This window comes from Microbacterium sp. SA156 (assembly GCF_049065455.1).
GTDB lineage: Bacteria > Actinomycetota > Actinomycetes > Actinomycetales > Microbacteriaceae > Microbacterium > Microbacterium barkeri.
Genome location: NZ_JBAKGU010000001.1, coordinates 56,447 through 171,235 on the forward strand (window position 1 = coordinate 56,447; position 114,789 = coordinate 171,235).

The 114,789-nt window shown below is 72.0% G+C and carries 97 protein-coding genes (2 of these 97 only partly in view); 48 read left to right on the forward strand and 49 right to left on the reverse strand.

Annotation, left to right across the window (positions count from 1 at the left end; genetic code table 11):
* The 4 genes from ACOWU6_RS00245 to ACOWU6_RS00260 all read left to right on the forward strand — a co-directional run.
* A protein-coding gene (locus ACOWU6_RS00245; RefSeq protein WP_271173829.1) for an LCP family protein crosses the window boundary here: on the forward strand, positions 1-8 show its final stretch. It extends 1,423 nt beyond the left edge of the window; the window shows 8 of its 1,431 coding nt (coding positions 1,424-1,431); its start codon lies beyond the left edge, outside the window; it ends in the stop codon at positions 6-8.
* Positions 5-1,081, forward strand: coding sequence for a glycosyltransferase (locus ACOWU6_RS00250; protein WP_421074317.1), 1,077 nt, complete (start codon positions 5-7; stop codon positions 1,079-1,081). Before ACOWU6_RS00245 ends, ACOWU6_RS00250 begins: the two co-directional genes overlap by 4 nt.
* A gap of 96 nt (positions 1,082-1,177) precedes the next feature.
* Positions 1,178-2,053, forward strand: coding sequence for an ABC transporter permease (locus tag ACOWU6_RS00255; RefSeq protein WP_271173827.1), 876 nt, complete (start codon positions 1,178-1,180; stop codon positions 2,051-2,053).
* Positions 2,053-2,814, forward strand: coding sequence for an ABC transporter ATP-binding protein (locus ACOWU6_RS00260; protein ID WP_271173826.1), 762 nt, complete (start codon positions 2,053-2,055; stop codon positions 2,812-2,814). The genes ACOWU6_RS00255 and ACOWU6_RS00260 overlap by 1 nt, the downstream gene beginning before the upstream one ends.
* 24 nt (positions 2,815-2,838) lie before the next feature.
* On the opposite strand, the gene ACOWU6_RS00265 is transcribed toward ACOWU6_RS00260, so the two are convergent.
* Entirely contained in the window at positions 2,839-3,747 is a 909-nt protein-coding gene (locus tag ACOWU6_RS00265; RefSeq protein WP_271173825.1) for a glycosyltransferase family 2 protein, read from the reverse strand.
* A 1-nt stretch (position 3,748) separates the two neighbouring features.
* The gene (locus ACOWU6_RS00270) at positions 3,749-5,050 is read right to left on the reverse strand and encodes a UDP-glucose/GDP-mannose dehydrogenase family protein (RefSeq protein ID WP_324012313.1); all 1,302 of its coding nucleotides are present in this window, start codon (positions 5,048-5,050) and stop codon (positions 3,749-3,751) included.
* A gap of 184 nt (positions 5,051-5,234) precedes the next feature.
* On the opposite strand from ACOWU6_RS00270, the gene ACOWU6_RS00275 reads away from it, so the two are divergent.
* Both ACOWU6_RS00275 and ACOWU6_RS00280 read left to right on the forward strand, forming a co-directional pair.
* The gene (locus tag ACOWU6_RS00275) at positions 5,235-7,313 is read left to right on the forward strand and encodes a hypothetical protein (protein WP_421074318.1); all 2,079 of its coding nucleotides are present in this window, start codon (positions 5,235-5,237) and stop codon (positions 7,311-7,313) included.
* Between the two features lie 22 nt (positions 7,314-7,335).
* Entirely contained in the window at positions 7,336-9,006 is a 1,671-nt protein-coding gene (locus ACOWU6_RS00280) for a glycosyltransferase (RefSeq protein WP_421074319.1), read from the forward strand.
* Here ACOWU6_RS00280 and ACOWU6_RS00285 read toward each other — a convergent pair.
* The 5 genes from ACOWU6_RS00285 to rfbA are packed head-to-tail and all read right to left on the reverse strand — an operon-like array spanning position 8,969 to position 15,379.
* Complete coding sequence (locus ACOWU6_RS00285; protein WP_421074320.1) at positions 8,969-10,054, reverse strand: glycosyltransferase; 1,086 nt, start codon at positions 10,052-10,054, stop codon at positions 8,969-8,971. The two genes, ACOWU6_RS00280 and ACOWU6_RS00285, sit on opposite strands and share 38 nt — an antisense overlap.
* Entirely contained in the window at positions 10,051-12,090 is a 2,040-nt protein-coding gene (locus ACOWU6_RS00290) for an acyltransferase family protein (protein WP_421074321.1), read from the reverse strand. The genes ACOWU6_RS00285 and ACOWU6_RS00290 overlap by 4 nt, the downstream gene beginning before the upstream one ends.
* Entirely contained in the window at positions 12,087-13,499 is a 1,413-nt protein-coding gene (locus tag ACOWU6_RS00295) for a sugar nucleotide-binding protein (RefSeq protein ID WP_421074322.1), read from the reverse strand. Before ACOWU6_RS00295 ends, ACOWU6_RS00290 begins: the two co-directional genes overlap by 4 nt.
* Before the next feature lie 6 nt (positions 13,500-13,505).
* Positions 13,506-14,504, reverse strand: coding sequence for a dTDP-glucose 4,6-dehydratase (gene rfbB, locus ACOWU6_RS00300; protein WP_421074543.1), 999 nt, complete (start codon positions 14,502-14,504; stop codon positions 13,506-13,508).
* Between the two features lie 5 nt (positions 14,505-14,509).
* The gene (gene rfbA, locus ACOWU6_RS00305) at positions 14,510-15,379 is read right to left on the reverse strand and encodes a glucose-1-phosphate thymidylyltransferase RfbA (RefSeq protein WP_421074323.1); all 870 of its coding nucleotides are present in this window, start codon (positions 15,377-15,379) and stop codon (positions 14,510-14,512) included.
* A gap of 161 nt (positions 15,380-15,540) precedes the next feature.
* Between rfbA and ACOWU6_RS00310 the strand changes: the two genes are divergently transcribed.
* Entirely contained in the window at positions 15,541-16,878 is a 1,338-nt protein-coding gene (locus ACOWU6_RS00310) for an MFS transporter (protein ID WP_421074324.1), read from the forward strand.
* Positions 16,879-16,953: 75 nt separating this feature from the next.
* Positions 16,954-19,146, forward strand: coding sequence for a hypothetical protein (locus ACOWU6_RS00315; protein WP_421074325.1), 2,193 nt, complete (start codon positions 16,954-16,956; stop codon positions 19,144-19,146).
* Here the strand turns inward: ACOWU6_RS00315 and ACOWU6_RS00320 are convergent.
* The 3 genes from ACOWU6_RS00320 to ACOWU6_RS00330 are packed head-to-tail and all read right to left on the reverse strand — an operon-like array spanning position 19,101 to position 21,366.
* Positions 19,101-20,057, reverse strand: a complete 957-nt coding sequence (locus ACOWU6_RS00320) for a glycosyltransferase family 2 protein (protein ID WP_421074326.1) — start codon at positions 20,055-20,057, stop codon at positions 19,101-19,103. The two genes, ACOWU6_RS00315 and ACOWU6_RS00320, sit on opposite strands and share 46 nt — an antisense overlap.
* Positions 20,054-20,884: a glycosyltransferase family 2 protein gene (locus ACOWU6_RS00325; RefSeq protein ID WP_271172848.1), complete on the reverse strand. Its 831-nt coding sequence runs from the start codon at positions 20,882-20,884 to the stop codon at positions 20,054-20,056. The genes ACOWU6_RS00320 and ACOWU6_RS00325 overlap by 4 nt, the downstream gene beginning before the upstream one ends.
* On the reverse strand, positions 20,881-21,366 hold the full coding sequence (locus ACOWU6_RS00330) for a GtrA family protein (protein ID WP_421074327.1): 486 nt from the start codon (positions 21,364-21,366) through the stop codon (positions 20,881-20,883). Before ACOWU6_RS00330 ends, ACOWU6_RS00325 begins: the two co-directional genes overlap by 4 nt.
* Positions 21,367-21,462: 96 nt before the next feature.
* Between ACOWU6_RS00330 and glf the strand changes: the two genes are divergently transcribed.
* Both glf and ACOWU6_RS00340 read left to right on the forward strand, forming a co-directional pair.
* Complete coding sequence (gene glf / locus ACOWU6_RS00335) at positions 21,463-22,602, forward strand: UDP-galactopyranose mutase (protein WP_324014260.1); 1,140 nt, start codon at positions 21,463-21,465, stop codon at positions 22,600-22,602.
* Between the two features lie 28 nt (positions 22,603-22,630).
* Complete coding sequence (locus tag ACOWU6_RS00340; RefSeq protein WP_421074328.1) at positions 22,631-24,682, forward strand: DUF6541 family protein; 2,052 nt, start codon at positions 22,631-22,633, stop codon at positions 24,680-24,682.
* Between the two features lie 201 nt (positions 24,683-24,883).
* On the opposite strand, the gene ACOWU6_RS00345 is transcribed toward ACOWU6_RS00340, so the two are convergent.
* On the reverse strand, positions 24,884-25,345 hold the full coding sequence (locus ACOWU6_RS00345) for a GtrA family protein (protein WP_421074329.1): 462 nt from the start codon (positions 25,343-25,345) through the stop codon (positions 24,884-24,886).
* Positions 25,346-25,478: 133 nt separating this feature from the next.
* On the opposite strand from ACOWU6_RS00345, the gene ACOWU6_RS00350 reads away from it, so the two are divergent.
* The 4 genes from ACOWU6_RS00350 to ACOWU6_RS00365 are packed head-to-tail and all read left to right on the forward strand — an operon-like array spanning position 25,479 to position 29,433.
* Complete coding sequence (locus ACOWU6_RS00350; protein ID WP_271172843.1) at positions 25,479-26,456, forward strand: glycosyltransferase; 978 nt, start codon at positions 25,479-25,481, stop codon at positions 26,454-26,456.
* On the forward strand, positions 26,453-27,250 hold the full coding sequence (locus ACOWU6_RS00355) for an ABC transporter permease (RefSeq protein WP_271172842.1): 798 nt from the start codon (positions 26,453-26,455) through the stop codon (positions 27,248-27,250). The genes ACOWU6_RS00350 and ACOWU6_RS00355 overlap by 4 nt, the downstream gene beginning before the upstream one ends.
* Positions 27,250-27,996, forward strand: a complete 747-nt coding sequence (locus ACOWU6_RS00360; protein WP_271172841.1) for an ABC transporter ATP-binding protein — start codon at positions 27,250-27,252, stop codon at positions 27,994-27,996. Before ACOWU6_RS00355 ends, ACOWU6_RS00360 begins: the two co-directional genes overlap by 1 nt.
* 27 nt (positions 27,997-28,023) lie before the next feature.
* Positions 28,024-29,433, forward strand: coding sequence for a glycosyltransferase 61 family protein (locus ACOWU6_RS00365; RefSeq protein ID WP_421074330.1), 1,410 nt, complete (start codon positions 28,024-28,026; stop codon positions 29,431-29,433).
* A 4-nt stretch (positions 29,434-29,437) separates the two neighbouring features.
* On the opposite strand, the gene ACOWU6_RS00370 is transcribed toward ACOWU6_RS00365, so the two are convergent.
* Positions 29,438-31,474 carry an acyltransferase family protein gene (locus tag ACOWU6_RS00370; protein ID WP_421074331.1) on the reverse strand — a complete coding sequence of 679 codons (2,037 nt, stop codon included), beginning with the start codon at positions 31,472-31,474 and terminating at the stop codon, positions 29,438-29,440.
* 8 nt (positions 31,475-31,482) lie between these two features.
* Complete coding sequence (locus ACOWU6_RS00375; protein ID WP_271172838.1) at positions 31,483-33,129, reverse strand: glycosyltransferase; 1,647 nt, start codon at positions 33,127-33,129, stop codon at positions 31,483-31,485.
* Positions 33,130-33,274: 145 nt separating this feature from the next.
* Here ACOWU6_RS00375 and ACOWU6_RS00380 point away from each other — a divergent pair, with 145 nt between their 5' ends.
* From ACOWU6_RS00380 to ACOWU6_RS00395, 4 genes are read left to right on the forward strand one after another with little or no spacing between them, the layout of a single operon-like run.
* A complete protein-coding gene (locus ACOWU6_RS00380) occupies positions 33,275-35,089 on the forward strand; it encodes a glycosyltransferase (RefSeq protein WP_421074332.1) in 1,815 nt (604 codons plus the stop codon).
* A gap of 3 nt (positions 35,090-35,092) precedes the next feature.
* The gene (locus ACOWU6_RS00385; RefSeq protein ID WP_421074333.1) at positions 35,093-36,979 is read left to right on the forward strand and encodes a DUF6020 family protein; all 1,887 of its coding nucleotides are present in this window, start codon (positions 35,093-35,095) and stop codon (positions 36,977-36,979) included.
* Positions 36,976-38,697: a DUF6020 family protein gene (locus ACOWU6_RS00390; protein WP_421074334.1), complete on the forward strand. Its 1,722-nt coding sequence runs from the start codon at positions 36,976-36,978 to the stop codon at positions 38,695-38,697. The genes ACOWU6_RS00385 and ACOWU6_RS00390 overlap by 4 nt, the downstream gene beginning before the upstream one ends.
* Positions 38,694-39,851 (forward strand): glycosyltransferase, encoded by a 1,158-nt coding sequence (locus ACOWU6_RS00395; RefSeq protein WP_421074335.1) that lies wholly within the window; start codon positions 38,694-38,696, stop codon positions 39,849-39,851. The genes ACOWU6_RS00390 and ACOWU6_RS00395 overlap by 4 nt, the downstream gene beginning before the upstream one ends.
* Before the next feature lie 8 nt (positions 39,852-39,859).
* On the opposite strand, the gene ACOWU6_RS00400 is transcribed toward ACOWU6_RS00395, so the two are convergent.
* Genes ACOWU6_RS00400 through ACOWU6_RS00420 form a run of 5 tightly spaced genes read right to left on the reverse strand, consistent with a single transcriptional unit; the run spans position 39,860 to position 46,034 of the window.
* Complete coding sequence (locus ACOWU6_RS00400; protein WP_271172833.1) at positions 39,860-40,315, reverse strand: acyltransferase; 456 nt, start codon at positions 40,313-40,315, stop codon at positions 39,860-39,862.
* A gap of 4 nt (positions 40,316-40,319) precedes the next feature.
* A complete protein-coding gene (locus ACOWU6_RS00405; protein ID WP_271172832.1) occupies positions 40,320-41,333 on the reverse strand; it encodes a glycosyltransferase family 2 protein in 1,014 nt (337 codons plus the stop codon).
* Positions 41,330-43,240 (reverse strand): glycosyltransferase, encoded by a 1,911-nt coding sequence (locus tag ACOWU6_RS00410; RefSeq protein ID WP_421074336.1) that lies wholly within the window; start codon positions 43,238-43,240, stop codon positions 41,330-41,332. The genes ACOWU6_RS00405 and ACOWU6_RS00410 overlap by 4 nt, the downstream gene beginning before the upstream one ends.
* A gap of 56 nt (positions 43,241-43,296) precedes the next feature.
* The gene (locus tag ACOWU6_RS00415; RefSeq protein WP_421074337.1) at positions 43,297-44,610 is read right to left on the reverse strand and encodes an O-antigen ligase family protein; all 1,314 of its coding nucleotides are present in this window, start codon (positions 44,608-44,610) and stop codon (positions 43,297-43,299) included.
* A complete protein-coding gene (locus tag ACOWU6_RS00420; RefSeq protein ID WP_421074338.1) occupies positions 44,607-46,034 on the reverse strand; it encodes an O-antigen ligase family protein in 1,428 nt (475 codons plus the stop codon). The genes ACOWU6_RS00415 and ACOWU6_RS00420 overlap by 4 nt, the downstream gene beginning before the upstream one ends.
* Positions 46,035-46,083: 49 nt before the next feature.
* Between ACOWU6_RS00420 and manA the strand changes: the two genes are divergently transcribed.
* The 4 genes from manA (at position 46,084) to ACOWU6_RS00440 (ending at position 52,002) form a co-directional block, all read left to right on the forward strand.
* Positions 46,084-47,241, forward strand: a complete 1,158-nt coding sequence (gene manA, locus ACOWU6_RS00425; RefSeq protein WP_421074339.1) for a mannose-6-phosphate isomerase, class I — start codon at positions 46,084-46,086, stop codon at positions 47,239-47,241.
* A 197-nt stretch (positions 47,242-47,438) separates the two neighbouring features.
* Positions 47,439-47,759, forward strand: a complete 321-nt coding sequence (locus tag ACOWU6_RS00430; protein ID WP_271172827.1) for a WhiB family transcriptional regulator — start codon at positions 47,439-47,441, stop codon at positions 47,757-47,759.
* 74 nt (positions 47,760-47,833) lie between these two features.
* On the forward strand, positions 47,834-50,629 hold the full coding sequence (locus tag ACOWU6_RS00435; RefSeq protein ID WP_421074340.1) for a glycosyl transferase: 2,796 nt from the start codon (positions 47,834-47,836) through the stop codon (positions 50,627-50,629).
* On the forward strand, positions 50,626-52,002 hold the full coding sequence (locus ACOWU6_RS00440) for a DUF5719 family protein (RefSeq protein ID WP_421074341.1): 1,377 nt from the start codon (positions 50,626-50,628) through the stop codon (positions 52,000-52,002). The genes ACOWU6_RS00435 and ACOWU6_RS00440 overlap by 4 nt, the downstream gene beginning before the upstream one ends.
* A 4-nt stretch (positions 52,003-52,006) precedes the next feature.
* Here ACOWU6_RS00440 and ACOWU6_RS00445 read toward each other — a convergent pair whose 3' ends face one another.
* Positions 52,007-52,465, reverse strand: a complete 459-nt coding sequence (locus ACOWU6_RS00445; RefSeq protein WP_421074342.1) for a hypothetical protein — start codon at positions 52,463-52,465, stop codon at positions 52,007-52,009.
* Between the two features lie 71 nt (positions 52,466-52,536).
* Here ACOWU6_RS00445 and ACOWU6_RS00450 point away from each other — a divergent pair, with 71 nt between their 5' ends.
* Positions 52,537-52,743, forward strand: a complete 207-nt coding sequence (locus ACOWU6_RS00450; protein WP_271172823.1) for a DUF3499 family protein — start codon at positions 52,537-52,539, stop codon at positions 52,741-52,743.
* Between the two features lie 17 nt (positions 52,744-52,760).
* Here the strand turns inward: ACOWU6_RS00450 and ACOWU6_RS00455 are convergent, their stop codons facing one another.
* Entirely contained in the window at positions 52,761-53,756 is a 996-nt protein-coding gene (locus tag ACOWU6_RS00455; RefSeq protein WP_421074343.1) for a stage II sporulation protein M, read from the reverse strand.
* 16 nt (positions 53,757-53,772) lie between these two features.
* On the opposite strand from ACOWU6_RS00455, the gene ACOWU6_RS00460 reads away from it, so the two are divergent.
* Positions 53,773-54,594, forward strand: coding sequence for an RDD family protein (locus ACOWU6_RS00460; RefSeq protein WP_324014279.1), 822 nt, complete (start codon positions 53,773-53,775; stop codon positions 54,592-54,594).
* 7 nt (positions 54,595-54,601) lie between these two features.
* On the opposite strand, the gene ACOWU6_RS00465 is transcribed toward ACOWU6_RS00460, so the two are convergent.
* A complete protein-coding gene (locus ACOWU6_RS00465; RefSeq protein WP_271172821.1) occupies positions 54,602-55,357 on the reverse strand; it encodes an aquaporin in 756 nt (251 codons plus the stop codon).
* A gap of 127 nt (positions 55,358-55,484) precedes the next feature.
* Here ACOWU6_RS00465 and ACOWU6_RS00470 point away from each other — a divergent pair, with 127 nt between their 5' ends.
* Positions 55,485-55,946: a Fur family transcriptional regulator gene (locus ACOWU6_RS00470; protein ID WP_416383293.1), complete on the forward strand. Its 462-nt coding sequence runs from the start codon at positions 55,485-55,487 to the stop codon at positions 55,944-55,946.
* Between the two features lie 33 nt (positions 55,947-55,979).
* Positions 55,980-58,244 (forward strand): catalase/peroxidase HPI, encoded by a 2,265-nt coding sequence (katG, locus tag ACOWU6_RS00475; protein ID WP_421074344.1) that lies wholly within the window; start codon positions 55,980-55,982, stop codon positions 58,242-58,244.
* 174 nt (positions 58,245-58,418) lie between these two features.
* Here the strand turns inward: katG and ACOWU6_RS00480 are convergent, their stop codons facing one another.
* From ACOWU6_RS00480 to ACOWU6_RS00500, 5 genes are read right to left on the reverse strand one after another with little or no spacing between them, the layout of a single operon-like run.
* Entirely contained in the window at positions 58,419-59,723 is a 1,305-nt protein-coding gene (locus ACOWU6_RS00480) for a DUF58 domain-containing protein (RefSeq protein ID WP_421074345.1), read from the reverse strand.
* Positions 59,724-59,739: 16 nt separating this feature from the next.
* Positions 59,740-60,663, reverse strand: a complete 924-nt coding sequence (locus ACOWU6_RS00485; RefSeq protein ID WP_271172865.1) for an AAA family ATPase — start codon at positions 60,661-60,663, stop codon at positions 59,740-59,742.
* Between the two features lie 41 nt (positions 60,664-60,704).
* A complete protein-coding gene (locus ACOWU6_RS00490; protein ID WP_421074346.1) occupies positions 60,705-61,883 on the reverse strand; it encodes a DUF4350 domain-containing protein in 1,179 nt (392 codons plus the stop codon).
* Positions 61,880-62,557: a DUF4129 domain-containing protein gene (locus ACOWU6_RS00495; protein WP_421074347.1), complete on the reverse strand. Its 678-nt coding sequence runs from the start codon at positions 62,555-62,557 to the stop codon at positions 61,880-61,882. The genes ACOWU6_RS00490 and ACOWU6_RS00495 overlap by 4 nt, the downstream gene beginning before the upstream one ends.
* Positions 62,554-64,011 carry a hypothetical protein gene (locus ACOWU6_RS00500; protein ID WP_421074348.1) on the reverse strand — a complete coding sequence of 486 codons (1,458 nt, stop codon included), beginning with the start codon at positions 64,009-64,011 and terminating at the stop codon, positions 62,554-62,556. The genes ACOWU6_RS00495 and ACOWU6_RS00500 overlap by 4 nt, the downstream gene beginning before the upstream one ends.
* Before the next feature lie 179 nt (positions 64,012-64,190).
* Between ACOWU6_RS00500 and mtrA the strand changes: the two genes are divergently transcribed.
* The 5 genes from mtrA (at position 64,191) to hpf (ending at position 69,783) form a co-directional block, all read left to right on the forward strand.
* Positions 64,191-64,871 (forward strand): MtrAB system response regulator MtrA, encoded by a 681-nt coding sequence (gene mtrA / locus ACOWU6_RS00505; protein WP_271172814.1) that lies wholly within the window; start codon positions 64,191-64,193, stop codon positions 64,869-64,871.
* Between the two features lie 5 nt (positions 64,872-64,876).
* A complete protein-coding gene (mtrB, locus tag ACOWU6_RS00510) occupies positions 64,877-66,538 on the forward strand; it encodes an MtrAB system histidine kinase MtrB (RefSeq protein WP_421074349.1) in 1,662 nt (553 codons plus the stop codon).
* Positions 66,535-68,238 (forward strand): LpqB family beta-propeller domain-containing protein, encoded by a 1,704-nt coding sequence (locus tag ACOWU6_RS00515; protein WP_421074350.1) that lies wholly within the window; start codon positions 66,535-66,537, stop codon positions 68,236-68,238. Before mtrB ends, ACOWU6_RS00515 begins: the two co-directional genes overlap by 4 nt.
* A 97-nt stretch (positions 68,239-68,335) precedes the next feature.
* Positions 68,336-69,007, forward strand: coding sequence for a ComF family protein (locus ACOWU6_RS00520; RefSeq protein ID WP_421074351.1), 672 nt, complete (start codon positions 68,336-68,338; stop codon positions 69,005-69,007).
* Positions 69,008-69,117: 110 nt separating this feature from the next.
* On the forward strand, positions 69,118-69,783 hold the full coding sequence (gene hpf, locus ACOWU6_RS00525; RefSeq protein WP_421074352.1) for a ribosome hibernation-promoting factor, HPF/YfiA family: 666 nt from the start codon (positions 69,118-69,120) through the stop codon (positions 69,781-69,783).
* A gap of 64 nt (positions 69,784-69,847) precedes the next feature.
* Here the strand turns inward: hpf and ACOWU6_RS00530 are convergent, their stop codons facing one another.
* The 9 genes from ACOWU6_RS00530 to ACOWU6_RS00570 all read right to left on the reverse strand — a co-directional run bounded on the left by ACOWU6_RS00530 (position 69,848) and on the right by ACOWU6_RS00570 (position 80,596).
* Positions 69,848-71,185, reverse strand: coding sequence for a hypothetical protein (locus ACOWU6_RS00530; protein WP_421074353.1), 1,338 nt, complete (start codon positions 71,183-71,185; stop codon positions 69,848-69,850).
* A 10-nt stretch (positions 71,186-71,195) separates the two neighbouring features.
* Positions 71,196-72,242: a LacI family DNA-binding transcriptional regulator gene (locus tag ACOWU6_RS00535; RefSeq protein ID WP_282978656.1), complete on the reverse strand. Its 1,047-nt coding sequence runs from the start codon at positions 72,240-72,242 to the stop codon at positions 71,196-71,198.
* A gap of 34 nt (positions 72,243-72,276) precedes the next feature.
* Positions 72,277-73,182 carry an N-acetylglucosamine kinase gene (locus ACOWU6_RS00540; RefSeq protein WP_421074354.1) on the reverse strand — a complete coding sequence of 302 codons (906 nt, stop codon included), beginning with the start codon at positions 73,180-73,182 and terminating at the stop codon, positions 72,277-72,279.
* Positions 73,179-74,141 carry a glycoside hydrolase family 113 gene (locus ACOWU6_RS00545; protein WP_421074355.1) on the reverse strand — a complete coding sequence of 321 codons (963 nt, stop codon included), beginning with the start codon at positions 74,139-74,141 and terminating at the stop codon, positions 73,179-73,181. Before ACOWU6_RS00545 ends, ACOWU6_RS00540 begins: the two co-directional genes overlap by 4 nt.
* The gene (locus ACOWU6_RS00550; protein ID WP_421074356.1) at positions 74,138-76,606 is read right to left on the reverse strand and encodes a glycosyl hydrolase 2 galactose-binding domain-containing protein; all 2,469 of its coding nucleotides are present in this window, start codon (positions 76,604-76,606) and stop codon (positions 74,138-74,140) included. Before ACOWU6_RS00550 ends, ACOWU6_RS00545 begins: the two co-directional genes overlap by 4 nt.
* On the reverse strand, positions 76,603-77,460 hold the full coding sequence (locus tag ACOWU6_RS00555) for a carbohydrate ABC transporter permease (protein WP_282978652.1): 858 nt from the start codon (positions 77,458-77,460) through the stop codon (positions 76,603-76,605). Before ACOWU6_RS00555 ends, ACOWU6_RS00550 begins: the two co-directional genes overlap by 4 nt.
* Positions 77,457-78,452 (reverse strand): carbohydrate ABC transporter permease, encoded by a 996-nt coding sequence (locus ACOWU6_RS00560; RefSeq protein ID WP_421074357.1) that lies wholly within the window; start codon positions 78,450-78,452, stop codon positions 77,457-77,459. Before ACOWU6_RS00560 ends, ACOWU6_RS00555 begins: the two co-directional genes overlap by 4 nt.
* 24 nt (positions 78,453-78,476) lie before the next feature.
* Positions 78,477-79,790, reverse strand: a complete 1,314-nt coding sequence (locus ACOWU6_RS00565) for an ABC transporter substrate-binding protein (protein WP_421074358.1) — start codon at positions 79,788-79,790, stop codon at positions 78,477-78,479.
* 212 nt (positions 79,791-80,002) lie between these two features.
* Positions 80,003-80,596, reverse strand: coding sequence for a PadR family transcriptional regulator (locus tag ACOWU6_RS00570; protein WP_282978647.1), 594 nt, complete (start codon positions 80,594-80,596; stop codon positions 80,003-80,005).
* 141 nt (positions 80,597-80,737) lie between these two features.
* On the opposite strand from ACOWU6_RS00570, the gene ACOWU6_RS00575 reads away from it, so the two are divergent.
* The gene (locus ACOWU6_RS00575; protein ID WP_421074359.1) at positions 80,738-81,706 is read left to right on the forward strand and encodes a phosphodiesterase; all 969 of its coding nucleotides are present in this window, start codon (positions 80,738-80,740) and stop codon (positions 81,704-81,706) included.
* A gap of 3 nt (positions 81,707-81,709) precedes the next feature.
* Here the strand turns inward: ACOWU6_RS00575 and ACOWU6_RS00580 are convergent, their stop codons facing one another.
* Both ACOWU6_RS00580 and ACOWU6_RS00585 read right to left on the reverse strand, forming a co-directional pair.
* Positions 81,710-83,242 carry a stealth family protein gene (locus ACOWU6_RS00580; protein ID WP_282978646.1) on the reverse strand — a complete coding sequence of 511 codons (1,533 nt, stop codon included), beginning with the start codon at positions 83,240-83,242 and terminating at the stop codon, positions 81,710-81,712.
* Between the two features lie 205 nt (positions 83,243-83,447).
* Entirely contained in the window at positions 83,448-84,428 is a 981-nt protein-coding gene (locus ACOWU6_RS00585; RefSeq protein ID WP_421074360.1) for an epimerase, read from the reverse strand.
* 246 nt (positions 84,429-84,674) lie between these two features.
* On the opposite strand from ACOWU6_RS00585, the gene ACOWU6_RS00590 reads away from it, so the two are divergent.
* The 4 genes from ACOWU6_RS00590 (at position 84,675) to ACOWU6_RS00605 (ending at position 90,152) form a co-directional block, all read left to right on the forward strand.
* Positions 84,675-85,130 (forward strand): SRPBCC family protein, encoded by a 456-nt coding sequence (locus tag ACOWU6_RS00590; RefSeq protein ID WP_421074361.1) that lies wholly within the window; start codon positions 84,675-84,677, stop codon positions 85,128-85,130.
* Between the two features lie 9 nt (positions 85,131-85,139).
* Positions 85,140-85,928, forward strand: coding sequence for a hypothetical protein (locus tag ACOWU6_RS00595; RefSeq protein WP_421074362.1), 789 nt, complete (start codon positions 85,140-85,142; stop codon positions 85,926-85,928).
* A gap of 129 nt (positions 85,929-86,057) precedes the next feature.
* Positions 86,058-88,832, forward strand: coding sequence for a preprotein translocase subunit SecA (gene secA / locus ACOWU6_RS00600; RefSeq protein ID WP_271172796.1), 2,775 nt, complete (start codon positions 86,058-86,060; stop codon positions 88,830-88,832).
* Between the two features lie 90 nt (positions 88,833-88,922).
* The gene (locus tag ACOWU6_RS00605; protein ID WP_271172795.1) at positions 88,923-90,152 is read left to right on the forward strand and encodes a pyridoxal phosphate-dependent aminotransferase; all 1,230 of its coding nucleotides are present in this window, start codon (positions 88,923-88,925) and stop codon (positions 90,150-90,152) included.
* On the opposite strand, the gene ACOWU6_RS00610 is transcribed toward ACOWU6_RS00605, so the two are convergent.
* On the reverse strand, positions 90,153-90,593 hold the full coding sequence (locus ACOWU6_RS00610; protein WP_421074363.1) for an Rv3235 family protein: 441 nt from the start codon (positions 90,591-90,593) through the stop codon (positions 90,153-90,155).
* A 130-nt stretch (positions 90,594-90,723) separates the two neighbouring features.
* Between ACOWU6_RS00610 and ACOWU6_RS00615 the strand changes: the two genes are divergently transcribed.
* The gene (locus tag ACOWU6_RS00615) at positions 90,724-91,338 is read left to right on the forward strand and encodes a hypothetical protein (protein ID WP_421074364.1); all 615 of its coding nucleotides are present in this window, start codon (positions 90,724-90,726) and stop codon (positions 91,336-91,338) included.
* Between the two features lie 4 nt (positions 91,339-91,342).
* Here the strand turns inward: ACOWU6_RS00615 and ACOWU6_RS00620 are convergent, their stop codons facing one another.
* Positions 91,343-91,609, reverse strand: a complete 267-nt coding sequence (locus tag ACOWU6_RS00620) for a helix-turn-helix domain-containing protein (RefSeq protein ID WP_282978640.1) — start codon at positions 91,607-91,609, stop codon at positions 91,343-91,345.
* Positions 91,610-91,707: 98 nt separating this feature from the next.
* Here ACOWU6_RS00620 and ACOWU6_RS00625 point away from each other — a divergent pair, with 98 nt between their 5' ends.
* The 3 genes from ACOWU6_RS00625 to ACOWU6_RS00635 are packed head-to-tail and all read left to right on the forward strand — an operon-like array spanning position 91,708 to position 95,162.
* The gene (locus ACOWU6_RS00625) at positions 91,708-92,364 is read left to right on the forward strand and encodes an SAF domain-containing protein (protein WP_282978639.1); all 657 of its coding nucleotides are present in this window, start codon (positions 91,708-91,710) and stop codon (positions 92,362-92,364) included.
* The gene (locus ACOWU6_RS00630; protein WP_421074365.1) at positions 92,361-93,659 is read left to right on the forward strand and encodes an AAA family ATPase; all 1,299 of its coding nucleotides are present in this window, start codon (positions 92,361-92,363) and stop codon (positions 93,657-93,659) included. The genes ACOWU6_RS00625 and ACOWU6_RS00630 overlap by 4 nt, the downstream gene beginning before the upstream one ends.
* Positions 93,660-93,668: 9 nt before the next feature.
* A complete protein-coding gene (locus ACOWU6_RS00635) occupies positions 93,669-95,162 on the forward strand; it encodes a sensor histidine kinase (RefSeq protein ID WP_271172789.1) in 1,494 nt (497 codons plus the stop codon).
* An 82-nt stretch (positions 95,163-95,244) separates the two neighbouring features.
* Here ACOWU6_RS00635 and ACOWU6_RS00640 read toward each other — a convergent pair whose 3' ends face one another.
* Entirely contained in the window at positions 95,245-95,493 is a 249-nt protein-coding gene (locus tag ACOWU6_RS00640; RefSeq protein WP_271172788.1) for a WhiB family transcriptional regulator, read from the reverse strand.
* A 222-nt stretch (positions 95,494-95,715) separates the two neighbouring features.
* On the opposite strand from ACOWU6_RS00640, the gene ACOWU6_RS00645 reads away from it, so the two are divergent.
* The gene (locus ACOWU6_RS00645; RefSeq protein WP_271172787.1) at positions 95,716-96,111 is read left to right on the forward strand and encodes a histidine kinase; all 396 of its coding nucleotides are present in this window, start codon (positions 95,716-95,718) and stop codon (positions 96,109-96,111) included.
* Here ACOWU6_RS00645 and ACOWU6_RS00650 read toward each other — a convergent pair.
* The 3 genes from ACOWU6_RS00650 to ACOWU6_RS00660 are packed head-to-tail and all read right to left on the reverse strand — an operon-like array spanning position 96,087 to position 97,572.
* A complete protein-coding gene (locus ACOWU6_RS00650) occupies positions 96,087-96,842 on the reverse strand; it encodes an EI24 domain-containing protein (protein ID WP_282978637.1) in 756 nt (251 codons plus the stop codon). The genes ACOWU6_RS00645 and ACOWU6_RS00650 overlap by 25 nt on opposite strands.
* Positions 96,843-96,876: 34 nt before the next feature.
* The gene (locus tag ACOWU6_RS00655; protein WP_271172785.1) at positions 96,877-97,086 is read right to left on the reverse strand and encodes a helix-turn-helix domain-containing protein; all 210 of its coding nucleotides are present in this window, start codon (positions 97,084-97,086) and stop codon (positions 96,877-96,879) included.
* Positions 97,087-97,572, reverse strand: a complete 486-nt coding sequence (locus ACOWU6_RS00660) for a DUF2975 domain-containing protein (RefSeq protein WP_324014303.1) — start codon at positions 97,570-97,572, stop codon at positions 97,087-97,089. It abuts the gene before it with no gap.
* Between the two features lie 180 nt (positions 97,573-97,752).
* Here ACOWU6_RS00660 and ACOWU6_RS00665 point away from each other — a divergent pair, with 180 nt between their 5' ends.
* The 6 genes from ACOWU6_RS00665 to ACOWU6_RS00690 all read left to right on the forward strand — a co-directional run bounded on the left by ACOWU6_RS00665 (position 97,753) and on the right by ACOWU6_RS00690 (position 106,584).
* Positions 97,753-100,278, forward strand: coding sequence for an ATP-dependent Clp protease ATP-binding subunit (locus tag ACOWU6_RS00665; RefSeq protein ID WP_421074366.1), 2,526 nt, complete (start codon positions 97,753-97,755; stop codon positions 100,276-100,278).
* 223 nt (positions 100,279-100,501) lie between these two features.
* Positions 100,502-101,578, forward strand: a complete 1,077-nt coding sequence (locus tag ACOWU6_RS00670; protein ID WP_421074367.1) for a 3-deoxy-7-phosphoheptulonate synthase — start codon at positions 100,502-100,504, stop codon at positions 101,576-101,578.
* 9 nt (positions 101,579-101,587) lie between these two features.
* Complete coding sequence (locus tag ACOWU6_RS00675; protein ID WP_271172781.1) at positions 101,588-102,535, forward strand: nucleoside hydrolase; 948 nt, start codon at positions 101,588-101,590, stop codon at positions 102,533-102,535.
* A gap of 279 nt (positions 102,536-102,814) precedes the next feature.
* Positions 102,815-103,816: an ABC transporter permease gene (locus tag ACOWU6_RS00680; protein ID WP_271172780.1), complete on the forward strand. Its 1,002-nt coding sequence runs from the start codon at positions 102,815-102,817 to the stop codon at positions 103,814-103,816.
* A 10-nt stretch (positions 103,817-103,826) separates the two neighbouring features.
* A complete protein-coding gene (locus ACOWU6_RS00685; RefSeq protein ID WP_271172779.1) occupies positions 103,827-104,792 on the forward strand; it encodes a carbohydrate ABC transporter permease in 966 nt (321 codons plus the stop codon).
* Between the two features lie 28 nt (positions 104,793-104,820).
* Positions 104,821-106,584 (forward strand): ABC transporter substrate-binding protein, encoded by a 1,764-nt coding sequence (locus ACOWU6_RS00690; RefSeq protein ID WP_282978631.1) that lies wholly within the window; start codon positions 104,821-104,823, stop codon positions 106,582-106,584.
* Between the two features lie 71 nt (positions 106,585-106,655).
* Here ACOWU6_RS00690 and ACOWU6_RS00695 read toward each other — a convergent pair whose 3' ends face one another.
* The 3 genes from ACOWU6_RS00695 to ACOWU6_RS00705 all read right to left on the reverse strand — a co-directional run bounded on the left by ACOWU6_RS00695 (position 106,656) and on the right by ACOWU6_RS00705 (position 109,124).
* Positions 106,656-107,258, reverse strand: a complete 603-nt coding sequence (locus ACOWU6_RS00695) for a DUF624 domain-containing protein (protein WP_421074368.1) — start codon at positions 107,256-107,258, stop codon at positions 106,656-106,658.
* Between the two features lie 97 nt (positions 107,259-107,355).
* On the reverse strand, positions 107,356-108,105 hold the full coding sequence (locus ACOWU6_RS00700) for a sulfite exporter TauE/SafE family protein (RefSeq protein ID WP_421074544.1): 750 nt from the start codon (positions 108,103-108,105) through the stop codon (positions 107,356-107,358).
* On the reverse strand, positions 108,105-109,124 hold the full coding sequence (locus ACOWU6_RS00705) for an NYN domain-containing protein (RefSeq protein ID WP_271172775.1): 1,020 nt from the start codon (positions 109,122-109,124) through the stop codon (positions 108,105-108,107). The genes ACOWU6_RS00700 and ACOWU6_RS00705 overlap by 1 nt, the downstream gene beginning before the upstream one ends.
* Positions 109,125-109,319: 195 nt before the next feature.
* Between ACOWU6_RS00705 and ACOWU6_RS00710 the strand changes: the two genes are divergently transcribed.
* Positions 109,320-111,794 carry a rhamnogalacturonan lyase gene (locus ACOWU6_RS00710; protein ID WP_421074369.1) on the forward strand — a complete coding sequence of 825 codons (2,475 nt, stop codon included), beginning with the start codon at positions 109,320-109,322 and terminating at the stop codon, positions 111,792-111,794.
* Positions 111,795-111,854: 60 nt separating this feature from the next.
* Here the strand turns inward: ACOWU6_RS00710 and xylB are convergent, their stop codons facing one another.
* The 3 genes in view from xylB to ACOWU6_RS00725 are tightly spaced (at most 49 nt apart) and all read right to left on the reverse strand, a layout consistent with a single transcriptional unit that may run on beyond the window.
* Positions 111,855-113,246, reverse strand: coding sequence for a xylulokinase (xylB, locus tag ACOWU6_RS00715; RefSeq protein ID WP_421074370.1), 1,392 nt, complete (start codon positions 113,244-113,246; stop codon positions 111,855-111,857).
* A gap of 11 nt (positions 113,247-113,257) precedes the next feature.
* The gene (gene xylA, locus ACOWU6_RS00720; RefSeq protein WP_421074371.1) at positions 113,258-114,448 is read right to left on the reverse strand and encodes a xylose isomerase; all 1,191 of its coding nucleotides are present in this window, start codon (positions 114,446-114,448) and stop codon (positions 113,258-113,260) included.
* Between the two features lie 49 nt (positions 114,449-114,497).
* A protein-coding gene (locus tag ACOWU6_RS00725; RefSeq protein WP_421074372.1) for an alpha/beta hydrolase crosses the window boundary here: on the reverse strand, positions 114,498-114,789 show its final stretch. 437 nt of this gene lie beyond the right edge of the window; only the last 292 of its 729 coding nucleotides appear in the window; the start codon falls outside the window, past its right edge; the stop codon is at positions 114,498-114,500.

Sequence of the window (114,789 nt, forward strand, 5' to 3'; positions counted from 1 at the left end):
CGGGATGACGGTGCGGCTGCGAGTCGTCCTCGACCAGCTCGCGGCACCCACCGACCCCGATCTCTCCGCGGCCGCGCGCGACCTCGCGCGCATGCTCATCGAGTCGGCGCCCTCGGGATGCGTCGTCGACGCGATCGCGCCGGCCGGAGAGCCGCTGCGCCTGGACGGCATCTCGAGCGAGAAGCGCCTCGCTCTCGCGCGCCGGGAGCTCGTCGCGGCCTGGCGGATGGGCGTGGCCGCGGGCGCCGAGGGCGGCCTCATCCACGCGCCCACGCTCCTCGCGCCCCTCGTCCGGCATGACCGGGCGAAGGACCACGCGCAGACCGTCGTCACGCTGTGGGATCTGCGCGCGTGGGAGGCGCCGGGCGAGCTGCCCCGTGCGGCGGCCGCGCTCGAGCAGGCGCTCCTGAAGCGCGCGCAGAAGCACGCCGATGCGATCGTCGTGCCGACGCATGCGATCGCCGACCGCCTCGCCGAGCATGCCGCGTTCGGTCCGCGCGTCCGGGTCGTCGCCGGTGCGCCGCCCGAGGGCTTCTCGATCCCCAGCGACGTCGACGCGCGTCGCCGCGACCTCGCGCTGCCCGCCCGCTACATCGCGGCGTCCGGAGGAGCTGCGGCGTCCGACGGCCTCGCCCGCGCGCTCGCGGCCGCCCGCGCCGTCGACGCGGACGTCGTCGTCATCGACGTGCCGGAGGGGCAGGACGGCGCGGTGCGGGAGATCGCGGACGCCGTCGGCGCCGATCCGCAGCGCGTTCGGACGCACGGCTCGCTCGATCGGGGAGACCGCGCCGCGGTTCTCGCGCACGCCGCGGCGTTCGCGGCCGGGTCGACGCGGGCCGCGTGGCCCTGGCGCGTCGTCGAGGCGATGGCCCTCGGCACCCCCGTCGTGGCCGCCGACTGCGACGGACACCGCGAGGTCGTCCTCGACGGTGGCGCGGTCGTCGACGGCGCCGAGATGGGCGACGCGCTCGCGGCGGCGATCGACGACGAGCGGATGGCGCTGCGCGCGCGGGATCGGTCGCGCGCGTTCTCGTGGCACAGCGCGGCGGAGAAGGTCTGGCAGCTGCATGCCGAGCTGTGACGCCGCGCGCTCGGGGCTGGCCTCCAGGTTGCCCGCGGGTGCGGCGATAGGATCGCGTGTGGCTTTTTCCCGATTGACGAGGCAGGGCGCGCACCAGTGACGACGATCGATCTGTCGGAATACGACGTCCCCGGCCGAGGTCGCGGACTGGCGGATGTGTTCCGCTGGCGGTATCTGCTCCGCCTCCTCGTGCGCAAGGGCACGGCGACGCGCTACCGCAACTCGGTGCTCGGCTGGACGTGGTCGTACGTCAAGCCCGGCATCCAGTTCCTCATGTACTTCCTCGTCGTCGGCTTCATCTTCGACGGCAACCGGGGCATCACGAACTTCCCGATCTACCTCTTCGCCGGTCTCGTCGCCGTGAACTTCTTCAACGAGGCGTTCGGCAACGCGACGACGGCCATCGTGGACAACCGCGCCCTCGTGAAGAAGATCTACCTGCCGCGCGAGCTCTTCCCGATCTCCGCGATCATCGTGGCGTTCATTCACTTCCTGCCGCAGCTGGCCATCCTCCTCGTGGTCAGCCTCATCTACGGCTGGCTGCCCACGTTCGCGGGCCTCGGTGCGATGCTCCTCGGGATGGTGCTCATCGCCGCGCTCGCGCTCGGCCTCGGCCTTTTCTTCGCGGGCATCAACGTGCGCTACCGCGACGCGCAGAACTTCGTCGAGATCATCCGCATGGTCTCGACGTGGGCGTCGCCCGTGCTCTACGCGTGGACGCTCGTGGAGGAGAAGGCCACGGGCTGGATCCTCCACCTCTACATGTCGAACCCCGTGACCATCGCGGTCGAGCTGTTCCACTGGACGTTCTGGGAGCCCACCGTCCCGACGAACGCGGACGAACAGCCGCACGGGTTCCCCGAGCACTTCCTCGTGTACCTCGGGATCGCCGTCGCGCTGTGCGCGGTCATCCTCGTCATCGGCCAGCTGACGTTCCGCCGCTTCGAGCGCACCTTCGCCCAGGATCTGTGATGTCGAACACCCTCACCGTCACGTCGGCCACGAAGCCGGCGATCGTCATCGACCACGTGTCGAAGCTCTTCCTCAAGCGCAACACGCACTCCTTCAAGGAGGCGTTCATCGGCTGGATCCAGCGCAAGAAGGTCCGCAGCGACGTCTTCACGGCGCTCGACGACGTGAGCTTCCAGATCGGCGAGGGCGAGTCGGTCGCCGTCCTCGGCTTCAACGGATCCGGGAAGTCGACGACGCTCAAGCTCGTGTCGGGCGTGCTCGAACCCGACAAGGGACGCGTCTTCACGCGCGGCCGGGTCGCGGGCCTCATCGAGGTCGGCGCCGGCTTCCACCCCGAGCTCTCGGGGCGCGAGAACGTCTACCTCAACGCGGCCATCCTCGGCATGAAGCAGGACGAGATCGAGGCGCGCTTCGACGACATCGTCGCGTTCAGCGAGATCGGCGACTTCATCGACACCGAGGTGAAGCACTACTCCTCGGGCATGTTCATGCGGCTCGCCTTCGCGGTCGCGATCCACGTCGACCTCGACGTGCTCCTCGTGGACGAGGTGCTGTCGGTCGGCGACGCGCCGTTCCGCCAGAAGTGCTACGCGAAGATCGAGGAGCTCACGGCGAAGGGCGTCACGATGCTCGTCGTGAGCCACGACATGGGCACTGTGAAGCGCCTGTGCTCGCGCGGGATCTTCATCCACGAGCACAAGGTGCTCTTCGACGGCCCGATCGACGAGGCCGTCGAGCTCGTCCGCACGACGCCGCACTGATCGCGCGCGACGCCGTGCGGCCGGTCAGCGGGCGAGGCGGCGCCGCACCTTGTCGTAGCCGCGCTGGAGGACGTTGAGGCGGCCCACCTCGCGGCGCACCTCGTCGCGGATGCCGTTCTCGACCTCGACGAAGCGCCGGTCGATGAACTTCGTCAGGTAGAGCACGAGGCCGAGCCCGTGCTCGTCGACGTACGCGCGCAGCGCCTCATCGCGGATGAGCGCATCGTGCTTCTCATGATCCCCGCGCGACTCGATCACGCTGTTGCCCGCTGCGCCGTCGGCGCCGGTGCGCTGGTGCCAGTACGCGTACGGCTCGTCGGCGAGGTACTCGAGGGGACCGCGCGCGAGCACGCGCAGGTTGAAGTCCCAGTCGCCGACGACGGGGAGCCGGTCGTCGTACAGGCCCAGCTCCTCGTGGAGGCTGCGGCGGTACACGAAGCCGATCGGCACGTACCGGTTGAACAGGAGCGTGTCGGCGAGGGTCGGCACCGCGAGCTGCGGCTGGAACACCTCGCGGCGGACGGCGACGAGGCGGTCGCCCTGCTGCTCCTCCCACACGATCTCGATGCGGGACACCACGCCGCCGCGCTCGGGGTGGGCGTCGAGGTAGGCGGATGCCCGCTCGAGGAACTCGGGATGCCATGTGTCGTCGTCGTCGTGCAGGACGAGGAGCGGCGCAGAGGTCGCGAGGACCCCCGCGTTCGCGCTCACCCAGCGCCCGCGCGACGTCTCCGAGTGCACCGCGCGCACACGCGCGCGGTGCTCGTCGGGGAGCGCCGCGATGAGCGCGTCGACGACCGCGGGCTCGCCGCCGTCGTTGACGATCACGGCCTCCCACGCCGTCAGCGTCTGGCCCGTGATGCTCCGCAGCGCCCTGCGCAGGAAGTCGGGGCGGTCCTTGGTGCGGACGACGATGGCGACGCGGGGGGTCATGTCAGCGGCCCATGCCGTGGTAGGTCCAGCCGGCGTCGCGCCAGGTGGTGGGGGTGAGGATGTTGCGGCCGTCGATGATGACGGGGCGGGCGACCTTGTCGCGGGTGGTGTGGGGGTCGAGGTCGCGGAAGGCTTTCCATTCGGTGGCGATGACGACGGTCTCGGCGCCGGTGAGGGCGTCGTCGAGGGTGTCGGCGTAGGCGAGCTGGGGGTGGGCGCGGCGGGCGTTGGGGATCGCTTCGGGGTCGTAGGCGATGACGTCGGCGCCGAGGCCCTTGAGGCGGACGGCGACGTCGAGGGCGGGGGAGTCGCGGGTGTCGTCGCTGTCGGGCTTGAATGCGAGGCCGAGGACGGCGACGCGGTGGCCGTTGATGTGGTCGGGGAAGCTGTCCACGGCGAGGTCGACCACGCGCTGGCGGCGGCGGAGGTTGATCTCGTCGACGTGCTTGAGGAACGCGACGGATTCGCCCTTGCCGAGTTCCTCGGCGCGGGCGGTGAAGGCGCGGATGTCCTTGGGCAGGCAGCCGCCGCCGAATCCGACGCCGGCGTTGAGGAAGCGGCGTCCGATGCGGTTGTCGTGTCCGATCGCGTCGGCGAGCTGGGTGACGTCGGCGCCGACGGTCTCGGCGATCTCGGCCATCGCGTTGATGAAGCTGATCTTGGTGGCCAGGAAGCTGTTGGCGGCGACCTTGACGAGCTCGGCGGTGGCGTATCCGGTGACCAGGCGGGGGGTGCCCGCGGCGATCGCGGTGTGGTAGACGGCGTCGAGGGTGGCGGTGTCGTCGGTGCCGGTGGTGTCGGAGACGCCGTACACGAGCCGGTCGGGCTCGATGGTGTCCTTGACCGCGAAGCCCTCGCGGAGGAACTCGGGGTTCCAGGCCAGGTGCGCGCCGGTGGGGGCGATCAGCTCGGCCAGGCGGCTGGCGGTGCCGACCGGGACGGTCGACTTGCCCGCGACGAGGTCGCCGGGGCGCAGGTGGGGCAGGAGGGACTCGACGGACGCGTTGACGTAGGTCATGTCCGCGCCCGTGCCGTCGTGGCGCTGCGGGGTGCCCACGGCGATGAAGTGGACCTGCGCGCCCGCGGCGGCGGACATGTCGGTCGTGAACGACAGGCGACCCGATTCCAGCCCCTGGGTGAGGATCTCCCCGAGCCCGGGCTCGAAGAACGGCGTCTCGCCCGCGGCGAGCTTGGCGATCTTGGCCTCATCGACATCGATCCCGACGACCTCGTGCCCCAGCGACGCCATCGCCGCCGCATGCACCGCACCCAGATACCCGCAACCGATCACACTCAACTTCATGACGCCTGAAACCTCTCTGGCCGACTCGAACGCGCCGGGCCGGGGACCGGGCCGTGCGACGCAACCCGTCAATCCTCCCATGGACCCGCCCGGCCACCCTCGGAGCGACATGGACGCGGCCCGCGCGGCAGGCCCGGCGCCATCCGCCCCTTCTCAGAGCTTTCACATCTGTCACACTGTTCACATGCGTGCACCCTCTCGCACGTCGGCGCACGCGCGCGGACGTCTCGCTCTGTCGACCCTCGCGGTCGTCTCGCTCCTCGCGGGCGTCCTCTCCGCTGCGAGCCCGGCCCTCGCCGCGGCGCCCGACGCGGATGACGAGCCCGTCATCTCGGCGACGACGGCCCCCGGCGTGCTGCCGAGCGCGCCGCCGCTCCCGTCCGCGACGCCGAGTGCGTCGCCGACCCCGAGTGCCGCACCCACGCCGAGCGCGACGCCGACGCCCTCGCCCACCCCCGGAGCGCTCACCGACGAGGAGATGGACCGCGTCGCGCAGGACACGACGCTCGACGCCGCGGTCGTCGAGGAGGGCGCGGAGCTGCGCGCGAGCGCGGTGAGCCTGGTCGGGTTCGACCCGGGCAACATCATCAGCGACGCCGTGTTCTACGACAGCGGGTCGATGAGCGCCGCCCAGATCCAGGACTTCCTGAAGCGCAAGGTGCCGACCTGCCAGTCGGGGTACACCTGCCTCAAGGACTTCCGCGCGAGCACGACGTCGCGCAAGGCCGACGCGTACTGCACGAAGCCCTATCAGGGCGCCTCGAGCGAGTCCGCCGCGACGATCATCGCGAAGGTCGCGCAGGCGTGCGGCATCAGCCCCAAGGTGCTCCTCGTGATGCTGCAGAAGGAGCAGGGACTCGTCACGCACACGTGGCCGAGCTCGTGGCGGTACACGATCGCGATGGGCATGGCCTGCCCCGATACGTCGGCCTGCGACACCCGCTACTACGGCTTCCAGAACCAGGTCTACGGCGCGGCACGGCAGTACCAGATCTACGCGAAGTCCAGCTGGTTCGACTGGTTCCCGGTCGGGAAGGTGTCGCAGGTCCGGTATCACCCGAACGCGTCGTGCGGCTCGGGACCGGTCACGATCCGGAACAAGGCCACGGCGAGCCTCTACTACTACACGCCGTATCAGCCCAACGCCGCGGCGCTGCGTGCCGGGTACGGCACGGGCGACGCGTGCTCCGCCTACGGGAACCGGAACTTCTACAACTACTTCACCGACTGGTTCGGGGCGACGCGCGGGCCGACGTCGGGTCTCATCCGGACGCCGAACGGAGACATCTTCCTCCTCAACGGCGCGAGCAAGGTCCACGTCGCGAGAGAGCTGCTCTCGGCATACGAGGCCGCCTTCGGCTCGTGGCGCTCGGTCTCGGCGGACGAGGCGGCGCGATACCCGACGAAGGGCACGTCCTCGCGCTTCATCCGCAACGCGTCGACCGGCGACATCTCGCTCCTGCAGGGCGGCCAGCGCCACCGCTTCACGACCTGCACGCAGGTCTGGCAGTGGGGCGGCAGGTGCGGCACGGAGCTCGCCCTCACGGCCGGCACGTACACGGCGGTCAAGCAGGGCGCGACGATGACGAACGTCGCGCGCCGCACGTGGAGCGGCACGACGCTCCACCTCATCAGCGGCTCGAAGCTGCACCCGCTCTACGACGCCGCCGCCGCGGCGGCACTCGCGGGATCGTCGAAGCCGTTCGCGGCTGTCATGCCGCCGTCGGGCCTCTCGCGCTACACGATCGGCGAGGTCCGGTTCGCGCCCGGCTCGTGGGTCAAGCGGACCTCGTCCGCCCGGGTGTACCTCGCGACCTCCGACCGCCGCCTCGTGTACCTCCCGAGCTGGGGCTTCGCCGACGAGTACGGCCTCGGTCGCGGCGTCGACGCGCACGTCCCGGGCGCGACGCTCACGGGGTACGCCGACAAGGGGAGCCTGAGCCTCTTCGCCCGCTGCGGCGGCACGACGTACTTCGCCGCCGGCGGCAGGCTGCGTGCCGTGACCACGACGGCGGGCTTCGCGGTGACGACGCTCGACACGGCGACGTGCCGCGTGCTCGACCTCTCCGGCGGGCGCGTGCCCGGCCGCATCTTCGTGAAGTCGGCCACGAGCGATCGCGTCTATGTGCTCGACGGCGGGCGCCTGCGCCATGTGACGTCGGTCGCGGCCGTGCGGCGCCTCAACGGGGGAGCGTGGCCGACCATCCTCACCCTCACGGCGCAGACCGTGGACTTCCTGCCGAAGGGCTCGGCGGTCCGCTGATGCGCGCGGATAGGATCGGGTGGTGACTGAGCGCCCGGTCCTGTCCGTCGTGATCCCCACGCACGATGTCGCCCCGTGGATCCGCGAGACGCTCGAGACGGTCCTCGCCCAGCGCGTCGCGGGCATGGAGGTCCTCGTCGTCGACGACGCCTCGACGGATGGCACGGCCGACCTCGTCGCGGAGGTCGCGGAGCGCGACAGTCGGGTGCGGCTCATCCCCTCGGCCGGTCGGGGCGGCGGCACGGCGCGCAACACGGGGATGGATGCGGCCCGAGGGCGGTTCCTCGTCTTCTGCGACGGCGACGACCTCGTGCCCGACGGCGCCTATGTCGCCCTCGTCGACAGCCTCGCCCGCAGCGGCTCGGATATCGCGTTCGGCGACTACCTCAAGTTCCGTCCCGCCGACACGTGGCGGCCGACCGACGTGATGCCGGCGTTCGACCGTCCCGCGCGCGGCACGGCCCTGCGCGACGAGCCCACGCTGCTCTTCAGCCGCCCCTGCTGGAACAAGGCGTTCGCGCTCGACTGGCTGCGCAGCACGGGCATCCGCTTCCCCGACGTCCCGCGGTCCAACGACATCGTGCCGATGGTCAGCGCCTACCTGCGCGCGCGCCGGGTCGACGTCGTCTCCGACGTCGTCTATCTCTACCGCGAGCGGCCGGGCGGCAGCTCGATGTCGGCGCGCGCCGACTCGGCGGCGTCGCTGCTCAGCTATCTGGACCAGGAGCTCACCTGCGCGCGCCTTGTCGCCGACGCGGGCGACGAGCGGCTCTCGACGGTGTACGCGGATCTCGTGCGCGAGCGGGACGGGTTCGTGCACGTCGCGCGCTGGGCGGCGCGCGACGCCGCAGACGGAGCGGACGATGAGCGTGTGCGCGACGCGCTGCGGGAGCTTCTCGAGGCGACGCCGCCGTTCGCCGGCGACCCGCTCCGCGCGCTCGTGCTGCGGATGGCCGCGGCAGGCAGGCGCGCCGCCATCCGTCCGCTCGCGCGATGGATGACGGGGCTCGGCCCGCAGCCCGTCGCGGACTGGCACGCGGCACTGGACGCCCTGGACGCCGTCGCGGCGCTGTCTCCCGAGGAGCGCGAGGCGCTCATCACGCCGCTCACCTCGTCGCTGCGGTCGGATGACGAGGACGTCGATGCCTGGCACCGGCTCGTCGAGGCCGTGCGCCGCGTGCTCGGCGAGCGCGCCCTCATGCTCGTCCCCGAGGCGCGCGTCGCCGAGCGCGACCTCGGGCGGGCGCTCGCGGCACGTCGTGAGCTCGACGGACGGGTCACGCACGTCGCGCGCATCGGAGGATCGCTCGTCGTGGAGGGACGCAGCGCCCGCGGACAGGACGCGTGCGTCCCCGTGCTCCACGACGGGGAGTTCGCGGGCCGCCCGCCTGTCCCCGCCGCGGAGACGACGTGGCGCGCGGACGTCCGCGGCGGGTGGCGATGGCGCGCGGTGTTCCCGGCGGGCGCGCTGCCGCTGCACCGACCCCTCACCCCGGCGCTTCTCGTCGCCCGGGAGGGCGTCGCGGTGGCCGTCGACGGGGAGGGGGAGCTGCCCGTGTACGACCCGCGGGATCCGTTCCTCTACGCGCGCGTCGACGGCGTGACCGTCGTGCGGCGCCGGCGGCACTGGGCGCCGCGGGCGGTCCGGCGAGCGCTTATCGTGGCGCGAGAGCGGGCGAGGGCGCTGCGCTGAGCTCGTCGAGCAGCCGGCGGTAGGCGCTCGCCGTGCGCCACGGCGAGATCCCGGCCGTGAAGCGCGCGAAGTCGCGCTCGCCGACGCCCGCGAACAGCTCGCGGTCGCGGAGCAGCTCGGCGATGGATGCCGCCGGCCGCGCGGTGTCGAAGAACGCCACCCAGCGCTCGTCCCCGAACTGCTCGCGCAGGTGCGGCTCATCCGGCAGCACGGCCGGCACCCGGAAGGTGGCGGCGAGGTGCACGCTGCCCGAGTTGAGGATCGCGCGGTACGGGAACACCGCGACGTCGGCCGCGCGGAACCAGCGCGCGAGATCCCCGTCGGGCACGAAGGAGAACTGCGTGTGCGCGCGGAGCCCGTCGGGAAGGAGCGCGGCGACCTCCTCCTCCGACTGCTCCTTGACGACGCCGGCGAGGAGGAGGACGATGTCGTCGCCCGCGGCGGTCGCGGCCTCGACGAGCGCGTCGACGCCCTTGTAGGGCCGGATCTGCCCGAGGAAGAGCACCGCGCGATCGCGCTCCGCGAGGTCGAACGACGCCCGTGCGGCGGTGCGGCCGACGCCCGCGTCGTAGATCCCCTCGTAGCTGGGATGAGGGATGACGCGGATCCGGGCCGGATCGAGCGCGACGACGTCGGCGACGACCGCTGCCGTGTCGGGCGCCATCACGTGCACGACGTCGGCGAGGTCGGCGAGGCCCCGGTAGAGGGCGATCTCTGCCTCCCGGAAGCGCAGCTCGTGGGGCAGTCGGTTGTGCAGCGTCCAGATGATCCGCACACCACGGCGGCGGGCGTCGCGGAGCGCCGCGAGGAGGCGGCGCAGACGGTCGCGGGCGTCGGCCTCGTCGGCGGCCTCCTGCACGAGCGGGGTCGTCCAGTGCACGTGCACGACGCCGCCCCGGGGCAGGGCCGGCAGGGCGTGCAGCAGCTCGGCATGCGTCGTCGCGCCCCGGAAGCGGTAGCCGGCCGCACGCGCCGCCAGCTCGAGGAGGTTGAGGTAGGGGTTCTCCGGCCACGTGGGGAACACGAGCACGGTTCCGGCGTTCTTCATCGACTCCTCCTCGGGGTGGGCGACGGCTCGACGCCGATCGCCGCGCTCACACGCTCGGCGAGATAGCCGCCGAGTGTCGTGCTGAACGACCCCGTGATGTGGTGGAGGTCGCGGTACACGAGCACGCCTCCCAGCATCATGGGGCACGCGTCGGCCGTGCAGTACGCGTCGGACAGATCCACGAGCGGCGCGTCGAGAGACGCCGCGGTCGCGCGGAGCGGATCGCTCTCGAGCGCCGCGTCGGCGCGCGGGATCGCGCAGGTCGCCTCGGTCAGCACATCCGCGGTGGCCACGCAGTCCTGGGCGGCTGCGGGCACACGCGGGTTGTCGGCGAGCACGACCACGCGCGTCCCCGCCTCCTGCGCCGACCGCCACGCCTCGGCGTAGCGGTCGGCGACCGCGGCCTGCGCGGCCGCGTCGCGCTCGGCGGAGTTGACCGCGGTGACGAGCAGCACGTCGTACGCCCCGTCGGCGAGACGGCTCTCGAGCCGTGCGTTCCGCTCGGCGCACGCGGCGCTCGCGGGCTCCTGCCAGACGCAGCCCCGCCCCACGAACGTCTCGACGCGCCATCCGCGCTCGTCGGCGACCTCCCGCAGGGCGGGGATGAGCATCGCGGCATGCGAGTCCCCGTGCAGCGCCACCCGGACCGCGCCGGGCGCCTCGGAGCCGAACGTGCACGACACCGGCTCCCCGCCTGCGCCGGGATCGAAGTCGTAGCAGTCGAAGGCGCCCGCCGTGTCGTCGCGGAGGCCAGCCAGGGCGGGCACGACATCCGCGATCGGATGCCGTTCGTCCGCGCGGCCGGCGCAGCCCGGCTCGAGGAGGGCTGCCGCACCGCGGCACTGGGCGGGATCTCGCAGGCTCGCCTCGGCCTGTGCGCGCTGCTCGGCTGCCGCGGTCGCTCCGTGCCACATCGGCAGGGCGGCGACGGCCACGACCACCGCCATCCCGACTGCGGTGAGGGCGAGGATCCGGGAGGGCCGGGCCGTGCGGGGGCGCGCGCCGAAGCGGATCGGATCCTCCACGAGCCGCTTCGACGCCGCGGCGAGCACGAAGGTCGTCGCGAGCAGCAGCAGGTTCTCAGGGAGGTCGGGCGCACGGCCGAGCACGTGCGGCGCGATCACCACGAGGGGCCAATGCCAGAGATACACGCCGTACGACTGATCGCCCACCCACTGCACGGGGCGCCATGCGACGAGCCGCTCGAACGCGTGCGAGGGCGCGGTCGGCCCGATCGCGATGAGGAGCGCGGTCGCCGCGGTCGGCACGAGCGCCCAGGGGCCGGGGAAAGCCGTCGCGGCGTCGAACACGAGCATCGCCATCACCAGCGCGGCGACCGCGGCGACCCAGATGGCCAGGCGGACGGATGCCCTCAGCGCGAGCGGGGGCAGGAGCGCGACGATCGCGCCGAGCGCGAACTCCCACAGGCGACTCGCGGTCGAGAAGTAGCCGTACGGATAGCTCGCGCCCGTGAGCCACACGCTCACCGCGAAGCCGACGACCGCGACCGCCACGACGCCGGCGACGAGCACCCGTCGCCCCCGCAGGCGGCGCGCGGTGGCGGCGAGGACGAGCAGGGGCCACAGGAGGTAGAACTGCTCCTCGACGGCGAGCGACCAGTAGTGCTGGGCGATCGGCGGAGCCGCGTCGTGCGCGAGGTAGTCGACCCCGTCGGCCGCGAGCTGCCAGTTCACGACATACAGCGCGCTCGCGACGATCGAGCGCAGGTCGTGGGCCTGCTGGGGCGCGGGCGTCCACACGACCACGAGCACGACGCTCGCGAGCAGCACGAGCAGGCTCGCGGGCAGCAGGCGGCGGGCGCGGGTGGCCCAGAACGCTCCCAGTCTCAGCGTTCCGCGCTCGCGTGCGCGGACGAGCTGGCCCGTGATGAGGAAGCCGGAGATGACGAAGAAGACGTCGACGCCCGCGTAGCCGCCCGGCAGGGCTCGCGGCCAGATGTGGAACAGGACGACGCCGAGCACCGCGAGGGCGCGGAGGGCCTGGATGTCGGCGCGCGCGGGGGTGCGCGTGGTCACTGCGGGGTGAGGTAGGCGGCGAGGCGGTCGGTGTGGTCGGCGGGGGTGTAGCCGGTGGCGGTGATCTTGGCGAGGTCGAGGACGCTGTTGCGGGGGCGGGGGGCGATGGGGCCGGTCGCGGTGGCGTAGTAGGCGTCGGTGGTGACGGGGGTGATGCGGGCGGGGTCGTGGCCGGTGAGGGCGAAGACGCTCTGGGCGATCTGGGCCCAGGTGGCGGGCTGTCCGCTGCCGGTGAGGTTGTAGGTGCCGTAGGGGGCGCGGGTGGTGAGGAGGTGGTGGATGCCGGCGGCGAGGTCGTCGGTGAAGGTGAGGCGTCCGGTCTGGTCGGCGACGACGGAGGGGTCGATGCCGCGTTCGGCGAGGGAGGCCATGGTGGTGACGAAGTTGCGGCCGTCGCCGATGACCCAGCTGGTGCGGATGAGGTAGTGGCGGGGGACGGTCTGCACGATCGCGTCGCCGGCGGCCTTGGTCTGCCCGTAGACGCCGAGGGGCGAGAGGGGGGCGTCTTCGGGGTAGGGGGCGTCGGATGTGCCGTCGAAGACGTAGTCGCTGGAGATGTGGACGAGGGTGCAGCGGTGCTCGGTCGCGATGCGGGCGAGCGCGGCGACGCCGGTGGCGTTCGCGGCCCAGGCCTGGGTGCGGCCCTCGGGGGTCTCGGCGTGGTCGACGGCGGTGTGGGCGGCGGCGTTGACGATGACGTCGTAGTCGCGCCAGGGTCGTGCGGTGTCGAGGTCGGGGGAGGCGAGGTCGAGGTCGGCGCGGGTGGCGTACTCGATGTCGGGGCGGTCGCCGAGGAGGGCGCGCAGGGCGCGGCCGAGCTGGCCGTTCGCGCCGAGCACGAGGGTCTTGCGCGGCGGGATCGGCACGACGTCGGCCAGGCGCGGGTGGGTGCGGTCCTTGTCGCTGATCTCGACGTCGGAGAGCGGGATGGGCCAGTCGATCGCGACGGTCTCGTCGGCGAGATTGAGGAAGGAGTAGGCCGCGTCGGGGGACCAGTGGTCGTTGACGAGGTAGACGTAGGCGGTGTCGGGCTCGAGGGTCTGGTAGCTGTTGCCGACACCGCGGGGCACGAAGATCGCCTTCGACGGGTCGAGCTCGGCGGTGAACACGGCCCCGAAGGTGGGGCCCTCGCGCAGGTCGACCCAGGCGCCGAAGATGCGCCCGGTCGCGACGGAGACGTACTTGTCCCACGGTTCGGCGTGGATGCCGCGGGTGGTGCCGGGCTTGTCGTTGAAGGAGATGTTGTTCTGCACGGGCCCGAAGTCGGGCAGCCCGAGCGCGGTCATCTTCTCCCGCTGCCAGTTCTCCTTGAACCAGCCGCGGGCGTCGCCGTGGACGGGCAGGTCGAGCACGACGAGCCCCGGGATCGGGGTGTCGGTGACGGCGAGGGTCTTGCCGAACGTCGTCACTGCGGGTCACTGTCCTTTCGAGGCGTAGAAGGCTTCGACGTGGTCTTTGGCGGGTGCCCACCAGGTCTCGTTCTCGCGGTACCAGTCGATGGTCGCGGCGAGTCCGGCTTCGAAGTCCTGGTAGCGGGGGGTCCAGCCGAGTTCGGTGCGGAGCTTGGTGGAGTCGATCGCGTAGCGCAGGTCGTGGCCGGGGCGGTCGGCGACGTGGTCGTAGGCGTCTCGGGGTTGGCCCATGAGGGCGAGGATGAGCTCGACGACGTCCTTGTTGTTCTTCTCGCCGTCGGCGCCGATGAGGTAGGTCTGCCCGATCTGGCCGTGCTCGAGGATGGTGAGCACGGCGGAGGAGTGGTCGTCGGCGTGGATCCAGTCGCGCACGTTCTGCCCGGCGCCGTAGAGCTTGGGGCGGATGCCGCGGATGATGTTCGTGATCTGGCGGGGGATGAACTTCTCCACGTGCTGGTAGGGGCCGTAGTTGTTGGAGCAGTTCGAGATGGTCGCGGCGATCCCGAACGAGCGCACCCACGCGCGCACGAGCAGGTCGGAGCCGGCCTTCGTCGAGGAGTACGGGGAGGAGGGGTTGTAGGGGGTGGTCTCGGTGAACCGGGCCGGGTCGTCGAGCTCGAGGTCGCCGTAGACCTCGTCGGTGGAGATGTGGTGGAAGCGGGTGCCGTGGCGGCGGGCGGCTTCCAGCAGCGTGTAGGTGCCGACGATGTTGGTGTCCAGGAACGGGCGGGGGTCGTTGAGGGAGTTGTCGTTGTGGGACTCCGCGGCGTAGTGCACGACCGCGTCGGCGCGGGCGAACAGGGAGTCGACGAGGTCCGCGTCGGCGATGTCGCCCACGACGAGCTCGACGCGGTCCTCGGGCAGCCCGGCCAGGGAGGCGGGGTTGCCGGCGTAGGTGAGCTTGTCCAGCACGATCACCCGGTGGTCGGTGTGCGCGATGACGTGGTGGACGAAGTTCGATCCGATGAAACCGGCCCCGCCGGTGACGACAAGAGTGCCCACGATGCTCACTTACCCCGTTCCAGGACCTCGAGGAGGTACGCCCCGTACCCCGACTTCACCAGCTTCTGCGCCCGCTGACGCAGGTCGTCGTCGGACAGGAACCCCTGCCGCCACCCGATCTCCTCCGGAGACCCGATCTTCAACCCCGTGCGCCGCTCGATCGTGCGCACGTAGTCTCCCGCGTCGGCCATCTGATCGAACGTGCCCGTGTCCAGCCACGCCGTCCCGCGCGGCAGCACCTCCACCCGCAGCTTCCCCCGTCGCAGGTACGCGGCGTTCACGTCCGTGATCTCCAGCTCCCCCCGCGGGGAGGGCCGAAGCCCGCGGGCGATGTCGACGACGTCGTTGTCGTAGAAGTACAGGCCGGGGATGGCGTAGTTCGACTTCGGGTGCGCCGGCTTCTCCTCCAGCGACACCGCCCGCCCCGACCCGTCGAACTCGACCACCCCGTACGCCGACGGCTCCGCGACCCAGTACGCGAACACCGCCGCCCCGTCCACATCCGCGAACCGCTTCAGCTGCGTGCCCAGCCCCGGCCCGTACAGCAGGTTGTCACCCAGCACGAGGGCGACCTTGTCATCGCCGATGAAATCCGCCCCGATCGTGAACGCCTGCGCCAGCCCATCCGGCGACGGCTGCACCGCGAACGAGATCGACACCCCGAACTGCGACCCATCGCCCAGCAGACGCTCGAACGAGGCCGCATCATGCGGCGTCGTGATCACCAGGATCTCCCGGATCCCCGCCAGCATCAGCGTCGACAGCGGGTAGTACACCATCGGCTTGTCATACACCGGCACCAGCTGCTTCGACGTGCCCAACGTCACCGGATGCAGACGCGTCCCCGACCCACCCGCCAGAATGATGCCCTTCACACAGCCCATCGTGACACAGGAGACCCCGTGACCCCTGGCGGACGCCGTCGCCCGCACCGCCCGCCGACGCCCGAGTTGTCGCGATTGAAACGTTCCATTACGATGGAAAACGCTTACCCACGTTCGGGTCGGCGAGTCAGTGCGGACAGGAGAGTGACGGCATGAGCGCAGCGAAGCAGGCCGAAGCCGACAGCGGGATCGTTCGGGAGCCGAAGAAGGCGGCCCTCAGCGCATGGGTGGGCAGCGCCCTCGAGTACTACGACTTCGCGCTGTACTCGCAGGCCGCGGCGCTCGTCTTCCCGGTCGTGTTCTTCCCGACCGGCGACCCGACGGTGGGCATCATCTCGTCCCTCGCGACCTACGCGGTCGGCTACGTCGCGCGCCCTGTCGGCGCCGTGCTGCTGGGCGCCTGGGGCGACCGGCGCGGGCGCAAGAACGTCCTCATCCTCGCGATGCTGCTCATGGGCTTCTCGACCCTGCTCGTCGGCCTCCTCCCGACGTACGCGCAGGTGGGCGTCCTCGCGCCGATCCTCCTCGTCATCCTGCGCCTCGTGCAGGGATTCGCCGTCGCGGGAGAGCTGGGCGGCGCCGGGGCGATGGTCGTCGAGCACTCGCCCGACGCGCGACGGGGCTTCTTCACGAGCTTCACGCTGCAGGGCACCCAGATCGGCTCCATCCTCGCCACCGGTGTGATGCTCCCGCTCGCGGCCGTGCTCAGCGAGGAGGACTTCGCCGCGTGGGGATGGCGCATCCCGTTCCTCCTCAGCGCCGTCGTCATCATCGCGGGATACCTCATCCGCCGCGGCGTGCACGAGACGCCCGTCTTCTCCGCGGAGAGCGCCGTCGAGGTCCGTCGCCGGTTCCCCGTCGTGGAGCTCCTGCGCTCGTACCCGTGGGTCATGATCCGCTGCATCCTCATGACGTTCACGAACGTGATCGGGATGGCCACGCTCGTCTTCGGCGTGTCGTATGCGACGCAGGAGGGGTACGGGATCGGGTTCTCGACGAGCGACTTCCTCTGGGTCACGCTCGTGGCCAATCTCACCGCGGCCCTCACCATCCCGATCTTCGGCGGCCTGTCCGACCGGTTCGGACGCCGTGGCTTCATGGTCGCGGGCGGGCTCGGCGGAGGCCTCCTCACGGTCGCGTACCTGTGGGCCGTGGAGCAGCGCAGCCTCGTGCTCGTGTTCGTCTTCGTCGTCATCGTGCAGAGCATCTTCTTCCAGATGTGGAACGCGACCTTCGCGACCTTCTTCCAGGAGCAGTTCCCCGCGCGCATCCGCGTGACCGGCTTCGCCGTGTCGCAGAACATCGGGCTCATGCTGGCGGCGTTCTTCCCGTCGCTGTTCACGGCGATCGCCCCTCCTGGGACGGAGAACGTGCCGCTCACGATCGGCGCCGTGACGTTCGCCATCTGCGCGGTGTCGGCGCTCGCGACGCTCCTCACCCGCGAGACCCGCGGCCGCACGCTCGAGGAGCTCGAGGGCCCGGCGCGCTGATCGCGGGGTCCGCCCGGCTGCTCGCACTACCATCGAGTCTGGCCCGCCGCGCGGCGGGCGAGCAGCGGAGGACAGATGACGGCGGACGGCACGAATCGGGCACGGCGGCGCGCGCAGCGGGTGGGCTGGCCCCTTCTCACCGTCCTGGCGACCCTCGCTCTCGCGGCCGCACGGCTCCTCGTGACCCCGCGGTTCTACTTCTCCGACGACACCGAGCGCGGCTCGGCGGGGCAGTGGTGGCAGCTCGGCGACCAGCTCCTGCAGGGGCGCCTGCCGATGCTCGATCCCTCGGCCTGGCAGGCCGGCAACTACTGGGCCGAAGGCCAGTGGGGCCTCCTCAACCCCATGACGTGGCTCATCGCCGTCACGGCGCGGCTCAGCGAGAGTCCGGTCGCGCACGCGACCGGCGTGAAGCTCGCGTTCCTCGTCGTGCTCGCTCTGGGCGTGTACCTGCTCGCGCGCCAGTTCGGCGCGCACCGTCCGTGGGCGGCGCTCGCGGGCGTGCTCGTGCCGTCGTCCGGCTTCGTCGTCTACATGGACGCCGCATCCTGGTCGACCGACCTCATCAACGTCGCGCTGTTCCCGTGGGTGTGGTGGGCGCTGCGGCGCACGGTCGAGCACCGCCGCTCGCCGCTGCCGTACCTCGTCGCGAGCTACCTGCTCATCACGGTCGGCTACGTGTTCGGCGTCATGATGCTCGTCGTCGTGCTCGTCGAGTCGCTCGTGCGCCATGCGGTGCGCCGCGACGGCCCCCGGGTGCTGCGGACCCTGCTCGCCTCGGCGTGGGGCGCGCTGCTCACGATCGTCGTGTACCTGCCCGCTGTCCTCACCGCGCCCGTGACGGAGCGCGGGAACGCGCCGTTCGAGAACCTCGGGTTCCTCAACGCCGATCTCACGGACCTCGCGTCGGCGGGGAATCCCTGGGTGAGCGCGACCATCCGCTCCTGGTTCGGCGACATCACGCCCGGTCCGCTCGTCTACATCGCGTGGGTGCTCCTGCTCTTCCCGCTCGCGCTGCCGCTCGCGCGCTCGGCCGTGCAGCGGGCCATCCCGCTCTTCGTGCTCGGCGGCCTCGTGCTCGCGCTCGTGCTGGGGCCGAGCCACATGGGGCCGATCCGTTGGCCGCTGCGCCTCATCCCGTATCTCGCGATCGTGCTCATCGTGCTCTTCGCGGTGGGGATCTCGCGCCGCTTCCCCGCGGGGGCGACGCGCCGCGCCTTCTGGCTCTCGGCGCTCGTCATCGCCGTGACCTCGGTCCTGACCTGGGGAAACGGGCCGTACGCGTGGAAGGCCATCGGAGCCGCCGCGCTCGTCTCCCTCGCGGCGCTCGTCGCGCTGCGATGGGTCGCGCGCTCGCCCCGCGTGCGACGGCGCACGACCGTCGCGGTGGTCGGGGCGATGATCGTGACGGCCGTCTTCGCCGCGGGGCAGATGCGCTTCCTGCCCGAGTCGCCGCTGCCGAGCCGCAGCGCGCCCGACAGCGCGACGGCCCTGCAGGCCGTCCTCCCGGACGCGCACGGCGACGCGATCGTCGTCGGCGACGCGGAGGACGGATGGCAGGACCGCGACAGCTGGTCGGAGCGGCTGCTCGCCAACCTCTGGTACTTCAGCCCGACGGAGGTGAGCAGCCTCTACACCGTCCTGCCGTTCGAGACGTTCGGCGACGACCTCTGCATCGACCTGCGCGGGCAGACCTGCGAGGACGCCCTCGAGACGCTGTGGTCGGTCGACGAGGAGACGGGCCTGCGCGTGGCCGACCTCATGAGCGTGAGCACGATCGTCGCGATGAAGGAAACGTACCCCGAGCAGCCGGAGGCGCCCGAGGGATGGACGCTCGCGGCCGACGGCGAGTACACCTGGCTCTTCGAGCGCGATGAGGCGCTGCCGAGCGCGGGCGGCGTCGTGTGGACGGCTCCCGACACGCGCGTCACGGTGACCGCGCAGGACGACACGTCGGTGTCCTTCGAGGTCGACGAGGCCGGCGAGGACGGGCGCGTGGTGCTGAGCCGTCTGCCGTACCCGGGCTACGCCGTCACGGGCGCGGCGGAGGCAGAGCCGCTGCGGGGCTGGCTTCTCACGGTCGACGCGACGGACGTGGCGCCCGGCGAGACGGTGACCGTGTCGTTCCGCCCGCCCGCGTGGCCGCTGCTCATGGGCGCCTATGGCCTCGCGATGGCGATCGGCCTCGGCTGGCTCATCGGGCGCAGGGTGGCGCGCCTCCGTCAGCGCGCGGGCGGGGGCCCGGCCTCGGCGACCGCGAAGGCGTAGAGCGGGCGGCCCTGCACCTCGACGTAGATGCGGCCGAGGTAGCTGCCGAGCACCCCCAGCATGAGCATCTGCACGCCGCCGAGGAGGAACATCCCGGCCGCGAGGTAGGTCCAGCCCTCGATGACCGACTCCGGGTTCACGAGACGCGCGATGACGAGGTAGATCGTCCACAGGAGCGCGAGGACGGCCATCGCGCCGCCCACGCGGCTGATGAGCTTGAGGGGCGCGGTCGAGAAGCCGAAGATGCCGTCGCCCGCGAGCTTGAGCATCTTCCGGAGGGGATAGCCGGTCTCGCCCGCGTGCCGCGCGTCGCGGTCGAAGAGGACGGCCTCCTGGCGGAACCCGATCGACGCGACGAGCCCCCGGATGAACCGGTTGCGCTCGGGGTGCTTGCGCAGCTCCTCGACGACCCGGCGGTCCATGAGGCGGAAGTCCCCCGTGTCGCGGGGGATGTCCACGCTCGAGAGCTTGCTCAGCAGCCAGTAGAAGCCGTGCGCCGTCGTGCGCTTGAAGAGGCCGTCGTCGCGCGTGCGCCGCTGCGCGTAGGCGACGTCGACGCCGTGCTCCCACCGCTCGATGAGCTCGAGGCTGACCTCGGGAGGGTCCTGCAGGTCGCTGTCCATGACGATCACGGCGTCGGCGTCGGCGACGTCGAGGCCCGCCGTCACGGCGATCTGGTGGCCGTAGTTGCGCGCGAGCGCGTACACGGAGACGCGAGGGTCCTGCGCGCGCAGTCCGCGCAGCAGCTCGAGCGACCGGTCGCGGCTGCCGTCGTCGACGAAGACGAACTCGACGTCGTAGCGGTCGCCGAGCGGCGCCGTGGCCGAGACGAGGCGCTCGTACAGGAGGGGGATGTTCCCCTCCTCGTTGTAGATCGGCAGCACGTAGGCGATGCGCCGGCGCAGGGTCATCCCATCCTCCTCTTGAGGACACGGTACGAGATGCGCCGGGCCTGGGCCATGAGACCGGCGCGGATGTCGCCCATGCGCCGATCCGCCTCGGTCACGATCTCGGGGTGCTCGGCGCGCAGCCATGCGTGGAAGGCGCGCGCTTCCGCGGTCTGCTCGTCGACGAGCGCGACCGACCACTGCGTGTCGCTCATCCGGAACGTCGCGCCCACCTCGGTGTCGGGCGTGAACCCGCCGCCGACGAGCACGCGGGCGTAGCTTGCGAGGTCGATCAGATAGGAGAAGCGGCCGTGCCATCCGCCGGCCGCCGCGAACGCCTCCCGGCGCATCATGACGGAGGCGGGCTCGCCGAGGAGGTTGCGGCCTGCGCGCACGGTGCGGCGGAGCGCCTCGCCGCCCGACATGGGCCGGCCGAGCCCCGTGAGGCCCCATCCGGCCATGAGGACCTTGCCCTCGGCATCGATGATGTCGCGCTTGCAGGCGGTGAGGACGGCGCCCGACCGCTCGAGCAGCCGCGCCTGGCGTGCGAGCACGCCGGGCCGCAGGACGTCGTCGCCGCACACGAGCTTGAGGTAGGCGCCCGTCGCGGCGTCCGTCACGCGGTTCCAGTTGCGCGCGGCGCCGCCGCCGGCCTCGGTGCGCAGCAGGGTCACGCGCGGGTCGGCGGCGAAGCCCTGCATGACGTCCCACGTGTCGTCCGACGATGCGTGATCGGCGACGACGAGCTCGAGCCCGTCGACCTGCTGGTCGAGCACGGATCGCATCGTCTCGCCGAGCGTGCGGCCGTTGTTGTACGCGGGGATGACCACGCTGATGCGCGGAGCGGTCACGCGTCCTCCTTCTTGCGGTGGAACGAGAAGCGGCTGTGGCCGAACCAGCTGGCGAACGCGATCACGACCGTGAACAGGAGCTGCGCGACGATCTCATGCCAGCCGAGCCAGAGCTTGAGCGGCGGAACGACGACGAAGTTGAGGATGAACGTCCCCAGGTACACGAGCTGGAACCGGACGAAGTCGAGCCACACGTGGCCGCGCACCCGGAAGACGAGCTTCCGGTAGAAGACGAACGCGCTGAGCGTGCTCATGATCTGCGCGCACAGGATGACCGCGAAGACGGTCCAGGCGGCGCCCGGCCATCCGGCCTCGAACAGACGCGAGAAGAGCACGAACCACGCGAAGCCGATCGCGGTGTTGACGGCCCCGACGAACAGGAAGGCGACGCGACGGTCGCGGAAGAGGCGCAGCAGCGGGCCATCCGGCCCGCTCATCCCGGCGATGGCCTCGGTCTCGGCGGGGGATTCTTCGTTGCTCATGTGCGGCATCAGGATACGCGAGGGGCATGCACATAGACTCGGGGAGGCCGCGACAGCGTGCCAGGGCCCTTCCCCTTGAGAGAAAGAGCACCACGGATGGATCTCCTCGTCGTCGGCTCCGGTTTCTTCGGACTCACCATCGCGGAGCGCGCGGCAGCAGCCGGGCGCAAGGTCACGGTCATCGACCGCCGCCACCACATCGGCGGGAACGCGTACAGCGAGAACGAGGCCACGACGGGCATCGAGGTGCACCGCTACGGGGCGCACCTCTTCCACACCTCGAACGAGAAGGTGTGGGAGTACGTCAACCGCTTCACGACGTTCACGAACTACGTGCACCGTGTGTACACGAACCACAACGGCGTCGTGTACCCGCTGCCGGTGAACCTCGGCACCATCAACCAGTTCTTCCAGGCCGCGTACTCGCCCGACGAGGCGCGCGCCCTCGTGAAGGAGCAGGCGGGCGAGTTCGACGTCAAGACGGCCCGCAACTTCGAGGAGAAGGGCATCGCCCTCGTCGGCCGCCCGCTGTTCGAGGCGTTCTTCCGCGACTACACCGCGAAGCAGTGGCAGACCGACCCGCAGAAGCTGTCGGGCGACATCATCAGCCGCCTGCCCGTGCGCTACAACTACGACAACCGCTACTTCAACGACACGCACGAGGGCCTGCCGACCGACGGCTACACCGCGTGGCTCGAGCGGATGGCCGACCACCCGAACATCGAGGTCAAGCTGAACGTCGACTTCTTCGACGAGTCGCAGCCGCTCAACAAGAAGGCGCTCGTCGGCCAGGTGCCGATCGTCTACACGGGCCCGGTCGACCGCTACTTCGACGACGTCGAGGGCGCGCTGAGCTGGCGCACGCTCGACTTCGAGGAGGAGGTCCTCGACATCGGAGACTTCCAGGGGACGAGCGTCATGAACTACCCGGATGCCGACGTGCCCTTCACGCGCATCCACGAGTTCAAGCACTTCCACCCCGAGCGCGCCGACGTGTACCCGACCGACAAGACGGTCATCATGCGCGAGTACTCGCGCTTCGCCGAGCGCGCCGACGAGCCGTACTACCCGGTCAACACCGATGAGGACCGCGCGCGTCTGCTCGCCTACCGCGAGCTCGCGAAGGGCGAGAAGGACGTGTTCTTCGGCGGCCGTCTCGGCACGTACCAGTACCTCGACATGCACATGGCCATCGGGTCGGCGCTGTCGATGTGGCAGAACCAGCTGAACGGCTGACCCGCGCCCGCCTGACGGCAGGAGTCCGATGAGCTGGGTCGTCGTCGCGCCGGCCCTCGTGTCGGCGCTCCTCGCCGTGCTCGCACCCGGGCTCATCGCGACCGCGCCCCTGCGCATGGGCGCGGTCGCGCGCGTCGCGGTGGCGTCGCTCGCGAGCGTGTGCTGCACGGGCGTCGCGGCGGCGGTGTTCGGCGCGCTCGGGGCGCCGTTCCATGTCGTGCAGGTGCTCGCCGTCGCGCTCGTCGGGCTCGCGGCATCCCTCCTCGTCCGGCGCGCGCATCCCGACCTCGTCGTGACGGGCGCGGCCATCCCGCCGCGCGCGCTCGCCGCGGTGTGGGCCCTCGCCGCCGCGATCGTCGGCGTCGTCGCGTTCGCGGGAGTGCCGGACCCGTCTCGGATCTCGCAGACCTACGACAACGTCTTCCACCTCTCGGCCGTGTCGGCCATCCTGGACGGGTTCTCCGCCTCGCCCCTCACGCTGCGCTCGCTCATCGAGACGGGCGCGACGGGGATCGCGTACTACCCGTCGGCGTGGCACGCGCTCGTCGTGATGACGGTGCAGGGGAGCGGCGTGCCGGTTCCCGTCGCGTTCAACGCCGCATGGCTCGCCGTGCAGGCGCTCGTCTGGCTGCCCGGGGTCGCCTGGCTCGCCCAGGTCGCGCTCCCAGGGCGCTCCACGGGAACCGTCGCCCTCGTCGCGCTCCCGCTCGGCGCCGCCTTCGGCGCGTTCCCCTACGCGCTGCTCTCGTGGGGCACGATCTACCCCACGGGCCTCGCGCACGCGCTGCTCCCCGCGGCGGTCGCGCTGTCGGTCCTCGCCGTCCGGGGTGTCGCGCTCGCGCGACCCGGGAACCGCGGACGCGCCGTCGTGCTCGCGGCGCTGTCGGGCTGCCTGTCCGTCGGGGCGCTCGCCGTGGCTCATCCGCGGGTCCTCCCGACGTGGGCGCTCATCGGCATCCCGTTCGTCGCGTGGGTTCTCGGCGGCGCGTTCGCGCGCGCCCGTCGACGCGGCGGGCGCGAGCGCCGCCGCGCGGTCATCGTGCTCGTCGCGGGCGTCGTCGGCGGCGTCGCGCTGTCGGCGGCGGCGCTCGCGATCGCCGTCCTGCGGTTCGGGCTCCTCGACGAGCCGATCGAGAGCCGTCTCTCCGGCCCGCAGGCGCAGGCGGTGCAGGGCATCTGGGAGGGCGTCGTGCAGGTTCTCACGCTGCAGGCGATGACGGGGGAGGGCGGCGCAGTGACGACGGTCGCGCCCTTCCTCGCGTTCCTCGTCATCGTCGGCGCCGGGGTCGCGCTCCGCACCAGGCGCACGCGGTGGCTCGTCGTCGCCTTCGTGCTCGTCGCTGCCCTGTTCGTTCTCGCCGCCGGTTCGGACGGCGTCATCGCGAAGCTCGCGACGGGGGTCTGGTACAAGGACCGCTTCCGCCTCGCGGCCGCGCTGCCCGTCGTCGCCGTCCCTCTCGCGACGCTCGGCGCGCTCGCGCTCGCGCGACGTGCCCTCCCGGCCGAGCGCGCCATCCGGTCGGGCGGATCCCGTCGAGCGCTCCCGCGTCTCGCCGCGCCGCTCGCGCTGGCCGTCGCCGTGGTGTCGGCTGCGGGGCTCGCCCTCACCGGAACGACGTCGGCGATCGCGGCCGTGTTCGCGATGCCCGACGAGCGGGCGCAGTGGGAGGTCGTGTCGCAGAAGCAGATCGACTTCATGGACCACGAGGTGGCCGAGGAGGTGCCCGCGAGCGAGCGTGTGCTCGGCGACCCGTGGGACGGCTCGGCGCTGACCCAGCTGTACGCCGGACGCGAGCCGGTCTTCCCGCACGTCAACGGCCAGTGGGATCCGCTGCGTCAGACGCTCGCGTGGGGCCTCATGGACATCGACAGCGACCCGGCGGTGTGCCGCGCGCTCGATGCCCTCCGCGTGCGGCACGTGCTCTACAACCCGCACGAGTTCGGGGGAGGAGACCCGGCGGGCAACCACTTCCCCGGACCGCACGCCGCGGTGGAGGCGGGACTCTTCACGGAGGTCGCGACGGACGGCGAGTCGACGCTCTACCGCATCGACCGCTGCGGCCCGCTGCCGGCGGAGTAGCTGCGGGGCAGGTCAGCCGCGTCCCCCGGCGCCGCTATGCTCACACGCTCCTGCATGTCTCACTCGCGGCGCGTTTCCGCCCCGGATTCCCTCGTCGAGTGAGACACGTGAGGGTCGGCGTGTCTCGTTCGCGGCGGGATTGGGCGGTGGATTCCGGCGGGGAGTGAGACATGCGACCCCCTGGCGCGCGATCGTGACCCGCTACGGGCGCGGGGCGGGGGAGGGCTCCTCGTGCGGGAACACGAACCGGTCGTACGTGAGGAAGCGGAACGCGGTCGCGAGGGTCTGCCCGATCAGGGTTCCCGAGATGTTGTCGGCGACGACGTCGTCGAGACCCAGCACGTAGCGCGAGAACGCGAGGCAGCCGAGTTGGAGGCCGATCGCGATGAGGTTGCACAGCACGAAGATCGCGTAGCGCGAGAAGCGGTGCGGCAGATGCCGGTCGGAGAAGGTCCAGTACCGGTTCCCGACGTACGTCACGAGGGACGCCACGACGATCGAGATGATCTTGGCGGCCAGCGGCTGTCCGTGCATCGGCCCGTCGCCGGTCACCCAGAACACGAGCAGGTTGTAGACGCCCGCATCGACGAGGAACGCGAGACCGCCGATGACGAGGAAGGCCCCCGCCTGCTTGGCCTTCCGGGTCGCCGCGTTCGCGTGCATCGTGCTCCTCGTGAGGGCGGCGTGTGCCGAGGGGTTTCGGCAGAGCCGCGTGTTAGCCTGAACCGGCTCCGACGGCGGCCGTCTCGGCGCCATGCGGTCCATCGAAGATCCTACGTCGCCGAAAGTGCTCTCCATGACGTCGTCCCCTGTCATCGCCGCGATCGTCCCCTGCTACAACGAGGAGCTCGCGGTCGGGAAGGTCGTCCGCGATCTCCGCGCCGCCGTCCCGGGCATGACGGTCTACGTCTACGACAACAACAGCTCCGACCGGACGGCCGAGGTCGCGCGCGAGGCCGGCGCGATCGTGCGCCGCGAGGAGCGCAAGGGCAAGGGCAACGTCGTGCGCCGCGCCTTCGCCGACGTCGACGCCGACATCTACGTCATGATCGACGGCGACGACACGTACGACGCCGCCGCGCTGCCCGAGATGATCCGCACGCTGCAGGAGGGGCCGTACGACCACGTCCTCGGCGTACGCGACCAGAAGACCGAGACCGCGTACCGTCCCGGGCACGAGCTCGGCAACCGCGGCTTCAACTGGCTCGTCGGCGGCATCTTCGGCTCCGAGGTCAGCGACATGCTCTCGGGCTACCGGGTCATGTCGCGGCGCTTCGTGAAGAGCTTCCCCGCGGCGTCGCGCGAGTTCGAGATCGAGACCGAGCTGACGGTGCACGTCATGAGCATCCGCGTCCCGCAGACCGAGGTGCACGTCGGCTTCCGCGACCGGCCGGCCGGCAGCGAGAGCAAGCTCCGCACGTACCACGACGGATTCCGCATCCTCTCGCTCATCGTGCAGCTCATCCGCTACGAGCGGCCGCTCCTCTTCTACGGCCTTCTGGGTGCGGTCGCGATGCTCGTCGGCGTCGTCCTGGGCATCCCGCTCGTCGTGGAGTTCGCCCAGACCGGACTCGTGCCCCGCTTCCCGACCGCGGTCCTCGCTGTCGGCTTCGGCCTCGCCGGCGCCCTCGCCTGGACCGTGGGCTTCGTGCTCGACGGCGTGCTCAGGGCACGGCGCGAGCAGAGCCGCCTCATCTACCTGCAGTACAGCGCGCCCGCCGCGGCCGACACGTCGGGATCCGAGCCCCCGCTGCTCAGGGGCACCGCGTCGTGAGCTCGGGCGTCGTCGGTGCGCCGGGCACGCCGCGGCGCTACCTCCACTCGCTGTGGCTGCTCTCGGCGCGCGACCTCAAGGTGCGCTACGCGACGAGCTGGCTCGGCTACCTGTGGTCGATCCTCGATCCGCTCGTGATGAGCCTCATCTACTGGTTCGTCTTCACGCAGGTCTTCCATCGAGGCGGCCGGGTCGGCGAGGAGCCGTACATCGTGTTCCTCATGACCGCGCTGCTGCCGTGGGTCTGGTTCAACGCGGCCGTCACCGACTTCACGCGCGCCTTCAACAAGGACGCCAAGCTCGTCCGCTCGACCTCCATCCCCCGCTCGATCTGGATCAACCGCATCGTGCTGAGCAAGGGCGTCGAGTTCCTGTGCTCGCTCCCGGTCCTCGTGCTGTTCGCGGTCGCCGCGGGCGCGACGGTCGGATGGCAGCTGCTGCTCTTCCCGGTCGGGGTGCTCCTGCAGACGGTGCTGCTCGTGGGGCTCGGGCTCCTCGTCGCGCCGCTGTGCGTCCTCTTCTCCGACCTCGAGCGCACCACCCGCCTGATCCTCCGTGTGCTCTTCTACGCGTCGCCGATCATCTACGGGATCGGCGACCTGCCCGGTGCCGTGAGCGACCTCGGCGCGCTCAATCCGCTCGCGGGCATCTTCACGCTGTACCGCGTGGGCTTCTTCCCCGGCCAGTGGGACACCTTCGCGGTCGTCGCGGGAGCGCTCATGAGCCTGCTGTTCCTCGGCGTCGGCATCCTCACCTTCCGCCGCCTCGAGCGTCCGCTGCTGAAGGAGCTGTGATGAAGCGCGACGACGCCTACGCGATCGAGGTCGACGGTCTCGGCGTGCGGTTCCGGCGGAACCGGCGCGGGCGGCGCAGCATCAAGTCGATGTTCGCGAGCGCCTCGCGGCGCGCGCCCAAGGACGAGTTCTGGGCCCTGCGGGACGTCTCCTTCCGCGTGCGCCCCGGCGAGTCCATCGGCGTCGTCGGCCGCAACGGCCAGGGCAAGTCCACGCTCCTCAAGCTCGTCGCGGGGGTCCTGCTGCCCGACGAGGGATCGGTCGTCGTGCGCGGCGGGGTCGCCCCGCTCATCGAGATCACGGGAGGCTTCGTCGGCGACCTCACGGTGCGCGAGAACGTCCGCCTCACGGCGGGACTCCACGGCATGAGCCGTGCCCACATCGCGGCCCGATACGACGACATCATCGCCTTCGCGGAGCTCGAGGACTTCCAGGACACCCCCTACAAGCACCTCTCGAACGGCATGAAGGTGCGCCTCGCGTTCTCCGTCGTGTCGCAGCTCGACGAGCCCATCCTGCTCGTGGACGAGGTGCTCGCGGTCGGCGACAAGGCCTTCCGCGCCAAGTGCTACGCCCGCATCGACGAGCTGCTCGCGTCGGGGCGCACCCTGTTCTTCGTGAGCCACAGCGAACGCGACCTGCGGCGCTTCTGCACGCGCGGCCTCTACATCCGCGATCACGCGCTCGTCATGGACGCGCCGATCGACGACGTCGTCGCCGCGTACAACGCCGACAACCCGGTCTGACCGGGCACCGCCGGTAGGGTGAACGGAATGGAACCGCTCTCCGCCCGCGTCGTCTCCGACGCCGTCGTCTACCCGGTCCTGCGTCGACGCGAACCGGAGTCCGAGCACGACGTCCTCCTCATGGGGGTGTTCGATGCGAACGGCGACTACGTCGAGCGCACGGTGACCGATCGACGGTCGGGCGAGCGCGGAGCGCCGCTCCCGCGTGAAGAGCACGCCCAGACCGTGGACGACGAGCCGATCCAAGCCGTGTATGCCGGGAAGCTCCACATGCACTTCGGGCACTTCATCTTGGAGTCGGCTGCTCGGCTCTGGTGGGCCGCGGCGCACCCTGACGTCGAGATCGTCTGGACCGCGGAGCACGACTGGCAGGACGAGTCCTTCCGCCCCTGGCAGCGCGAGATCCTGGACATCCTGGGCGTCCGCAACCCGATCCGCTTCATCACCCGCCCGACGCGGTTCCGCACGCTCCACGTGCCCGACATCGGCTACCGCTACGACGACTGGATCCACCCGGATCACGCGCGTTTCCTCGCGCAGCACCGCGGCCCATCCGCCCAGCCGGGCCGCCGCCTGTGGCTCTCGCGCGGCGCGATCGACTCGGGCATCCGCGACCTCGGGTCCGACGCGGCCGAGCGGCATCTGCGGGCGGCGGGATGGACGGTCGTGAATCCCGAGCGGATGTCGGTGCGCGAGCAGCTCGACCAGATCTCGCGCGCCGAGGTGATCGGGGGAGAGGAGGGATCCGCGTTCCACGCGATCCTCCTGCTCGCGGATGTCGGCGCGCGGCGCTTCGAGGTCGTGCGTCGCCGCGGGCCCGAGCACAGGAACTTCCGCACGATCGGCGAGGCGCGCGATGTCGATCAGCGCTTCCACTCGCTCGCGGGCGAGCGGATCCTCCACGCCGAGGGGCGCGACGTCACGAAGCTGTCGCGCAGCGCCGTGGCCCTGCTCGACGCGCTCGAGGTGCCGCGGGCGCTCCCGCTCGCGCCGCGGGCGGGCGACCGGGCGGCCGCCGCGATCGCGCGCGAGCGCAAGGTGCAGCGCCTGCTCGAGGTCGGCGCGCGCACGGCGTTCGCGGCCGCGTCGTCGGGCGCGCGCACGGTGCTCGTCGTCAGCACGCGCCTCGAGGAGGACCCCCGCGCCTATCGGGCGCTCGACGGCCGTGTCGACGAGCTCCCGCTCGCACGCTACCGGGAGCTGTTCGTCGAGACGCCGGGGACCTACGACCTCATCCGCATCGCGGGGGAGACGGCGGAGGAGGTGCTCCGCGACGTCGACGCGTCCGCCGAGTTTGCGACCGCCGACACCGTGTGGGTGCTCGACGACGACGCCGCGGGGCGGGAGGCCGCCGCCGCGCTGCGCGAGCGCGAGGGCACGGTCGTGCGCCACGAGCGCGCCGGCGGCGAGACCGCGTGGACGGTCGCGCGCGGCTGAGGCGTCAGCCGAGCGCGGCCGCGAGCCGCTCGGAGAGATAGGGCCCGAGGGTCGCGGCGTAGGTCGCCGTCAGGTGGTGCCCGTCGCGATAGACGACGACTCCGCCGATGACGACAGGGCACGTGCCGTCGGCGCAGTAGAACTCGGTCAGATCGATGACCGTGGCATTCGGGTCGCGCTCCGCCGCCGCGGCCTGCCCGTCGTCGTGCAGCACGGCGTCGGCGGGCTGCGCGCACCTCTCGTTCGCCGTCTCCGGATCCGCCTCGATGCACTGGATGGTCTCGGCCGGCATGCGGGGATTGTCGCGGATCGCGATCACGGGCACGGTCGGATCCGGACGCGCGCCCCACGCCGACACCATGCCGTCGACCGTGGTCGCATCCGCGTCCCGTCCATCGGACGAGCGCGTCACGACGAACGCATCGATCCCGTCGGTGCTCTCCGCGACGTAGTCCGCGATCTCGCCGCGCCACGCGGTGCAGGCGTCGGTCGACACGGGCGTCGAGCGCTCGACGAGGGCGTCCGTCCAGTAGCAGCCGCCGTGCCCCGCGATGTCGATGCGCCAGTTGCGCTCCTCGGCGATGCGCGCGTAGGCGCCCACGAACACGTTGCTGTGGGAGTCGCCGATCACCATGAGGTGCCGTTCCCAGTCGGCGTCGGGTCCGAGGGAGCAGACGCGCAGCACGGTCTCATCCGGGCCGGACCAGCACGCGTCGCGGTTGGCGTCGTCGCTCGCCGCGTCCATCGGAGCGGGCACGAGCGGGTAGGCGTCGAGCTCGGGATTCTCGCACGGTGCGAGCTCGGGGTCCATCGCCTGCGCGCCGAAGCAGTCGGGCAGGGTCTCGACGAGCGACTCGGTGGCCGCGAGCACGCGCTCCTCCTCCGCGCGGAGGGTCGCCGACGCCGCCACGGGGAACACGAGCACGCAGGCCATGCCGACTGCGGCCCACGCCGCGACCGTGCGGGGCCGGCGACGCGCGAGCAGGCTCGGCGAGAGGCGGACCGGGTTCTCGATGAAGCGCGTCGACGCCCACGCGAGGGTGAAAGCCGCGGCCGCGATCGCGACCTTCTCGACGGTCGTCAGCGGATGCCCCGTGGCGTAGGGGAGCAGCACGATGAGCGGCCAGTGCCAGAGGTACACGGCGTACGACACGGCGCCCGTGAACGCGACGGGGCGCGCGGCCCCGACCTGCGCGAGGAACGAGCCGCCGCCCGCCCACACGACGAGGGCCGTGCCCACGACGGGCAGCAGCGCCGCCGCGCCCGGGAACGGCGTGGCGCCCGACAGCGCGACCGTGCTCACGGCGATCAGCGCGACGCCGGCGACGGCGAGCGCGTTGGACATCGCGCGCCAGGCGATGAGCGGCAGGAAGGCCGCGAGGGCGCCGACGCCGAACTCCCATGCGCGGGTGAGCGTGGAGAAGTAGGCCTCGCTCGCCGACCAGGCGGTGAGCCACAGGCTGTATGCGAACGAGGCGGCGGTCGCCGTGGCGAGCACGCCGACGGCGACCTTCCGCCACGCGACGCGGCGCAGGAGCGCCATGGCGGCGATGAGCAGGAGCGGCAGGGCGACGTAGAACTGCTCCTCGACCGACAGGGTCCAGAAGTGCTGCACGGGGGAGGGCTGGTTGTCGGCCGCGAGGTAGTCGACGCTGTCGAACAGCAGGCGCCAGTTCTGCACGTACAGCGCCGCCGCGCCGACCTCGCCGAGGAACTGGTCCCACAGCGAGCGCGGCACCCACAGCAGGACGCCCACCGCGGTCGCCGCGAGCGTGAGGAGCGACGCGGGGAGAAGGCGCACCGCGCGTCGCGCCCAGAACCGCGCCACCGCGATCCGCCCCGTCTTCTCGCGCTCGCGGACGAGGTGCGAGGTGATGAGGTAGCCGCTGATGACGAAGAAGACGTCGACCCCGACGAAGCCGCCCGTCAGCCGATTCGGCCACAGGTGGTAGAGGAGGACGCTCAGCACCGCGATCGCGCGGAGCGCCTGGATGTCCGGGCGGAAGCCGGACTGATGCGATGCGTCTGTGCGGGACGTCATCCGCTCGATCAGCCTCGGCGCAGACGCCGGATGGCCGCGGCGGGCGCGCCGCCGAGCCGGGCGTTGACGCCGCGGACGACGGGAGCGAGCCGCCCGCCCGATGCGGCGTTGAGCCGCTGGGCGATCTGACGCGCGAGCGACGGCGGCGGCGCGATGCGCGCGCGCAGCGCGGCGACCTCGGCCTCGAGCTCGGCGACCCGCGGGTCGACGCGCGTCACGCGCTCCGAGAGGTCGGCCTCGCGGAGGTCGATGAGCTGCGCCGTGTCGTTCGAGCCCCACTGGAAGCCCCAGACCCGGTCGACGAGGTCCTCGATCGCGTCGCCCTCGCGCAGGTACCGCTTGGCGCGGGCCACGGCGGCCGAGTCCCAGATCGTCACGGAGTCGTCCTTCGTGTGACCGGGCGTGAAGTAGCGCACCGCGCCCAGTCGGTTGCCGTCGATCTGGCGGTACATCTGCATCAGGCTGTCGCTCGTGACGCCCACCGTGATCGGCAGGTCGACGCGGTACGGGGCCGGGAACACCGTCTCGGGCACCTCCTCCGCGAAGATCACGCGGTTGTCGGTGCGCAGCCACTCGCGCACGAGGTAGAGCTCGTTCAGCGGGTCGGCGAGCATCTTCCGTCGGCCCTCGTGGAGCTGCGACCACGGGCCCACGAGCACGACGTGCACGTCGGTGAGGGTGCTGTTGAGGATGCGGTCGACGCAGTTGCGGGCGAGGTACGCGGTCTCGGGGGTCACCTCGACGACGACCTTGACGAGCGGCACCTCCCAGATGCGGTTGTCGGCCTTGCGGCGGTAGCGCGGGATCGGCATGCGCTGGGCGAAGTGCACGTCGTTGTGCCAGGCCACCTTGACCGCGTGGTCCTGCACCGTGCCGCGGCCGAGGTGCCACGTGAGCGCCTCCTCGACGGGGATGAAGACGGCGCCGGCCTGCCAGAGCTGGTAGGCGATCTCGGTGTCCTCGCCCAGGTGGAGGCGGGTGTCCTGCCCGAACGTGCGGTCGTAGACCTCGCGCGTGACCGAGGCGCACGCGCCCATGTGCGTCGAGTAGTTGCGGCCGTGCGACGTGTTGAGGTCGTCCGTGTCGCGGAAGATCTGGATGGACCAGTGCTCGTGGAGCGTCGAGCGGTCGTAGTCGTCGCCGATCGTGCCGTCGAGGACCTTCTCGTACACCGTCTCGGGGGTGTAGTCCCACTCCTCGATGAAGCCCTTGTTGCCGATCGTGGCCGCCTCGGGGATGAAGTGCGCCCACTTCGCGTGCTGGCGCACGTTGTCGCGGAACAGGATCATGTCGGAGTCGACCCAGTAGATGATGTCGCCCGACGTGGCCTTGATGCCGATGTCGGTCGCGTTGGAACGGCCCCAGCCCTCCTCGACGCGGATGAGGCGGATGTTCTTCGGCACGACCTCGCCGAGCTCGACGGGCGGCTCGCTGCCGTCGTCCACGACGACGACCTCGAGCAGGTCCTCGGGGTAGTCCTGCGCGGCGAGCGACGCGAGCGTGAGCGGCAGAGTCTTGCTGTTGTACGACGCGATGACGACGGAGACGGACTTCGTCGGCTCCCAGCCGTCGGGGAGCGTGCCGTCGAAGACGTCGCGCCACTGGTTCTGGTAGACGATCGGGGCGGGCTCGGGGGATGCGGCGGGCCTGGTCACCGCGTCATTCTACGGTGCGCTTTCTCCGAGACCGGTGGACGCGGCCCGCCGGACGCGCTCTCACGGGGACGAAAGGCGCGCACGATAGACTCCTCGCGCCGCGCTCGCGGCCATCCGTCCGCCGACTCGGGGAGCCGATCGATCTATGCCCGTCCGCCGCTGGTTCCGTCGCCCCGATGAGCAGGACGCCCCGGACCGCGACGGCGAGCACGTCGTGACCGATCCGCGCCAGGCGCCGGCGCTCGCGTCGACGGCGGACGAGCCGCTGCCCGTGCGCCTGCGGGTGCCGGACGTCGACGCGCTCCGTCACCTCGTGATGGCCGCCGACGGCGCGATGACGCAAGACCTGCGCGTCCACATCGAGCGCTGGGAGGCGCCCTCGCCGCGCTGGCGCGGCCGGATGGCGCCGCTGCGCGACACGCGCACGGTCACGCTCTCGCACGACCCCGCGCGCCGCACGGCGTCGGCGCACGTCTCGCTGCACGCGCCGCTTCCCGTCGCGCGCGTGCTCGACGCCCTCATCCCGGCCTTCGTCCCGGACGCCCCGGTCGTCGGGGCGGGCTTCCCGCTTCTCGCGGTCGATCCGAGCGCGGGCGCCGAGGCTCTGCCGCTCCTGCCGAGCCGGCGCATCCCGCAGCTCGAGCCGATCGCCCCCGCCCTCGAGGGACGGCACCTGCGCAAGGCCGATGTGCTGCTGACCGCGCGCACGGATCTCGCGCGCGAGGAGGAGGATGCCGTCCACCAGCTCACGGTGGGGGAGGCCCTCCTCGGGCACCCGCGCGTCGAGCGGCCGGTCATCGACCTCAACGTGCACAACCCGATCGGGCGCATCCTCGGGTTCAAGCCGTCGCCGCCGGCGCGACGGCTCGTCATCGACCGTCCGCGCGGGGTCGTCCGGCTCCTCGGCGCGACCGACCCCGACCTCCGCCCCATCGAGTTCGCCATCGCGGAGCCGCTCAGCGCGCGCGACGTCGCCGCCGTCCGCAATGTCGAGGCGGTCGACCTCTCGCCGCTCGCAGGGCTCGCCGGCCCCGTCCCCGAGGGACTCACGACCCGCTTCGCCGAGCTCGCGGCGGCCGGCGTCATCCTGCACTCCCTGCCGGACAGCGTCGCCATCGCGCCCGAGCAGCTCTCGCCGCGGATCGCTGAGGCCATCCGGCGCCCGTATCGGCCCGCGATGGGGCTCGAGCGCGAGCGCCGCTCGGTCGCGCTGCGGCGCGCCGCGATGCACGACCACGCCGGCTTCCTGCGCCTCGCGTCGGCCGTCGAGCACCGCACGGGCTCGCGCTACCTCCCGTCGGTGAGCGTCGTGCTCTCGACGATGCGCGGCGAGCTGATCCCCGGGGTGCTCGAGATGATGGCGCGGCAGACGTACCCGCACATGGAGGTCGTGGTCGTCGCGCACGGGATCCCCGCTCCCGACCTGTCGGGGGTCGAGCTCGGCGGGCTCGATGTGACCGTGGTCGAGGTCCCGAGCACCGTCCTGTTCGGCGCGGCCCTCGCCGAGGGCGTCCGGCGCTCGAGCGGCGACCTCATCACCAAGCTCGATGACGACGACTGGTACAGCGAGCACCACGTCTTCGACCTCGTCCTCGCGCACCTCTACTCTCGTGCCGACATCGTCGGGAAGACGACGGAGTACCTCTTCTTCGAGGAGGTCGCGCAGACCGTGCACCGGACGTTCGCGACCGAGCGCTACCACGACCAGGTCGCCGGCGGCGCGATGCTCCTGTCGCGGGCGGCCTTCGACGCGCTCGGCGGATGGCGTCCCACGCCGAACTCCACGGACCGCTCGGTGCTCATCCGCGTCGAGACGCAGGGCGGCATCGGGTACCGCACGCATTCGCTCGGCTACATGTACATCCGCCACTCGTCCAAGCACACGTGGGAGCGGACCGACTCGCAGCTCCTGAACGGCTCGTTCGAGCAGTGGCGCGGCTGGCGCGCCCCCGAGGTCTGAGCCGTGCGCGTGCTCATCGCCGTGGCGGGCGCGTTCGCCACGACGCTCGCCCTGTGCGCGGGCACGACGCCCGCGACCCTCGGCGAGGTGCTCGAGGGGAACAGCCTCGTCGCGATCGCGGCGTTCGCGGCGATCGCCTACGGCGGATGGCTCGCTCTCGGCCGTCTGCCGCGCGAGGTCTGGCGCTGGGCGGTGCCGGTGGGCCTCGCCTACGCGGTCGCGGAGCTGGCCGGCATCTCCCTCCTGCGTGAGGAGGCCGACCTCTGGCTGCTGCGCCCGTCGGGCTGGAGCGCCGTGCACGGCCTCGGCACTGCGTACGCCGCCGTCCTCGGCGCAGCGGTCCTGCTGCATCTCGCCGACCGCGCGACACCCGACGCCGCTGCCGTGCCCGCTCCCCGCCGCGGGCGGCTCAGCCGACTCGTCGAGGCGCTGCGGGCACCGGGGCCGACGCCATGGCGCCCCCTCGGACTCGTCTTCGGGCTCATCGTGCTCTGCCGACTGCCGTACCTGCTCGTGTGGTGGCCGGGACTCATCTTCTTCGACACCTACCGGAGCCTCTCCTACGCGCGCGGGCTCGGCCCCTGGGAGTCCTATGAGCCGATCGGGCACTCCCTCCTCATCGCGGCGTGGAACGGCGTGTGGCAGCTCCTCGGTCTGAGTGATTCCGCGGCGCTCGCGTTCGCGGCCGTCCTGCAGATGCTGTCGACCAGCGCGGTGTTCGCCGTGCTGCTCTGGCGCATCGCGGCATGGGGCGTCGGGCCGCGCATGTGGTGGGCGCTCTGGGCGTGGATCGCGCTGCTGCCCGTGCTCAGCCTGTCGTCGATCACGGTCGTGAAGGACATCCCCTTCATGTCGGCCTTCGTGCTCTTCCTCATCGGGATCGTCGAGGTCTCGCGCGCCGTCCGACGCGGGGATCGCGCGCGGTGGCCGTGGGTCCTCCTGCTCACGGCGGGCATCGCGACCATGGTCCTCCGGAACAACGGCGTCCACGTCGTCCTGCTCGGCGTCGCACTGCTCATCATCCCGTTCCGCCGCCAGTGGAAGCGCGTCGGCGCCGTGCTCGCGGCGTGCGTCGTCGCGTACGGACTCTATGCGGGGCCGCTCTCCGCGGCGCTCGACGTGCAGCCCGGCCCGAAGACCGAGGCGTGGTCGGTTCCGCTGCAGCAGATCGCGCGGATCGCGCACGACCACCACGCGACGATGAGCGAGGAGGACCGGGCGTTCGTGGACGACGTCTTCACATGGTGGAGCGTCGACGACGTCGGCGACCACTACATCCCTGGCTTCGCGGACCCGATCAAGCTCGACGCGCGGGCGGCGTGGGAGGAGCGGACGACGGGGGAGTTCGTGAGCGGATGGCTGCGGCTCGTCGCGGAGTACCCCGGGTCGGCGATCACCGCGACGCTCGCGAACACGGTCGGCTACTGGGCGCCGGGCGCGCCCTCGTACGACGGCGTCGTGCGCACATCCTGGAACGATGTGCGCGGCATACATCTCGACATCCCGTACCAGCTGAGCGGTGAGGACGCCGCGGTCGAGCCGCTCACAGGCATCCAGGCATCGATCGATCGCCACGGGCTCCTCGACGAGGGGTATCTCGCGATCCCCGTGATCGGGATGACGCTGTCTCCGGGCTTCGTCACGTGGATCTGGATCCTCGCGCTCGTCGTGCTCTGGCGCAAGCGCGCCGGGCTCGAGGCGGCCTTCGCCCTGCCGGCCGCCGCGCTCATGGCGACCTTCCTCGCCGGCCCGGTCTCGGGCGGCATGCGCTACGCGCTCGGGTTCTTCGCGACAGCGCCGCTCGCGGTCGCCGTCGCCCTCGTCGCCCGTCGGCGGAACAGGAGCGGCCCGCCCTCCCCGTCGGCCGAGACGCAGCGGGCACAGGCGTGAACCGCCCTTCCGCGCTGCGGGCCCTGTGGGACCCGCATGCCGCGGCCACGGCGCTCGTCCTCGCGGCGTTCGTCGTCGTGGGGGCGTCGTTCGACGCGAACGACAGCGCGGTGTGGTTCGCCGGCTCCGTCGGCGCCGCGGTCGGCAGCGGCCTCGTCGTCCTCGGACTCGGCGCCGCGCTCTTCGTCCCGCTGACCCTGCTGTTCCGCTGGCTCGACGCGCGTCGCGCGGTGCCCGAGCCGGCGTCCTTCCGCGAGACCGCGCGCCGGCGCCTGCTGCCGACAGCCGGCGCCATCCTCGCCGGCTGGCTGCCGTGGCTGCTCGTGCACGCACCGGGCAACGTCGACAGCGACACCATCACGCAGCGGCTCCAGTGGATGGGGCTGCTCGAGCAGACCGACCACCATCCGTGGTTCGACACGATGGTCTTCGGATGGTTCTGGGATCTCGGATCCGCGCTCGGCGACGATCGGATCGGCCTGTTCGCCTTCCTCCTCCTGCAGGAGGCCGCCACGGCGGCCGGTGCGGCCCTCGTGCTCATCTACCTCGGATGGCTGGGGATGGCGCGCCCCATCCGCTGGACGCTGACAGCGGCGGTCGCCGTCCTGCCGGTCTTCATGGCCGCGCCGTCGGTCATGAGCAAGGACGCGTTCGCCGCCGTGTTCTGGCTCCCCTTCCTCGTGCTCTTCGTCGAGGCCGTGCGCACGCGCGGGAGCGTGCTGCTCAGCGCGCGCGTGGGTGTCGTCGCGCTCGCCATCGTCATCCCGCTCATCCTCGCCAAGCGCACCAACGTCTACCTCGTCGTCGTGTGCGCCGTCGTCCTGCTGGTGATCTGCGCGCGGCGGGCCCGCCTGCGCGTCGCAGCGGGGACCGCGGGAGCGCTCCTCGTGACGAACGTCGTGTGGCCGCTCCTCGTCCTCCCCGCGATCGGCATCGCGCCCGGCACAGCGACCGACATGCTCACGATCCCCGTCCAGCAGACCGCGCGCATCGTCGCCGAGCACGGCGACGAGATCCCCGCAGACGAGCGCGCGGTCATCGACGCCGTGCTGCGCTACGACGGCCTCGGCGAGGCGTATGTGCCGCGGCGCTCGGACGCGGTGAAAGGCCGCTGGAACCTCGAGGCCGGCTCCGAGGAGCGTCTCGCCTACGCGCGGGTGTGGCTCGCGCAGGTGATCCGCTATCCGGGCACCGCGCTGTCGGCGACGGCCGCGAACACCTTCGAGTACTTCGCCCCCGTCACGCCGATGATCTTCCAGAGCGGGATCGTGCTCGACCGCTATCTCGACTTCTGGGAGGCCAGGGCTCTGCCGACCACGACGCGCGCCGAGATCGAGGCCGCGATCGAGGACCTCCACGAGCCGGCCGCGCTCGACGACGCGCGCCTCGCGGTCAACCGCGCGACCGAGTCGCTCGCGGAAGGCAACCTCCTCTCCTCGAAGGCGTTCTACGCGTCGTGGGTGCCGCTCATCGCGCTCGCGTACGCCATCCGCCGGCGCAGCCCGCTGCACGTCCTCGCGGTGTCGCCTCTCCTCGTGAACCTCGCCTTCCTCGTGGCGAGCCCGGTCGCGCTGCCGCGCTACATCCTGCCGCTCGTGTACGGGAGCGTGCTCGCGATCGGCATGATGCTCACCCCCGTCCGCTGGCAGAATCGGGAGGACGACCTCGCGCCGGCCGCCCCGGCGCCCCTGACCGAGAGCGACGCGACCCCCGGATGACGATCGACCACTTCGCCGGCGCGACGATCATCGTCCCCACCTACAACGAGGCTCCCAATGTCGAGCCGCTCGTGCGGCGCATCGTCGCCGCCATGGACGGCGTCGCGTGCGAGGTCCTGTTCGTCGACGACTCGAGCGACGGAACGGCCGACGAGGTGCGCCGCGTGGCCGGCCTCGTCGACATCCCGGTGCGCGTCATCCACCGCGACGAGCCGGTCGGCGGGCTCAGCGGCGCCGTGATCCTGGGCCTCGAGCAGGCGGCCCACGACGCGTGCGTCGTGATCGACGGCGACCTCCAGCACCCGCCAGAGCGGATCCCCGCGCTCGTCGCGCGGTTCCGCGCGGGAGACGTCGACGCGGTCGTCGCGTCGCGCTACGTGCGCGACGGCTCGGCCGCGGGTCTCGCCGATCTCACCCGCAACCTCGTCTCGCGCGTGACGACCGCGCTCACGAAGGCGATGTTCCCGCTGCGACTGCGCGACTGCTCCGACCCCATGACCGGGTTCTTCCTCGTCGACCGCACGCGCGTCGACCTCGCGCTCCTGCGCCCGCGCGGCTTCAAGATCCTCCTCGAGATCCTCGCGCGGCAGCAGCTGCGCGTCGCCGAGATCCCGTTCGACTTCGCCGAGCGCGCGGCGGGCGCGTCGAAGGCGTCGATCCGCCAGGGGGCCCGCTTCCTCGTGCAGCTCGCGGCGCTGCGCTTCGGCAAGATGTCGGCGTTCGCGATCATCGGCGGGCTCGGCGCGGTCGCGAACCTCGCGATCATGTGGACGCTCACGCAGCTCGGGATGCCCTACATCTGGGCGGCGATCATCGCCGCGGAGGCCACGATCATCGGGAACTTCCTCCTGCAGGAGCGGTTCGTCTTCCGCGAGATGCTCGACGAGGCCTCGAGCGGGCGCACGCGGTTCGCGAAGTCGTTCGCGTTCAACAACACCGAGGCGCTCGTGCGGATCCCCGTGCTCGCGCTGCTCGTCGAGACGTGGCACATCTCGAGCGTCGTCGCGGCGGCGATCACGCTCGCGGTCGCGTTCGTCGCCCGCTACGCGTTCCACGCTCTCGTCGTGTACGCGCCCCGGCGCGGCCGCTCCGCGCGGACGCAGCGCGTGCTCGAGGAGATCGACGAGCAGGTCACCGCGCCCGGCGAGCTGTAGCGGTCGCGTCAGCGCAGGCGGCGGATGACCGCGGCCGGCACGCCGCCGACCATGGTGTCGTCCGGCACGTCCGAGGTCACGACCGCGCCCGCCGCGATGACGCACCCGGCGCCGATCCGGACGCCCCCGACGACCGTGACGGCCGCGCCGATCCAGGTGCCGTCGCCGACCGAGATCGGCTCGTGCCGCACGTCGCCCGCGCGCTTGTCGTGCCCGCCGATCTCATGCGTGTCGGTGATGAGGCGCACGAACGGCCCGAGGTTCACGCGGTCGCCGAGGCGCGTGCCGGGGCGGATGTACGCGTCGCGGTTGATGAAGACGTCCTCGCCGATCTCGACGGGGCCGAGGATCTCGGCCCCGCGGTAGATCTTCGTCCGGGCCCCGATCGCGATGTCGCGATCGCCGTCGCGGTGGAGGAGCTTGACCGACGGGTCGACGACCGCGTCCTCGGCGATGGTCAGCACGGGCTCAGCGCTTCTCGTCCTGCGCGGCAGGAGCGTCGAGCGGCGGCATGGTGCGCCACGAGCGGTCCTTCGCGATGCGGCGTCCGTCGCGCATGCCGCGGAAGAGGTTGCTCGTTCCCCGCACGGTCCGCTCCACGGCGATGAGGCGGATGAGCTCCTTGGCGAAGGTCAGCGCCGTGCCGAGGGCGAAGAGGACGGGGCGGTACGCGCCGTGCTCGGCGAAGTAGTGCCGCATGATGCCGCGGTTGCGCATGATGTAGTAGCGGTACGCGTTGCTCGAGGCGTTGAGATGGCGCACGCCCATGTCCCACTGCTTGATCTCGCGCGTGCGGCGCAGCACGAACTCGTTGACGATCGCGGATGTCGTCTGGAGCGACGCGAGCCATCCGTACACCGAGTCGTCCCAGTAGATGAAGAAGCGCGGATCGGGCAGCCCGACCTTCTGCACGATGTCGCGGTGGATGAACATCCCCTCGAAGCACCCGGAGTTCATCTCGCGGTACCCCGTGGCATCGAAGCCGGCTGGGGCGAAGGGGATCGGGATGCCGAGCGGGATCGACAGGCGGTACTGCCAGTAGAACTCGCTGCCGTCGTAGTCGTAGCGGCGCCCCTGGATGCTCTTGAAGCGCGGCGCCCACACGCCCATGCGCGCGAGCCCGTCGGGGAGCACCTCGACGTCGTCGTCCATGAGCCAGATCCAGGTCGAGCCGAGCTCGTACGCCACGCGCATGCCCTCGCTGAACCCGCCGGAGCCGCCCGTGTTCTCCTCGAGACGCCGGTAGACGATCTCGGTGCCGATCGCCGCGCGGAACGACTCGACGACCTCGGTCGTGTCGTCGGACGACGCGTTGTCGACGATGACGACGTGGCCCGGCTTCGGGTCCATCTCGCCGATCGAGACGAGCAGCTTCGACAGGAGGTGCGAGCGGTTGTAGGTGACGACCACGATGGTCGCGGTCGCCGGGTCGAACGCGCGCGGGTCGTAGCTCTGCTCCACGACGGACGTCTTCTCGCTCATGACTGCCTCTCGAAGATCTCGCGCCACGCGCCCTCGGACACGAGGTAGGGCAGCGCCTCACGGTACTCCCGCTGCAGGCGCGGCCACTCCCGCCGCAGGCGCGCGTGCAGCCGGATGGAGTCCAGGAGCATGCGCCGGTACAGCAGCCGGTCGCGCGTGTAGATGTTCTTGCCCGAGCCGTCCGCCGCGCTCACGAGCGCCGAGTCGTACAGCGGGACGCGCCACCAGTGCGCGTCGGACTTGCCGAACTCGACTTCGGGGCGCTCGACGTTGGCCGGATCGGGCTCCCGCAGCCAGTGCGAGACCAGCGTCTGCGCGGTGAAGAGCCGCAGCCGCCATCCCGTGGGGCTGTCGAAGACATGCTGCTTGAGCCGCTGGAAGACCTGGCGCCCGCGCCGCGAGCGGATGACGATCTCGGGGTCGCGATGGACGACCGTCTCGGGGAAGCGGGCGGCGAGGGAGCGCGCCTCCGGCATCGCGGTGGCGAGGTTCTCCCGCAGGTGCGCGGGCCCGCGCAGCACGTCCCGCAGCGCGCGGTTCCGCAGCGCGACGGGGTAGTACTGCATCATCATCAGGTGCTTGAGGTCCACCCGGCGCGAGTGGCGGATGAGCGTCCCGCCGCGCGGCGCATTCGAGTGGAGGAGGCCGGCGACGATCCGGTTGCGGGCGTGGAAGTACGCCTGCCAGTCGATCGAGTCGTCCTTGCCGATCCAGGACACGTGCCACAGCGCGGCGCCGGGCAGCGACACCGTGGGGTAGCCGGCCTCGCGCGCGCGCAGGCAGAACTCGGCGTCGTCCCACTTGATGAACGCGGGCAGCGCGAGGCCCACCTCGCGGATGACCTGGGTCGGGATGAGGCACATCCACCAGCCGTTGTAGTCGGCGTCCATGCGCATGTGCAGCAGGGGCGTCTGCCGGATGTTCGCGCGACGGAAGTCGTGCGGCATCCTCTCCTGATACAGGTTGCGCCACATGAACGGCTGCTCGTCGACGACCTCCGCCCACGCGTGCAGCCGCGGGCGGTTGAGGAGGTCGAACATGTGGGCGCCCACGAGCACGGGCTGCGTCGCGAAGCGCCCGAACGTGATCGAGCGGCGGATGGACTCCGGCTCGATGCGGACGTCGTCGTCGAGGAGCTGGATGAAGTCGCTCTCGGGGCGCTGCAGCGTCTCGTGCATCGCGCGCGCGAAGCCGCCGGAGCCGCCGAGGTTCGGCTGCTCGACGACCTGCAGCTGGTCGCCCAGGCGCGCGGCGACCTCGTCGTACCCGTCCTGGGCCGCGACCTTCTGCGTGCCCTGGTCGACGATGAAGATGCGGTCCACGAGCTCGAGCGCCTCGGGGGCGTCGGCGAGCGCGCCGAGCGTCGCGACGCAGTAGTCGGGCTTGTTGTACGTCGTGATCCCGAGCGACGCCTTGCCCGTGCGCGCGGGCTCCTGCTCGGTCGTCCACTCGCCGCCGGCGAGCACGACGTCCTCCGCGCCGGCCACGACGTCGAACCACAGCCATCCGCCGTCGCTGAACTGCGTGAGCGAGATGTCGAACACGGTCTCGGCGTCGCCGAACGCGTCCTTCGTGTCGATGCGCTGCTGGGCGGCGTCGCCCGTCGAGCGGTACACGAGCACGGTCGCCGTGCCCTCGGTGCGCACCGCGAGGCGCACCGAGCGGACGCTCGTCCAGTGCTGCCAGTACGACGCAGGGAAGGCGTTGAAGTACGTCGCGAACGACACGCGCGTCCCGGCCGGGATCCGCGCGCGCGTGCGGCCGAGGATGTCGGAGAGATGCGCGACGTCGGAGACGCGGACCGGCTCCTCGTCGATCGTCGACCAGACCTCGGGATCGATGTACAGCGGCAGGAGGTCGGGATCGCGGTCGAGCGGGAAGACCACGCTCTGGAGGACGTGTGTCACGGCGAGAGCTCCGGGTGCGAGACGGGATCGGCGCCGGGTTCGGGCCGCCGTCGAGCCTATCGCGGCGGTGCCAGGGGATCCTGTGATTCGCCCCCGCTCGCCACGAGATCGAGGCTCTCGCGCCACGAGCGGGACTGGCCCGCGCGGACGGCGCACAGCACGAGCAGCAGCCAGCCGGCGCCCTCGAGCGTGAAGCTCTCGAACATCGAGTCGACGATGAGCGCCGCGAGCACGGCCGGGGTCCACGCGTACACCGTCGACTTCCGCTCGCTCGCGACGAGCCAGGAGCGCACGAACGCGACGCCGCAGAGCGCGGCGAAGAGCAGCAGGCCGACCCAGCCGAGCTGGAGCAGCACGTCGAAGTAGGCGTTGAGCGCCGAGCGGTGCGACTCGCCCAGGAGCACGTTGATGACGTTCATCGGGTACGCGTCGGCATCCCAGCCGCCGTGCCAGCCGAAGCCCTGGATCGGACGGTTGCCCACCCACGTGAGGATCGCGTTCCAGAGGTCGGCGCGCAGCGAGAAGCCCGCCGTCGCGTCGAGCCAGCGGAGGATCGGATGGCGGAGGGCGTAGGCGATCGACAGCGACAGCACGAGCGCTATCGCGAGCGTCCACTGCAGGGAGCGGCGCCGCTCGGGGGCCGCGCGGCGCACGAGGGTCAGGGCGAGCAGCGACACGGCGACGGACAGCGCGAGGACAACCGCCGTCGGGGAGGCCGACAGCACCGCGAGCAGGGCCGCGAGCGTGATCGAGAACGCGGCCTTCTGCGGCGGGACGGACTGGGTGCGCCACTCGACGAGGAACGTGACGAGGGCGACGATCGCGACGAACCCGAGCATGTTGCGGGTGCCGAAGAGGCCCTGGATCGGGCCCCCGTTCGCGATCTGGCCCGCGATCCCGAGGAACGGGAACGGCATGTCGAGGAGGATCCCGGAGAGGATCTCGAGGGCGAGGGATGCCGCGAGCAGCCACCGCAGGACGTCGCCGATGGCGCGCACCGTCTGTAGCGTGTCGCGGATGTGCGCGATCACGAGCGCGAGGAACCCGTAGGCGACCAGCGACATCCATCCGCCCAGGGTCGCGTCGTCGTCGTTCGACCAGATCGTCGAGACGAGCGCCCACACGAGGAACACCACGAAGCTCGTGGGGGCGAACCCGAGGGGGCGCAGCTCGCGTCGCCGTGCCGCGATGATGCCGATGCCGAGCACGACGAGCGACACGATGACGGTCGCGAGGGTCACGCGCCCCGCGGTGCGCTCGACCGCGTGCGACCCGAAGGCCGCCAGCAGCGTCGCGAGCGTGTAGGCGCGCGCGACATCGGCCGAGCGCAGGAGGCGCGCCGCCATCCGCACGGGCGAGTACGGGTTCATCCGCGCCGCACCCGCAGCGGACGCCTCTCCGGCGCCGACGCCTCGGCGACCCCGACGTCGACGAGCGGGACGGACTTGATCTTGAAGGCGAGCAGCGTCACGAGCATCCAGCCCCACAGCATGATCGGCCCGGACTCGGTGAGCCCCTGCACGAGCAGCATCGCGACGACGAGGATCGGCAGCAGCGTGATCGCCTGATAAGGGCGGTCAGCGCGGATGTCCCAGCGCGGGCGGTCGACGGCGAAGAACCACGCGCGCCACGTGAGCGCGGCGAACACGCCCGCGACGAGGGCCACGCCGATCGCTCCGAGCTGCAGGTAGACGTCGAGCCACATGTCGTGCGCGTGGAAGACCGTGATGCCGTGGTCGAGGATCCAGCCGTCGAAGGCCGGGTCCCAGGGGAGCCACGGGCTCGCGAAGCCGTTGCCGGCGACGGGCCGCGTGCTCGCGCGGTCGAGCACGGCCTGCCAGATGTCGCCGCGGCCGGTCAGGTCGCCCTCCCGCCCGACGAGCGCGAGCAGCCGCCCGCGCAGGAGCGCCGCGGAGACGATCCCGACGACGGCCACGCCCGCGAAGACCGCATACAGCGGCGTGCGACCGCGCGGCAGCGCGGCGCGTCGGATGAGGAGGGCGGCACAGAGGACGCCCGCGACCGCGACGAGCGCGACGAGCGTCGTGACGGATCCCGAGCGGAGGAGGAGGAAGGCCGCGACGGCGATCCAGACGATGCGGACGGCGGGCGACGGCGCCCGGTCGGCCAGCCGGATGCCGAACACGATGAGCGCGAGCAGGCACAGGATGCCGAGGAGGTTCGCGTTGCCGACGATGCCCTGCACGCGCCCGGGATCGAGCACGCCGTCGAGGAGGTTGCCGCGGACCCAGTACCAGTGCGGGTCCGGATCGGCGGGGGCATCGGAGAAGTTCGGCAGGAGCGGCCGTCGGCGGATGCCCGCGACCCACAGCTCGAGGAGGAGCGAGAGGCCGAGCACCCAGCGCAGGGAGATCTCGAGGCAGCGCACGAGCTCGCGCCAGGTGAGGGAGTCGGCGAGGAACAGCCCCTGCAGCGTCGCGGAGGCGAGGAGCAGCCAGGTCACCGCCGTCGCGGCCGGCCACGCCGACCACAGCAGCGACAGCAGCGCGAATGCCGCATAGGCGAGCCCGAGCCAGGGGAGTCGACGCCACGCGAACGGCGTCGCCCGCCGCGAGCGCCGCAGGCGCGGCAGCCAGATGGCGAGGGTCGCGAGCGTGAGCGCTCCGAGCAGGACCGCGGCCCCGGCCATCCCGGCGAGGTTGTACCAGAACGAGTGGGCGAGCGCGGAGAACACCACGAGCACCGCGTATGCGCGCAGCAGGAGGTGCCCCGTCTTCTCGCGCTCCGGCGCGGTGGGCGGGTCCGCGACCGGATGGCGGCTCAGCTGCGTCATCGCGCACCAGGCTACCGTCCGCGCCGTGCGGGCACCCTAAGGTGGGATCGTGCTCGTACCGCTCACCAATGTCCCGCGCGACTACGCCTGGGGATCGCGTTCGCTGCTCGCCGCTCTCGAGGGCCGGGAGCCGGCCGAGGGGCCGGAGGCCGAGGTCTGGTTCGGAGACCATCCGTCCGATCCCGCTGATCTGGCGGACGGCAGCGGCCGCACGCTCGACGCGTGGATCGCGGACAACGGCGTGCACGTCTCGCCGACCGGGCGCCTGCCGTACCTGCTCAAGCTCCTCGCGGCCGGGTCGCCGCTGTCGATCCAGGTGCACCCCACCAAGGCGCAGGCCGAGGAGGGATTCGCGCGCGAGGCGTCGCTCGACGCCGACGCTCCCCGCAACTACGTCGACGACAACCACAAGCCCGAGATCATCGTGGCGCTGAGCGACCGCTTCGAGGCGCTCTGCGGGCTGCGCGACCTCGACGCGACGCGGCGCCTGCTCGATGCGATCGGCCCCGCAGCCGCGCCGCTGCGCGATCGCCTCGTCGACGCGGAGGGCCTGCGCCAGGCGCTCGGCTGGCTGCTGGGCGGCGAGGCGGGGGAGACGGTCTCGGAGATCATCGCCGCCCTCGACGAGGCCCAGTCGACCGAGTTCGCGGCCGAGCTCGCGAACGCGCGCCGGGTCGCATCGATCTATCCCGGCGACCCCGGCGTCGTCGTCGCGCTCCTCATGAACTACGTGCTCCTGCGGCGCGGCGAGGGGCTGTTCCTCGGCGCGGGTCAGCTGCACGCGTACGTCTCGGGCCTCGGCGTCGAGCTCATGGCCGCGAGCGACAACGTGCTCCGCGGCGGCCTCACCCCCAAGCGGATCGACGTCGACGAGCTCCTCGCGATCGTCGACCCGACCCCGGGCGAGGTGCCCGTCGTGCTCCCCGTCGCGGTCGACCACGGCAGCCGCGGCGTCGAGGCGTTCCCGGTGCCGGTCGCGGACTTCCGGCTCCTGCGCGTGCGCGCGGGCGAGGACGAGGAGGCGAGCCTGCACCCCGCTGGGCCCGCGATCGTGCTCGCGACGGCCGGCGCGGTCACGGTGTCCGACGGCGGCGACGCGGTCGAGCTCGTGCCGGGACGCGCTCTGTTCGCGACGCCCGACACGGCGCAGCTGCGGTTCGACGGCGACGGCGAGGTCTTCGTCGCCGAGCCGGGCGCTCCGGTCTGACGCAGCGGCGCGCGCCGCAGCGCGGCGCGCGCCGGTGTCCGCGACACGCCTCGCCGACACGCCGACACGCCCGGTGAACCTTCAATCTCCCCTTCAGGGTTTACGATCCGCGACTTGACCTATCCGAATCACACGGTTGTAATTAGGTGCACACGCTGCCCGCGTGGGGGGATAGGACAAGGGGTGGGAGAGCGACGATGGCGACTTCGCAGTATCGATCCGGAGTTCCCGACAACTGGTTCGTGGATCCGGTCGACCTCGGTGTTCCCGGAGTGCGGCCTGCGACCGAGGAGGACACGGCGCTCGCCTGGCAGAGCGACGCGCTGTGCGCCCAGACGGACCCCGAGGCGTTCTTCCCCGAGAAGGGCGGCTCGACCCGCGACGCGAAGCGCATCTGCGCGACGTGTGACGTGCGCGCCCAGTGCCTCGAGTACGCGCTCCAGAACGACGAGCGGTTCGGGATCTGGGGCGGCCTGAGCGAGCGCGAGCGCCGCAAGCTCAAGCGCCGCGCGAGCTGACCCGCCTGGGAATCCGCCCGCCCGGCGCGCCGGTGGACGGCTCGACGCGGCCCCCGGCTTAGGCTTGCCGGGTCATGCCCGCCGCAGTCCACGCCGTCCTCGTCGCGCGCTCATCCCCGGAAGCCGTGAAGGTGCTCGGCCGCACCCTCGAGGCCGTCCGCTCGCAGACCCGTCCGGTCGACGCGCTGACGATCGTGGTGTGCGGTCCGATCGCTCCCGTGCGCGAGCTCGTGTCGGCGTCCGGTGCCGAGGGCGTGATCGAGGCGTCCGCCGCGACGCCGTTCGCGGCCGCCGTGGAGTTCGCGCTGCGACGCGTCACGCCCGGGGCGTCGGTCTGGCTGCTCGCCCATGACGCGACACCTGATGCCACCGCCCTCGCGGCCCTCGCGGGCGAGCTCGAGCGCGGGCCGTCGATCGCGATCGCCGCCCCCAAGCTCGTTGACGCGGACGACGCCGACCGCATCGTCTCCCTCGGGCAGAGCATGACGGGGTTCGGCCGCGCCGTCGAGCTCGCCGACGGCGAGTTCGATCAGGGGCAGTACGACGCGCTCGACGACGTGCTCGGCTCCGACATCCGCGGCGTGCTCGTCCGCGGCGAGGTCGTCGCCGACCTCGTGCCCGATCGCGCGCTCCTCGGCGTCGACGAGGGCCTCGACCTCGGCGTGCGCGCGCACCTCGCCGGCCGGCGCGTCGCGCTCGTCCCGCGTGCCCGCGTCGCCGTGCCGAGACCGGCGCGGAAGCGGATGCGCGACGACTTCCGTCAGCGCACCGCCCAGCTGCATCGCCGACTCGCGTACGCGCCCGCCTGGGCCGTCCTGCTGCACTGGCTCTCCTTCCTGCCGCTCGCCCTGTGGAAGACGGCCGTCCAGCTCATCGCGAAGAACCCGGCCTTCGTGCCCGCCGAATGGGCGGCCGCGATCGTCGCGATGGCCCGGATCCCGGCCGTGGCGCGCTCGCGCGCGCGCATCCGCCGGACGCGCCGTGCCTCGTGGGCCGCGGTCGACGCCCTCCGGGCCACCCGCGAGAGCCTGCGCGAGCGACAGGCCTCGCACGACCATCCGGTCGTCCGCCGCGAGCTGCGCTTCTTCAGCGGCGGCGGCGCGTGGGCCGTGCTCGCCGCCGGCGTCGTGAGCGTCGTCGCCTTCCTCGCGCTCCTGTCCTGGCCGGGCGTCGCGGGCGGCGCTCTGCTGCCCCTCGCGCGCACCGTGTCGGGGCTGTGGGCCGAGGCCGCTTTCGGCCGCCGTGCGGTCGGGCTCGACGTCGTGTCGCCGGCCGACCCGTTCGCGGCCGTCACCGCCCTGCTGGGGTCGCTGTGGCCGGGCAGCCCGTCGTTCGCGCTGCTCGCGCTGTGGCTGCTCGCCCTCCCGCTGGCGGTGCTCGGGGCCTGGTTCGCCGCGACGCGGGTCACGGTGCGCTCGGGGCTGCGTGTCGTGATGGCGGCGCTGTGGGCGCTCGCCCCGAGCTTCCTCTCGGCGCTCGTCGACCCCCGTCCTGCGGCGGTCCTCGTGCACCTGCTCCTGCCGTGGCTGCTCTTCGCCGGCGCCGCGGCGCACCGGTCCTGGGGTGCTGCCGGCACCGCGTCGCTCCTGCTGGCCGCGGTCGTCGCGTGCGCGCCGTCGCTGGCCCCTGCGCTCGTCGTCGTGTGGGCGCTCGGGCTCGTCCTGACCTGCGCGCTGCGCCCGCGGGGCATCGCGCGCGTCGTGTGGACGCTCGTCCCCAGCGCGGCGCTCGCGTTCCCCCTCGTCCTCGCGCAGCTCGATCGCGGGACGCCGTGGGCGCTGCTGGCCGATCCCGGGCGACCGTGGGCGGGACCCGTGCTCGCGGCCGATGAGCGCTGGCGGATCGCGCTGGGGTTCCCGACGTCCGACCCGGGCGGATGGGGAGGCTTCCTCGCGGGCCTCGGACTCCCGGCCGAGACGTGGTGGGTGCCGATACTGCTCGCCCCGGTCGCGCTCGCCGCGCTCGTCGCGCCGCTCACGCGCCGCTGGCGGGCGGGGATCGCGATGATCGTGATCGCCGTGCTCGGCCTCGCGACGGCCGGCGCCGCACTGTCCGTCCAGGTCGCGTGGGCGCAGTCGCAGCCCGTCGCCGTCTGGCCCGGTGCGGGGCTCAGCCTCGCGTGGCTCGGCCTCGTCGCGGCAGCGGTCATCGCCTTCGACGTCGGCTTCGCGCCGCGCGCGGTCCTGCGCGCCGCCGCGCTCATCGCCACCGCGTGCGTGCTGCTGGCCGCCATCCCTTCGCTCACCGCCGTCCACCGCGGGCAGGCGGCGCTGCGCAGCGGAACCGACACGACCCTGCCCGCGTACGTCTCGGCGCAGGCCGCGATCGCCGACGGCGTCGCGACCCTCGTGCTCGCGCCCCAGCCCGACGGGGGCGTCGCGGCATCCGTCGTCTGGGGGGCGAGCGAGACGCTCGGCGGCCAGTCGACGCTGCAGTCCACGCAGCCCGCTCTCTCCGACGGCGACCGGCGCATCGCGGAGATCGCGACCGACCTCGTGGCCGGGTCCTCGGCCGACGCGACCGGGGCGCTCGCCGAGCGCGGCGTGGGATTCGTGCTGCTCGCCGCGGAGGGCGAGGACAGCGACGCCGCGCGCGTGCTGCGCCTCTCCGCCGCGACGGCGATCGATCAGCGGGCCGGGCTCGTGCGCGTGGGGGAGACGCCGCGCGGCGTGCTCTGGAGCGTCGACGTCGATCGCGCGCCGCGACCGGCGATCTCGGACGACGACGCGCAGACCGCTCGGGGGATCGCGCTCATCCAGCTCATCGCGGTCGCCGTCGCGCTGCTGCTCGCCGTGCCGACGCCCGCGTCGCATCGCGCGGCTCGCCGGAAGCCGCGCGTGATCGCTGCCGAGTACGAGGAGGTCTCATGAGCAGGGCGACCGTGTCGGCCCGCATCGGCATCGGCGCCGTCGTCTCGGCGGCGGCGGCCGCCGCCGCGCTCGGCGTCGGAGTCGTCCCATGGCCCGTCGTGGGAGGCGAGGCGCCTGCGGTCGACGTGGCGCCGGCGCCCGCCGAGACGGTGCTCGCATGCGACGGCCCCCTGCTCGCGCTCGGGCGCTCGGCCGAGGACGCGAGCGGGCTCACCGCGGCCGCCGATCCGCGCGTGGTCTCGGGCAGCACGGCCGACGGCGAGCCCGAGCGCGTCGACCTCGCCGTCGCGGGCGTCGACGGAGCGGCCGTGCCCGTCTTCCGGCAGAGTCCGGACGGGCGCGAGGCGGTTCCGGTCGCGGCGGCCTCCTCGTTCGAGACCGACGACCTCGACCTCGGCGGCTTCGCGGCGTCGGAGTGCCGCCGACCCCTCATGGAGTCCTGGATCGTGGGGGGCGATGTCACCACGGGCTCCACGGGCATTCTCCTCATCGCGAACCCGACCGACGTCAACGCGGTCGTCGCGCTCGACGTCTTCGGCGTGGACGGCCGGCGCACGCCCGTCGGGTCCGACGCGATCGCCATCCCCGCGGGCGAGCAGGTGGCCATCCCGCTCGCCGGGATCGCCGAGGGCGAGGAGGCGCCGTCCGTCCGGGTGACCGCCGACGGCGCCCCCGTGCGCGTCACGCTGCAGTCGAGCCTCGTGCGCACGCTCGAGCCCGGCGGCATCGACCTGCAGCCATCCGTCGCGCCCGCACCGGTCCAGGCCATCCCCGGCATCAGCGTGACGCGCGAGGCGAGCGAGAGCGAGAACTCGGCGGGGCTCGTGCGACTGCTCTCCACGTCGGACGCGACGGCGACCGTGACCGTGCTGCCCGAGGGCGGGGGATCGCCCGCGCGCGCGCCCGAGCAGGTCGCCCTCACCGCCGACCAGCCGATGTCGGTCGACATCGGCGGACTCCCCGAGGGGCGCTACACGGTGCTCGTCGAGTCGGATCAGCCGCTCGTCGCGGCGGCGTGGCAGGCCACGGGGTTCGGCGCGGGCTCCGACTACGCCTGGTACGCGGCGGCTCCCGCGCTCGATGCGCCGACCGCGTTCGCCGTCCCCGATGGTCCGGGCGCGCGCCTCAGCGTCTACAACCCCGGAGACGAGGACACCGCCGTCTCGATCACGCGCGGCGACGAGTCGCAGACCCTCGAGGTGCCGGCGGGCGGCTTCGCCTCCGTCGAGCTCGCCGAGGCGGGCGTCTTCGTGCTCGACCCCGGCGGGTCGGCCGTGCACGCGTCGGTCGGGTTCGAGAGCGGGTCGGCCCTCGCCGGTCTCCCGGTCGAGCGCGACGCGGCCGCGCCGCAGGACGTCCGCGTCTACCCGTGACCGGTCAGAACCAGCGGTAGCGGTCGGGCGCGAGGTCCCACGGATCGCGGTCGAGGTAGTCGGCCGCCGCGCGGAAGACCGCGCCCTCGATCACGAGCCGGCGGTGGAAGTCGTCGGCGCGCGCGAGGCCGATCGAGCCGTGGATGCGGCTGAGCCGCTCGACGGGGATGCGGAAGAGGATGATCCGACGCGCCGCGCGGTCGATGCGCCACCGCGGGATGCCGTCCTCCGATGGCTCGGCGGGAAGGCCGGCGATCTCGAAGCTCACGTCGCGCAGCTCGGGCCACGCCCCGCGCAGGTACTCGGCGGCCGAGCCGACGGCGACGTCGAACCGCTCGTAGCGGGTGTCGACGGGCGGCAGCGGAGGGCGCACGATCGAGCTGCGGCCCGTCCGACCGTGGCGGCCGTGCCGTCCCGTCGAGCGCCGCACGACGGGACGGGGTGCGCGATTCCACCACTTCATGCCTCCCAGCTTAGGCTCGCGCGCTGCGCGTCGTCGCTGTCCGGCGCCGCGGCCTCGATAGGCTGTCCGGGATGCGCGAGAGACTGTGCTCGAAGGTGGGCTGCGCCCGCGAGGCCGTGACGACCATGACCTACGACTATGCCGACCAGATGGCGGCCGTCGGACCGCTCGGAGCGGGCGACGACCCGCACGCGCACGATCTCTGCGCGTTCCACACCGAGCGGCTGTCCGTCCCGCAGGGGTGGGTCGTCTTCCGCCACGAGACCCTGCGCGCCTAGCGGGCGCCCGGCCATCCCTAGCCGGAGACGAGCCGCGGGGTTCCCGCCTCGTACTCCGTGAGTCCTCCGGTCTCGCCGGCCCTGGCCGCCCTCCGCCCCACGAAGAGCATGTAGAAGAGGAAGACGCCGAGCGCGAGCGCGCCGATCCCGATCTTGAGCCACCACGGCCAGGGCTGGCCGGTCACGAATCCCTCGACGACGCCCGACAGGGCGAGGGCGAACACGAGGCCGATGGCGATCGTCGCGAGCGACAGCCCGGCGTCCGCGAGCGCGGCGAGCCGGGTGCGCGGGCCCGGCGCGACGAGAGCCCAGAAGATGTGGAGCCCGGCAGCGCCCGCGACGAAGATGCAGGTCATCTCGAGGAGACCGTGCGGGAGGATGTACAGCACGAACACGTCGCCCCGGTCGAACGCGAACATGACGGCGGCCGCCGTCCCCAGTCCGACCGCGTTCTGCATGAGGACGTAGACGGGGAACACCCCCGTGACGCCGAACAGCACGCACTGCGCGGCGATCCACGCGTTGTTCGTCCACACCATGCCGGCGAACACGGCGGCCGGGTTCTCGGTGTAGTACTCGGTGAACTGCTCGCGCGCGTAGTGCTCGAGAGCGGCCTGCGGCCCCAGCGAGGCGACGAGCGCCGGGTCGCTCGAGACCCACGCCGCGACGAGGGCCACGACCGCGACGAAGAGCGCCGCGATGATGAGCGTCGTCCATCGGACGCGGTACAGGGCCGCGGGGAGCTGGAGGGCGAAGAATCGGGGAAGGGTCCGCAGGACGTTCTCCGGCGCGCCCGTCAGCCGCAGGCGGGCGCGCGACAGCATCGTCGAGACGTGGTCGCCCTGCGGCGTGCGCCCCGCGCTCGTCTTGATGTCGGCGAGGTCCGCCGACGCCGCCTGGTAGCGGGCGACGAGCTCGTCGACCTCGGGGCCCGTGAGCCGACGGCTCTTCGAGAGCGCGTCGAGCCGCGCCCATTCGCGGGCGCGAGCGGCCGTGAGCGCGTCGAGGTTCACCTGATTAACTGTACGCATGTCGACGCCATCCGCTCCGGCGCGCGCCACGGTGCAGGCGGTCCGTGACGACGAGGTGCTCACGGGAGAGGCCGTCGCGCTCGACATCCAGCCGGTCGGGCTCGTGCTGCGCGCCACCGGCGCCCTCATCGACGTGCTCGTGTCGATCGCGCTCTACGTGCTCTTCGCGCTCGCCGTCTGGCGCCTGCTCGACCTCGGCGTCCTCGACGATGCCACGATGCGCATCGCGCTCGTCGTCATGCTCGTGATCGTGCTCGTCCTCCTGCCGACGACTGTCGAGACGCTCACGAAGGGGCGCAGCCTCGGCAAGCTCGTCGTGGGCGGTCGCGTCGTCCGCTCGGACGGCGGGGCGATCGGGTTCCGGCACGCGCTCATCCGCGCCCTGGTCGGCGTCTTCGAGACGTACATGACCGCCGGGGGGACGGCGCTCCTCGTCGGGATGTTCACGCCGCGCTCGCAGCGTCTCGGAGATCTCGTGGCCGGCACCTACGCCGAGCGCACCCGCACGCCGCGGCTGCCGCCGGCCGACTTCTCCCTCCCGGCGGGCATGGAGTCGTGGGCCGCGATCGCCGACGTCGGGCGGATGCCGGATCGGCTCGGGCGTCGCGTCTCGCAGTTCGTCGCGGGCGCTGGCCGGATGTTCCCCGCCGCGCGCGAGCGCGTCGCACATGACCTCGCACGCGAGATCGCCCCGTTCGTCAGCCCGCTTCCGCCCGTGCCGCCCGAGATCCTGCTGCGCGCGGTCGTCGCCGCGCGGCGCGATCGGGAGCTGCGCGCCCTGGCTCTGCAGGACGAGCGCGTCGCGCGGCTCGCCCGCTGACGTCGGCTCAGCGGCGATCGAGGAAGATCAGGCGGCAGGCGAAGCCGGCGAGCACGGCGCCCACGAGCGGGAAGACGAGGAACGGCCACAGCTGCGCGAGCGCCGCGCCGCCGCCGTAGACGGCGGTCGCGATCGAGCGGGCGGGGTTGACGGACGCTCCGTCGACGACGATGCCGACGAGGTGGATGAGCGCGAGCGCGAGGCCGATCGCGCCGGGAGCGAGCGCCGTGCCGCGCTCGGGGTGGGTCGCCCCGAGGACGACGAGGACGAGCACCGCCGTCAGCACGACCTCGGCGATGATCGCGGCCGGGAGGTCGAACCCGCCCGGCGACCGCTCGCCCCAGCCGTTGCTCGCGAACCCTCCGTTCTGCGCGGCCTCGAGCCATCCGGCGGGCCCGAACAGGCCGATCAGCACGAGGAGGGTCGTCGCGACCGCACCGCCGATCACCTGGACGAGGGCGTACTTCCACACCTCCGCCCACGGGAACCGTCCTGCCACGGCGAGGCCCAGGGTGACCGCGGGATTGAAGTGCGCACCCGAGACGCCCGCGAACGCGGCGGCGCCCACCGCGGCGGAGAGGCCGAAGGCCGCCGCGGTGGCGAGGTACACGATGCCCGGTGCGAACGCGTCGCCCGCGTCGGCGAGATGCGCCGCGAACAGGGCCGTGCCGACGCCGCCGAACACGAGGAGGAAGGTCCCGACGGCCTCGGCCATGAGGCGCGCAGCGGGCGTCGTCGGGGCGGGGGAGGTGCTCTCGGACATGACATCCTCTCGGGCGGATGGTCTGCTCTCGCTTGCATCGTGGCACACGGTGCCGAGGAGCGGGGCAGGGCGCGTGCATGGCGGGGGACACGCCGGGAGCGGCTCTTGTTTTGAAGAGTTCAAAACGATGGCTAGCATGGATGACGTGACCCTCACCCCGCCCGCGCCCGACGCCGAGGCCGCCATCCGCGCCGTCGGGCTGCGCGTGACGACTCCGCGACGAGCCGTCTACACGGCCCTCGCGACGATGCCGCATGCGCGCGCCGACGAGGTGTTCGACCGCGTGCGCGACACCGTGCCGGGCACGAGCCTGCAGGCCGTGTACAACGTCCTCGGCGACTTCGTCGAGGCCGGACTCGCGCGGCGCATCGAGCCGAGCGGTCAGCCGGGCCTCTTCGAGCTGCGCGTCGGCGACAACCACCACCACGTCGTGTGCACGTCGTGCGGACGCGTCGACGACATCGACTGCGTGCAGGGGGCGGCCCCGTGCCTGCACCCCGCTCACGAGACCGGCTTCCGCATCCAGGTCGCCGAGGTGACGTTCTGGGGCGTGTGCCCCGACTGCGACGCCTCGTCCGGCGACTCCTGACCGACCCCTCCTTCCGCGAACGAAAGGACATCCATGAGCAGCGACACGATCACGGGCTGCCCCGTCATCCACGACGGCTCCGCCGACGACACGACCCGCCTGCCCTCGGCCGACCTGCCGGCGAGCGAGCCGCGCGCCGACCTCGTCCACCCGACCCAGGGCGACCCGAACCGGGAATGGTGGCCAGAGCGCCTGAACCTCAAGCTGCTCGCGAAGAACCCCGCGGTCTCCGACCCGTTCGCGGATGAGGACTTCGACTACGCGGCGGCCTTCCAGTCCCTCGACCTCGCCGCGGTGAAGGCCGACATCGCGGAGACGCTCACGACCTCGCAGCCCTGGTGGCCCGCCGACTTCGGCCACTACGGTCCGCTCATCGTGCGCATGGCGTGGCACAGCGCCGGCACCTACCGGGCGACGGATGGCCGCGGCGGTGCGGGAGCCGGACAGCAGCGCTTCGCTCCGCTGAACAGCTGGCCCGACAACGCGAACCTCGACAAGGCGCGCCGCATCCTCTGGCCCGTGAAGAAGAAGTACGGCAAGAGCCTGTCGTGGGCCGACCTGATGATCCTCGCCGGCAATGTCGCGCTCGAGACGATGGGCCTGAAGACGTTCGGCTTCGCCGGCGGCCGCGCCGACGTCTGGGAGCCGGACGACGACGTGTACTGGGGCGCCGAGAAGATCTGGCTCGGAAGCGACAAGCGCTTCTCGGGCGACCGCGAGCTCGAGAAGCCGCTCGCGGCGACGCACATGGGCCTCATCTACGTGAACCCGGAGGGCCCCGAGGGCGTGCCGGACCCGCTCGCCGCGGCCGACGACATCCGCACCACCTTCCGCCGCATGGGCATGGAGGACGACGAGACCGTCGCCCTCATCGCGGGCGGTCACACGTTCGGCAAGACGCACGGCGCCGCACCCGACACGCACGTGGGCGACAACCCCGAGGCCGCGGGCCTCGAGGAGCAGGGCCTCGGCTGGAAGAGCTCGCACGGCTCGGGCAAGGGCGACGACACGATCACGTCGGGTCTTGAGGTCACGTGGACCTACCACCCGACCCGCTGGGACAACGAGTTCTTCCACATCCTCTTCGGCTACGAGTGGGAGCTCATGGAGAGCCCCGCCGGCGCCAAGCAGTGGCGACCGAAGAACGGCGGCGGCAGCGACATGGTTCCGCTCGCGCACTCGGACGGCAAGCGCGAGCCGCGCATGCTGACGACCGACCTCGCCCTGCGCGAGGACCCGTCGTTCCGCGAGATCTCGCTGCGCTTCCGCGACGACCAGGAGGCCTTCAGCGACGCGTTCGCCCGTGCGTGGTTCAAGCTCACGCACCGCGACATGGGCCCCAAAGCCCGCTACCTCGGCCCTGAGGTGCCCGCCGAGGACCTCATCTGGCAGGACCCGCTCCCCGCGGTGGACCACGAGCTCATCGACGCGGCGGACGCCGTCGTGCTCAAGGAGCAGATCCTCGCGTCGGGCCTCACGGTGGCCGAGCTCGTCTCGACGACCTGGGCCGCCGCGTCGACCTTCCGCGGCGGCGACAAGCGCGGCGGCGTCAACGGCGCGCGCATCCGCCTCGCCCCGCAGAAGGACTGGGACGTCAACAACCCCGAGCAGCTCGCGAAGGTGATCGGCGTGCTCGAGGGCATCCAGGCCTCGTTCAACGCCGCGCAGACGGGCGACAAGCGGGTGTCGCTCGCCGACCTCATCGTGCTCGCGGGCAACGCGGGTGTCGAGAAGGCGGCGAAGGACGCCGGCGTCGAGGTGCGGGTCCCCTTCCACGCGGGTCGCACCGACGCCACGCAGGAGCAGACCGACGTTGCGTCGTTCGGCTACCTCGAGCCCATCGCCGACGGCTTCCGCAACTACACCGGACCCGACGCGACGCTCCCCGCGGAGTACCTCCTCATCGACAAGGCGAACCTCCTCACGCTGAGCGCGCCCGAGATGACGGTCCTCGTCGGCGGGCTGCGCGTGCTCGGCGCCAACTGGGACGGCTCGCCGTACGGCGTGTTCACCGACCGCCCCGGCACGCTCACGAACGACTTCTTCGTGAACCTGCTCGACCTCGGCAAGACGTGGCGTCCGCTCGACCCGGGCAAGCACGCGTTCGAGGCCACGGACGACGTCACGGGCGAGGTCTTCGGCCGCGGCACGCGCGTCGACCTCGTGTTCGGCTCGAACTCGGAGCTGCGCGCGCTCGCCGAGGTCTACGCGAGCGACGACGCGCACGAGAAGTTCGTGCGCGACTTCGTGAAGGCGTGGACGAAGGTCACGGAGCTCGACCGCTTCGACCTGGCCTGAGCCCGCCGCGGAGCGGCCCGTCCCCGTCGGGGGCGGGCCGCTCCGCCGTGTCCGGCGTCCGGAACGGGGTTCTTGCCGCGAAGGGCCGGTGTCGGATGGCGGTGGCGGCCGTTCGGGGCAAGGGCCCGGGGCGGCGGCGCCGCGAGGGAGGCCGGCCCCCGGTCGCGGATGTCCCTACAGGCGCCCGGCCCGCTTGAGCGCGAGGTACCGGTCGGCGACGAGCGGCGGGAGGTCGTCCGGCGACGCCGAGATGGCGTCGGCGCCGGCCCGCTCGATCGCCCGCGCCACGCGCCGCGCGGCCGAGAGCCCGGCCTCGGCGGCGGCTGCGCGGTACACGGCGTCGGCCGACCCCCGCTCGCGCGCCGCGCTCTCGAGGGTCGTGTCGGTGGCGGCGCCGACGAGCACGACCGTGCCGCGACGCGCCGCCGACGGGAGGACGCCGAGGAACGCGCGCGAGGCGTCGACGGACTCCTGGGCCGTGAGCAGCACGAGCAGCGACGGGTGCGGGGCGAGCCGGCGCGCCTGCGCGAGCGCGGCATCCCAGTCGGTGTCGATGAGCTGGGCGTCCACGGGAGCGAGGGCGTCGACGAGTGCGGGCAGGAGCGCCGGCCCCTCGACGCCCGTGACGCGCGCGCGCACGACCCTGTCGAACGCGACGAGATGCACGTGGTCGCCCGCGCGCTGCGCGAGCGCCGACAGGAGGAGCGCGGCCTCGAACGCGGCCTCGAGACGCGTGCTGTCTCCGACGCGCGCAGCGGACGTCCGGCCCGTGTCGATCACGATGACGACGTGGCGGTCGCGCTCGGGTCGCCACGTGCGGAGCATGGTCGTCGACGCGCGGGCTGTGGCCCGCCAGTCGATCGAGCGCACGTCGTCCCCGCGCACGTACTCGCGGAGCGAGTCGAACTCGGTGCCCTGACCGCGGACCTGGATGCTCGTGTTGCCGTCGAGCTCGCGCAGCCGCGCGACGCGGCTCGCGAGGTGGCGGCGGCTGTGGAAGGGCGGCAGGACGCGGATGGCTCCCGGAGCCGCGATCACGGCCTGGCGCCCCGCCATGCCCAGCGGGCCCGCGCTGCGCACGGCGACGAACGCGGAGCGCAGCTCGCCGCGCCGCCGGGGGAGGAGCGGGACGCGGTAGGCCCGGGACTCGCCGGGCGGCACGTCGATCGCCAGGCGCTCGGCGGGAGCCCCCGCGGTCGGCTGCCACGCGTCCCTCGCGCGCCCGCGCAGGCGGCGCTGGCCCGTGTTCACGAGGCGGACGAGGACAGATGCCGGCTCGCCCAGCCGGACGCGGGCCGGGGCCTCGCGCAGCACGCGGAGGGCGCGCGGGTCGGCCGCGGCGGCGACGTCGGCGACGAGCACCGCCGCGCACACGACGAGCCACATCGCGAGCACAGCCCATGGCGCCGAGCCGCCCAGGAGGACGACGGGCACGATCCCGCAGCCCACGAGCACGGCGAAGCGGCCGGTCAGGTACATGGCGACCTCCGCGCGCTCAGAGCGGGACCGGCGTCTGCTGCAGCACCGAGGTCAGCACGGCCTCGACCGAGACGCCCTCGATCTCGGCGTCGGCTCGGAGGCGGATGCGGTGTCGCCACACGGGCACGATCATCGCCTGCACGTGATCGGGCGTGATCGCAGGGTAGCCGCCGAGCCAGGCCCATGCCTTGGCCGCCGCCAGCAGCGCGGTCGCCGCGCGCGGGCTCGCGCCCAGCTGCACGGAGGGGCTCTGCCGGGTCGCGCGCGCGAGGTCGACGATGTAGGCGAGCACGTCGTCGGTGACCGTCACCGCCTCGACCGCCCGCTGAGCGGACGCGATGTCGGACGCCGTCACGACCGCCTCGACCCCGTCGAGCGCGCGCGGCGAGAACCCGTCGGCGTGGCGGCGGAGCACGGCGACCTCGGCATCGCGCGCGGGCACCTCGACGACGAGCTTCATGAGGAAGCGGTCGAGCTGCGCTTCCGGCAGCGTGTACGTGCCCTCGTGCTCGATCGGGTTCTGGGTCGCCGCCACGAGGAACGGAGCCGGCAGCGGGCGCGTGACGCCGTCGGTCGAGACCTGCCGCTCCTCCATCGCCTCGAGCAGGGCGGCCTGGGTCTTCGGAGGTGTGCGGTTGATCTCGTCGGCGAGGAGGATGTGCGTGAACACCGGGCCCTCGCGGAACTCGAACTCGCCCGAGCGGGCGTCGTAGATGAGCGAGCCGGACACGTCGCCCGGCATGAGGTCGGGCGTGAACTGGACGCGCTTGGTGTCGAGGCCCAGCGCCCGGCTGAAGGTGCGCACGAGGAGCGTCTTCGCGACGCCGGGCACGCCCTCGAGCAGCACGTGGCCGCGGGCGAGCAGCGCGATGAGCAGGCCGCTCACGGCGCCGTCCTGGCCGACGACGGCCTTGCCGATCTCCTGGCGCACGCGCCCCATCGCCTCGCGGAGCGCCGCGGGATCGCCGTTCGGGGTCTCGGTCACGATGGTGTCCTTTCGGTGCGGACGGCCGCGTCGACGGCCGTCTCGAGGTCGTGGAGGCGCTCGCCGAAGGCCACGAGCGATGCGTCGTCGTGGGGCTCGGCGAGCAGGATGCCGCGCACGGCGTCGGCGCGTGCGCGCAGGCGGATGGCCGCGGCGTCGGCGACCTCGGCGGGCGGCGCGGTGCGAGGCAGGCCGAGTCGCACGGCCATCCGGGCGGATGCCCCCGCGCGCAGCAGCCGGGCGGCGTGCGCGGCGTCGGATGCGCGCGCGTAGAGCCGCGCGCGCCCCTCGAGGGTCTCATTCGCGCGCACCGTGACCGGCAGATCCTCCGCGACGAGCGGGCCGAAGCGCCGGCCCCGCCAGATGCCGGCCGCGAGAGCGGCGAGTGCGGCGGCGACGATCGCGGGGGTGACCCACGCCGGCGTGAGCTCGCCGAGCGTCGCGGGGGCCGTGCTCGCGGCGTCGGCGATGCGGGGCAGGTACCAGACGAGCTCGTCGCGCGCCGCGAGGAGCCCGAGCGCGAGCGCCGCGTTCCCCTCGCGGTCGAGGTGCTCGTTGACGAGCAGGGACGCGCCGTCGACCGCGGACACCATACGGCCGTCGCCCTCCTGCTGCAGGAGGGCGAACCCGCTGTCGGCGACCGGGTAGCAGGCGACGTCGGCGCCGCCGCGGTCGTACGCCTCTCCGGGCACGACATCGCCTGCGTTCACGGCGACCTCGAGCCCGCAGGACGGCGCGGCGGGCGTGCCGTCGCCGAAGGCCTGGAAGCCGGAGGAGGCGAACAGGATGCGGAGATCGCGCGAGGTCGGCGCGAGGAGCACGGTGTCGCCCGCCTGCGCCACGAGCCGCTCGACGTCGTCATCGGCGAGCGGGGCCGTCGAGCCGAGCGCGAGCCCTGTTCCGTCGTCGACCGCGTCGAGCGCCTCGTCGAGGCTCGACACGATGACGACGTCGACGTCCAGGCGCTCCTCGAGCAGCCGGGTGACGGCGAGCGCGCCGTCCGGGCCCGCGGACTCCGCGTCGAGCGCCGGCCGCTGCGACCATTCGCGACCCGCGACGAGCACGAGCACGAGGCCGAACACGACGAACCCGGCGACGAGGGCGATCCAGCCGAGGGCGCGCCGGCCGCGGCGCGCGGGTGCGGCTTCCGGCGCGCCCTCCCGGAGCTCGGTCATCCGAGGACCCCCTCGCGCAGGCGCGCGGGGCGCGCGGCCGAGATCGCGTCGTCGAGCTGCGCGACGGCGGCGTACATCTCGGCGGTGCCCTCGCGGCGCAGGTAGCGCACGTCGTCGAACGCTGCGGCGGCCCGCGACAGCGCGTCCGCGTGAGCGGGGAACGGCGCCTTCGCGAGCACGGTGAAGCGCTGGGCCGTCGTGCCGGGGGGAGCATCGAGGAGGTCGCGTTCCTCGAGCGACCGTGCGAGCGCGCGGAACCGGTCGACCACGGCGCCGGTCCAGTCGCCCGCTTCGGCTCGGCGAGCCGCTGAGGCGCGGAGCTCCGCCGCCGTGCGGTGCTCGTCCTCGCCGAACAGCAGCGCCGAGCGCGACGGCGCGCGATGCGCGGAGCGGGGGCGACCCCAGATGAGGAAGGCGCACACGACGACGATCGCGATGACGCCGGTGACGACGATCGCGAGGAGCGGGTTCCATTCGGCGCCGAGCTCGGTGTCGAAGAGCCGCGCGAAGAAGTCGGCGATCGCCCCGGCGATGCGGTCGAGGAGAGTCGGCTGGGCGGCGTCGTAGACCGGGTCGCCGAGCTCGTCCTCGGCCCAGTCGCGGGCCTCGTCGCCGTCCGGCAGGGTCGCGAGGACGAGCCGGAGCGCGCCGGTCGCGAGCTGCGCGCCCGTCACGAGCCGTCCGCGGCGTCCGTCCGCCCCGCGTCGGGCGCCGAGCCGGTGTCGACGGGACGCGCGTACGGCGGGGCGGTCGGGCGCTCGGCCGATGCCGGGGCGCCGGACGCGTCGGGAGTGCGCTCCGACGGCGCCGGCTGTCCGGAGGTCGGCGCGTACTGCCCGTATTGCGGGGCCGGCTGACCGTACTGCGGCGCCGGCTGACCGTACTGGTGTGCGTACTGGCCGTACTGCGGTGCCGGCTGACCGTACTGGGGTGTCGGCTGACCGTACTGGGGTGCCGGCTGTCCGTATTGGGGTGCGTACTGCCCGTACTGCGGTGCCGGCTGCCCGTACGGCGGCTGCGCGCCGTAGGGCGCGGCGGGAGAGCCGTACGCGGGGCCCGCGTATGCGGGCCAGGACGCCCGCACCGGCGCGACCGCGTCGGGGTCGAAGGCGTAGGGGTCGTCGAGGTCGGTGCGGCCGCTGTCTCGGCGCTCGACGTAGGACTGCATCCGCAGGTCGATGCCCTCGCGGCGCATGCGCGCGTCGATGTAGACGAGCGCCGACGACGTCGCCTGCACGACCACCGTCACCGACGAGATGACGAGCGTCACGATCTGGCTCGCGGCGATCGCGAGCACGAAGCCGATCCCGGCGGCCGCGTCGGGAGACCCCGTCGGGGCGAAGATGCTCGACATCGCGGAGCCGAGGAAGGTGAACGGCATGCCCACGACGTACGAGGCGGTGTTCATGATCAGGCCGATGAGCACGATGATGCCGAACGTGGGCCAGAACCGGCCGCGCGTGAGCTGCCACGAGCGGCGGATGCCGCCGATCACCGTCGCGTGCTCGAGGATGATCGCGCTCGGCACGACGAAGAGCTTCGTGCCGAGCCACGCGTACAGCACGATGGCCGCCAGCGCGGCGAGCACACCGTAGACCACGGCCATCCAGATCTCGACCGAGCCGAGCGCGAACCCGACCGCGATGAGGACGCCGACGGCGACGGAGACGGCGATCGTGACGAGGGCGTAGTACCCGATGAGACGCCACACGACCGGGCGCACCCGGCGCCAGATCGCGCCGAGCGTCGCGCGCTCGCCGAGCGCTGCGTGGGCGACCTCGCCCACGACGACCGCCTGGACGATGATGCCGAGGACGCTCATCACGAGCGCGACGCCGATCGTCGTGAGAAGGGCGATGAGCGTCGAGCCGGCCGCGATGAGCCCGAAGTCGTCGGAGAACTCGTTCACGGTGTCGAGGCGCGACATCGCCGCGTACGTGACCCAGCCGATCACGACCACCCCGACGATCGACGCGGCCAGCTGCACGACCATCGCGAAGCCCAGGAGCACGCGGGGGTTGCCGCGCAGTGCGGAGAAGGACCTGCCGAGGATCGTGCCGAACCCGAGCGGCTGGAGCGGGATGAGCCCGCCCCGCGGCGCCGGCGTCCACGACGGTTCTGCGGTCACGTCGATCCTCCCTCGACCTGCCTGCGAGCGGACGGCTGCCGCCCCCGCTCTCATCGTGTCACACGCGCAGGGCCCCGTGTCGCCGCCGCTCGGCGCGACCGTTCGTCTAGGCTGTCGAGGACGCCTCGCCCGCGCGAACGACGCGCGTCGGCGCGCAACCGGAGCAAAGGACCAGCCTCATGAGCGCCCGCATCCTCGTCGTCGACGACGACACGGCCCTCGCCGAGATGATCGGCATCGTCCTGCGCACGGAGGGCTTCGACACGGCCTTCTGCGCGGACGGAGCGCTCGCCGTCGACAGCTGGCGGCAGGAGCGCCCCGACCTCGTGCTGCTCGATCTCATGCTCCCCGGCAAGGACGGCATCGAGATCTGCTCCGAGATCCGGGGAGAGTCGGGCGTCCCGATCATCATGCTGACCGCCCGCTCCGACACCGCCGATGTCGTCGCGGGCCTGGAGGCGGGCGCCGACGACTACATCGTCAAGCCCTTCAACCCGAAGGAGCTCGTGGCGCGCATCCGCACGCGCCTGCGACCGGCCCCCGAGTCGTCGGGCGACGTCCTGCGCGCGGGCGACCTCACGATCGACGTCGCGGCGCACGAGGTGCGGCGCGGTCAGACCCCGATCTCGCTCACGCCCCTCGAGTTCGAGCTGCTCGTCGCGCTCGCCTCGAAGCCGCAGCAGGTCTTCTCGCGCGAGGCCCTCCTCGAGCAGGTCTGGGGATACCACTACAAGGCCGACACGCGCCTGGTGAACGTCCACGTGCAGCGCCTGCGCGCGAAGATCGAAATCGATCCGGACAACCCGAAGATCGTCATGACGGTGCGCGGCGTCGGCTATCGCGCCGGCGCGGCGATCTAGCGCGCATGTCGCAGGGGCCCGCGCGCATCACGCTCCGGCGCCCGTCGACCTGGGTGCCGGCCATCCGGGCGCAGTGGACGAGCTCGCTCCGCTTCCGCACGACCTTCATGACAGTGGCGGCGACCGCGCTCGCGATCGCCGTGACGTGCGTGTGGACGGCCCTGGCCATCCACAACAACCTCTTCTCCACGAGCAGGGACGAGGTGCTCGATCAGGCGCAGCGCGCCGTGCTCGCCGCGCAGGACGTCATCGACACGGCCGAGGTCGCCGCGGACGGCGCGGCCCTCCAGCAGGTTCTCTTCGACGCCCGCACCGCGTTCACGAGCCAGGGCGGCACGCCGTACTTCGCCTACTTCCGCATCGACGACGCGCCGTCGGCGATCGCGCCGCCCGACTTCGCCTTCCTCCTCGCCGACGGCGAGGAGGCCATCCTCAGCGAGGGGCTCCGCGAGCGCGTGCGCGCCTCCGACGAGAACCAGTGGTGGCAGTCCGTCGCCCTGCAGCTCGACGACGACGAGGAGCCGGTGCCCGGCATCGTCGTCGGCCAGCAGCTCCAGGTGCAGAACGCGGGCGCGTACGAGGTGTACCTCGCGTACAGCCTGCAGGAGGCAGACCGCACCCTCCGCTTCGTGCAGGGCACCCTGTGGGTCACGGGCATGGTGCTCGTCGTGCTCGTCGCGGCGATCTCGTGGTTCGTGCTGCGCACAGTCGCTCAGCCGCTCATCGAGGCGAGTCAGACGAGCGCGCGCTTCGCCGCCGGCTACTTCGACGTGCGGCTCCCCGTCCGCGGCAAGGACGAGCTCGCGGCTCTCGGCCGCTCGTTCAACGCCATGGCCGACAGCATCGAGGCGCAGATCACCGAGCTCGCCGAGCTCTCGCAGGTGCAGCAGCGGTTCGTGTCGGATGTCTCGCACGAGCTGCGCACGCCGCTCACGACCATCCGGCTCGCGTCCGAGATGATCAACGACCGTCGCGCCGAGTTCGACGAGGCGACGGCGCGCGCGGCCGAGCTGCTGCACGATCAGGTGGCGCGCTTCGAGCAGCTGCTCACCGATCTGCTCGAGATCAGCCGCTACGACGCCGGCTCGGTGCAGCTCGAGCTGGAGTCGACGAACCTCGCGCAGCTCGCCGAGGACGTGGCCGCCTCCATGCGGCAGGTGGCGGCGCAGCACGGCAGCGAGCTGCGCATCGTGGCGCCCGGGGGGTACTCGCCGGTCGACGTCGACCCGCGGCGCGTCCGCCGCGTGCTCCGCAACCTCATCGGCAACGCCATCGAGCACGGCGAGGGACGGCCGATCGTCATCACGATCGACAGCGACGCCAGGGCGGTCGCGATCGGCGTGCGCGACTACGGCCTCGGCATGTCGCCCGAGCAGGCGGCGCGCGTCTTCGACCGGTTCTGGCGCGCGGATCCGTCGCGCAAGCGCACGCTGGGGGGCACGGGCCTCGGCCTCGCGATCGCGCTCGGCGACGCGAAGCTCCACGGCGGCGCCCTCGAGCTGTGGTCGGAGCCGGGGCGCGGGTCGCATTTCGTGCTCACCGTCCCGCGTGTGCCGGGGCAGCCGGTCGAGCGCTCGCCGATCCCCGTCGAGCCCACCGAGAGCGTGACCGACGAGCTCGGGCTGACCCAGCCCATCCGCACCGATGACGAGGAGGACCCCGCATGACCCGCCTCCGCCGCGTGCTCGCCGCGCTCGTCCTCGTTCCCGCCCTCGCGCTCGCCGCGTGCTCGGGCCTGCCGATGAGCGGCCCGGTCTCGGTCGGCAACGCCCCCGGCGACGTCGTCGAGGACGTCACGGGCGGCAGCTACGATGCCGAGTCGCCGCGCCCCGGCGATTCGCCGCAGGAGATCGTCGACGGCTTCCTGCGCGCGTCGATCTCGCCCGAGCAGAGCTGGGCGACCGCGCGCGAGTACCTCTCCGACGATCTCGCCGACACCTGGAACCCCGTCGCGAGCGTCACGATCGACACGACCGACGACCGCGAGGTGAGCGAGGTCTCGGCATCGGAGGACGCCGCGAGCGTCTCGGCCGAGGTGCACGGGGAGGCCGTGGTCGACTCCGACGGGCGATACCGCCTCATCGCCGACGGCACGACCTCGCTGTCGTTCGAGCTCGCGCGCGACGCCGAGGGGGAGTGGCGGATCGTGTCGGCCCCCGACGGCATCGTGCTCGACCGCCTCTTCTTCCGCGAGCTGTACGCCGCGCACGACCTCGCCTACTTCGATGCGACGTGGCGGCACATCGTGCCCGACCGGCGGTGGTTCCTCACGCTCCAGCACGCGCCCACGCGCATCGTGCAGAAGCTCGTGGAGGGCGCGCCGAGCGACTGGCTGGCCCCCGGGGTCGAGACCGCCTTCGCCGACGACGTCCAGCTCGCGAGCGGGACGATCGAGGTCGACGCCGATCGCGTCGCGCACGTCGAGCTCACCGACGCCGCGGGAGCGGACGACGAGACGCTCAGCCGCATGCGCGCGCAGCTCGAGCAGAGCCTGGCGTCGACCGACGTGCGCGAAGTCGCGCTCACGGTCGAGGGCCAGGAGGTCGACGTGCCGGCGGCGCCGGTCGCGTCGACGCGGATCGACTCGCGCGCGCTCGTGCTCACGGACGACGGGTTCGGCTACCTGTCCGGCGGCGAGGTCGTCGCCGTCGACGGGATGTCGGAGGTCCTCTCGGACTTCCCCGAGGACATCGCGTCCGTGGCGATGTCGGCCGACCAGCAGATCGCGGCCGTGGGCCTCGCGGACGGGCGCGTCATGCGCGTCACGGCTGACGACCATCCGTCGGAGATCGACACGGGCGGCAAGGCGATCGCGCCCGCGCTCGACCCGCACGGATGGACCTGGACGGTGCGGCCGGGTGATCCGCGCTCGCTCACGGCTTGGAGCGCCGACCTCGAGCCGACCCCGATGACGGGCGGATGGACCGACGTCTCCCGCGTGACGGCGATCGACGTCTCGCGCGACGGCGCGCGGATCGCGGCCATCGTCGCGATCGGCGACGAGCAGTGGGTGATCGTGTCGGCGATCGAGCGCGACTTCGACGGCGCGCCGCTCTCGGTGGGCGCGCCGACGCGGATCGCGCAGCTGCGCATGCCGGGCATCGACCTCGCCTGGATCGACGACAGCACGGTCGGCATCGCGGCCGGCGGCACCGACAGCGCGCAGCTCATCCAGCAGCCCATCGGGGCGCCGGGGACGACCGCGACCGCGCCGCTCAACGTCGTCGCAGTGGGGGCGGGCAACCAGGACTCGCCCGTGCGCCTTCTGACCTCGGAGGGGAGCCTGCTCGTCATGCGCGGCCGCAATCCCACCGAGTCGGCGAAGGGCGTCGAGGTGCTCGCGACGCAGCTCGGCCTGCCCGGCTGAGCCGACGCCGCGTGCACAGGCGCGCGGCGCCGGCGTGCCGCGCCGTGTGCCGACGGCGGCGTCCCTGCGGAGGGCGCGGCATGCGCAGGGTGGCCTCATGACGACGATGACCGATGGCCTGCGCGTCGCCCTGCGCGAGGCCGGCGCTATGCTCCTGCCCGTCGACTGCGCGGGATGCGGGGCACCCGGCGCCGCCGTGTGCGACCGCTGCCGCGCGGCGCTCGGGCCGTGTCTCGTGCGCCGCACCCTCGACGACGACTTCGAGGTGATCAGCGGGCTGGCCTATCAGGGTGCCGCGGCGTCGTCCCTGCGCGCATTCAAGCAGCGCGGGCGCACCGACCTCGCCCGCGTCCTCGCGCCGGCGCTGCGGGCGGCGCTCGTGAGCTGCGCCGTCGCGAGCGGGCGCCTCGTCGACGCCGTGCCCATCCCGCCGTCGGCCGCCTCGTCGCGACGGCGCGGCTACCGCCCGGTCGAGCTGCTGCTGCACCACGCGGGGGTCGCCCCGCTGCGCGCGCTGCGCTGGGCGCGCCGCATCGACGACCAGCGTGCGCTCGACGTGGCCGAGCGCGGGCGCAACGTCGCGGCAGCGCTCGCCGTGCGCCGCCGTGTCGAGGGGCGCGCGGTCGTCATCGTCGACGACGTCGTGACCACCGGGGCGACGCTCCGCGAGGCGCGTCGCGCGCTCGCCGAGGCCGGTGCTCTCGTGCTCGGCGCGGCCACGCTCGCGGCGACGCCGCGCGTTCTCCCGCCGCGAACACGACACGCGTGATCGTTTCGAGATAGTTCGTGACACCCGTCCGCGCCGGGGATACGGTGGGGGACACCAAGGCGACCGCAGGTCCGCCGCTCACACCGGTCGGACCGGATAGGGAGGCAGAGATGGACACGAACATCGTCGGCGTGGGGGTCAGCGTCTCAGAGCGATTCCGCACCGTGGTCGAGGAGAAGAGCGAGCGGATAGCGTCGCTCGCCCCGCGTGCCCAGCGTCTCGAAGTGAAGGTCACGCACCACGCGCATCGCGGGGGCCGTCTCGAGGAGGAGTCGGTCGAGCTCACGATCTTCTGGAACGGCCCGGTCATCCGGGCGGAGGCGCACGACGCCGACAAGTTCACGGCGCTCGACATGGCGATCGAGAAGCTCAGCGAGCAGATCCGCCGTGCGAAGGACAAGAAGGTCAGCGGGCGTCTGCACCCGCGCGCCGCGCGCTTCGCGAAGGAGAAGGGGGCGCTCGAGGGGCTCGACGTGCAGCCGGCGACCGTCGAGACGCTCCAGGCCGTCGCGACCGGCACCGTGCCGGTCGTCGAGCTGACCGAGGAGGACGAGGCCTACACGCCCGTCGTGATCCGGAGCAAGACCTTCGAGCCCGAGTGGATGACCGTCGAGGAGGCCGTCGACCGCATGGAGCTCGTCGGCCACGACTTCTTCCTCTTCATCAACGCGCGCACCGACCACCCGAGCGTCGTCTACCGGCGCCGCGGCTGGGACTACGGTGTCATCGCGCTGACGACGCAGGCCCCTCCCGTGGAGGACGTGCTCGCGTCGTGACGGCCTCGTGACAGGCGGATGGCCCGGATCCCAGGATCCGGGCCATCCGCCTGTCTGCGCGGGATCAGTCGAAGACGTCGCCGATGAGGCCGCCGAGCAGCACGCCGCCGAGCACCGGCCCGAGCAGGCCGCCGCCTCCGCCGCCGAAGCCCCCGCCGCGCGGCCCGCGTCGGCCGCCGCCCCACGAGCCCCAGTCGTCGTCATCGGGGCGCGACGAGTCGATGTCGCGCTGCGCGAGCTGGAGCGCCTCGTGCGCCAGCTGCGCCGCCCGGCGGGCGAGCTGCTGGGCCTGCTCGCGCGTATCCTCGTCGGCGACGAGGGGATCGATGTCGATCCGCACGCGCTGCGCCTCGGCGTAGCGCGTGCGGGCGTCTGCGCCGATCCAGCCGCGGTGGCCGTTGATGAGGCTTCCCGCGACGGCGATCGCGCGGTCGGCGGCGTCGATGTCGTGGCGCACGTGCGCGATGGACGGCACGGGGCGCGCCGCGCGCTCGCGCGCCTTCGCGACGGCGGCGTCGAGCGCGGCGTTCGCGTCGGACAGCGAGGCGAGGTCGGAGAACGGGTCGGAGGGCGTGCCGGGGCCCGGCAGGGCCGCGAGCGCCGCCTCGAGGTCGGCGACCGCCCTGGTCACCTCGGGCGTCTGCGGAGCCTGCCGGGCCGCGACGATGTCGCCGCGGGAGTCGGCGACGACGTCGGCCAGGGTCGACTGCGCGCGCATGGCCTCGATCTCGAAGTCGTCGACGCCGTCGAGGATGCTCGTGGCACGCCGGACGGCCTCGGTGGCGGTCTCGAGGGCGAGGTTCGCCTCCTCACCGCGCCGCGCCTCGCGACGGCGCTCCGACACGTCGGCCGAGTGCAGGGCGAAGTCCAGCAGCTGCTCCGCCTCGTCGGCGTTCACCCGCACGCGCTGCAGGGCCTCGGGGCTGTAGTGACGCGCGAGGCGCTCGACGGTCGTGCGCGCCTGCGGGAGCCGGTCGCGGAGGCGCTCGACGTCGGCGCGGACCTGCTGCAGGATCTGCGGGGCCTGCCGGACGAGCGCGATGCGCGCCTGCAGCGCCGCCGTGCGCTCGTCGAGGACGTCCTCGGCCCAGTCGCAGAGCTGGATGATGCGCGCGTTGCGTGTGCGCAGCTCCTCCGGGGTGTCGGGGATCTCATCGTGGTTGAGCTGGTGCAGGTGGAAGGCCTCGGCCATGTGCTCCTTGACCGCGGCCAGGCCGGTGCGCAGATCCTCGGTCGGTCCTTCGCCGAGCTCGGCGACGGCGAACACCAGCTCGTCGCCGGTCGCCCGGATCCGCTCGTCCGCTGTCACCAGCGCGGTGCGGGCGCGCCGCGCGAGGTCGGCGTCGGCCGACTCCTGCTGCTCGCGCTCTTCCCGTCGGCGTCGACCCCACAAACCTGCCATGCTCTCGATCCTACGGCGCTTCCCGCGGCGCACGGGCGGTCGATCCGCGCGGGCGCAGGAGGGCGGTGGAGTCGAGGTGCGCGGCCGGGGCGGCGCCGTCGATGAGGTCGAACAGGCGCCGGGCGACGTGCGCGCCGAAGGCGACGACGTCGTGGCTGAGCGCCGTCAGCTGCGGGAACGTGTGCTCGCACAGGACCGAGTCGTCCCACGCGATGATCGACAGCTCGTCGGGCACCCGCACGCCGAGCTCCATCGCGACGGTGAGCCCGGCCACCGCCATGACGTCGTTGTCGAAGATGAGGGCGGTGGGGCGCTGCGGCGAGGTGAGCAGCGCGCGCGTCGCCCGTGCGCCGTCCTCGGGGGAGTAGTCGGTGTGGACGAGCGTCGGCTCGAGCCCCGCGCGCGTCATCTCGGCGACGAACGCGTCATCGCGGATGCTCGTGTGGGCGAGCGCGGCGAGGCCCGACACGCGGGCGATCCGCGTGTGGCCGTGCTCGCGCAGGTGGCCGACCGCCGACCGCATCGAGGTCGCGTCGTCGGTCCACACGGTCGTGAGCCCGCCCGAGACGGCCGGGTCTCCGACGACGACGGTGGGAAGCGCATTGCGCGCCTTCGAGAGGCCGATGCGGGGGTCGTCGAGCTCGAGGTCGGTGAGGATGATGCCGTCGACGCGGCCGCTGCTGTGCCACTTCGAGAGGGTCGCGTACGCGGCCTCGGGTGTGGGGACGACCTGCAGCAGCAGGCTGTACGAGCGCTCAGCGAGCTCGCTCTCGAGGCCCGCGAAGAACTTCATGTAGAACGCCTCGACGCCGAGGTTGCGGGGATCGCGTGCGAGCACGAGCCCGAACGTCTCGGTGCGCGCCTCCGCGAGCGAGCGGGCGCTGCTGGCCGGGGCCCATCCCATCTCGTCGGCGACCCGCAGCACGCGCGCACGGGTCTCCTCCGAGACGCCCTTGCGGCCGTTGAGGGCGAACGACACGGCCCCGATCGACACCCCCGCGCGCGCCGCGATGTCGCTGATCGTCACCCGCCCCGTGCGCCGTCGTGTCCCCGCCACACGAGAACCCTATGCCACGCCTGCGCGGGCCGGCTCAGCGTCGCACGACCGCGACCGAGGCGGCGAGCGGATGGCCGGGGCCCACGCCCGAGAGCAGGCTCGCGCCGTCGAGGCCCGAGCCGCGCGCGGTCACGATGCGCGCACGGGGAGCGCGCCCGCCGAGCGCGGCCGAGAAGGCATCGGCGATCGGAGCCGAGCCGAAGACGCCGCCGATCGGGGCCACGGGAGCGTCCGCGCCCTCGAGCCCCGCTCGGCGGAGACCGGCGACGACACTGAGCGCGAGCTGCTCGCCGGCGCGCCGCGAGATGTCGAGCGCGACCGGATCGCGGTCGGCCGCACGGCGCGCGACCGCGCGCGCGAACGATGCGACCCTGCTCACGCGGGACGGGTCGGACTGGAGGAGGATGTAGGCCGTCTCGAGGTCGCGCCACACGGTGCGCACGTCGTCGCTCAGCAGGGTCGCCGGTCCGCGGCCGTCATGCGCGCGCATGACCGCGTCGAGCGCCTCCCGGCCGATCCAGTAGCCGCTGCCCGCGTCGCCCATGATGTGCCCCCATCCGTCGACGCGGCACGAGCTCTCGGGGCCCACGGCGAGCGTGACGACGCCGGTCCCCGCGGCGACGACCGCTCCGTGCACATCGCCGAGGGCCCCGAGGTACGACGTGATGGAGTCGTGGGCGAGCCGCACCTCGCGCACGCCGGCATCGGCGAGGAGCGCGTGCAGAGCGGCCGCGTCGGCGCCGCCGTCGACGAGGCCCGAGGCCCCGACGACGACGGCGTCGACATCGGTCTCGCCCTCGTCGATCGCTCGCCGCGCGGCCGCGGCGAGCTGCACGGGCAAGGGCTCGTGCGTGCGGAGCCCGGGGGACTCTCGCACGAGGCCTCCGGCCACGCGGGCGCGCACGCCGGTCTGGCCGGCGTCGATCGACAGGACGGTCATCTCTCTCCTCCCGGCGCGCGGCCGCGCTCCGCGTACGCGTCGTGCAGCCATCCGCCCGCGGGCTTGGCGTAGGGGCAGTAGTCGTCGTTGCGCGCCGCCTCGTCGGGGGCGTACAGCTGGGCGGGCCAGTCCCACAGCATGAAGCCGCGCACCCAGTCGCGCGCATCGCACGCGGCGAACATCGTCCGGTAGTAGCGCAGCTGCTCCTCGCCCGAGGGCGCGCCCGCGAGGCTCCAGTCGTTCGGGAGCGCGGCCGACCCCTCGCGCGACGGGCATCCGGCCTCCAGGAACAGGAACGGCTTGCCGTGGGCGGCGACGACGGGCTCGATCCGATCGAGCTGCGCCTCCCACGCATCCTCGGGGTAGTAGCCGCTGGAGCTGATGACGTCGACCGCGTCCCACCAGGTGACGCGGTCCTCCTGGTACTTGTCGCAGTTGTAGGTGACGAGACCGCGGTACTCCGCGCGGACATCCGCGATGAGCGCCCGCCACTCGGCCTCGCGCGCGTCGGCGCGCACCATCTCGCAGCCGATGCAGAGCATCTCGCAGCCCTCGCGCTCTGCGATGCGCGCGGCGTGCAGGATGAATGCGCGGTACGACGCGAACCACTGCGTCCAGCTCGGCTCGCCCGGCACGTCCCAGTCGAAGAAGCCGATGTGCGCGCGCCAGGTTCCGTCGGCGACGTTCACGACGGGCTTGAGGCAGACTTTGAGCCCGAGCGCCTTCGCCTCGCGGATGGCCCAGACGATCTCGTCGTCGGTCACGGTGGGCTCGTCCTGGAAGCGGATGTCGGTGCTGATCGCCGTGTCCTGCAGCGCGCCGTAGGCGAGCGCCGTCCAGGTCACGGAGTGGTCGGCCATCCGTCGCATCGAGTCGGCCGCGGCGGGGGTGGCCCACGTGCCGCGCACGCCGGTCCACCCCCACGTCATGCCGCAGACGTATCCGTCGTCGAGGGTCATCGCGCGACCAGCTCGTTGGCCGTGCGGATGACCCGCTCCGAGAGGAGGGCGGGCAGATCGATCGGCTCCGGATGCCGCACGCGGAAGACGGCCGTCTCGCCGGGCAGCAGGGTGAACAGCCCGTCCTCCGTGACGGCGTCGGGATGCGCCTTGTCGACGAGCAGGGACAGGTCGCGCACGAGGTTCCGCGCGGTGATCTCGATCTCGGTGCCGCCGTCCACGGGGCGCACCTCGAAGTCGAGGACGGCCGGAGCGAGGCGCGAGTCGCGCGGCTCGGCGAAGAACCACAGGCCCCGCACGTCGCCCGCCGTCGCGACGACGAGCTCGGCCGCCGCGTCATCCGGCGTCGCGAGCTCCGGGCGAAGGGGGAGCGTCGTCGTTCCGCGCGGCGGGATCGAGAAGGGCTGCGCGTCCTCCGCGATGGCCGTCCCGTCGAAGCCGCGCCGGGCCGTCGTGAGCGTGCCCTCCCACGTCTCTCCCGTGTCGTTCGAGAGGACGACAGCGAGCTCGTCGCCTCGCGGCTGGATGGTGACGATCCGCGGCGCGAAGGCCTGCTTGAGGGCGTGCCACAGCGGCTTCAGCCGCTCGGCGCCGTCGATCGCCGCCCAGCTCGTGACCGGCCAGCAGTCGTTGAGCTGCCAGACGATCGCGCCCATCGTGAGCGGGGCCCAGGACCGGAAGTGCTCGAGAGCCGTCCGGACGGCCAGCGCCTGGTTGAGCTGCATCGCCCAGTGCCAGCCCTCCATGTCGCGCGGCATGCGGAAGTGGGGGAGGAGCCCGTTCGTGAGCTTCGTGTTCCCTTCCATCGCCTTCTGGTGGACGATCATCCCCGGCGACTCCGGAGTGAGCGGATCGTCGGACACGGCGTCGCGCAGCGTGGTCCACGTCGCCGGGCCCTGCCATCCGAACTCGGCGACGAAGCGCGGCCGGTGGTCGCGGTAGGTGAGCCAGTCCTGGCGGTTCCACTGCTCCCAGAGGTGCACGGATCCGTGGGCGTCGTCGCTCGGGCCCTCGCCGTTCGGGCTGAACGGGCTGCCGGGAGCGTAGGGGATGTGCGGCGCGAGCTCGGCGACGAGCGACGGGAAGAGCTCGAAGTAGTAGTGCGCACCCCACGTCGCACCGTCGAGGGCCGTCTGCCATCCCCACTCCGCGAAGCCCATGAGGTTCTCGTTGCTGCCGCACAGGAGCACGAGCGAGGGGTGAGCGGACAGCCGCACGATCTGATCGCGCGCCTCGGCCTCGATCTCGCCACGCAGCGGCTCCTCCTCGGGGTAGGCCGCGCACGCGAGCAGGAAGTCCTGCCAGGTGAGGAGCCCCAGCTCGTCGCAGAGGCGGAAGAGGTCGTCCGACTCGTAGATGCCGCCGCCCCAGATGCGGATGAGATTGATGCCGGCGGCCTGCGCCTGACGGAGCCGACGCTCGTAGCGTGCGGCGTCGACGCGCGTGACGAGCGCGTCGTCGGGGATCCAGTTCACGCCCTTGACGAACACCGGCACGTCGTTGACGTGCAGCGCGAACGGCGTGCCGTCGGCATCGGGGGTCGTGTCCCAGCGCGCCGAGCGGAAGCCGACCCGACGGGTCGCCGCGTCGAGCGGTTCGTCCTCGGCCGACAGTGCGAGCCGCACGTCGTACAGCGGCTGCTCGCCATAGCCGGCAGGCCACCAGAGCGCGGCGCCCGGGACCGCGACCTCGATGTGCGCGGCGTCCGTCCCCGTGGCGAGCTCCGCCTCGGCCGTGCGGCCGTCGATCTCGACCGCGAGACGCAGCGCGCGATCGGCGTCCGCGCGCTCGACGCGCACATCTGCGCGCAGCACGCCGCCCTCCGGGGTCGGCGCGGCGTCCACGCGCACCTCGGCGATGCGCGCGATGGACCAGGACTCGAGCCGCACGGGCCGCCAGATGCCGCTCGTCGCGGTCGCGATGCCCCAGTCCCAGCCGAAGCTCGCGGCGGATTTCCGGATGGCCTCGTACGGCAGCGGGTACGGGCGCGGTCGGGCGCCGTACTCCATGCTGCGGGCGCCCGCGTACTTCACCGGCGAGGAGAACGCCACGACGAGCACGTTGTCACCCTCGACGAGCGCGGCCCGCGCGTCGACGCGGTAGGTGCGGTGCTGGTTCGCGGACTCGAGCACGACGCGCCCGTTCAGGGTCACGGTCGCGACCGTGTCGAGACCGTCGAAGACGAGATCGTGCCGCTCATGGCCATCCGCCGACCACGTGAACGTCGTCTCGTACGTCCAGTCGGTCAGCCCGATCCACCGCTGGGCGGCCTCGTTGTCGTCGAGGTACGGGTCGTCGATGAGGCCGGCCGCGAGCAGATCGGTGTGGATGCACCCGGGCACCGTCGCGGGGATGGTCACGCCCGCGACCGACTCCGGGACCGGGCCGGCCACGGCGCGCGCGCTCCAGCCTTCGTGCAGGTCGCGGCGGATGACGGCGGGGGCGAGGGCGAGGATGTCGGTCACTTGACGGCTCCTGAGGTGAGGCCCCGGTAGATCCACTTCTGCAGGAACAGGAAGGCGACCAGGGTCGGGATGATGACGAGGATCGAGCCGGCGGCGATGAGCTCCCACTGCGCGCCGAACGGCCCCTTGAACCGGAACAGCGACGTCGAGATGAGCCCCTCGGACGGCAGGTAGAGGAACGGCATGTAGAACTCGTTGTAGACCGCGATGCCCTTGATGATGACGACGGTCGCGATCGCGGGGCGCAGCAGCGGCAGGATGACGCGCCAGTAGATCGTCCACCGGCTCGCGCCGTCGATCATGGCCGCCTCGTCGAGGGAGACGGGGATCGACGACATGAACTGGATGAACAGGTAGATGGCGATGATGTCGGTGCCCATGAAGAGCAGGATCAGCGCGATCTTGGTGTCGTAGAGGCCCATGCCGTTGATGAGCTGGAAGGTCGCCACCTGCGTCGTCACGCCGGGGATGAGCGTCGCGACGAGGAAGAGCCCGAAGATGAGCTTCTTCCCGCGGAAGGCGAAGCGATCGAGCGCGTACGCGCACATCGTGCCGAGGATGATCGTGCCCACGAGCGAGACGCCGAGGACGATGAGGGTGTTGACGAATCCCTCGAGCATCCGGCCGCTCTCGAACGCCGTCGCGAAGTTCTCGAGATTGAGCCAGTTGGCCGGAGGGTCGAACGGACCGGTCTGCAGGTACTCCTGCTCGGTCTTGAGCGCGGCGATGAGCACGACCGACAGCGGGAGCAGCGTGAGGACCGCGCCGATGATCAGGCTGACGTACTTGGCCGTCGTGGCGCTCATGCTGCGCAGCCGCATGAGCGGGGTGCGCGCGGATGCGATCGCGGTCATGTCAGGTCAACCTTCTCGTCGGGGAACACCAGGCGCTGGATCCACGTCACCAGCAGGACGATCGCGAGCAGCACGACCGCCATGGCGGACGCGAGCCCGACGTTGCGGAAGCTGAACGCGGTCGAGAGGGTCTCGATCACGAACGTGCTCGATCCGTTGGCGCCGCCGGTCATGACGAACGGGACCTCGAAGACGCTCAGGCTGCCGGAGATGGCGAGGATGAACGAGAGGCCGATGATGCGGCGGATGCCGGGGAAGATGATCGCCCAGAACTGCTGCCAGCGGCTCGCGCCGTCGAGCTCGGCGGCCTCGTACAGGTCGCCGGGGATCGACTGGATCGCGCCGAGGAACAGGACGAAGTTGAGGCCGGTGTACCGCCACACCGACGTCGCGGCGAGCGAGTAGTTCACGACCTCCGGGTCGCCGAGCCACTGCGGAGGCTCTGCCACGCCGAACCAGGAGAGCACCGTGTCGAGCGTGCCGCCCGGCTGGAAGAGGTACAGGAAGACGAAGCCGATCGCGACGCCGTTGATGAGATACGGGAAGAACAGGACGCCGCGGAAGAAGTTCGAGAACCTCGTCGAGAAGCTCAGGAGGGTGGCGAAGTAGAGCGCGATCGCCATCTGCGCGAAGGACGCGGCGAAGTAGTAGAGGCTCACGCCGAACACGCTGAAGATGCGCGGGTTCGTGAAGACCTCGATGTAGTTCTCGAGCCCGACGAAGTTCTTCTCGAGGTCGAGGCCGTCCCAGTCCGTGACGCTGTAGTACAGCAGGTTGAGGGCGGGCCAGTAGCTGAAGAGGAGCAGCAGGCCCACCGCTCCCGAGAGGAAGAACCAGGGGGTCAGTCGCTGCAGAGCGGTCCGGCTCGTCGGCGCCCCGCGCCCGGGGGCGCCGGGGTCGCGGCGCGAGCCGCTCCCCCGGCGCTCGGGCGAGGGCACGATGACGGCGGCGCGCGTGGCGGCGGATGCGCCGGCGGGAGCCGAGGTCGTCATGGTGTCTCCGTCTCGTGAGGGGGCTTACTCGCCGACCCGGGCCTGGGCGTCGCTCCAGGTCGCGTTCAGCTCGGCGAAGTAGGTGTCCTTGTCGCCGTCGGCGGCGCCGCGGGCGATGTCGACGAGCTTCTGCCGGTACAGCGGGCCCCACAGGTCGATCTGCGCGGTGTCCGAGATCTCACGGAGGAGGTTCTCCTTGCCCTCGGGCGCGGGGTTCGTCTCGAGGAGCTCGACGCCGGCGGACTCGAGCTCGGCGAGGTAGTCGGGCGCGGGCTTGTCGATGACGGTCGAGATCATGTTCTGCGTCTCGGTGAAGCCCGAGTCCTCGATGAGCCACTGGATGAAGGCCCAGGCCGCGGCCTTGTGCTCGGAGTGGCGGCTCACGCCGAGGTTGTAGTCGCCGCCGATCGTGGCGTACTGCTGGCCGTCGACGTTCGCGGGGAAGGCCATGAAGCCGACGTCCTCGGGGGAGGCGCCGTTCTCCTCGGCCGCTGCCTGCATCTGCGACACGGCCCAGGAGCCGAGCGCCATCGTGGCGATCCTGCCCGTCGCGAAGTCGACCTTCGACTTCTCCCAGTTCGTCGTGAGGGGGTCGTCCTCGGTGAGACCCGCCGCGACGGTCTCGTAGAGCAGCGAGTCGATCGCGTAGACGTCGGTGCCCTCGGTCCACGGCTCGGGGTCCTCGGCGAGCGTGATGCCCGCGTCGGGGTCGTTCGTGATCGCGCCGAGGTTGCTGAAGGCCTGCGACAGCGGCCATCCGTCCTTGTAGTTCGTGTAGTACGGGATGGCGTCGGTGTTCTCGTCGACGAGGCGGAGTGCCTCGAGCCACTCGTCCTCGGTCGTCGGCAGCGTCTCGACGCCCGCCTCCTCGAACACCCGCTTGTTGTAGAGGATGCCGTTGGCGTTGCCGCCGATCGCGAGGCCGTACTGCGTGCCCTCGTAGGTGTGCGTCGTGAGGAAGCGGTACGTGTCGGCGAGCTCCTCGGTCTCGCCGAGCGGCTCGAGGAACTGCTCGTACTGGCTCGGCAGCATCGAGGGGATGCCGATGACGTCGCCGTAGTTCGTCGTGCTGAGGCGCGTCTTCATCTCGCCCTCGTAGTCGGTGATGCCCTCGAACGTCACGGTCACGTCCGGGTGGAGCTTCTGGAACTCCTCCGCGTACTTCCCGAACGTGCCGTCTTCGACGAGGTCGGTGCGCCACGTGACGACCTTGATCTCGCCCGAGGGCTCGCCGTCGATGGTGTTGTCGGCGTCGTTCGCCGCGCCTCCGCCGCACGCGGTCAGCAGCAGCGCACCGCCGGCGAGCATCGCGGCGCCTGCCCATGCCTTCTTTGCCATGTTCCTTCTCCTCGTGTTCGAGGCACTCATCGGGGAGCACGCGCCTTCGCGCTCTCCGGGTGCTGATGAGCGAGCGTACGGGAGAATCGGCGCAATGTAAAGCGCTTTAGTTGTGGCAGGTGTTCGGGGTGCGCGGGAGGGGACGATTCGGGGCCGGTTCGCGGGGCCGGCTCGCGTCGCGGTTCGCCGCGAACCGCGACGGCAGTCGAGCGTCAGACGGCGGCGACGGGGCGCGCGGGGCGGCCGCGCTTCGGGCGCTCGGTCGAGAGGTCGAGCGCGAGCGCGTGGTCGGGATGCGCGGCGAGACGCTCCTCGGCGTGCGCGAGCCAGCGGGCATCCGCCTCCGCGGAGAAGAGGAGCGCGTCGGAGATGAGCGACCACGCGACCCGCTCGGGGCCCTCCTGCTCCGCGCCGGGGTACACGGCGGCGCGCAGGCCCTCGATCCGGGCGTCGACGGCCTCGCGCTCGGCGCGGAGCACGGCGCCCGCGTCGACGCCCGGGAGGGTCGCGGCGAGGGCGAGCTTGACCGCGAGCGCGTCGCGATCGGATGGATCCACGGGCGTCTCGAGCCACAGGTGCGCCGCCTCGCGGCCGGCGGGCGTGATGCTCCAGTAGACGTGCCCCTGCGCGTCGGGTTCGCCGCGCTCGACGAGCCCGTCGCGCTCGAGGCGCTCGAGCGTGTTGTAGATCTGCCCGACGTTGAGGGTGCGCGTTCCCCCCGTGCGGCGCGCGAACTCGGTGCGCAGCTGGTATCCGTAGCAGGGGCCCTGATCCAGGATCGCCAGCAGTCCGTGTCGCACCGACATCCGCACCTCCGGTCCGCGCGGCGAAAAGGGATGCCGCGTATGCAGATACGAGCGTACCGATCGGATGGCGGATCGCAGAGATTCCCGGACATCGCCTTGTGTCGCGCTGAGAGTGCGAGGCGCCTCGCTACCATCGCGAACATGGCCGGACCGTCGATGACGCCACGGAGATCCGAGTACGCGCGCCCGAGTCACGTGCTCGTCCATCTGAGCGACACGCATCTGAGAGCCGAGGGCGGCGTCTTCGGGATCGACGCCGCTGAGCACGTGAGCCGCATGCTCGCGGAGATCGAGCAGTCCGGGGCGCGCCCCGACGCGCTGGTCTTCACCGGCGACCTCGCCGATCTCGGCGAGCGCGACGCCTACCGGCAGCTCCGCGACGCCGTCGCGCCCGCCGCCGAGCGCCTCGGGGCGCGCGTGATCTGGGTCATGGGCAACCACGACGCCCGCGACCCGTTCCGACGCGAGCTCCTCGGCGAGGCGGGCGACGCACCGGTCGACGCGGTCCACGACCTCGACGGGCTACGCGTCATCGTGCTCGACACGTCGGTGCCCGGAGCGCACCACGGCGAGGTGTCGGCGGAGCAGCTCGAGTGGCTGTCGCTCGAGCTCGCCCTGCCCGCGCCGCGCGGGACCATCCTCGCGATGCACCACCCGCCCATCCCGTGCGTCCTCGATCTCGCGACGCTCGTCGAGTTGCGCGATCAGCAGGCGCTCGCCGAGGTGCTGCGGGGGAGCGACGTCCGGGCCATCCTCGCGGGCCACGTGCACTTCTCGTCGACGGCGACGTTCGCCGGGATCCCGGTGTCGGTCGCGTCGTCGTCGTGCTACACGCAGGACCTGCGCATCGCCGACGGCGGCATGCAGCCGCGCGACGGCGCGCAGTCGTACAACCTCGTGCACGTCTACGACGAGACGATCGTCCACTCGGTGGTGCCGTTCTCGGACGCGCCGCCCGCCGAGATCACCTCGGCCGAGGAGACCGCGCGCCGGCTCGAGCGCGCGGGCGTGGTCATCCCGCCCGCGAGCCCGTCCCGCACGGTCGCATCCGACGCGCCGGTCGCCGAGCAGGTCGCGCCGCCGACGGAGCCGCTGCCGCTCGTGGGGTGACGGTCAGTCGCTCTCCCACGGCGCCTTGACGGGGAAGTATGCCTCGAGCGTCTCCCGGACGACCCGAGCGCGCAGCTCCTCCGGCAGCTCGGGCTCGCTGCCGTCGTTGAGGCAGAACATGTCGACGTCCCGCCCGGCCAGCAGTCGCCCCATCCGCGCTGGCGCATCGCGCTGCGTCGTCTGGATGTACGCCGTCCGCGGCTCGGTCGTCGCGAGAGCACGGCCGGTGAACGTCGCGTAGTAGTGGTAGAGCGAGTTCGTGACCGAGATGTCGGTCGCGCTGCGGAAGCGGGCCGCCGCCGTCCGCGCGAACTCCTCGGGGAACTCGCGCTCGAGCTCGAACATCACCTCGCGGCTGTGCGGCGTGGCGCAGTGCTGCAGGTCGCGAAGGATGACCCGTCCGAAGCGCTCGCGCAGGAGGTCGCGGTTGACGCGCGCCGCGTTGTCGTGGCCGGATCGGCTCGGCCGCGAGGGGCCGACGCCGATGCGCACGCCGCATTCGACGTACTTCGTGAGCCCGCCCGCGGTGAAGAACATCTCGGGGGAGACCGGACGGCCGAAGAACATGTCGTCGTTCGAGTACAGGAAGTGCTCGGCGATGCCCGGGATGCGGTGCAGCTGTGCCTCGACGGCGTGCGAGTTGTGCGTCGGGAGGACCGTCGGGTCGGCGAAGAACTCCTCGCTGCGGACGATCGTCACCCGCGGGTGCTCGGCGAGCCAGCGCGGCGCGGGGCTGTCGGTCGCGATGAAGATGCGACGGACCCACGGGGCGAACATGTGCACGCTGCGCAGGGCGTAGCGCAGCTCGTCGACGTGGCGGTAGCGCGCGGCGTGCGCGTCGCCCTCCCCGACGACGTAGGCGTTCATGCGCTTGGCGCGCTCGCGCTGGAAGTCGTTGGACGATCCGTCGACCCACGAGAAGACCATGTCGATGTCGAAGGTCACCTCGTGCGGACCCGCGTCGAACATCCCCTCGAGCGTGCGCCACTCGCGTCCATGCCGGCGGATGGTCGTCAGAGCGAGGTCGTCCGCCGCGATCACGTGGCGGGTCAGCGCGTTCCGTCGCGGGGCGCGCACGATGGCGCCCTCGCGACGCCAGAACTCGAGGCGCACGCCGCAGTCGGCGCCGTAGCTCAGCGTGCCCGACGGCACGATGCGCGGGCGGAAGAGCACCGCGACGTCCTTCGCGAACGCGGACTCGACCCCCGAGGAGAGCGGCACGGGAACGCGTCGGGCCGAGCGCGCCGCCGCCCACGGACCCTCGTCGGCGGCCAGCGCGGCGAGCGCGGCGGGCTTGTCCTCGACGTCGAGCGCGAGGGCGGGGCGCCCACTCGTCCGGCGCAGGAGGAGCGGCTGCAGGCCCGCGCGCTCGAGGAGATCGGCGAGCGCGAGGAGATCGGCTGTCTGGGCCTCGTCCGGTGTGGACTCCTCGACGAGATGCAGGATCCCGTCATGAAGGCGCGTGGCGGCATGGTCGGGAGCGACCTCGCGCGGGGAGTGTGCGGTGCGACCGGAAGGGGTGCCCAGAAGCGTCATCAATCACCTCGTATCTACTTACGGCGGACGCCGTCAGGACGGGGAACATGGAGCCGATCCGACGGAGGCGGGGATTCCCGGACGACGTCTCGTGAACAGCTCCTGACTGAATGATAGACAGCGCGTGACACTGCGGATGCACCCTCGACAAGCGGACCGCCATGCGGTAAGGGATCCGGTCGCCGATTCGCGGCATCCTCGCAGGTCAGCGGCGCGGCGCGACGTCCTGCAGCGCCTCGAGGAGGGCGGGGTGCGAGAAGCGGAAGCCGGCGGCGAGGAGCCGCTCGGGAACGACCCACCTGCTCTTCAGCACGAGCTCGGGCTCGGTGCGGATGACCCACATCGCGGGCTCGAGCATGAAGCGCCACGCGGGCAGGCCGAAGCGCGCGCCGACGATGCGGCGCAGGGTCCGCATGAGCGTGCGATTGTCGCTCGGGTTCGGAGACGCGACGTTGACGACGCCGTCGATGTCGTCGCGCGTCTCGAGGAAGCGGATGGCCGCGATCACGTCGTCGATGTGCACCCAGCTGAACCGCTGGCGGCCGCCCGTGCGGTGCCGCGGGGCGCGTCCGTCGCCGCTCGGGGCGGAGCCGATCCCGCGGTAGCGGCGATGGGGGAACCACCATCCGTCGATCTGCGGGCCGCCGATGCCGAGGCGCGCGAGGAGGAAGAGCAGCCGCGTGGCGGGCCCGTCGCCGAGGACGATGGCCATCCGCAGCGCGACGCGGCGCGTGGCCGGGAGGTCGCCCGCGAAGAGCTCGCGTTCCCACTCCCGCGCGACGTCGACCGAGAAGCCCGTGCCGAGCTCGCCCGTGCTCTCGGTCTGAGGGCGGTCCGTCGCGTGCCGGTAGATGGTCGCCGTGCTCGCGTTCATCCACACGTGTGGAGGCCGCGCTGAGGCGACGATCGCCTCGCGGAGCGCGCGGGTCGTGTCGACGCGGGACCGCAGGATCTCGTCGCGATGGGGGTCGGTGTACCGGCAGTTGACGGACTTCCCGGCGAGGTTCACGACGAGATCCGCGCCGTCGATCGCCGCGGCGATCGACGCGGGGTCGTCCCACCGGGCGGGTCCGCCGCGGCCGATCGTGCGAACCGTGCGCCCCTCCGCCTCGAGCGCGCGGACGAGCGCGCGTCCGACGAAGCCGCTCGCCCCCGCGACGACCGCGATCCGCTCGGTGTCGGCCATCCGCATCCCCCTCCCGCGGCGCGAGCCGCTCGGGGCCATCCTCTCAAGGAGCCGCGCATCGTCTCTCGACGTCGAGACATCGGTGCGGCGCCGGCGCGAGTGTGCGCGTCGGCGCCGAAGTCGCGGCGCGCGCGCGAGTGTGCCAGTCCGCGCCGACGACGGCGGCAGGGGCGCGGCGCTCGGCGCGGAGTCGACACCTGGCGCGGGCTGCGCGGTCTCGAGCGGGCGCCGTGCGAGCATCGCCATATGAGCAGCCGCTTCACGATCGTGACGGACACCGCCTTCCCGCCGGAGCGCCTGTTCGCGGTGTCGCTCGACGTCGATGCGCACGTCGCGTCCATGGCCTCGTCGCGCGAGCACGCGATCGGGGGCGTCACGGCGGGCTCGATCGGCCTCGGGGAGACGGTCACCTGGCGCGCCTGGCACTTCGGCGTCCCGTGGACGATGACCTCGGCGATCACCGAGCTGGAGGAGGGGGTGCGCTTCGTCGATGAGCAGATGCGCGGACCGTTCCGGCTGTTCCGCCACGTTCACGTGTTCGAGCCGCACGGCACCGGGTCGCGCATGATCGATGAGATCGAGCTCGCCGCGCCGGTGCTCGGCGCGATCGCGGAGCGGCTCGTCCTCGTTCCGTATCTGCGCCGCCTCATCCGCCGCCGCAACGCGCACCTCCTCCGACAGCTGAGCGCGCCGGGCGGATAGGGTCTGGCCGTGGGGGATGCGCGCGACGAGCTCGACGAGCTGCGGCGACGCGCGTACGGCCGGAACGGCGGACTCGACGCATGGGAGCTCGCCCGCCTGCACGAGCTCGAGGAGCTCGGACGCGGGCGGGCCGACGGGGACGGCCGCGTCGAGGGACCGGCTGCGGATGTCCCGAGCGCGCCCGCGGATGTCCCGAGCGCGCCCGCGGATGTCCGAGACGCCGTGCGCGAGGCCAGCGCCGACGAGCGGACGCCCCGGCGTCGCAGAGGACGGGGCGGCGCGATGCTCGGCCTCGCCGGCGTCTCGCTCACGGTCGGAGTCGTCGCGGGCATCGGCATCGCCGCGCTCGCGCAGGAGCGGCCATCGGCCATCCTCCGCCCCGCGGCGACGCCGCCGGCGTACGAGCTGCCGCTCGAGACCTGGGGACTCGAGGGCGCGGACGCGGTCCCGTACGACACCATCGGGACGGTGCGGGTATGGGCCGTGTCGTCTCCGGATGGCGCGACGATCGGGGCGGGGGATGGCTCGGCGAGGTGCATCGTGACCCGCAGCGAGGTCGCCGGCGCGACGGACGCGCAGGTCCTGGCCTGCGCGAGCGACGGCGCCTTTCCCGCGACCGCCGACCTCGTTGTGCTCGCCGAGGATGCCGCTCAGCGCGGCTGGGGGCTCGCGGCCGACGAGCTCGGGCTTCCCGTGGGCACGGCCGTGCGTCTCGTGCTGCGGGACGACGTGGTCGAGGTCTGGACGCGGACACCAGCGTCCGACGGCGAGACCGCGCCGGACTGGCGGATGGGGTGAGCGCGCCGACTGAGAGTCTGCTGGCCGGTCATTGTCACGGCCGGATAACATGGGCGAGTATGCCCGTCGCCGTTCGACGGCGACCTGGCCCATCCGCCCGGGATGAGGCACCCGATCGAGGAGTGATACGTGGCAAATCCGTTCGAGAAGCTGCTCCGTGCCGGCGAAGGACGCGTCCGACGGCAGCTGCAGCGGGTGGTCACCGCCGTGAACGCCCTCGAGGAGGACTACGCGAAGCTGACCGACGAGGAGCTGCGCAGCGAGACCGCTGAGCTCCGCGCGCGCCACGAGAAGGGCGAGACGCTCGACCAGCTCATGCCCGAGGCGTTCGCGGCGGTCCGCGAGGCCGCCAAGCGCACGCTCGGGATGCGCGCGTACGACGTGCAGCTCATGGGCGGGGCCGCGCTCCACCTGGGCAACATCGCCGAGATGAAGACCGGTGAGGGCAAGACGCTCGTCGCCACGTTCCCCTCGTACCTCAACGCGATCGCCGGCAAGGGCGTCCACGTCGTCACCGTCAACGACTACCTCGCGTCGTACCAGGCCGAGCTCATGGGCCGCGTGTACCGCGCCCTCGGCATGACCACCGGCATCATCGTGTCGGGCCAGACGCCCGCCGTGCGCCGGGAGCAGTACGCGGCCGACATCACCTACGGCACGAACAACGAGTTCGGCTTCGACTACCTGCGCGACAACATGGCGTGGCGCAAGGAGGATCTCGTCCAGCGCGGCCACTTCTTCGCAGTGGTCGACGAGGTCGACTCGATCCTCATCGACGAGGCCCGCACGCCGCTCATCATCTCGGGCCCCTCGTCGGGCGAGGCCAACCGCTGGTTCGCCGAGTTCGCGAAGGTCGCGCGCACCCTCGAGGAGGGTGTCGACTACGAGGTCGACATCAAGAAGCGCACGGTCGGCGTTCTCGAGGCGGGCATCGAGAAGGTCGAGGACTACCTCGGCATCGACAACCTGTACGAGTCGGCGAACACCCCGCTCATCTCGTTCCTCAACAACTCGATCAAGGCCAAGGCCCTCTTCAAGCGCGACACCGACTACGTCGTCATGAACGACGAGGTCATGATCGTCGACGAGCACACCGGCCGCATCCTCGTGGGCCGCCGCTACAACGAGGGCATGCACCAGGCGATCGAGGCGAAGGAGGGCGTCCCGGTCAAGGCCGAGAACCAGACGCTCGCCACCGTCACACTGCAGAACTACTTCCGCCTCTACGACAAGCTCGCGGGCATGACGGGCACGGCCGAGACCGAGGCCGCCGAGTTCATGTCGACGTACCAGCTCGGGGTCATCCCGATCCCGACCAACCGGCCCATGGTCCGCAAGGACCAGACCGACCTCGTCTACAAGAACGAGCAGGGCAAGTTCGCGCAGGTCGTCGAGGACATCGCGGAGCGCCACGCGAACGGTCAGCCGGTGCTCGTCGGCACGGTCAGCGTCGAGAAGAGCGAGTACCTGTCGCGCCTGCTGTCGAAGAAGGGCATCCGGCACGAGGTCCTCAACGCGAAGAACCACGCGCGCGAGGCCGAGGTCGTCGCGCGCGCCGGTCAGCTCGGCGCCGTCACGGTCGCGACCAACATGGCGGGTCGAGGCACCGACATCATGCTCGGCGGCAACGCGGAGTTCATCGCCGTCCAGGAGATGAAGGCCAAGGGCCTGTCTCCCGAGGAGACGCCGGAGGAGTACGAGGCCGAGTGGCCCGCCGTCTTCGACGCCGTCAAGGAGCGCGTCGAGGAGGAGGCGGCCAAGGTGCGCGAGGCCGGCGGTCTCTACGTGCTCGGCACCGAGCGTCACGAGTCGCGTCGCATCGACAACCAGCTCCGAGGACGCGCCGGCCGTCAGGGCGACCCCGGTGAGAGCCGCTTCTACCTGAGCCTCACCGACGACCTCATGCGCCGCTTCCAGTCGGGCCCGGCAGACGCGCTCCTGTCGCGCACCGACTTCCCGGACGATGTCGCGATCGAGTCGAAGCTCGTCTCGCGCCTCATCAAGAACGCGCAGGCGGCCGTCGAGTCGCGCAACGCCGAGGCCCGCAAGAACGTCCTGAAGTACGACGACGTCCTCAACCGCCAGCGCGAGGCGATCTACGCCGACCGCCGGACCATCCTGCACGGCGACGACATCAAGGACCGCGTCGAGCACTTCATCGAGGACGCCATCACGGCGATCGTCGACGACCACACGTCGGGCGGCCACAACGAGAGCTGGGACTTCGACGCGCTCTGGACCGAGCTCAAGACGCTGTACCCGGTCGGCGTGACGATCGACGAGGTCGTGGCCGAGGCCGGCGCGCGCAAGGGCGGCATCACGGCCGAGGCGCTCAAGCGCGAGCTGCTCAGCGACGCGAAGATCGCGTACGCCAAGCGCGAGGAGCAGCTGGGCGAGAAGGCCGTGCGCGAACTCGAGCGCCGCGTCGTGCTCCAGGTGCTCGACCGCCGCTGGCGCGACCACCTCTACGAGATGGACTACCTCAAGGACGGCATCGGCCTCCGGGCCATGGCGCAGCGCGACCCGCTGATCGAGTACCAGCGTGAGGGTTACTCGATGTTCCAGGCGATGATGGGGCAGATCAAGGAGGAGGCCGTCGGCTACCTCTTCAACCTCGAGGTCGAGGTGCGCAAGGTCGGCGAGGACGACCAGGCCGCGCCGCAGGTGGAGGCCAAGGGCCTCGCCGAGGCGCCGGCCGAGCAGCGTCTCGAGTACTCGGCGCCCAGCGAGGACGGCGACGTCGAGGTGCGCAACGAGCGCGGCCAGGTCCAGAAGTCGCAGACCGACCGCGCCCGTCAGAAGGACGCGCCGCGCGGCGCGTTCGGCCAGCGGACCGACGACGACGGCGCCGCGGCGCCCGTGCCGCAGAACCGCGAGCAGCGCAGGGCCGCGAAGAAGAAGTAGCGCGCGACGCGACGAGGGCGGGCCACCGGATCTCCGGTGGCCCGCCCTCGTCGCACCGAGCCACGCCCGGCGCGGGCATATCCTGATGCGATGAACTCCCTCCGTCCCCTCGGCCAGTCCGCGAAGCTCCAGAACGTCCTCTACGAGATCCGCGGGGCAGCACTGGCAGAGGCGACGCGGCTCGAGGCGGACGGGCACTCGATCCTGAAGCTCAACACGGGCAACCCCGCCATCTTCGGCTTCGAGGCGCCCTACCAGATCGTGCGCGACATGATCGAGGCCGTCCCGTATGCGCACGGCTACAGCGACAGCCGCGGCATCCTGCCCGCGCGCCGCGCGATCGTCAGCCGCTACGAGGAGACCCCCGGCTTCCCGCACGTGGATCCGGACGACGTCTACCTCGGCAACGGCGTGTCCGAGCTCATCACGATGACGATGCAGGCGCTCCTCGACGAGGGCGACGAGGTGCTCATCCCCGCGCCCGACTACCCGCTGTGGACCGCGATGACGAGCCTGTCCGGCGGCACCCCCGTGCACTACCTGTGCGATGAGGAGAACGGCTGGCAGCCCGACCTCGAGGACATCCGCTCGAAGGTGACCTCCAAGACCAAGGCGATCGTCGTCATCAACCCGAACAACCCCACGGGAGCCGTGTACAGTCGCGAGCTGCTCGAGGGGATCGCGCAGATCGCGCGCGAGCACTCCCTGCTGATCCTGTCGGACGAGATCTACGACCGCATCCTCTTCGACGGAGCCGTGCACATCCCGACCGCCACGGTCGCCCCCGACCTCCTCGTCCTCACGTTCAACGGCCTCTCCAAGACCTACCGCGTCGCCGGGTATCGCTCCGGATGGATGGTCATCACGGGTCCCAAGAAGCACGCGAAGGGATTCCTCGAGGGCATCCAGCTCCTCGCGTCGACGCGGCTGTGCGCGAACGTGCCGGCACAGCACGCCGTGCTCGCCGCGCTCACCGGCGTGCAGTCCATCGACGCCCTCATCGCTCCGACCGGGCGCCTCCACGAGCAGCGCGACGTCGCCTGGGAGAAGCTCTCGACCATCCCGGGCGTCTCGTGCGTCCGCCCGGACGGTGCGCTCTACGCGTTCCCGCGGCTCGACCCGGAGGTGCACGAGATCCGCGACGACAAGCAGCTCGTGTACGACCTGCTCGTGTCGGAGCACATCCTGCTCGTCGAGGGCACGGGGTTCAACTGGCCGACGCCGGATCACCTGCGCGTCGTGACCCTGCCCGAGGCGCGTGTGCTCAGCGAGGCGATCGAGCGGCTCGGGAACTTCCTGTCGTCCTACCGGCAGCGGTAGTCAGAGGATCCGGATGTCGGTGGCGCGCCAGCGGCGGTCGAGACCCTCGAGGCGCATCGCGAGCGCGCGGGTGCGGTCGGGCATCGCCACGATGACGACGACCTCCACAACGCCGTCGGCCGGCGCCATCTGACGCATGGTGCGCACCGTGAAGACGGGGCGCTGCGCCGGCATCCGACGTGCGCTGCGCGCCCGGCGCGACAGGTTCGCGCGCTGGACGAGCTTGAGGTACGTCTCCTCGGCGAGCCAGCGCGCGAGCTGATCGACCTCGCGCGTGCCGGCGAGAGCCTCGAGGATGCCGCGGGTGAGGGCCGCGACGAGCGGCGCGGGATCGGGGAGCTCGGCGGAGGACGTGCGCTGCGGGGCGAAGAGCTCCTCGACGTCCTCCTCGGTGCGGTGGGACCGTCTGCGAGAGGTCGCACCCGCGGCGTTCGGCGGCATGACAGCCTCATTCCGGTCGGGGAGAAGGGTTGCCCGAGTGAACCAGCACGCCCGCGCGGCCGGGAACCCCGCATACATGCCTGTGGAGAGCGGATGACGGGGCCGCGCGCTTTCCCCTACGCTCTCGCAGATGCGCTGGGATCGCTTCTTCGAGGACCTGGAGGACCAGCTCGCGGCCGAGTGGGAGGCCGAGCGGGCCGCGCTGGACTCCGAGGCCGAGCGGCTGCGCGTGTCCCGCCTCGCCCTCCGCGAGCGCCTCGTGGCGTTCGCGCAGTCGGCGGCCTCGCCCCTGTCGATCGAGCTGCGCGACGGATCGTCGCTGGAGGCGTCGGTCACCTCGGTCGGGGCGGACTGGATGGCGGTTCGCCCGCTCCGCGCGCACGGCGCGGCGGAGAGCGCGGTGCTCGTGCCGCTGCCGGCCATCCGCTCGATCGGCGCGGCGCAGGGCGAGCTCCTGCGCAGCGCTCGCCCGACCGAGCCCGAGAGCCGCCTCGCGCAGCGGGTCACCTTCGGTTTCGCTCTGCGCGACCTCGCGCGGCGCAGGGCCGCCATGGCGATCGGCGTCGTGTCGGGGCGCGCGCTGTCGGGCACGATCGACCGCGTCGGCGCCGATCACCTCGACCTGGCGCTGCACGACCCCGATTCGCCCCGCCGCTCCGCCGCGGTCACGGCGTTCCGCATCGTGTCGTTCGAGGCCGTCGCCTGGGTGCGCGTGGCGGCCGCGGTCGGCGTCGTCGCGCCGTGAGCCGTCAGGGGCGGCGCCGACGGCCCCAGAGCTCGGGGAAGCTCGCCTCGTTCGACTCCCGCCACAGGGCCATCCGCCGCGTCTCCTCGTGCTGGTCCTCGAGGTACTCGTCGACGCTGAGCTGCTCGATGCGCCAGCGCGCGGGCGAGCCGAGTCGCGCGCCGCGGAGTCGTCCGGCGTGGACGAGCTCGACGACCTCGTCCGCCTCGATGCCCAGCAGCTCGGCGACCTGAGCGGGCGCGAGGTAGCGCACGTCGGAGTTGTCGGGCATGGCCCCATTATGGGCAGGGGCGGGTCTCCGGGGACCCGGACGCGCCATCCTGTGGATAACTTTCTCAGGCGTCGCGCCGATTCGGACAGCATGGGCGCATGACCACGACGACCCCGGTCCGCGACGTCGCCGCCCTCGCCCCCGTTCCGCGTCGCCGGCGCGTGTTCTGGGGCGACGCGCGGTTCTTCATCGGCCTCGCCCTCATCGTCGCGTCGATCGCCGGGGTCTGGTGGGTCGTGTCGGCTGCCCGGCAGACCGCGCCCGTGCTCGCCGCCGAGACGACGATCGTCCCGGGGGAGGCGGTGACCGCGGGCGATCTCGCGGTCGTCGATGTCGCCCTGGGCGGCGCGGAGGACGCCTATCTCGCGCCTCACGAGCTCGCGGAGGGGTACGTCGCGACGCGCACGATCGAGGCCGGCGAGCTCGTCCCCTCGTCGGCGGTGACGCCGGCCGACGAGGCGGCGGTCACGACGGTCGTCGTCGAGAGCGCCGTCGACGTGCCGTCGTCGGTCGGGGAGGGCACGGCGGTCGAGCTCTGGGCGGCGCCCCTCCTCGAGCAGGGGGTCTACGACGAGCCGCGCATCCTCGTGGCGGACGCGACGGTCGCCGCCGTGCTCCGCGACGACGCCGTGATGGGCGCGGCAGGAGCGTCGATCGAGCTCGTGATCGACCGGGCGCGCGTCGCCGACGTGCTCGCGGCGGTGTCCTCGGGCGCCGCGCTCTCGGCTGTCCCGCAGTCCGGAGCCGGATCGTGAACGTCGTCGTGGCGCTCGACGAGCCGCGCGGGTCGGCTCTCGCCGAGGCCCTCGAGGACGAGGGCCTCTCGGTCATCGCGACCTGGCCGTCCGAGACGATCGCCCGCTCGCTCGGCGATCCGACGGCCGAGGTGTGGGACGTCCTGCGCTCCGCCGAGGCGCTCGTCCTGCCGGCGTCCCGCGCGGCGCTCACGCACGGCGTGGTGGGCGCCTGCGACCGGCACGGTGTCCGGATCGTCGCGCTGGGCGAACGCGCGGGCGAGGCGCGCCTCGCCCGCGCGTTCGGCCTCGCCGATCCGCTGCCTCTCGCGGCGGAGGGCTGGCGCGTGGCCGAGGCCATCCGGAGCGGATCCCTGGCGGTGCGCGCCGTCGGCGGGGAGCGCGGGCGGGTGGTGGCCGTGTGGGGCGCGCACGGCGCGCCGGGGCGGACGACGGTCGCCATCGAGCTCGCCGTCGAGACCGCGCGCACGCGCGGCCACGTCGCGCTGGTCGACGCGGACACGCACGCGCCCGCCGTCGCCATCGCCCTCGGGCTCGCCGACGAGGGGCCCGGTTTCGCGGCCGCCTGCCGTCAGGCGGAGCTCGGCGGGCTCGACGCCGCCGAGCTCACGCGCCTGAGCCTGCCCGTGGGCGGCGCCGACGGCATCGTCGACGTCCTGCCCGGGCTGAACCGGGCAGCGCGGTGGCCCGAGCTGTCGGAGCGGCGCGTGGCGTCGGCGCTCGAGGCGTGCCGCGGATGGGCCGACGTCACGGTCGTCGACACGGCGGCGTCCCTCGAATCCGACGAGGAGATCATGAGCGATCTCGACGGGCCCCGCCGCAACGCCGCGACGCTCGCGGCCCTCTCGTCGGCAGACGTCGTGGTCGCGGTCGCCGCGGCGGACCCGATCGGGATCGCGCGGTTCCTCCGCGGATACGCGGAGCTGCGCGCGATCGTCGGCGCGACCCCGGTCGTCGTCGCCGTCAACCGCCTGCGCACGGGCCCGCTCGGCATCGACGCCCGCGGCCAGGTGCGGCGCACGCTCGAACGATTCGGCGGGGTCGACGACGTGTCGTTCCTGCCGCTCGATCTTCGCGCGGCCGACGCCGCCCTCCTCGCGGCGCGCCCCGTCGGAGAGGTCATGCCGCGCTCGGCCCTGGCCCAGGCCGTCCGCCGTCTCGTCGCGCGCGTCGACGGACGCCGCGGCGACGAGGAGGCGGCGCTCATCCCGCTCGGGCGGGAGCGGGGTCGCCGCATCGCGCGCCCGGCGCGGCGAGCGCGCGGACGCGGGGAGGACGGCGTGCGGTCGGCATAGACTCGACGCGTGTCGACCCTCAGCGATCTCGTCTCCGCCCAGGGCCGTTCGAGCGAATCGGATATCGAATGGCTGCACCGTCTCGCCGGCGACGGGCAGCTGCTCGCCGATCTGGCCTCGGCGGACATCGTCTTCTGGGTGCCCACGTCGGACGACTCCTACATCGCGGTCGCGCACACGCGCCCGGGTGGCGCCGCGACGCTCTTCTATCGCGACATCGTCGGAGGACGCGTCCGGCCGCAGTGGCAGGCGCAGGTCCGCGAGGCGTTCCAGACCGCGCAGATCGTCGACTCGTCCTCGCCCGAGTGGTTCGAGGAGACGCCCACACGCGTGCGCGCCGTGCCGATCGCGATCCGGGAGGACGACGGCCTCCGCGCGATCGGCGTGCTCACGCGCCACACCAACCTCGGCGACGTGCGCACGCCGTCGCGCCAGCAGATCACCTTCAACGACTGCGCCGACGATCTCTTCCGGATGATCGCGACCGGCGACTTCCCCGACCTCTCGGCGCCGACCGGGCCGCGCAGGGGCGCTCCGCGCGCCGCCGACGGGCTCATCCGCCTCGACGTCGACGGCATCGTCACGTTCGCGAGCCCGAACGCCCTGTCGGCGTTCAACCGCATCGGCTTCGCGGAGGAGCTCGAGGGCGAGAACCTCGCCGACGTGACGAGCCAGATCCTGCCGGCGTCTCATGACACCGACGAGCGCCTGCCGATCCTCGTCTCTGGCCGTGCGCCATGGCGCAGCGACATCGAGGCGCGCGGCGTGACCGTGTCGCTGCGCGCGATCCCGCTCAAGGACCACGGCCACCGCACGGGCGCGATCGTCCTGTGCCGCGACGTGAGCGAGCTGCGCAGCCAGGAGCAGGAGCTCATCACGAAGGACGCGACGATCCGCGAGATCCACCACCGCGTCAAGAACAACCTGCAGACGGTCGCCTCGCTGCTGCGGATCCAGGCACGGCGCACGACCTCGGAGGAGGCGCGCGAGTCGCTGCTTCAGGCCATGCAGCGGGTCGCCGCGATCGCGGTCGTGCACGACACGCTGTCGGAGGGGCTCGCGCAGAACGTCGACTTCGACGAGGTGTTCGCGCGCGTGCTGCGCCTCGTCGCGGAGGTGGCGGCCGCGCAGAACACGGTCGCGCACACGCGCACGAAGGGCCGATTCGGAACGCTCCCCAGCGAGTACGCGACGCCGCTCGCGCTCGCGCTCACCGAGGTCGTCACGAACGCCGTGGAGCACGGCCTCGCGGGGCGCGAGGGCGAGGTCGAGATCGTCGCCGACCGCGACGACACCCGCCTCGAGGTGCGCGTGCGCGACACCGGCAGCGGTCTGCCCGATGGCCAGGTCGGCCGCGGCCTCGGCACGCAGATCGTCCGCACGCTCATCCAGGGAGAGCTCTCCGGGACGATCGACTGGTCGACGATCGACGCGCCGGACACAGCTTTCCACGGCGGGACCGAGGTCACGATCGCGGTTCCCCTGAGGTGGATCCGCAGCTGACCCGGACATGAAGAAGCCCCGCCGAGGCGGGGCTTCTTCAGACGACGGCGCTTGCCGTCAGCTGGCGCGACGGTGCCTCAGGTCAGCTGGCGCGACGGGCACGAGCGGCGCGGCGCTTGAGCGCGCGGCGCTCGTCCTCGCTGAGCCCGCCCCAGACGCCCGAGTCCTGGCCGGTCTCGAGGGCGTACTGCAGGCAGATCTCGGTGACCGTGCAGCGAGCGCAGACGGACTTCGCCTTCTCGATCTGGTCGATCGCGGGGCCGGTGTTCCCGACGGGGAAGAACAGCTCGGGGTCGACGGTGAGGCAGGCGGCCTTGTCGCGCCAGTCCATAGGAATGCTCCTTGCGGGGTGGGGTTTCTCAGGGAAAGCACAGCGTGGCAAAACGGGTGGATTACGCTGGATGTGCGACGGACCTGTGCAGGTTCCGCCCCACCACGCTGTGGGAAACACACCGTTAACAATTGTCATACACGCGAGGTTCTCGGGCAAGGGTTTTTTCTGTCCGTTCCCTGATCGTGCGCGCGGTGTGAGGCACGGGGAGCGAGGAGAGCCATGGCCACCAGCGCGACCGCACGGACGGCTGCCGTGCTCGTCGGACTCGAGGCGGTGGGCGTGCTCGCCCTCGCCGGCTGGCAGGTGCTCGCCCTCGGCTCGGCGGATGTCGCCTCGATGCCCAGCGCGATCGCCCTCCTCCTGCTCACGCTCGTCGGCGCCCTCGCCGTGGGCGCCTTCGCGCGCGGCATCGCACGGGGCCTGTCCTGGGGACGATCCGGCGCGATCGTCGTGCAGCTGCTCATCATCGCGGTCGCGATCGGCGCCGCGACGGGGGAGTACGCGCATGTCGCCGTCGCCGTCGGCCTCGCGGTCCCGGCCGCGATCGTGCTCGCCGTGCTGCTCTTCGCCGCCCGCGATGCCGGGCGGGCTCAGCCCCGCGCGCTCGACGACTGAGCGGAGCGCCGCTCGAGGAGCGTGTGCGCGAGGAGCGTGCTGCCGGCGACGGCGGCCGGCATCGCGACGATCGCGCCCAGGGGCACGAGCAGGCACACGTGCGTCGCCATCCCGAATCCCGCGACCCGTGCGCGGGAGCCGCGCCGCAGGGCCCGTCGCTCCTGCGTCCCGATGCCTCGCGCAGACAGCGCACGCGCCGTGAGCTCGTCGGAGAGCACCCAGCCGGAGAGCGCGGCTCCGACGACGGCGGCGAGCGGTGCGCCGACCACGGGGACGAACCCGAGCGCGACGCTCGCGACGGCGATCGCGAGCCCGCGGGCGATGAGCGACGCGCTGTCTGCGACCGATCGCCAGAAGCCGTACGCGCTCTCGGGAACGGACCCCGTGCGCGCGGCCTCGACCGAGCGCCAGACCCGGTCGTAGAAGGGCTCGCCCACGAGCAGGGTGAGGGCGGTGAACGTCGTCACCGCCACCACGAGTCCGCCCGCGAGCACGGCGGCGCCGATGAGCACGCGCACGAGGATGGTCCAGATCGCGGCCCAGTCCTCCGCCCAGGGGGTGAGGCCCTCGGCGATCGCGGGAAGGAGCGCTCCGAGGGTGATGAGCGCGGCTGCCATCGCCGCGCCGACGATCGCGGCGGGGATGAGCGCGGCCGCCATCACGCGCGGATCTCGCCGCCACCAGCCGAACCCCTCCAGCAGCGTGCGCACGCCCGCCCAGAACTCGCTCATGCGTCCATGAAAGCAAACGCCGTGCGCCGCGGGCTCACTCCTCGGGCTCCCAGCGGAGCAGATCGCCCGGCTGGCACTCGAGCGCCTCGCACAGCGCGTCGAGCGTGGCGAAGCGGACGGCCTTGGCGCGTCCGTTCTTGAGCACGGCGAGGTTGGTGGGGGTGATGCCGATCCGCTCGGCGAGCGCGCCGACTGACATCTTCCGGCGGGCGAGCATGACGTCGATGTCCACGATGATCGGCACTCAGATCACCTCGCCGAGCTCGTCCCGCAGGGCCTGCGCCTCGTGCTCGCGCGCGATCGCCTGCCGCAGCAGCGCCTTCATGACGACGACGAGCAGCGCCATCCCCCCGAGGACGAGCGACGCACCGCAGACGAGGCCGACGAGACCCGGGGCCGCGCTGCCCGGGGCGAGGAGGATCGCGAGCGCGAAGGCGAGCAGGGCGGCCGCCGCGATCGCTCCGATGATGACGTCGACGTAGCGGAAGGACGACTCCGAGAAGATCGAGCCGCGCCGGACCCTGGTGAGGAGCTGCCACACGCACACCCCGAAGACCTGCATCGTCGCGACGCCGAGCCCGAGGATGACGACGAAGGCGACCCGCGACGCCGTCTCCACGCCCTCGAGGTCGACCCAGATCAGCGGGAGGAGGAACGCCTGCACGACGACCGACCCCGCAAGGGCGAGGGCGATGACGACGCGCAGGATGAGGATCGTCGCTCTGCTCACGGTCGCTCCGCTCGTTGAATCACAGCGGAAATCTATCGATAGTCGTTCGATAGTGCAAGTCGCTCGACAGATTCTCGCGGGCGGGAATAGCGCGCACGGGATCGCGTTGATCTTGATAGACTCCGACTCAAGTTCCATACTTGATAGGGAACGACGCAACTTTCAAGGAGATGCCGGGACATGCCCGAGAACAACTTCCCCCAGGATGGGCCGAGCTCGTTCGACGAGTTCCTCGCGCGCTATCTGCAGGGCGAGCGTGCTCGCGCGAGCCGCTCGATCGATCTCAGCCGCTTCCTCAGCTCGCGCACGCAGGAGCTCCTGCAGCGGGCGGGGCGCTACGCCCTCGGTCGCGGGCAGCTCGAGCTCGACGCGCTGCACGTCCTCCACGTGCTCGCCGGCGACGCGACCGTCGCCGACGCGATCTCGCGCGTCGGCGGAGACCCCGAGGCGATCGCACGGGAGGCCGAGGAGCGGCTTCCGCGCGAGGGTGCCTCGGCCCACGTCGACGCCGCCGCGGTGACGGCGGCCGTGCAGCGGGCGCTGTTCCACGCGTTCCAGGTGGCGCGCTCGTCTGGCTCGACCTATGTGGACCCCGAGCACCTCTTCTTCGCCCTCGTGCTCGCACAGGACACGCCCGCCGGGCAGATCCTCGCACGCTCGGGCGTGACCGCGGAGGCCCTCACCCAGGGCGCGCGCGAGAGCGTGGACCCGCAGGCCGCGCCCGAGCAGGGCGCAGGGCGGACCGCGGGCGGATCGATGCTCGAGAAGTACGGCACCGACCTCACGGCGCTCGCGCGGGACGGCGAGCTCGACCCGGTCATCGGCCGCGCCGACGAGATCGAGCAGACGATCGAGATCCTCTCGCGCCGAACGAAGAACAACCCCGTGCTCGTGGGCGAGGCCGGCGTCGGCAAGACCGCCGTCGTCGAGGGCCTCGCGACCGCCATCGTCGCGGGAGCCGTTCCGGAGCAGCTGCGGAACCGCCGGGTCGTCGCACTCGACCTCCCCGCGATGCTCGCGGGCACGCGCTACCGCGGCGACTTCGAGGAGCGCCTGACGAAGACGATGGAGGAGGTCGCCGCGCAGAAGGGCGAGCTCATCCTCTTCATCGACGAGATCCACACTCTCGTGGGCGCCGGCGGCGGGGGAGAGGGAGCCATGGACGCGGGCAACATCCTCAAGCCGCGTCTCGCTCGCGGAGACCTGCACCTCGTCGGCGCGACGACGCTCTCCGAGTACCGCAAGATCGAGAAGGACGCCGCGCTCGAGCGCCGCTTCCAGCCCGTGCGGGTCGGCGAGCCGTCGCCCGCGGACGCGATCGCGATCCTCGAGGGGCTCCGCCCGGCGTACGAGGAGCACCACCGTGTCACCTACACCGACGACGCGCTGCGGGCGGCCGTCGAGCTGAGCGACCGCTATCTGTCCGACCGCGTGCTGCCGGACAAGGCGATCGACCTCATCGACCAGGCCGGCGCCCGGGTGCGGCTGCGTCTGGGCGCTCCCGTCGACACGCAGGAGCTCGTCGCGCGTCTCGCCGAGCTCGAGGCGGAGAAGAACGCCGCGGTGTCGGCCGAGCACTACGAGGAGGCCTCCCGCATCCGCGACGAGATCGCGACCGTGCAGGCGCGCCTCGCCGACGCCACCTCGGCCGACGGAGCCGGGCGCGCGATCGTCGACGAGCCCGAGATCGCGGCCGTCATCAGCCGCGCCACCGGGATCCCCGTGAACCGCCTCACCGAGAGCGAGCGCGAGCGTCTCGCCGGTCTCGAGGAGGAGCTGCACGCCCGCGTGATCGGCCAGGACGATGCGGTGACGGCGGTCGCCAAGGCCGTCCGCCGCAGTCGCACGGGCATGGGCGACGCCCGCCGCCCGGTCGGGTCGTTCCTCTTCCTCGGGCCGACCGGCGTCGGGAAGACCGAGCTGGCGAAGGCGCTCGCGGCGAGCCTGTTCGACGACGAGAGCGCCGTGGTGCGCTTCGACATGAGCGAGTTCGGCGAGCGGCACACCGTCTCGCGCCTCGTCGGGGCCCCTCCGGGATACGTCGGATACGACGAGGCCGGTCAGCTCACGGAGCGCGTGCGGCGCAACCCGTACTCGATCGTGCTCTTCGACGAGATCGAGAAGGCGCACCCCGACGTGTTCAACCTGCTCCTGCAGGTGCTCGACGACGGGCGGCTCACCGACGGGCAGGGGCGCACCGTCGACTTCCGCAACACGGTCGTCGTGATGACCTCGAACCTCGGCTCGGAGTTCCTGACCTCGCGCTCGGGCGCGATCGGCTTCTCGGCCGCGGGGCGCGAGTTCGACGAGAAGGATCTGCGCGACCGCGTGATGGGGCGGCTGCGCGAGTCGATGCGCCCCGAGTTCCTCAACCGCATCGACGAGATCGTGCTCTTCCGCAAGCTCGACGAGCAGCAGCTCGCGCAGATCGTGCACCTGCTGCTGGGGGCGACCCGCGCGCGGCTGGGCGCGCGCGATATCGCCCTCGAGGCGACCGATGCCGCGGTGGCGTGGCTCGCCCGCAACGGCTACGAGCCCGAGTTCGGCGCTCGACCGCTGCGCCGTCTCATCCAGCGCGAGGTGGACGACCGCATCGCGGATCTGCTCGTGACGGGGGAGCTCGCGGACGGCGGCTCGGTCACGGTCGATGCGATCGACGACGGTCTCGTCGTCCGTGCGGAGCGGATGGCTCCGGCAGCCGCGTGAGAGATCGGAGGGCGGACGGGGCGACCCGCCCGCCCTCCGTGCACTAGAGTGGCGGCATGACAACCCGTTGGTATGCGTATGACGAGTCGGCTCCGGAGGGGCCGTCGCGGATGTAGCGTGCCGACACCTCCAGAGCCGACAGGGCAGAGCGATCGCTCTGCCCTTCGCCGTATCGGCGGGCTCTGCGCAAGAGGGTCCGCCCCGACCAGGGACAGGACCTGCCATGGACACCATCGAGGCCGCATCCGACATCCACGTCGCCTCGTTCACGACCCTCCCGAGCCCCGCTGAGATCGCCGCAGAGCTGCCCGGCGCCGACAGCGCCCCCTTCGTCGGCGCCGCGCGCGAGGCCGTCCGCTCGGTGATGACCGGAGACGATCCCCGCCTGCTCGTCGTCGTGGGCCCGTGCTCGATCCACGACCCGGCCGCGGGGCTCGACTACGCCGCACGGCTCGCGGAGGAGGCCCGGCGCCACGACGAGGATCTCCTCGTCGTCATGCGGACCTACTTCGAGAAGCCCCGCACGACGGTCGGCTGGAAGGGCCTCATCAACGATCCGCACCTCGACGGAAGCCATGACATCGCGACCGGACTGCGTCTCGCCCGACGCTTCCTCCGCGACGTCACGGCGCTCGGTCTGCCCTGCGCGACCGAGTTCCTCGAGCCGATCAGCCCGCAGTACATCGCCGACCTCGTGACGTGGGGAGCGATCGGCGCGCGCACGACCGAGAGTCAGATCCACCGACAGCTCGCCTCCGGCCTGTCCATGCCGATCGGGTTCAAGAACGGGATGGACGGCGGCATCCAGGTTGCGATCGACGCGGCCCGGGCGGCGGCCGCGCCGCAGGCGTTCCTCGGAATCGGCGCGGACGGCCGCGCGAGTCTCGTCGCGACGACCGGCAACCCCGACACCTCGGTGATCCTGCGCGGAGGGGCGGACGGCCCGAACCACGGCCCCGAGCACGTGCAGGCCGCGGCCTCGCGCCTCGCAGCTGCCGGCCTCGCGCCGCGTCTCGTCGTCGACGCGAGCCACGGGAACAGCGGGAAGGACCACGTGCGGCAGTTCGCGGTGGCCGGCGAGATCGCCGAGCAGGTCGCCGCGGGCGGCGCGATCGCGGGTGTCATGCTCGAGAGCAATCTCGTCGCGGGCGCGCAGCCGCTGGATGTCGCCCGCGGACCCGCCGGGCTCGTCTACGGTCAGAGCGTCACGGACGCATGCCTGTCCTGGGAGACCACGGTCGACGCGCTCGGCCTGCTGGCGGCAGCCGCGCGCGCGAGGCAGGGCGGACGCGCCGGGTAGGCTCGAGCGGTGACGACCAAGATCGTGCTCGACGTCGACACCGGCATCGACGACGCCCTGGCCATCCTCACGGCGTGCCGGGCGCCCGAGATCGAGCTGCTCGCGTGCACGGCGACCTGGGGCAACATCGATGTCGCGCAGGCCGCGCGGAACACCGCGTACGTGCTCGACATCGCGGGGCGCTCCGACGTCCCGGTTGCCGCGGGGGCCGCCGGTCCGTATGACGGCACGGCGCCGGAGTTCTCGACGACGGTCCACGGTGCCGATGGGCAGGGCGGCAGGGCGGACCTCGATTTCGCGCCGGTCCTCGCGCGCGAGAGCGCGGTCGATCTGCTGCTGCGGCTCAGCCGCGAGCACGCGCACGAGCTCGAGATCGTCGCGGTCGGGCCGCTCACGAACCTCGCGCTCGCCCTGGACGCGGATCCCGATCTTCCGTCCCGCGTGCGCGCCGTGACGATCATGGGCGGCGCGTCGTTCGTCCCCGGCAACGTCACCCCGGGGGCCGAGGCGAACATCTGGCACGATCCCGAGGCGGCCCAGCGCGTATTCGACGCCGCGTGGCCCGTCACGATGGTGGGCCTCGACGTCACGATGCGCACGCTCCTCACCGAGGAGCATCGCGCGCGCCTTGCCGCGGGCGGCCGCGCTGGGCGCTATGCGGCAGACATCCTCGACCACTACTTCGGGTACTACGCGCAGGTGACCGGCGAGCGCACCTCGGCGAACCACGACGCGCTCGCGGTCGCGGTCGGGTGCGGGCTCGTGTCGACCGTCGTCGCACCCGTCGTGCACGTCGAGGTCGACACGACGCACGGTCCGAGCCGCGGTCGCACGGTGGCCGATCTGCGCGGCATGTGGCGCGGATGGCCCGAGGTCGACGGCGCGCGCCATCGGGTCGTGCTCGAGGTCGAGCCGGGCTTCGAGGACCGGATGGTGGATCTCATCGCGAGCGCCTGACCGCGCTCCGCAGCCCGCCGCGACCTGCCACGGACGGGCTTCGCGGAGCGCTTCGACAACCGACGGTCGATCGAGCCAGGGCTGCGATGTCGCCTCGCGCCGTGAATCCCGCGTGATTCCGGGCTTGATCGCGCCTATCGTGTGCGCTCGCCACATTTCCCCTTGACGCCCGCGACGTCTCTGCGTAGCTTTATCGAAGCGATTCGACTGATCCTCGGAAGAGGGCACGTCGCGGGTCACACGAAGGAGTGAGATGAGCCGATGCAGAGGAGGCGCGCGATGAGCGTGCTCACGGAGGTCGGAAGCGCGGCTCCGGAGACCGCGTCTCTCGCCGCAGGTGCCGGCGCGCCGCGCGGGCGGTCGCGGGCGCGGCGGCGCGGTCGGCGCACGTCGTTCGGGATGTTCCTGTGCATCGTGCCGTTCATGGTGCTGATCTTCCTGTTCTCGTACTTCCCGCTGTACGGGTGGATCTACTCCCTGTACGACTACCGGCCGGCGCTCGGGCTCGCCGGGAGCGAGTTCGTCGGCCTGCAGTGGTTCGAGCTCATGTTCAACTCGCCCGCGCAGATCGCGCAGATCGGGCAGGTGCTCACCAACACGCTCGCGATGAGCTTCCTCGGGATCGCGACCTCGGTCCTCCCCGTCGCGTTCGCGATCTTCCTCAACGAGATCAAGGCGCCGTGGTTCCGCAACTCCGTGCAGACGCTCACGACCATGCCGAACTTCATCTCGTGGGTGCTCGTGTACATGATCGCGTTCTCCCTGTTCTCGAGCACGGGGCTCGTGAACGACGTCCTCGTCGACTCCGGCCTCATTACGGCGCCCATGAAGTTCCTCGACTCGGGCGGCGAGGGCGTCTGGATCACGATGACGCTCTGGAGTCTCTGGAAGGGACTCGGATGGGGCGCGATCATCTACCTCGCGGCCATCGCGGGCATCGACCCCTCCCTCTACGAGTCCGCCAAGCTCGACGGCGCCGGCCGCTTCCAGACGATGTGGCACATCACGGTGCCGCAGCTCATGCCGACCTACATCGTCCTGCTCATGCTCTCGATCGCGAACCTGCTCAACAACGGCATGGAGCAGTACTTCGTGTTCCAGAACGCCTTCAACAAGGAGCACATCGAGGTGCTCGACCTGTACGTCTACAACATCGGCCTGACCGGCAACAACCTGTCGATGGCGACCGCCGTCGGCATGCTCAAGAGCCTGATCTCCGTGGTCCTGCTCTTCACCGTCAACGCCATCGCCAAGCGCACGCGCGGCTCGTCGATCATCTGAGGCAGCGAACATGACCGTCACCGAGACATCCGCACTCGTCGCGCCCGGCCTCGCGCCCGATCGACGCGCGCCCCGCACCGGCAGCAGGTCGGCCGGCGACCTCGCGTTCCACATCCTGAACTACGCGATGTTCACGGTGCTCGCGATCCTCTGCGCGTACCCCTTCTACTACCTCATCATCAACTCGGTCAGTGCGAACGACGCCTCGGCTCTGGGCGATGTGCGGCTCTTCCCCGTCGGGTTCCACCTGGAGAACTACGCCGAGATCTTCCAGCTCAAGGGACTCGCGACCTCCGCGGCGGTCACCGTCGCGCGCACGGTCCTCGGCACGGCGGCGACCGTGCTCGCGTCGGCCTTCCTCGGCTTCATGTTCACACAGGAGCGGATGTGGGGCCGCAGCTTCTGGTACCGGTTCACGGTCGTGACGATGTACTTCAGCGCGGGACTCATCCCGGTCTTCATCATCGTCAAGGCGCTGGGGCTCACGAACAACTTCTGGGTCTACGTCCTGCCGTTCGTCGTCCAGCCGTTCAACATCATCCTCGTCAAGACCTACGTCGAGTCGATGCCGCGCTCGCTGCAGGAGGCGGCGGAGGTCGACGGCGCGAACATCCTGCAGGTGTTCTTCCGGGTCTACCTCCAGAACATGACCCCGATCCTCGCGACCGTCGCCATCTTCTCCGCCGTCGCCCAGTGGAACATGTTCCAGGACACCCTGATCTACATCACCGACCAGAGCCTGTACACGCTGCAATACCAGCTGTACATGTTCCTCAATCAGGCGTCGTCGCTCGCCCAGGCGGCGCAGAACGCGGGCGGCGACCTCAGCGCGATCGCGGGTGCCGCGACGACGCAGACGGCGACCTCGATCCGCATGACCATCTCGGTGATCGTCGTGCTCCCGATCATCTTCATCTACCCGCTCTTCCAGCGGTTCTTCGTCAAGGGCATCATGCTCGGCGCCGTCAAGGGCTGACGGCCGGGCTCAGAGGAAAGGACAGGCAATGAAGCTCACCAGACTGGCCGCGGGAGTCGCGGTCGGATCCCTCGCGGTCGCGTCGCTCGCGGGCTGCTCCCTCATCACGGGCGAGCAGCCGTCCGATGCGCAGGACTCGGGCAGCGGGAGCTTCCCCGAGGCCTGGGAGGAGACGATCACGATCGACGTCTTCGACGGCCTCGCGAACTACATGGGCGTGCAGAGCGGATGGTTCGCGAAGATCGTCAAGGACAAGTTCAACATGGAGCTCAACATCATCGCCCCCAACGTCGCGGGCGGAGGCGACACGCTCTACAACACCCGCGTCTCGGCGGGCGATCTCGGCGACCTCATCATCACGGACAAGGGGGAGAAGCTCGACGAGCTCATCGAGGGCGGGCTCGTGCTCGACGCGGGCGGGTACTACGACCGGATGGAGCACGCGCCCCGGTTCGACGCCGCGGTCGACAAGCTCAACGAGGGGAAGGACGGCGTCTACGCCTTCCCGACGAGCGTCTCCTCGATCCCTCCGACGGAGTCGTCGGAGGGGCTCGAGCCGACCTTCGGCCCCTACGTCCGGTGGGACTACTACGCGGAGCTCGGCTACCCCGAGGTGGGCACGCTCGAGGACCTCCTCCCGATCCTCGCCGACATGCAGGCCGCGCACCCGACCGCCGAGAACGGACAGCCCGTCTACGGGCTGTCCCTCTTCAAGGACTGGGACGGCAACTTCATGAACAACGCCAAGCAGCCGGCGACGTTCTACGGGTACGACGAGATGGGCTTCGCGCTGGCGAAGGCCGACGGGTCCGACTACCAGAGCATCATCGACGACGACTCCGCGTACGTGCGCTCGCTGCGCTTCTTCCACGAGGCCAACGAGCTCGGCCTGGTCGACCCCGAGTCGACCACGCAGAACTACGACACGATGTTCACGAAGTACCAGAACGGGCAGGTGCTGTTCTCGTTCTGGCCGTGGCTCGGCCAGTCGGCCTTCAACACGCCGGAGAACACCGCCGAGGGCAAGGGCTTCGGCATGGTGAACATGCAGGACCAGCAGATCTTCTCGTACGGCGCCGAGATCTACGGCGGCAAGCAGGTGCTCGCGATCGGCGCGGACGCCGAGGATCCGGAGCGCATCGCGGCCTTCATCGACTGGCTCTACTCGACAGAGGGCGCGTACGTGAACGGCAGCCAGACGGGCGCCGCCGCCGGACCGCAGGGCCTGACCTGGGAGGTCGGGGCGGACGGCGAGCCCGAGCTCACCGAGTTCGGCATGGAGGCGCTCCTGACCGGGGAGGCCGCTGTTCCGGAGGAATGGGGCGGCGGCACCTACCGAGACGGCGTGTCGGCGCTCAACGTCACGGTCGTGCTGCCCGCCGACGTCGACCCGGACACCGGCTTCCCGTACAGCTACACGTTCTGGCCGAGCTTCCAGGAGACCCAGTCGAACCCGTTCACCGAGGACTGGTCGGCGCACATGGACGGCGCGACCTCCACGATGGACTTCCTCGAGACGCACGACCAGATCCTCGTCGCCCCCGGCGGCGGGTACACGTCGCCTCCCGACACGTCGGAGATCGAGACGCTCCGCAACCAGATCAAGGCGCAGATCGTGCAGTACTCATGGCAGATGGTCTTCGCCCGCGACGACGCGGAGTTCGACGCCCTGCTCGACGACCTGCAGACCACGGTCGAGGGGCTCGGCTACGACAAGGTGCTCGCCTTCGACATGGAGAAGGCCGAGGCGCAGAACGACGCGCGCGTCGCGGTGGCCGAGCAGTTCGGCTGACCGTCTCGCACCGGAGGGGCCGGTCCCGCGCATGGCGCGGGACCGGCCCCTCCGGCGCTGCGCGAGGGTGCTCAGTCGTGCCGTGCGAAGGCGCTGCGGAACGCGAAGGCCGCTGCGTAGGCGCCCACCGAGAACCCGATGGTGAGCAGGATGATCCAGAACGGCGGGAGCACGAAGGCCAGGCTCGCGCAGCCCGCGGGGAGCGCGAGGAGGAGGAGGGTGCGCGCCGGCTCCGCCGCCGGGAGGAGGAGCGCGCTGCGCAGGGTCTGGCGCAGGGGCTGCGCATAGCGCGCCACGAGCGCGCAGCCGTAGAGGAAGGCCGCGAAGAGCCACACGGCGCCGAGGAACGAGAGCATGCCCGCGACCGAGCCGAGCACGCTGCCGAGGGCCATCCAGAACACGCCGCTGAAGACCAGCGCAGCGGCCGGGACGCCGAAGACGAGGAGCACGACCGTGCCGCGGGCGGCGTCGCGTGCGAGCGCCGGGAAGAAGTCCGCGAGAGGGCGGCCCTGCTCGTCGTCCGAGTACCGCATCGCGACCTCGAAGAGAGCCGAGGTCGCGGCGCCGATCGTCACGACCGGAAGGCAGGCCACGAGGTACGCGACGTTGAGCCCGACGAACGTGAGGAACGTCGAGAGGCCGCTCAGGGCCCTGCCTTCGGGGTCGAGCTTCATCGCGGATCGGCCTCTCCTCGGGGGCGGCGGCCCCGGCGAACTCCTCGTCGGATTCTAGCCGGAGACCGGCGAAGCGCTTCGATTCTCGGCCGCGGCCTCAGACGAGCAGGTACACCGCGCCCGCGATCGTCAGGGCGATGACGAGCCGATCGAACACGCGCTGGTCCATCCGCGACGCGACGCGGCGGCCGACGAGAGCTCCGACGATGACGGCCGGCACGAGGACGAGGTCGAGCAGGAGCGAGCCGGGCGTGATGATGCCGAGCCCCACGGAGAACGGCAGCTTCGCGATGTTCACGATCGCGAAGAACCAGGCGGATGTGCCGAGGAACGCCTTCACGGGGAACTTCGCCGCGAGGAAGTACATCGACATCACGGGGCCCGCCGCGTTCGCCACCATGGTCGTGAATCCGCCGAGCGCGCCGTAGGTCGCCGCGGCGACCGCGCCCGACCGCGCTCCCGGCTCGGCCACAGACCGGGCCTGGAGCCATCGGCGCCACAGCGTCACGGCGACGACGAGCAGCAGGAGGACGCCGATGACGCGCCGCACCCAGGCGTCGTCGGCGAGGGCGAGGAACGCCCAGCCTGCGACGAGACCGAGCACGACCGCGGGCGCCATCCGGACGATGACCTTCCAGTCCGCGTGCCGCCGGTACGACAGCAGCGCGAACATGTCGCCCACGATGAGGAGGATGAGCAGGGCTCCGGTCGACTCCTTGGCGGGCAGGACCGCGGCGAACAGGGCGACCGAGAGCGTCGCGCCGCCCGGCACGGCGGTCTTGGACAGGCCGACGACGAGCGCGCCGATCGCGAGCGCCGCCCAGACGATCGGGGAGAGGTCGGCGATCACGCCTTGAGCCGCACGAGGCGCTCGTGGCCCGTCTCCTCGAGCTCCGCGAGGTCCTCGCGCGACTTGAGGAAGTCGGAGAACGAGCGGTATCCGAGGGCCTTCTCGCTGAACGAGGGGTCCATGCGGCGGATGTGCTGCTTCACGGCCGAGCTGTGCAGCCATCCCGCGTCATCGCCCTTGCCCTGGCCGACGCGCAGCGCCCGCTCCAGCAGGCGCGACGCGGCCGCGTGCAGGTCCTCCGGCGGCGTCTCGTCGAAGGCGAGGAACGTCTCCGGCTCCTCGGCGGGCTTGGACTTCGACGCCCGGCGCGTGCGCGGCTTCGCCTTCGGCTCGGCGTCGTCCTTCGCCTCGGCCCCGGCGGCCTTCGTCGCGTCCTTCGCGCCCTCCGCCTTGTCGGCGCTCTCGCCCCTGTCATCGGTCTTCGCCTTGGCGGCGGGCTTCGCGGGCAGCTGCACGCCGGGGAGCGAGTCGTAGGGCTCGAACTCGTCGCACGCCGCGGCGAGGGACTTCGCGGTGGAGCCCGCGACGCCCACGCCGACGACGTAGCGGCCGAGGCGCCGGCAGCGCTGCGCGAGCGGCACGTAGTCGGAGTCGCCCGCGACGATCACGACGTGCGTGAGGTCGGGGAGGCGGAACATGTCCTCGACGGCGTCGACCGCGAGGCGGATGTCCGCGCCGTTCTTCGCGTACGCGGCGGCGGGGAAGAGCTGCACGAGGTCGACCGCGCGCGCGACGAGCTGTTGGCGGTAGATGGCGTTCACGGGCGACGACCAGTCGGCGTAGGCGCGTGTGAGCACGAGCGTTCCGTACGACGCCGAGTAGTCGATGACCGCGCCCACGTCGACCATCGCGCGGGACAGCCGGTCGGCGATCTCGGGATCCTGCGGGTTCTCGGCGATCCGTGCGCGGTCTCGGCTGTAGGAGTTGCGCCCGTGGACCCGGTCGTACCACGACATCACGATGTTGTCGAAGTCGAGGTAGACGGCGACCCGGCCGTCATCGTGGGTCTCGGGCACGGCGGCTCCTCAGATGGGGCGGATGGGACTCCTCCGAGCGTAGCCGCGTCGGCTGTGCGTCGCGCCGGGTGCCCATCACCCGGATGGTGAGGGGTTGTCGGATGGCGCGCACGCCGCTACGGTCTGATGTGCGGAAAGCGTTTTCTCTCAAATCTGAAACGTTTCACATCCATCGACGACGATGAGGAGCCCGACATGACCCGACCATCCGCCCGCTGGGCCGCGCGCGCCGGCGTCGGCGCGCTGGCCGCAGCGCTGGTCGCCGCGATGCCCGGCATCGCTGCGCACGCCGACGATCGAGAGCCGCCCGTGCCGCAGCTCGAGCGGCTCGACCGCGGCCTCGTCGCCGCGCGCACCGACGACGGCGTCTTCCTCAGCTGGCGCCTCCTCGCCGAGGAGACCTCGGGCGCAGGAGAGGCGGGGATGACCGGACCGGACTTCGCCGTCTACCGCGACGGCGAGCGGATCGCGACGGTGACGGACAGCACGAACCTCCTCGATCCCGAGGGCACGGCGTCCTCCGCGTACCGCGTGGCGCCCATCGTGAACGGTGTCGAGCTCGAGGCGAGCGGCAGCACCGCACCGTGGAACGGCGCCTCCGCGACGCTGCCGCTGCAGAAGCCGGCTGACGGCGTGACGCCCGCGGGCGAGGCGTACACCTACTCGGCGAACGACATGTCGGTGGGGGACATGGACGGCGACGGCGATTACGAGTACGTCGTGAAGTGGTATCCGTCGAACGCCAAGGATGTCTCGCAGGTCGGCTACACGGGGAACACGTACATCGACACCTACGAGGCCGATGGCACCCTGCTGCACCGCATCGACCTCGGCGTGAACATCCGCTCGGGTGCGCACTACACGCAGTTCATGGTCTACGACTTCGACGGCGACGGCCGCTCCGAGATCATGATGAAGACCGCGCCGGGCACGAGCGTGACCGCGCAGGGGCGGACGGCCTACGTCACGATCCCGGCCGATGACGCGGCCGCCGGCGTGACGGACGCGGACGACTACCGGATGTCGGCGGCGGACTACCGGGCGCACCTCGTGGAGGTGTTCCGCGGATGGAGCGAGCGCGACGAGGTCGTGTCCGGTCAGTGGCCCGCGACGCTCGAGGAGGCCTTCGGGATCGAACCGCGCTACGACTACCCCCTCTCGGAGGCCGACGCGACCGCGCTCGTCGACTACTTCATCGACGTCTATGCGCCGTCGCGGTCCGCGCGGAACCAGCTGCGGAAGTTCGAGGGCTTCGTGCTGACGGGCCCCGAGTACCTCACGGTGTTCGACGGGCTGACCGGCGCCGAGCTCGAGACGGTGGACTACAAGCCGGGCCGCGGCGACGACGGCCTGCTCTGGGGCGACTATGCCATGGCGCGCATCGAGCCGGGCAACCGCAACGACCGCTTCCTCGCGGGTGTCGCGTACCTCGACGGCGCGCACCCCTCCGCGATCTTCGCCCGCGGCTACTACACGCGCTCCACGCTCGTCGCCTACGACTGGGACGGCGAGAGCCTCTCGGAGCGCTGGTACGTCGACAGCGGGCACGCGCCCATGGCCAACCCGTTCAACGCCTCGCCGCACGGCGTCGACGGCACGGACCCTGAGTTCGGCACGCTCACGACCCAGGGATTCCACTCGCTCTCAGTGGCCGACGTCGACGGCGACGGCAGGCAGGAGATCGTGTACGGGTCGGCGACGATCGACGATGACGGGTCGCTGCTCTACAGCTCGTTCGCCGAGATGCCCGAGGGAAGCGCCGCGCCAGGGACGACGGCGCGGCTCGGGCACGGCGACGCGATGCACGTGACCGACATCCTCCCCGAGCGCAGCGGCCTCGAGATCTTCACGGTGCACGAGGGCGGCGTCTGGGCGCCCTACGGATGGGCGCTCCGCGACGCCGCGACCGGCGAGGTGCTCGAGGGCGAGTACTCCGGTCGCGACACGGGACGCGGCATGGTCGGCGACGTCGATCCCGACCAGCCGGGGCTCGAGTTCTGGGCGTCGATGCCGCCCGGTTCCGGCACGCCGGTCGAGGGGCTGGGCACCAACCAGTCCATCCGCTGGGCGGCCGACATGACGACGCAGATCGTCGAGGGCTATGGTGACGAGGACGTGCGGATCGTCGACGGCTCGGGAGAGGTGCTTCTCGAGGCCGAGGGGACGCGCTCGAACAACGGCACGAAGGGCAACCCCGCCCTCGTCGCCGACATCTTCGGCGACTGGCGCGAGGAGCTCCTCGTGCGCTCGGCGGACAGCTCCGAGATCCGGATCCACCTCTCCACCGAGGTGACGGACCGCAAGCTCACCACGCTCATGCACGAGCCTCAGTACCGTGCGGAGGTGGCGCGGCAGAACACGGCGTACAACCAGCCGAGCTACACGGGCTACCGCCTCGCCTCCGACATCGACTGGGGCGACGTGCCCGTCTACACGAGCGAGGTCGTCGCGCCGGCGCCGATCTTCGTCGACGAGGCGGGCCGAGGCCGCGACGGCTACGAGATCCCCGATGCGCACGGCGTCGCGTACTACGTCGACGGCGCCGAGGTCGCGCCCGGCTTCCATCGCGCGAAGGGCTCCGTCGAGATCGTCGCGGTGCCCGACGCGTGGTTCGCCCTCGCTCCCGAGGTCGAGTCGACGTGGGAGTTCGCGTTCCGCGCCGGTCGCTGATCCCGAAAGAGGAGGGCCGCCGCCGGCGACTGCCGGCGGCGGCCCTCCTCTGCGTCCGGGTCAGCGGCGCGCGGCGTACTGCTCGCGGATGACCGGTCGCGTGTCGACGGGGAGGGTCGCGGCGATCTGCAGCGGCCACTCCGGGCGCGTGCCGGTGAGCGCCCACGCGGCCTGGGCCGCCGCGCCGAGCGCGACGTACTCTCCCGGCTCGGGCACGACGACGGGAGCATCGAAGACCTGCGCCGCGATCGCCTGGACGGCCGCGCTCTGCGCTGCTCCGCCCACGAGGAGCACGCGCTCGGCGGCGACGCCGTGGGCGCGGATCGCGTCGAGGCCCTCCGCGAGCCCGCACAGCACGCCCTCGATCGCGGCCCTGGCGAGGTTCTCGCGGGTCGTCGAGGCGAGGGTCATTCCGAAGAGCGTCGCTGTCGCATCGGGCAGGTTCGGAGTGCGCTCGCCCTCGAACCAGGGCTGCAGCACGAGCCCGCCCGCTCCCGGCTCGGCGGCGAGGGCGAGCCGCGCGAGCTCAGCGTGGTCTGCGCCGAGAAGAGCCGCGGTCGCGTCGAGCACGCGCGCCGCGTTCAGGGTCGTGACGATCGGCAGGAAGCCGCCTGCGGCATCCGCGAACCCGGCGACCGTTCCCGTCCGGTCCTGCACCGCGACATCCGTCACGGCGAACACGGTGCCGCTCGTGCCGATCGAGATCCCGATATCGCCCGCACGGGCATCGAGGCCGAGCGCCGCGCCCGCGTTGTCGCCGGCACCGGGCGCCACGACGAAGCCGCGGCCGTCGACGTGCTCGGCGGGAGCGAGGACGCGGGGGAGCACGATCGCGTCGGCGTCGCGGCGCAGAGCGCGTGCGAGCAGGTCGCGGTCGTAGACGTCGCGCGACGGGTCGAAGTACGCCGTCCCGCTCGCGTCGGAGCGATCGGTCACGAGCTCCTCGAGCACGGGGCCGCGCTCGCCGTCGGGTCCGAAGCCGCGCAGGCGCCAGGTGAGCCAGTCGTGCGGGAGCGCGACGGCCGCGACGCGCGCGGCGTTCTCCGGCTCATGATCCGCCAGCCACCGCAGCTTCGTCGCGGTGAAGGAGGCCACGGGGACGAGCCCCGCGCGCTCCGCGAAGGCCTCGGCGCCGACCTCCGCGGTGAGCGCGGCCGCGGCATCGGCCGAGCGCGTGTCGTTCCAGAGGAGGGCGGGGCGGATGACCTCGCCGCGCGCGTCGAGAGCGACCATGCCGTGCTGCTGCCCCGCGATCGACACCGCGTCGACGTCGGAGAGCCCGCCGGCGTCGGCGATCGCCGACTGCAGCGCGTCCCACCAGTGCCGGGGGTCGACCTCGGAGCCGTCGGGGTGCGATGCGCGGCCCGTGCGCGCGATCTCGCCGGTGGCGAGATCGCGCACGACGACCTTGCAGCTCTGCGTGGACGAGTCGATGCCCGCGACGAGAGTCATCCGCGCCGTCCTCAGCGGGCGCCGAGCAGGTGCTCGGTCGCGAGCTGCTGGAGCCGCACGAAGCCGAAGCCGTGGCCGCCCAGGTACGCGTCGGCGTCGAAGTCCTCGTACGCCGAGCGGTCGGCGAGGAGGTCGTCGTACGACTCGCCCTCGTTCAGGGTCGGCTGGCCGAGCTCGAGCACCTTCGCGCTCGCGAGCGCCTCCTGCACCTCGGGGTCGGCGCGGAAGGCGGCCGCCCGCTCCTTGAGGAGGAGGTAGGTGCGCATGTTCGCGGAGACCGAGTCCCACACGCCCGTCTCGTCCTCGGTGCGGCTGGGCTTGTAGTCGAAGTGGCGGGGGCCGTCGTAGGCGGGGACGCCGCCGGGGCCGCCGTTCTCGAGGAGGTCGACGAGCGCGAACGCGTTGTGCAGGTCGCCGTGACCGAAGACGAGGTCCTGGTCGTACTTGATGCCGCGCTGGCCGTTCAGATCGATGTGGAAGAGCTTGCCGTGGTACAGCGCCTGCGCGATGCCCGCTGCGAAGTTCAGTCCCGCCATCTGCTCGTGGCCGACCTCGGGGTTGAGGCCCACGAGCTCTGGGCGCTCGAGCGAGTCGATGAACGCGATCGCGTGGCCGAGCGTCGGGAGGAGGATGTCGCCGCGCGGCTCGTTCGGCTTCGGCTCGATCGCGAACCGGATGTCGTAGCCCTTGTCGGTGACGTAGTCGCCGAGGAGGTTGACCGCCTCGCGGTAGCGCTCGAGAGCCGCGCGGATGTCCTTCGCGGAGTCGTACTCCGCTCCCTCGCGGCCGCCCCACATGACGAAGGTCTTGGCGCCGAGCTCGGCGGCGAGGTCGATGTTCCGCAGCACCTTGCGCAGCGCGAAGCGGCGCACCTGGCGGTCGTTGGAGGTGAAGCCGCCGTCCTTGAAGACGGGGGCGCTGAACAGGTTCGTCGTGACCATCGGGACGACGACGCCGGTGTCGGCGAGCGCGCCCTTGAGGCGGTCGATCTGCTTCTGCCGCTCGTCCTCGGTCGAGCCGAACGCGAACAGATCGTCGTCGTGGAACGTGAGGCCGTAGGCGCCGAGCTCGGCGAGCTTCTCGACCGCGTGCACGACGTCGAGCGCCGGTCGGGTCGGGCCGCCGAACGGGTCGGTGCCGTTGTAGCCGATGGTCCAGAGACCGAACGAGAACTTGTCGTCCTTGGTGGGTGTGAGCGACATGAGGATCCGCCTTCAGCGTCGTCGGTGAAATGTTGTGGAAATGAACATATCACCAACCCTGCTCGCGGATCCAGTCCACCGCGAGGCGTGTCCATCCCTCGAGCGGTCCGAGGCCGGTTGCGAGTCCCTTTCCGTGCGCGCCCTCCGCGAAGACGTGCAGGTCGGCGGGCACGCCGTGACGGACGAGCGCCCGCGTGTAGGCGAGGGCGTGCGTCACCGGGACCGCCTCGTCGGCGGCCGTGTGCCACAGGAACGTCGGCGGCGTGCGCTCGTCGACGAGGGCGTCGGCGTCGAGCGCCGCACGGGCGGCGACGGGCGCGTCGAGGCCGAGGAGCGCGTCG

Bases quoted from the DNA above. Each gene is read 5' to 3' on its own strand.
- ACOWU6_RS00250 (WP_421074317.1), top strand. From the start codon at position 5: ATGACGGTGCGGCTGCGAGTCGTCCTCGACCAGCTCGCGGCACCCACC.
- ACOWU6_RS00260 (WP_271173826.1), top strand. From the start codon at position 2,053: ATGTCGAACACCCTCACCGTCACGTCGGCCACGAAGCCGGCGATCGTC.
- ACOWU6_RS00265 (WP_271173825.1), bottom strand. From the start codon at position 3,747: ATGACCCCCCGCGTCGCCATCGTCGTCCGCACCAAGGACCGCCCCGAC.
- ACOWU6_RS00270 (WP_324012313.1), bottom strand. From the start codon at position 5,050: ATGAAGTTGAGTGTGATCGGTTGCGGGTATCTGGGTGCGGTGCATGCG.
- ACOWU6_RS00275 (WP_421074318.1), top strand. From the start codon at position 5,235: ATGCGTGCACCCTCTCGCACGTCGGCGCACGCGCGCGGACGTCTCGCT.
- ACOWU6_RS00285 (WP_421074320.1), bottom strand. From the start codon at position 10,054: ATGAAGAACGCCGGAACCGTGCTCGTGTTCCCCACGTGGCCGGAGAAC.
- ACOWU6_RS00310 (WP_421074324.1), top strand. From the start codon at position 15,541: ATGAGCGCAGCGAAGCAGGCCGAAGCCGACAGCGGGATCGTTCGGGAG.
- ACOWU6_RS00315 (WP_421074325.1), top strand. From the start codon at position 16,954: ATGACGGCGGACGGCACGAATCGGGCACGGCGGCGCGCGCAGCGGGTG.
- ACOWU6_RS00320 (WP_421074326.1), bottom strand. From the start codon at position 20,057: ATGACCCTGCGCCGGCGCATCGCCTACGTGCTGCCGATCTACAACGAG.
- ACOWU6_RS00330 (WP_421074327.1), bottom strand. From the start codon at position 21,366: ATGAGCAACGAAGAATCCCCCGCCGAGACCGAGGCCATCGCCGGGATG.
- glf (WP_324014260.1), top strand. From the start codon at position 21,463: ATGGATCTCCTCGTCGTCGGCTCCGGTTTCTTCGGACTCACCATCGCG.
- ACOWU6_RS00340 (WP_421074328.1), top strand. From the start codon at position 22,631: ATGAGCTGGGTCGTCGTCGCGCCGGCCCTCGTGTCGGCGCTCCTCGCC.
- ACOWU6_RS00345 (WP_421074329.1), bottom strand. From the start codon at position 25,345: ATGCACGCGAACGCGGCGACCCGGAAGGCCAAGCAGGCGGGGGCCTTC.
- ACOWU6_RS00350 (WP_271172843.1), top strand. From the start codon at position 25,479: ATGACGTCGTCCCCTGTCATCGCCGCGATCGTCCCCTGCTACAACGAG.
- ACOWU6_RS00360 (WP_271172841.1), top strand. From the start codon at position 27,250: ATGAAGCGCGACGACGCCTACGCGATCGAGGTCGACGGTCTCGGCGTG.
- ACOWU6_RS00365 (WP_421074330.1), top strand. From the start codon at position 28,024: ATGGAACCGCTCTCCGCCCGCGTCGTCTCCGACGCCGTCGTCTACCCG.
- ACOWU6_RS00370 (WP_421074331.1), bottom strand. From the start codon at position 31,474: ATGACGTCCCGCACAGACGCATCGCATCAGTCCGGCTTCCGCCCGGAC.
- ACOWU6_RS00380 (WP_421074332.1), top strand. From the start codon at position 33,275: ATGCCCGTCCGCCGCTGGTTCCGTCGCCCCGATGAGCAGGACGCCCCG.
- ACOWU6_RS00395 (WP_421074335.1), top strand. From the start codon at position 38,694: ATGACGATCGACCACTTCGCCGGCGCGACGATCATCGTCCCCACCTAC.
- ACOWU6_RS00405 (WP_271172832.1), bottom strand. From the start codon at position 41,333: ATGAGCGAGAAGACGTCCGTCGTGGAGCAGAGCTACGACCCGCGCGCG.
- ACOWU6_RS00415 (WP_421074337.1), bottom strand. From the start codon at position 44,610: ATGAACCCGTACTCGCCCGTGCGGATGGCGGCGCGCCTCCTGCGCTCG.
- ACOWU6_RS00420 (WP_421074338.1), bottom strand. From the start codon at position 46,034: ATGACGCAGCTGAGCCGCCATCCGGTCGCGGACCCGCCCACCGCGCCG.
- ACOWU6_RS00430 (WP_271172827.1), top strand. From the start codon at position 47,439: ATGGCGACTTCGCAGTATCGATCCGGAGTTCCCGACAACTGGTTCGTG.
- ACOWU6_RS00435 (WP_421074340.1), top strand. From the start codon at position 47,834: ATGCCCGCCGCAGTCCACGCCGTCCTCGTCGCGCGCTCATCCCCGGAA.
- ACOWU6_RS00440 (WP_421074341.1), top strand. From the start codon at position 50,626: ATGAGCAGGGCGACCGTGTCGGCCCGCATCGGCATCGGCGCCGTCGTC.
- ACOWU6_RS00445 (WP_421074342.1), bottom strand. From the start codon at position 52,465: ATGAAGTGGTGGAATCGCGCACCCCGTCCCGTCGTGCGGCGCTCGACG.
- ACOWU6_RS00450 (WP_271172823.1), top strand. From the start codon at position 52,537: ATGCGCGAGAGACTGTGCTCGAAGGTGGGCTGCGCCCGCGAGGCCGTG.
- ACOWU6_RS00460 (WP_324014279.1), top strand. From the start codon at position 53,773: ATGTCGACGCCATCCGCTCCGGCGCGCGCCACGGTGCAGGCGGTCCGT.
- ACOWU6_RS00465 (WP_271172821.1), bottom strand. From the start codon at position 55,357: ATGTCCGAGAGCACCTCCCCCGCCCCGACGACGCCCGCTGCGCGCCTC.
- ACOWU6_RS00470 (WP_416383293.1), top strand. From the start codon at position 55,485: ATGGCTAGCATGGATGACGTGACCCTCACCCCGCCCGCGCCCGACGCC.
- katG (WP_421074344.1), top strand. From the start codon at position 55,980: ATGAGCAGCGACACGATCACGGGCTGCCCCGTCATCCACGACGGCTCC.
- ACOWU6_RS00480 (WP_421074345.1), bottom strand. From the start codon at position 59,723: ATGTACCTGACCGGCCGCTTCGCCGTGCTCGTGGGCTGCGGGATCGTG.
- ACOWU6_RS00485 (WP_271172865.1), bottom strand. From the start codon at position 60,663: ATGGGGCGCGTGCGCCAGGAGATCGGCAAGGCCGTCGTCGGCCAGGAC.
- ACOWU6_RS00490 (WP_421074346.1), bottom strand. From the start codon at position 61,883: ATGACCGAGCTCCGGGAGGGCGCGCCGGAAGCCGCACCCGCGCGCCGC.
- mtrA (WP_271172814.1), top strand. From the start codon at position 64,191: ATGAGCGCCCGCATCCTCGTCGTCGACGACGACACGGCCCTCGCCGAG.
- mtrB (WP_421074349.1), top strand. From the start codon at position 64,877: ATGTCGCAGGGGCCCGCGCGCATCACGCTCCGGCGCCCGTCGACCTGG.
- ACOWU6_RS00515 (WP_421074350.1), top strand. From the start codon at position 66,535: ATGACCCGCCTCCGCCGCGTGCTCGCCGCGCTCGTCCTCGTTCCCGCC.
- ACOWU6_RS00520 (WP_421074351.1), top strand. From the start codon at position 68,336: ATGACGACGATGACCGATGGCCTGCGCGTCGCCCTGCGCGAGGCCGGC.
- hpf (WP_421074352.1), top strand. From the start codon at position 69,118: ATGGACACGAACATCGTCGGCGTGGGGGTCAGCGTCTCAGAGCGATTC.
- ACOWU6_RS00530 (WP_421074353.1), bottom strand. From the start codon at position 71,185: ATGGCAGGTTTGTGGGGTCGACGCCGACGGGAAGAGCGCGAGCAGCAG.
- ACOWU6_RS00540 (WP_421074354.1), bottom strand. From the start codon at position 73,182: ATGACCGTCCTGTCGATCGACGCCGGCCAGACCGGCGTGCGCGCCCGC.
- ACOWU6_RS00545 (WP_421074355.1), bottom strand. From the start codon at position 74,141: ATGACCCTCGACGACGGATACGTCTGCGGCATGACGTGGGGGTGGACC.
- ACOWU6_RS00555 (WP_282978652.1), bottom strand. From the start codon at position 77,460: ATGACCGCGATCGCATCCGCGCGCACCCCGCTCATGCGGCTGCGCAGC.
- ACOWU6_RS00560 (WP_421074357.1), bottom strand. From the start codon at position 78,452: ATGACGACCTCGGCTCCCGCCGGCGCATCCGCCGCCACGCGCGCCGCC.
- ACOWU6_RS00565 (WP_421074358.1), bottom strand. From the start codon at position 79,790: ATGGCAAAGAAGGCATGGGCAGGCGCCGCGATGCTCGCCGGCGGTGCG.
- ACOWU6_RS00570 (WP_282978647.1), bottom strand. From the start codon at position 80,596: ATGTCGGTGCGACACGGACTGCTGGCGATCCTGGATCAGGGCCCCTGC.
- ACOWU6_RS00575 (WP_421074359.1), top strand. From the start codon at position 80,738: ATGGCCGGACCGTCGATGACGCCACGGAGATCCGAGTACGCGCGCCCG.
- ACOWU6_RS00580 (WP_282978646.1), bottom strand. From the start codon at position 83,242: ATGACGCTTCTGGGCACCCCTTCCGGTCGCACCGCACACTCCCCGCGC.
- ACOWU6_RS00585 (WP_421074360.1), bottom strand. From the start codon at position 84,428: ATGGCCGACACCGAGCGGATCGCGGTCGTCGCGGGGGCGAGCGGCTTC.
- ACOWU6_RS00590 (WP_421074361.1), top strand. From the start codon at position 84,675: ATGAGCAGCCGCTTCACGATCGTGACGGACACCGCCTTCCCGCCGGAG.
- ACOWU6_RS00605 (WP_271172795.1), top strand. From the start codon at position 88,923: ATGAACTCCCTCCGTCCCCTCGGCCAGTCCGCGAAGCTCCAGAACGTC.
- ACOWU6_RS00610 (WP_421074363.1), bottom strand. From the start codon at position 90,593: ATGCCGCCGAACGCCGCGGGTGCGACCTCTCGCAGACGGTCCCACCGC.
- ACOWU6_RS00615 (WP_421074364.1), top strand. From the start codon at position 90,724: ATGCGCTGGGATCGCTTCTTCGAGGACCTGGAGGACCAGCTCGCGGCC.
- ACOWU6_RS00620 (WP_282978640.1), bottom strand. From the start codon at position 91,609: ATGCCCGACAACTCCGACGTGCGCTACCTCGCGCCCGCTCAGGTCGCC.
- ACOWU6_RS00625 (WP_282978639.1), top strand. From the start codon at position 91,708: ATGACCACGACGACCCCGGTCCGCGACGTCGCCGCCCTCGCCCCCGTT.
- ACOWU6_RS00640 (WP_271172788.1), bottom strand. From the start codon at position 95,493: ATGGACTGGCGCGACAAGGCCGCCTGCCTCACCGTCGACCCCGAGCTG.
- ACOWU6_RS00645 (WP_271172787.1), top strand. From the start codon at position 95,716: ATGGCCACCAGCGCGACCGCACGGACGGCTGCCGTGCTCGTCGGACTC.
- ACOWU6_RS00650 (WP_282978637.1), bottom strand. From the start codon at position 96,842: ATGAGCGAGTTCTGGGCGGGCGTGCGCACGCTGCTGGAGGGGTTCGGC.
- ACOWU6_RS00665 (WP_421074366.1), top strand. From the start codon at position 97,753: ATGCCCGAGAACAACTTCCCCCAGGATGGGCCGAGCTCGTTCGACGAG.
- ACOWU6_RS00670 (WP_421074367.1), top strand. From the start codon at position 100,502: ATGGACACCATCGAGGCCGCATCCGACATCCACGTCGCCTCGTTCACG.
- ACOWU6_RS00680 (WP_271172780.1), top strand. From the start codon at position 102,815: ATGAGCGTGCTCACGGAGGTCGGAAGCGCGGCTCCGGAGACCGCGTCT.
- ACOWU6_RS00685 (WP_271172779.1), top strand. From the start codon at position 103,827: ATGACCGTCACCGAGACATCCGCACTCGTCGCGCCCGGCCTCGCGCCC.
- ACOWU6_RS00690 (WP_282978631.1), top strand. From the start codon at position 104,821: ATGAAGCTCACCAGACTGGCCGCGGGAGTCGCGGTCGGATCCCTCGCG.
- ACOWU6_RS00695 (WP_421074368.1), bottom strand. From the start codon at position 107,258: ATGAAGCTCGACCCCGAAGGCAGGGCCCTGAGCGGCCTCTCGACGTTC.
- ACOWU6_RS00710 (WP_421074369.1), top strand. From the start codon at position 109,320: ATGACCCGACCATCCGCCCGCTGGGCCGCGCGCGCCGGCGTCGGCGCG.
- xylB (WP_421074370.1), bottom strand. From the start codon at position 113,246: ATGACTCTCGTCGCGGGCATCGACTCGTCCACGCAGAGCTGCAAGGTC.
- xylA (WP_421074371.1), bottom strand. From the start codon at position 114,448: ATGTCGCTCACACCCACCAAGGACGACAAGTTCTCGTTCGGTCTCTGG.